This window comes from Shewanella sp. SR43-8, assembly GCF_014163775.1.
Taxonomy (GTDB): domain Bacteria; phylum Pseudomonadota; class Gammaproteobacteria; order Enterobacterales; family Shewanellaceae; genus Shewanella; species Shewanella vesiculosa.
This window is the reverse complement of sequence record NZ_JACJDX010000011.1, coordinates 57,672-173,014: the sequence shown is the minus strand read 5'-3', so window position 1 is coordinate 173,014 and position 115,343 is coordinate 57,672. Positions and strand designations below refer to the sequence as shown.

The 115,343-nt window shown below is 41.4% G+C and carries 88 protein-coding genes, 1 tRNA gene and 1 riboswitch (1 of these 90 only partly in view); of the genes, 44 read left to right on the top strand and 45 right to left on the bottom strand.

Annotation, left to right across the window (positions count from 1 at the left end; all coding sequences use genetic code 11):
• Together H5114_RS15510 and H5114_RS15505 are read right to left on the bottom strand one after the other, a co-directional pair.
• Positions 1 to 1,164 carry the 5' portion of an inorganic phosphate transporter gene (locus H5114_RS15510; protein ID WP_182698596.1) on the bottom strand. Its footprint begins 105 nt before the window's first position, so the window shows 1,164 of its 1,269 coding nt (coding positions 1–1,164); its start codon is at positions 1,162 to 1,164; its stop codon lies beyond the left edge, outside the window.
• Positions 1,165 to 1,189: 25 nt separating this feature from the next.
• The gene (locus tag H5114_RS15505; protein ID WP_124017333.1) at positions 1,190 to 1,870 is read right to left on the bottom strand and encodes a TIGR00153 family protein; all 681 of its coding nucleotides are present in this window, start codon (positions 1,868 to 1,870) and stop codon (positions 1,190 to 1,192) included.
• A gap of 236 nt (positions 1,871 to 2,106) precedes the next feature.
• Between H5114_RS15505 and H5114_RS15500 the strand changes: the two genes are divergently transcribed.
• A complete protein-coding gene (locus H5114_RS15500; RefSeq protein WP_182723402.1) occupies positions 2,107 to 3,591 on the top strand; it encodes an inorganic triphosphatase in 1,485 nt (494 codons plus the stop codon).
• Between the two features lie 195 nt (positions 3,592 to 3,786).
• Here H5114_RS15500 and H5114_RS15495 read toward each other — a convergent pair whose 3' ends face one another.
• The 4 genes from H5114_RS15495 to H5114_RS15480 form a co-directional block, all read right to left on the bottom strand.
• Entirely contained in the window at positions 3,787 to 4,029 is a 243-nt protein-coding gene (locus H5114_RS15495; RefSeq protein WP_124017331.1) for a YgjV family protein, read from the bottom strand.
• A gap of 184 nt (positions 4,030 to 4,213) precedes the next feature.
• Positions 4,214 to 4,651: a PaaI family thioesterase gene (locus H5114_RS15490; protein ID WP_124017330.1), complete on the bottom strand. Its 438-nt coding sequence runs from the start codon at positions 4,649 to 4,651 to the stop codon at positions 4,214 to 4,216.
• A gap of 144 nt (positions 4,652 to 4,795) precedes the next feature.
• The gene (locus H5114_RS15485; protein ID WP_124017329.1) at positions 4,796 to 5,464 is read right to left on the bottom strand and encodes a response regulator transcription factor; all 669 of its coding nucleotides are present in this window, start codon (positions 5,462 to 5,464) and stop codon (positions 4,796 to 4,798) included.
• A gap of 481 nt (positions 5,465 to 5,945) precedes the next feature.
• The gene (locus tag H5114_RS15480) at positions 5,946 to 6,566 is read right to left on the bottom strand and encodes a DUF2238 domain-containing protein (RefSeq protein ID WP_182723432.1); all 621 of its coding nucleotides are present in this window, start codon (positions 6,564 to 6,566) and stop codon (positions 5,946 to 5,948) included.
• 180 nt (positions 6,567 to 6,746) lie between these two features.
• Between H5114_RS15480 and serA the strand changes: the two genes are divergently transcribed.
• The 5 genes from serA to H5114_RS15455 all read left to right on the top strand — a co-directional run bounded on the left by serA (position 6,747) and on the right by H5114_RS15455 (position 13,701).
• The gene (gene serA, locus H5114_RS15475; protein ID WP_124017328.1) at positions 6,747 to 7,976 is read left to right on the top strand and encodes a phosphoglycerate dehydrogenase; all 1,230 of its coding nucleotides are present in this window, start codon (positions 6,747 to 6,749) and stop codon (positions 7,974 to 7,976) included.
• Positions 7,977 to 8,140: 164 nt separating this feature from the next.
• Entirely contained in the window at positions 8,141 to 9,103 is a 963-nt protein-coding gene (gene ygfZ / locus H5114_RS15470) for a tRNA-modifying protein YgfZ (RefSeq protein WP_182723401.1), read from the top strand.
• A gap of 147 nt (positions 9,104 to 9,250) precedes the next feature.
• Positions 9,251 to 9,955: an ABC transporter ATP-binding protein gene (locus tag H5114_RS15465; protein ID WP_124017326.1), complete on the top strand. Its 705-nt coding sequence runs from the start codon at positions 9,251 to 9,253 to the stop codon at positions 9,953 to 9,955.
• A 3-nt stretch (positions 9,956 to 9,958) separates the two neighbouring features.
• A complete protein-coding gene (locus H5114_RS15460) occupies positions 9,959 to 12,538 on the top strand; it encodes an ABC transporter permease (RefSeq protein ID WP_182723400.1) in 2,580 nt (859 codons plus the stop codon).
• Positions 12,535 to 13,701, top strand: a complete 1,167-nt coding sequence (locus H5114_RS15455; RefSeq protein ID WP_404948359.1) for a lipocalin-like domain-containing protein — start codon at positions 12,535 to 12,537, stop codon at positions 13,699 to 13,701. Before H5114_RS15460 ends, H5114_RS15455 begins: the two co-directional genes overlap by 4 nt.
• Before the next feature lie 198 nt (positions 13,702 to 13,899).
• Here H5114_RS15455 and H5114_RS15450 read toward each other — a convergent pair whose 3' ends face one another.
• Positions 13,900 to 14,055 (bottom strand): hypothetical protein, encoded by a 156-nt coding sequence (locus tag H5114_RS15450; RefSeq protein ID WP_165870140.1) that lies wholly within the window; start codon positions 14,053 to 14,055, stop codon positions 13,900 to 13,902.
• A 94-nt stretch (positions 14,056 to 14,149) separates the two neighbouring features.
• Between H5114_RS15450 and H5114_RS15445 the strand changes: the two genes are divergently transcribed.
• Positions 14,150 to 15,034 carry a LysR family transcriptional regulator gene (locus H5114_RS15445; RefSeq protein ID WP_124017324.1) on the top strand — a complete coding sequence of 295 codons (885 nt, stop codon included), beginning with the start codon at positions 14,150 to 14,152 and terminating at the stop codon, positions 15,032 to 15,034.
• Positions 15,035 to 15,139: 105 nt separating this feature from the next.
• On the opposite strand, the gene fusA is transcribed toward H5114_RS15445, so the two are convergent.
• The 3 genes from fusA to H5114_RS15430 form a co-directional block, all read right to left on the bottom strand.
• The gene (gene fusA / locus H5114_RS15440; RefSeq protein WP_124017323.1) at positions 15,140 to 17,233 is read right to left on the bottom strand and encodes an elongation factor G; all 2,094 of its coding nucleotides are present in this window, start codon (positions 17,231 to 17,233) and stop codon (positions 15,140 to 15,142) included.
• Positions 17,234 to 17,625: 392 nt separating this feature from the next.
• Positions 17,626 to 19,077 (bottom strand): diguanylate cyclase domain-containing protein, encoded by a 1,452-nt coding sequence (locus H5114_RS15435; RefSeq protein ID WP_259395310.1) that lies wholly within the window; start codon positions 19,075 to 19,077, stop codon positions 17,626 to 17,628.
• Positions 19,078 to 19,234: 157 nt separating this feature from the next.
• Positions 19,235 to 23,788: a biotin carboxylase N-terminal domain-containing protein gene (locus tag H5114_RS15430; protein ID WP_124017321.1), complete on the bottom strand. Its 4,554-nt coding sequence runs from the start codon at positions 23,786 to 23,788 to the stop codon at positions 19,235 to 19,237.
• 128 nt (positions 23,789 to 23,916) lie between these two features.
• On the opposite strand from H5114_RS15430, the gene H5114_RS15425 reads away from it, so the two are divergent.
• Positions 23,917 to 24,828, top strand: coding sequence for a LysR family transcriptional regulator (locus H5114_RS15425; RefSeq protein ID WP_124017320.1), 912 nt, complete (start codon positions 23,917 to 23,919; stop codon positions 24,826 to 24,828).
• A gap of 166 nt (positions 24,829 to 24,994) precedes the next feature.
• Here the strand turns inward: H5114_RS15425 and H5114_RS15420 are convergent, their stop codons facing one another.
• The 6 genes from H5114_RS15420 to H5114_RS15395 form a co-directional block, all read right to left on the bottom strand.
• Entirely contained in the window at positions 24,995 to 26,323 is a 1,329-nt protein-coding gene (locus H5114_RS15420) for a transporter (protein WP_220492590.1), read from the bottom strand.
• Between the two features lie 29 nt (positions 26,324 to 26,352).
• Positions 26,353 to 27,066: a hypothetical protein gene (locus H5114_RS15415; protein WP_182723398.1), complete on the bottom strand. Its 714-nt coding sequence runs from the start codon at positions 27,064 to 27,066 to the stop codon at positions 26,353 to 26,355.
• A 10-nt stretch (positions 27,067 to 27,076) separates the two neighbouring features.
• Positions 27,077 to 27,775: a C39 family peptidase gene (locus tag H5114_RS15410; protein WP_182723397.1), complete on the bottom strand. Its 699-nt coding sequence runs from the start codon at positions 27,773 to 27,775 to the stop codon at positions 27,077 to 27,079.
• A 55-nt stretch (positions 27,776 to 27,830) separates the two neighbouring features.
• On the bottom strand, positions 27,831 to 28,937 hold the full coding sequence (locus tag H5114_RS15405) for a hypothetical protein (RefSeq protein WP_182723396.1): 1,107 nt from the start codon (positions 28,935 to 28,937) through the stop codon (positions 27,831 to 27,833).
• Positions 28,938 to 28,962: 25 nt separating this feature from the next.
• A complete protein-coding gene (locus tag H5114_RS15400) occupies positions 28,963 to 29,580 on the bottom strand; it encodes a hypothetical protein (RefSeq protein ID WP_182723395.1) in 618 nt (205 codons plus the stop codon).
• 242 nt (positions 29,581 to 29,822) lie between these two features.
• Positions 29,823 to 31,139, bottom strand: a complete 1,317-nt coding sequence (locus H5114_RS15395; RefSeq protein WP_182723394.1) for a sigma-54 dependent transcriptional regulator — start codon at positions 31,137 to 31,139, stop codon at positions 29,823 to 29,825.
• Between the two features lie 590 nt (positions 31,140 to 31,729).
• Here H5114_RS15395 and H5114_RS15390 point away from each other — a divergent pair.
• From H5114_RS15390 to H5114_RS15345, 10 genes are all read left to right on the top strand, one after another.
• Entirely contained in the window at positions 31,730 to 32,914 is a 1,185-nt protein-coding gene (locus H5114_RS15390; protein ID WP_182723393.1) for a hypothetical protein, read from the top strand.
• An 82-nt stretch (positions 32,915 to 32,996) separates the two neighbouring features.
• Entirely contained in the window at positions 32,997 to 33,605 is a 609-nt protein-coding gene (locus tag H5114_RS15385) for a SprT family zinc-dependent metalloprotease (RefSeq protein WP_182723392.1), read from the top strand.
• Between the two features lie 74 nt (positions 33,606 to 33,679).
• On the top strand, positions 33,680 to 34,444 hold the full coding sequence (locus H5114_RS15380) for an endonuclease (RefSeq protein ID WP_182723429.1): 765 nt from the start codon (positions 33,680 to 33,682) through the stop codon (positions 34,442 to 34,444).
• A 48-nt stretch (positions 34,445 to 34,492) separates the two neighbouring features.
• A complete protein-coding gene (rsmE, locus tag H5114_RS15375) occupies positions 34,493 to 35,233 on the top strand; it encodes a 16S rRNA (uracil(1498)-N(3))-methyltransferase (RefSeq protein WP_182723391.1) in 741 nt (246 codons plus the stop codon).
• Positions 35,234 to 35,272: 39 nt separating this feature from the next.
• Complete coding sequence (gene gshB / locus H5114_RS15370; RefSeq protein ID WP_124017316.1) at positions 35,273 to 36,226, top strand: glutathione synthase; 954 nt, start codon at positions 35,273 to 35,275, stop codon at positions 36,224 to 36,226.
• Between the two features lie 8 nt (positions 36,227 to 36,234).
• A complete protein-coding gene (locus tag H5114_RS15365; RefSeq protein ID WP_182723390.1) occupies positions 36,235 to 37,587 on the top strand; it encodes an alkaline phosphatase in 1,353 nt (450 codons plus the stop codon).
• 118 nt (positions 37,588 to 37,705) lie between these two features.
• Positions 37,706 to 38,743, top strand: a complete 1,038-nt coding sequence (locus H5114_RS15360; protein WP_182723389.1) for a class I SAM-dependent methyltransferase — start codon at positions 37,706 to 37,708, stop codon at positions 38,741 to 38,743.
• 194 nt (positions 38,744 to 38,937) lie between these two features.
• Positions 38,938 to 40,605, top strand: a complete 1,668-nt coding sequence (locus H5114_RS15355) for a DUF342 domain-containing protein (RefSeq protein WP_182723388.1) — start codon at positions 38,938 to 38,940, stop codon at positions 40,603 to 40,605.
• Positions 40,606 to 40,643: 38 nt separating this feature from the next.
• Entirely contained in the window at positions 40,644 to 41,018 is a 375-nt protein-coding gene (locus H5114_RS15350) for a DUF4144 domain-containing protein (protein ID WP_124017312.1), read from the top strand.
• Between the two features lie 199 nt (positions 41,019 to 41,217).
• Positions 41,218 to 42,345, top strand: coding sequence for a site-2 protease family protein (locus H5114_RS15345; protein WP_182723387.1), 1,128 nt, complete (start codon positions 41,218 to 41,220; stop codon positions 42,343 to 42,345).
• 96 nt (positions 42,346 to 42,441) lie between these two features.
• On the opposite strand, the gene H5114_RS15340 is transcribed toward H5114_RS15345, so the two are convergent.
• The 3 genes from H5114_RS15340 to H5114_RS15330 form a co-directional block, all read right to left on the bottom strand.
• Positions 42,442 to 43,560: a succinylglutamate desuccinylase/aspartoacylase family protein gene (locus H5114_RS15340; protein ID WP_182698390.1), complete on the bottom strand. Its 1,119-nt coding sequence runs from the start codon at positions 43,558 to 43,560 to the stop codon at positions 42,442 to 42,444.
• A gap of 1 nt (position 43,561) precedes the next feature.
• Complete coding sequence (lysC, locus tag H5114_RS15335; RefSeq protein WP_182723386.1) at positions 43,562 to 44,956, bottom strand: lysine-sensitive aspartokinase 3; 1,395 nt, start codon at positions 44,954 to 44,956, stop codon at positions 43,562 to 43,564.
• Positions 44,957 to 45,090: 134 nt separating this feature from the next.
• Positions 45,091 to 45,265: riboswitch (Lysine riboswitch) on the bottom strand.
• Between the two features lie 269 nt (positions 45,266 to 45,534).
• Positions 45,535 to 45,981, bottom strand: coding sequence for a DUF3293 domain-containing protein (locus H5114_RS15330; protein WP_124017308.1), 447 nt, complete (start codon positions 45,979 to 45,981; stop codon positions 45,535 to 45,537).
• Between the two features lie 677 nt (positions 45,982 to 46,658).
• Between H5114_RS15330 and arcA the strand changes: the two genes are divergently transcribed.
• Positions 46,659 to 47,375 carry a two-component system response regulator ArcA gene (gene arcA, locus H5114_RS15325; protein ID WP_124017307.1) on the top strand — a complete coding sequence of 239 codons (717 nt, stop codon included), beginning with the start codon at positions 46,659 to 46,661 and terminating at the stop codon, positions 47,373 to 47,375.
• Between the two features lie 92 nt (positions 47,376 to 47,467).
• On the opposite strand, the gene H5114_RS15320 is transcribed toward arcA, so the two are convergent.
• On the bottom strand, positions 47,468 to 49,771 hold the full coding sequence (locus tag H5114_RS15320; protein ID WP_182723385.1) for a S9 family peptidase: 2,304 nt from the start codon (positions 49,769 to 49,771) through the stop codon (positions 47,468 to 47,470).
• Positions 49,772 to 49,945: 174 nt separating this feature from the next.
• On the opposite strand from H5114_RS15320, the gene H5114_RS15315 reads away from it, so the two are divergent.
• Both H5114_RS15315 and H5114_RS15310 read left to right on the top strand, forming a co-directional pair.
• On the top strand, positions 49,946 to 50,938 hold the full coding sequence (locus H5114_RS15315) for a class 1 fructose-bisphosphatase (protein WP_124017305.1): 993 nt from the start codon (positions 49,946 to 49,948) through the stop codon (positions 50,936 to 50,938).
• Positions 50,939 to 51,157: 219 nt separating this feature from the next.
• Positions 51,158 to 52,333 (top strand): lipopolysaccharide assembly protein LapB, encoded by a 1,176-nt coding sequence (locus H5114_RS15310; protein WP_182723384.1) that lies wholly within the window; start codon positions 51,158 to 51,160, stop codon positions 52,331 to 52,333.
• Positions 52,334 to 52,500: 167 nt separating this feature from the next.
• On the opposite strand, the gene H5114_RS15305 is transcribed toward H5114_RS15310, so the two are convergent.
• The 9 genes from H5114_RS15305 to H5114_RS15265 all read right to left on the bottom strand — a co-directional run bounded on the left by H5114_RS15305 (position 52,501) and on the right by H5114_RS15265 (position 66,421).
• Positions 52,501 to 53,757, bottom strand: coding sequence for a dicarboxylate/amino acid:cation symporter (locus H5114_RS15305; protein WP_182723383.1), 1,257 nt, complete (start codon positions 53,755 to 53,757; stop codon positions 52,501 to 52,503).
• A gap of 308 nt (positions 53,758 to 54,065) precedes the next feature.
• The gene (locus H5114_RS15300; RefSeq protein WP_182723382.1) at positions 54,066 to 55,061 is read right to left on the bottom strand and encodes a hypothetical protein; all 996 of its coding nucleotides are present in this window, start codon (positions 55,059 to 55,061) and stop codon (positions 54,066 to 54,068) included.
• Positions 55,062 to 55,158: 97 nt separating this feature from the next.
• Positions 55,159 to 56,379 (bottom strand): phosphoenolpyruvate carboxylase, encoded by a 1,221-nt coding sequence (locus H5114_RS15295; RefSeq protein ID WP_182723381.1) that lies wholly within the window; start codon positions 56,377 to 56,379, stop codon positions 55,159 to 55,161.
• A complete protein-coding gene (locus H5114_RS15290; protein WP_124017300.1) occupies positions 56,376 to 57,029 on the bottom strand; it encodes a hypothetical protein in 654 nt (217 codons plus the stop codon). The genes H5114_RS15295 and H5114_RS15290 overlap by 4 nt, the downstream gene beginning before the upstream one ends.
• Complete coding sequence (locus tag H5114_RS15285) at positions 57,029 to 60,742, bottom strand: ATP-binding protein (protein WP_182723380.1); 3,714 nt, start codon at positions 60,740 to 60,742, stop codon at positions 57,029 to 57,031. Before H5114_RS15285 ends, H5114_RS15290 begins: the two co-directional genes overlap by 1 nt.
• A 343-nt stretch (positions 60,743 to 61,085) precedes the next feature.
• The gene (locus H5114_RS15280; protein ID WP_235781626.1) at positions 61,086 to 62,687 is read right to left on the bottom strand and encodes a methyl-accepting chemotaxis protein; all 1,602 of its coding nucleotides are present in this window, start codon (positions 62,685 to 62,687) and stop codon (positions 61,086 to 61,088) included.
• A 488-nt stretch (positions 62,688 to 63,175) separates the two neighbouring features.
• Positions 63,176 to 64,741, bottom strand: a complete 1,566-nt coding sequence (gene ahpF / locus H5114_RS15275) for an alkyl hydroperoxide reductase subunit F (protein ID WP_182723379.1) — start codon at positions 64,739 to 64,741, stop codon at positions 63,176 to 63,178.
• A 112-nt stretch (positions 64,742 to 64,853) separates the two neighbouring features.
• Positions 64,854 to 65,423 carry an alkyl hydroperoxide reductase subunit C gene (gene ahpC, locus H5114_RS15270; protein WP_124017296.1) on the bottom strand — a complete coding sequence of 190 codons (570 nt, stop codon included), beginning with the start codon at positions 65,421 to 65,423 and terminating at the stop codon, positions 64,854 to 64,856.
• 254 nt (positions 65,424 to 65,677) lie between these two features.
• On the bottom strand, positions 65,678 to 66,421 hold the full coding sequence (locus H5114_RS15265) for a spermidine synthase (RefSeq protein WP_124017295.1): 744 nt from the start codon (positions 66,419 to 66,421) through the stop codon (positions 65,678 to 65,680).
• 151 nt (positions 66,422 to 66,572) lie between these two features.
• On the opposite strand from H5114_RS15265, the gene H5114_RS15260 reads away from it, so the two are divergent.
• Positions 66,573 to 67,136, top strand: coding sequence for a mechanosensitive ion channel family protein (locus H5114_RS15260; protein WP_182723378.1), 564 nt, complete (start codon positions 66,573 to 66,575; stop codon positions 67,134 to 67,136).
• Positions 67,137 to 67,371: 235 nt separating this feature from the next.
• On the opposite strand, the gene H5114_RS15255 is transcribed toward H5114_RS15260, so the two are convergent.
• Together H5114_RS15255 and H5114_RS15250 are read right to left on the bottom strand one after the other, a co-directional pair.
• Positions 67,372 to 68,109 (bottom strand): dienelactone hydrolase family protein, encoded by a 738-nt coding sequence (locus H5114_RS15255; protein ID WP_182723377.1) that lies wholly within the window; start codon positions 68,107 to 68,109, stop codon positions 67,372 to 67,374.
• Positions 68,110 to 68,254: 145 nt separating this feature from the next.
• Complete coding sequence (locus H5114_RS15250; RefSeq protein WP_182723376.1) at positions 68,255 to 69,244, bottom strand: 2-hydroxyacid dehydrogenase; 990 nt, start codon at positions 69,242 to 69,244, stop codon at positions 68,255 to 68,257.
• 404 nt (positions 69,245 to 69,648) lie between these two features.
• On the opposite strand from H5114_RS15250, the gene H5114_RS15245 reads away from it, so the two are divergent.
• The 5 genes from H5114_RS15245 (at position 69,649) to H5114_RS15225 (ending at position 75,872) form a co-directional block, all read left to right on the top strand.
• A complete protein-coding gene (locus tag H5114_RS15245; protein WP_124017291.1) occupies positions 69,649 to 70,068 on the top strand; it encodes a hypothetical protein in 420 nt (139 codons plus the stop codon).
• A 32-nt stretch (positions 70,069 to 70,100) separates the two neighbouring features.
• Positions 70,101 to 70,391: a hypothetical protein gene (locus tag H5114_RS15240; protein WP_182723375.1), complete on the top strand. Its 291-nt coding sequence runs from the start codon at positions 70,101 to 70,103 to the stop codon at positions 70,389 to 70,391.
• Positions 70,392 to 70,476: 85 nt separating this feature from the next.
• Positions 70,477 to 71,154 carry a bifunctional tRNA pseudouridine(32) synthase/23S rRNA pseudouridine(746) synthase RluA gene (gene rluA / locus H5114_RS15235; protein WP_182723374.1) on the top strand — a complete coding sequence of 226 codons (678 nt, stop codon included), beginning with the start codon at positions 70,477 to 70,479 and terminating at the stop codon, positions 71,152 to 71,154.
• 98 nt (positions 71,155 to 71,252) lie between these two features.
• The gene (asnC, locus tag H5114_RS15230; RefSeq protein WP_124017288.1) at positions 71,253 to 71,714 is read left to right on the top strand and encodes a transcriptional regulator AsnC; all 462 of its coding nucleotides are present in this window, start codon (positions 71,253 to 71,255) and stop codon (positions 71,712 to 71,714) included.
• A 294-nt stretch (positions 71,715 to 72,008) separates the two neighbouring features.
• Positions 72,009 to 75,872: a S8 family serine peptidase gene (locus H5114_RS15225; RefSeq protein ID WP_182723373.1), complete on the top strand. Its 3,864-nt coding sequence runs from the start codon at positions 72,009 to 72,011 to the stop codon at positions 75,870 to 75,872.
• 289 nt (positions 75,873 to 76,161) lie between these two features.
• On the opposite strand, the gene H5114_RS15220 is transcribed toward H5114_RS15225, so the two are convergent.
• The gene (locus H5114_RS15220; RefSeq protein WP_182723372.1) at positions 76,162 to 76,860 is read right to left on the bottom strand and encodes a hypothetical protein; all 699 of its coding nucleotides are present in this window, start codon (positions 76,858 to 76,860) and stop codon (positions 76,162 to 76,164) included.
• A 1,129-nt stretch (positions 76,861 to 77,989) separates the two neighbouring features.
• On the opposite strand from H5114_RS15220, the gene H5114_RS15215 reads away from it, so the two are divergent.
• The gene (locus H5114_RS15215; protein WP_182723371.1) at positions 77,990 to 80,896 is read left to right on the top strand and encodes a TonB-dependent receptor domain-containing protein; all 2,907 of its coding nucleotides are present in this window, start codon (positions 77,990 to 77,992) and stop codon (positions 80,894 to 80,896) included.
• A 114-nt stretch (positions 80,897 to 81,010) separates the two neighbouring features.
• Positions 81,011 to 82,204: a cyclically-permuted mutarotase family protein gene (locus H5114_RS15210; RefSeq protein ID WP_182723370.1), complete on the top strand. Its 1,194-nt coding sequence runs from the start codon at positions 81,011 to 81,013 to the stop codon at positions 82,202 to 82,204.
• Between the two features lie 395 nt (positions 82,205 to 82,599).
• On the opposite strand, the gene H5114_RS15205 is transcribed toward H5114_RS15210, so the two are convergent.
• Positions 82,600 to 83,409: an alpha/beta hydrolase gene (locus H5114_RS15205; RefSeq protein WP_182723369.1), complete on the bottom strand. Its 810-nt coding sequence runs from the start codon at positions 83,407 to 83,409 to the stop codon at positions 82,600 to 82,602.
• Between the two features lie 201 nt (positions 83,410 to 83,610).
• Here H5114_RS15205 and H5114_RS15200 point away from each other — a divergent pair, with 201 nt between their 5' ends.
• The 5 genes from H5114_RS15200 to nagB all read left to right on the top strand — a co-directional run bounded on the left by H5114_RS15200 (position 83,611) and on the right by nagB (position 89,669).
• Positions 83,611 to 84,318: a transcriptional regulator NanR gene (locus H5114_RS15200; RefSeq protein ID WP_182698404.1), complete on the top strand. Its 708-nt coding sequence runs from the start codon at positions 83,611 to 83,613 to the stop codon at positions 84,316 to 84,318.
• Positions 84,319 to 84,512: 194 nt separating this feature from the next.
• Positions 84,513 to 87,203 carry a sodium:solute symporter gene (locus H5114_RS15195; RefSeq protein WP_182723368.1) on the top strand — a complete coding sequence of 897 codons (2,691 nt, stop codon included), beginning with the start codon at positions 84,513 to 84,515 and terminating at the stop codon, positions 87,201 to 87,203.
• 31 nt (positions 87,204 to 87,234) lie between these two features.
• Positions 87,235 to 87,954, top strand: coding sequence for an N-acetylmannosamine-6-phosphate 2-epimerase (locus H5114_RS15190; protein ID WP_182698406.1), 720 nt, complete (start codon positions 87,235 to 87,237; stop codon positions 87,952 to 87,954).
• Complete coding sequence (locus H5114_RS15185; protein WP_182723367.1) at positions 87,951 to 88,835, top strand: ROK family protein; 885 nt, start codon at positions 87,951 to 87,953, stop codon at positions 88,833 to 88,835. Before H5114_RS15190 ends, H5114_RS15185 begins: the two co-directional genes overlap by 4 nt.
• Positions 88,836 to 88,868: 33 nt before the next feature.
• Entirely contained in the window at positions 88,869 to 89,669 is an 801-nt protein-coding gene (gene nagB / locus H5114_RS15180; RefSeq protein ID WP_182723366.1) for a glucosamine-6-phosphate deaminase, read from the top strand.
• 457 nt (positions 89,670 to 90,126) lie between these two features.
• Here the strand turns inward: nagB and H5114_RS15175 are convergent, their stop codons facing one another.
• Positions 90,127 to 91,044: a dihydrodipicolinate synthase family protein gene (locus tag H5114_RS15175; RefSeq protein WP_182698409.1), complete on the bottom strand. Its 918-nt coding sequence runs from the start codon at positions 91,042 to 91,044 to the stop codon at positions 90,127 to 90,129.
• Positions 91,045 to 91,061: 17 nt separating this feature from the next.
• A complete protein-coding gene (gene nagA / locus H5114_RS15170) occupies positions 91,062 to 92,198 on the bottom strand; it encodes an N-acetylglucosamine-6-phosphate deacetylase (RefSeq protein WP_182723365.1) in 1,137 nt (378 codons plus the stop codon).
• A 468-nt stretch (positions 92,199 to 92,666) separates the two neighbouring features.
• Here nagA and H5114_RS15165 point away from each other — a divergent pair, with 468 nt between their 5' ends.
• Positions 92,667 to 93,638 carry a DUF4862 family protein gene (locus H5114_RS15165; protein ID WP_182723364.1) on the top strand — a complete coding sequence of 324 codons (972 nt, stop codon included), beginning with the start codon at positions 92,667 to 92,669 and terminating at the stop codon, positions 93,636 to 93,638.
• 327 nt (positions 93,639 to 93,965) lie between these two features.
• Here H5114_RS15165 and H5114_RS15160 read toward each other — a convergent pair.
• Positions 93,966 to 94,050, bottom strand: a tRNA-Leu gene (locus H5114_RS15160).
• A 349-nt stretch (positions 94,051 to 94,399) separates the two neighbouring features.
• Between H5114_RS15160 and H5114_RS15155 the strand changes: the two genes are divergently transcribed.
• On the top strand, positions 94,400 to 94,531 hold the full coding sequence (locus tag H5114_RS15155) for a DUF3149 domain-containing protein (protein WP_011635995.1): 132 nt from the start codon (positions 94,400 to 94,402) through the stop codon (positions 94,529 to 94,531).
• Positions 94,532 to 94,704: 173 nt separating this feature from the next.
• Here the strand turns inward: H5114_RS15155 and H5114_RS15150 are convergent, their stop codons facing one another.
• Positions 94,705 to 95,316 (bottom strand): superinfection exclusion B family protein, encoded by a 612-nt coding sequence (locus H5114_RS15150; protein ID WP_124017285.1) that lies wholly within the window; start codon positions 95,314 to 95,316, stop codon positions 94,705 to 94,707.
• 229 nt (positions 95,317 to 95,545) lie between these two features.
• On the opposite strand from H5114_RS15150, the gene H5114_RS15145 reads away from it, so the two are divergent.
• Positions 95,546 to 97,126, top strand: coding sequence for an ATP-binding protein (locus tag H5114_RS15145; protein ID WP_182723363.1), 1,581 nt, complete (start codon positions 95,546 to 95,548; stop codon positions 97,124 to 97,126).
• A gap of 26 nt (positions 97,127 to 97,152) precedes the next feature.
• On the opposite strand, the gene tcdA is transcribed toward H5114_RS15145, so the two are convergent.
• A complete protein-coding gene (gene tcdA / locus H5114_RS15140) occupies positions 97,153 to 97,956 on the bottom strand; it encodes a tRNA cyclic N6-threonylcarbamoyladenosine(37) synthase TcdA (protein WP_404948358.1) in 804 nt (267 codons plus the stop codon).
• Between the two features lie 798 nt (positions 97,957 to 98,754).
• On the opposite strand from tcdA, the gene H5114_RS15135 reads away from it, so the two are divergent.
• On the top strand, positions 98,755 to 99,783 hold the full coding sequence (locus H5114_RS15135) for a porin (protein WP_124017283.1): 1,029 nt from the start codon (positions 98,755 to 98,757) through the stop codon (positions 99,781 to 99,783).
• 164 nt (positions 99,784 to 99,947) lie between these two features.
• On the opposite strand, the gene H5114_RS15130 is transcribed toward H5114_RS15135, so the two are convergent.
• The 4 genes from H5114_RS15130 to H5114_RS15115 are packed head-to-tail and all read right to left on the bottom strand — an operon-like array spanning position 99,948 to position 103,510.
• On the bottom strand, positions 99,948 to 100,265 hold the full coding sequence (locus tag H5114_RS15130) for a putative quinol monooxygenase (protein WP_124017282.1): 318 nt from the start codon (positions 100,263 to 100,265) through the stop codon (positions 99,948 to 99,950).
• Between the two features lie 14 nt (positions 100,266 to 100,279).
• A complete protein-coding gene (locus H5114_RS15125) occupies positions 100,280 to 100,738 on the bottom strand; it encodes a GNAT family N-acetyltransferase (RefSeq protein ID WP_182723362.1) in 459 nt (152 codons plus the stop codon).
• Between the two features lie 44 nt (positions 100,739 to 100,782).
• Positions 100,783 to 102,414 (bottom strand): DHA2 family efflux MFS transporter permease subunit, encoded by a 1,632-nt coding sequence (locus H5114_RS15120; RefSeq protein WP_124017280.1) that lies wholly within the window; start codon positions 102,412 to 102,414, stop codon positions 100,783 to 100,785.
• A 1-nt stretch (position 102,415) separates the two neighbouring features.
• Positions 102,416 to 103,510 (bottom strand): HlyD family secretion protein, encoded by a 1,095-nt coding sequence (locus H5114_RS15115; protein ID WP_182723361.1) that lies wholly within the window; start codon positions 103,508 to 103,510, stop codon positions 102,416 to 102,418.
• Positions 103,511 to 103,606: 96 nt separating this feature from the next.
• Here H5114_RS15115 and H5114_RS15110 point away from each other — a divergent pair, with 96 nt between their 5' ends.
• On the top strand, positions 103,607 to 104,545 hold the full coding sequence (locus tag H5114_RS15110; RefSeq protein ID WP_124017278.1) for a LysR family transcriptional regulator: 939 nt from the start codon (positions 103,607 to 103,609) through the stop codon (positions 104,543 to 104,545).
• Positions 104,546 to 104,812: 267 nt separating this feature from the next.
• Entirely contained in the window at positions 104,813 to 104,935 is a 123-nt protein-coding gene (locus H5114_RS20545; protein ID WP_011635985.1) for a hypothetical protein, read from the top strand.
• A 138-nt stretch (positions 104,936 to 105,073) separates the two neighbouring features.
• Here the strand turns inward: H5114_RS20545 and H5114_RS15105 are convergent, their stop codons facing one another.
• Positions 105,074 to 108,247, bottom strand: coding sequence for a TonB-dependent receptor (locus H5114_RS15105; protein ID WP_182723360.1), 3,174 nt, complete (start codon positions 108,245 to 108,247; stop codon positions 105,074 to 105,076).
• Between the two features lie 294 nt (positions 108,248 to 108,541).
• Between H5114_RS15105 and H5114_RS15100 the strand changes: the two genes are divergently transcribed.
• Complete coding sequence (locus H5114_RS15100; protein ID WP_182723359.1) at positions 108,542 to 109,348, top strand: S1/P1 nuclease; 807 nt, start codon at positions 108,542 to 108,544, stop codon at positions 109,346 to 109,348.
• Positions 109,349 to 109,473: 125 nt separating this feature from the next.
• Here the strand turns inward: H5114_RS15100 and H5114_RS15095 are convergent, their stop codons facing one another.
• Together H5114_RS15095 and zntR are read right to left on the bottom strand one after the other, a co-directional pair.
• The gene (locus tag H5114_RS15095) at positions 109,474 to 110,967 is read right to left on the bottom strand and encodes an SO_0444 family Cu/Zn efflux transporter (protein ID WP_182723358.1); all 1,494 of its coding nucleotides are present in this window, start codon (positions 110,965 to 110,967) and stop codon (positions 109,474 to 109,476) included.
• 2 nt (positions 110,968 to 110,969) lie between these two features.
• On the bottom strand, positions 110,970 to 111,431 hold the full coding sequence (zntR, locus tag H5114_RS15090) for a Zn(2+)-responsive transcriptional regulator (RefSeq protein WP_124017274.1): 462 nt from the start codon (positions 111,429 to 111,431) through the stop codon (positions 110,970 to 110,972).
• A 328-nt stretch (positions 111,432 to 111,759) separates the two neighbouring features.
• On the opposite strand from zntR, the gene purH reads away from it, so the two are divergent.
• The 3 genes from purH (at position 111,760) to H5114_RS15075 (ending at position 115,336) form a co-directional block, all read left to right on the top strand.
• On the top strand, positions 111,760 to 113,349 hold the full coding sequence (purH, locus tag H5114_RS15085; protein ID WP_182723357.1) for a bifunctional phosphoribosylaminoimidazolecarboxamide formyltransferase/IMP cyclohydrolase: 1,590 nt from the start codon (positions 111,760 to 111,762) through the stop codon (positions 113,347 to 113,349).
• 211 nt (positions 113,350 to 113,560) lie between these two features.
• Positions 113,561 to 114,862 (top strand): phosphoribosylamine--glycine ligase, encoded by a 1,302-nt coding sequence (purD, locus tag H5114_RS15080; RefSeq protein WP_182698420.1) that lies wholly within the window; start codon positions 113,561 to 113,563, stop codon positions 114,860 to 114,862.
• A 255-nt stretch (positions 114,863 to 115,117) separates the two neighbouring features.
• Positions 115,118 to 115,336 (top strand): hypothetical protein, encoded by a 219-nt coding sequence (locus H5114_RS15075; RefSeq protein ID WP_182698421.1) that lies wholly within the window; start codon positions 115,118 to 115,120, stop codon positions 115,334 to 115,336.
• Positions 115,337 to 115,343 lie beyond the last annotated feature (7 nt).

The window sequence follows — 115,343 nt, the reverse complement described above, 5'->3', positions numbered from 1 at the left end:
ATTGATGGCTGCGATACCACGAGCCATACCCACACCCAACACGGCACCCACTAAAGTTTGCGTTGTTGAAATAGGTAAGCCAGTACCAGAAGCAATCACAACCGTCGATGCTGCCGCTAATTCAGCAGCAAAACCACGACTTGGAGTTAAATGAGTAATATTTTTACCTATGGTTTGCATTACACGTTGACCAAAAATCGCCAAGCCCATAACAATACCAACAGCACCCAGTGGTAAAATCCACCATGCTAGAACGGCTTTAGCACCAATAACACCGCCACTTTCAACCACAGAAACAACCGCAGCTAAAGGACCAATCGCATTGGCAACATCGTTAGAACCATGAGCAAATGCCATACAACATGCAGTCACTACCATTAAAATAGCGAACACTTTTTCAACATTACCATACTGGGTTTTTAGGTCAGCTTTGTCGCTCATTTTTAAACGACTAATCGCCATTTTACCTAGAAAACCCACTAATGCTGCAACAGCTGTTGCAAGCACATACGCTTCAATTGTTGAAAAGTTTATCCCTACATGCGACAAGCCTTTAGTGATAGTCACAAGTGACATCACAAAACCTGCAAGGGCCATGTAAAAAGGCACATAACGCTTAGCACTCGCTAACGGATCATCGGTGTTAAAAATCAGCTTTTGTACACTTTGGAAAATAATAAAAGCAATAAAACCCGAAATGGCCGGAGTCACAACCCAAGAGCCAACGATACCGACAACTTTACCCCATTCAACAGCATCAGCACTGACGCCTACCGCGGCGAAACCGACAATAGCACCAATAATTGAGTGAGTTGTCGATACAGGCCAGCCTAACGCTGACGCTACGACTAACCAAATACCCGCAGCAAGTAATGAGGCAATCATGCCGTATACCAATAATTCAGGTACATCAGTAAAATAACTTGCGTCGATAATACCTTTTCGAATTGTACTCGTGACTTCACCACCGGCTAAAAAAGCACCGGCGAACTCAAAGATCATTGCAATAATGATCGCTTGTTTAATAGTAATGGCATTAGAACCTACAGAGGTTCCCATTGCATTGGCTACGTCGTTTGCACCAATACCCCATGCCATCAAAAATCCAAATGCCGCCGCTATCATAATAAGCATAGGGCCGTTGGTGACTAATACATCAACCATGTTGTTTCCTTGATAACCTTTGTGATTAGTTACGAGCTAGCATTAGCTCTAGGCGGGAACCGACACGCTCAGCAATATCTGCTAAACCTCCTACCCATTCGATAATTTTATACATGAACATCACATCGATAGGATTCAATTCAGATTCTAATGCATATAACTGACGACGCACTTGAATTTGTAAATCATCTGAATCTTCTTCGATAAGATCTAATTCATTAATCATTTTGGCAACTAACTCAACTTCACGACCACGGAAACCGGTTTCGAGTAAGTCATCGAGCTCGTTAATAGCACGTTTTGCAAGCGATACTGCATCTAAACAACGCTTTAGATAAGCGCCAAAGGCAGCTTGCATTGGCTGAGGAAGGACTAATTCACGACCGATAATACGGCCAGAGATATCTTTTGCTTTGTTAGCGATTTTGTCCTGTTGAGTTAATAACTCAAGCAAGTCGGTACGCTCAACAGGCATGAACAATCCACCAGGAAGTGTTAGGCGAATTTCACGTTTAAGTGAGTCAGCATCTTTTTCCAACAAACTAATTTGTTTGCGTATCTTTACCGCTTCATCCCAGTCACCTGAGTTGGTTGCGTCAAAGAAAGGAACAAGAAGTGATGCACACTCATGTACTTTGTCGATATGCTGTTCTAAAGGCTTAAGAGGTGATTTTGCAAACACACCTAAAATAGAGTTTACTGGCATTGCCGTTTACCTATTTAATAAATTCCAGTTTGGAAAAAGCGGGCGCATGTTAACCCAAGCGTCCACATAATGAAACTGTGTTTTTTAATTTCGTACAACAGTTTCTCTGTTATCGTTGCTTAGTATATATGATGCGAGCAACGCTATCCTAAGAGATTTTTATTACAGCAATGTGACATTATGAAGATAACATGACGCATTAGTGAATATTTAATGACAAGGCAAATATAAAGTCAATGGACGCAGAAATAGAGTTAAAACTATTCATTCAATCACAACACCATGATTTTTTGAAAAAAATATTGAATGAATATCCAAATTCAACCCCACAAGGGCAGAAGAAACTCACCAACGGATATTTTGATACCGACGATTTACAACTGCGTCGTTGGGATATGGGCTTACGAGTAAGAGGGTTTGACAACCAACTCGAACAGACTATAAAAACAGCAGGCAGAGTGGTAGGAGGGATCCATTCTCGTCCTGAATATAATGTCAGCATAAATCAAAAAATGCCGGTTCTGTCACTTTTTCCAACAGAAATATGGCCAGTAGGAAATGATCTCGACAGTGTATCAAGATCACTAAAATGCATTTTTGAAACTAATTTTGAACGCCAAACTTGGCATATCTATCTCAATGACAGTTTGATTGAAGTTGCTTTAGATGTGGGTGAGATTATTGCGCAACATAAAATTGACCCCATTTGCGAACTCGAATTCGAATTACTTGCTGGTGATACTTCAGCTTTAATCCAATTGGCACGTGAAGTGGCTAAGTCAGTTCCGTTTCGTCTTGGCAAAGCCAGTAAAGCTCAGCGTGGCTATCAACTCGCGGGTAAGTCAAAACCTTTCTCAATCGAATCGATTGATCACGTCTGTTTGCCAAAAAACAATAATGTCCCCCAAGCCTTAAGCGCTATATTAGAAACAGCCCTAGAGCGCTGGCAACTTATTGAAAATGTATTAGTAACTGTCACTGATGATGTGGAGCAACAGTCAGTATTGTGGGGGGAATTACGCCGCTGCGTGCGCTTACTCAGACTCACCTTAAATCAATTTGGATTACTGGAAAAGCACATTAGTCCATTATTTGATCACCTTGAACGTGCGCTAGAATTTGTGGGTCCATTGCAAAGCTGTTGTTTATTGCTGCAAGATGATGCCAATATGCTTGCCAATATCAGCAATAAAGCTGTTGTTTGCCAGCAACTCGAAAACCATATTAACGCAATGTCAATTTCAACCCAGCTAGCCTCGATATGGCAACATGCCGAGTATGGCCAATTACAATTAGCGCTAGTCGATTTGTTATTAACCACTGAAAATGGTCAACATCAATTCAGTCAAGAGCCAGAATTAGACCTATTTGCCAACAAATTGCAGCAAGCCTCATGGAAACGTATTGGCAAATTAATGCCTATAACATCAGCAATGAGCAGCGAAGACTATCAAGATGTGGCAGATGCTCTTGATGAAAGCATCTTAGTGGGATTTGCTTATGGCGAAATATACCCAGCGAAAAAACGCGAAGCATTTCGCTTGCCTTGGCAAGACTTAGCATTAGGAATTAGTACTCTGTCTGCATACAAAATATTAAGACTGCTTAGTGAGCTACATCAACTTGATATTGACACCTGGCTAGACAATAAAGAAACCAGTTTATTGTTTGCAATGGAGCAGTCACGTAAAAGCGCCTTAAAAGTACCTATCTACTGGTAAACTAAAACCTTATAACAACGGCTAACATCAATCATCGATTAAGCATTATTGATGATTGAAGATTGAAGATTGATGATTGATGAAATAGGCCAAAATTCAAGTCAGAACCCATTCAACAAAAAAGCCAAAATATTCATTTTGGCTTTAGTAGTAAACAGATTAATGACCACCATGAAATTAACTAAATGAGGTTAACTATTCAGCCGGAGGTGTCGGCTCGCGGTATAACTTAAGCAAATAATATGCATCAATGAGTACAATAAAAAAGTTCACTAACGCCACTGGAATTGCGTCTATCGCTAACCCATAAGCCACAAATAGACCAGCACCAATCAAGTTCCACCAGCGGAGTTTTTTAATGTTGGCCATCATCAGCGAAATCGCCACAACGACCGAGGCTAAGTAACCGACCCATTCCCAGATATTGATACTGTCCATGGATTTTCCTTATGGTAATATTCTGCATTACCTCATATGACCACTAACACGCTTAAGCAACAAAATAGATCCGATTTTAGCGCAGTGAATTATGCGGGATAGCTTAATATTTAACTCAATATCTCATCAGCGCAACTCGGGATCATCAAGGCTAATCAAATAATCATCTTTAACCTATTATAGTCTATCGCTCGACCACAGCAGCTGTCATTCTTGAAATACAGCACAGTTGACCCGCGCTATTGTGGATCAATATTTCCCATACAGAACTGCGCTTGCCTATGTGTATTGGTTTTGTTGTTGCGGTTAACTCACCATTGCGTGATGCTTTTAAATGATTAGCGTTAATTTCTTGGCCAACACAATAGTAACGGGTAAAGTCGACCACAAAATTAGCTGCATAGCTGGCAACCGTTTCTGCTAACGCTACATTCGCGCCACCATGAACAATGCCTAATGGATTATGCACTGCTGGATTAGCGGGCATAGTCGCAACCATGTAATCATCGCCAATCTCAGTAATTTTAATGCCTAATGTTTGCATTAAGGTGCCCTTTTCATGCATCCCAGCATCTAAACGAGCACAATCTTCTAAAGTAACAGCCTTAAACCAAATACTCATTGTTAACATCCATTATTATTGTTATCAGAAAACCCAGTGTACTTATTAGCGTAAGCTTTTAAAAGATAACACTATCGATAAACCTGACCGATAAAATAGGAGCCTAAGCTCCTATTTTAATCACTCTATGAATCCATCATCATATTAGCTGACTAATTCACTATGACTTTGATAGGTTTGTGCCCAACGTAATAATTCAACTCGGTTGCGAGATTCTGTTTTACGGAAAATAGACGAAATATGTGCTTTAACGGTATGTTCACTAATACACAACCGCTGGGCGATTTCTTTATTGCGAGCACCACTGGAAACAAGCTGAATAATGGTTCTTTCTCGATTGGTTAATCTTTGTAGAATGGCAACGGTATCGGAAGGGATTTCAGCACTGGTATCAAGTTTCTGAACTAAACGTCTAAAGATTTTACTGATCAATGGCCGGTCATACCATAATTCATCTGCCACCATTTTACGTAAACCCGTCAGCATTAAATCCATGCGCTGGTCACTGTACAATAAACCACGAACGCCGAGGAGTAATGCCGCTTCTTGATCGAGCGAGCCACGTTCAACTTGATATAACGCAACAGGAACATGCTCCACTAAACGCGACACTAACAAAGGAATACCTTTGCTGTCTAATGCGGCACCTTTTTGTGAAACAAGATAAAATTTATTGGATTTTTTTTCTAACTCAAGCTCAGCGGCATGTTTGACTATTCGAGTTTTCAACCCGATCGACTCAGCCAAAATAGCTAAATGGCAAGGTGCTGCGATTTGGTGTAAAAACACCAATTCATCGATATTTGAACTCATCACTCTTCTCCCTGAAAAGTATGTTATTGCCCAACGTACCTTGAGCACATCCTGAGATTATATACTATACGTAAATGAAGCTGGTTTACTAGCCTTAAGTACTAGGCAAAGCCTATTGTTTACTTTTATTTCACTCTATTTGCACATTTTTATAAGTGACTATTTATTGAATTTAATGTGCAAAACTGCTCACTTAACACTGAACCAATCACGGTTAATCGCTTATTGTTAATCAAAGATTACTCTCATCAAAGACCTGTTATATGGCAGGATAGTCAGTATTTTCTCGTATTTATGGCCATGGCGTAAGTCTAAGGTATGAATAATTAATTTGCCTGATGTTGTATCGCTTTGAACACTGATGCAACCCGGATAAGCAGATACGTTATATTGGCTTAACATCTGTAATTAACCCTAAGCACAGCGAACTAATCGACTTATTGCAATCACTGCACTTAGGTACCTAAATCAGATAACTCACTTATATCGACTTATTATTAAGGGCCATTTTGACGGCTATTTGTTTATTATGAAGCGGTGAAAGCAGCAATACACCACAAATACCACCAATTAAGGCTAAGAACATATCTGATTGGGTATCCCAGACATACCCTTGAGTACCTAAAAAGGCTTCAGCATTTTCACCTGAAGCTGCGGCGACCCACCACTCGATTAGCTCGTAAAATGCCGAAAAAGCCAATACAAAACAAACGGCCAAAAACTGGCACCATGCGCCTATTTGCATGACCTGCTTGCGGATAAATATTTCTCGCGCCAATATCACAGGAATAAAACCTTGGGCAAAATGGCCAACTTTATCGTAGTTATTGCGTTCGCTACCCATAATTTGGGCTAACCAGTCAAATAATGGCACTTCGGCATAGGTATAACGCGCACCCACAAATAATACACAGCAATGCACTAAAATAAGGGCATAAGCTAACGTGGTCAGCGGAAAGCTCTTACGACTAAAAAATAAAATAGGTAAGGCAATTAATGCGGGGATAGCCTCTAGCCACCAAGTGAACATATCCTTGGGATTACTGACAGACCAAAACAATACCAATAGGTAGATTGCCATCCAAATCACGCGTTTTTGCATCCTCAATTCCTCATCTGCGATATTGTTCTCAATTAAAGATATTACTTCAGCCATCTAGCCCTCCACAAGCCTTAAAAAAAGTGCTACTTTGGCATTGCGTCGGAAGTCCGCATTTATAGCATAACTATTGGCTAATTCATTAGCATAAGCATCATTTAATGATAAGAGGGTACCCATATCATGGCGAAACACTCGCTTGACAAGGATAAGATCAAAATCCTGCTGTTGGAAGGCGTCCACCAAACTGCGGTTGATGTTCTAGAACGAGCAGGTTATTCCAACATTGAATACCATAAAGCGTCGCTCGGCGAAGAGGCTTTACTTGAATCGATCAAAGATGCTCACTTTGTTGGATTACGTTCCCGCACTCAGCTTACCGCTGAAGTATTGCACCATGCAGAAAAGCTGGTTGCGATTGGCTGTTTTTGTATTGGCACCAATCAAGTCGATTTAGCCGCCGCCGAAAAATTGGGTATCCCGGTATTCAACGCCCCATTCTCTAACACTCGTAGTGTTGCAGAACTGGTCATTGGCGAAATCATCATGCTCATGCGCGGCATTCCACAGCGCAATGCAATGTCGCATCGTGGCGGTTGGTTAAAGAGTGCTAATGGTAGTGTTGAAGTCCGAGGCAAAACCTTAGGTGTGATTGGTTACGGTCATATTGGTACTCAGCTAGGTATTTTGGCTGAAACCCTTGGCATGAGAGTAATTTTCTTTGATATTGAAGACAAATTACCACTGGGTAATGCCTCACAAGTTCACTCTATGGAACAGTTATTGGCCCAAGCTGATGTTGTCAGCCTGCATGTACCTGAAACGCCACAAACCAAAGACATGTTCGCTAAAGCTGAATTTGCCCAAATGCGTCAAGGCAGTTTCTTTATTAACGCCTCACGCGGTACCGTGGTTGATATTGACGATTTAGCCCAAGCGCTAAAATCGGAGCAGATTGCAGGTGCCGCAATTGACGTGTTCCCGGTAGAGCCAAAATCAAATGATGATGAGTTTGTGTCACCGTTACGTGGTTTAGACAATGTATTACTGACACCACACATTGGCGGCAGTACCGCTGAAGCACAAGAGAATATTGGTATTGAAGTGGCTGGTAAGTTAGTGAAATACTCAGATAACGGTTCGACGTTATCTGCAGTTAATTTCCCTGAAGTATCTTTGGCACAGCATAGCGGTACTTCACGCTTATTGCACATTCACCAAAATCGTCCTGGCGTGTTGATCAAAATCAACCAAGCCTTTTCTGAAAAAGGCATTAACATTGCCGCACAGTACTTACAAACCACTGCTGAAATCGGCTATGTGGTAATGGAAGTCGATTCAGATCAAGCTGAAGAAGCATTAGTAGAACTTAAATCAATTGAAGGCACTATTCGTGCTCGAGTATTGTTTTAAGCTTACTTAGAAAGCGATTAGCTTAGGTTAATGAGCTTCTAGAAAGCTATCTTGGTAACAAGGTAGCTTTTTTTATTGGTTTTTAAAACCTTGCCCCCTGTTGAGCATTGTATTATTCCGTTACACTCCAACCATACCGTCTTATTCTCAGCTTAGGGATAGTTATGACCATTTCAGTAAATCAACCCGATTGGGATTTCATCGCCACTTATCCTGCATTAATGCTATCAAGTTTGACTCACATGGGATTAATTGAAATCACCGGCGAGCAAGGGCGCAGCTTTATTCACGGCCAAGTCACCACTGACATCACTTCACTAGGTGAAAATGAATGGAAATGGGGCGCACATTGTGACCCTAAAGGCAAAATGCTTGCTAGCTTTCGTACGTTTGCAATAGCCGACAGCTTGTTTATGTTACTGCCAAAAAGCGCACTATTGTTAGATTTACCCCACTTACAAAAATACGCGGTATTCAGTAAAGCTGAGTTGGCTAATGTGAGCGATGATTACCACATAATCGGTATTGCTGGCGCAGAAGCACAAGCCTTTGTTACGCAATATTTTGGTGAGGCGTCGCAAGCGCTTAATCTCGTCGACCAAGGGGCGATCATTCGTGATGGCGAACGTTTTATTGCCATTGTAAAACGCGCTACCGCAGAGGCTATCATTAGCCAATCAGGCCAAACATTATTTGATGCCACTGCATGGCAAGCGTTAGAGATAAAAGCTGGTTACCCCAACATAGATGCCGCCCACTCAGGCCAGTACGTAGCGCAAATGTGTAATCTACAAGCCATCAATGGCATCAGCTTTACCAAAGGCTGTTACATGGGCCAAGAAACCATTGCCAGAATGAAATACCGCGGTGGTAATAAGCGTGCGTTGTATATTCTATCTGGCACTAGTAGCCTAAACATCACTACTGACACCCAATTAGAAATCGCCCTTGAAGACGGTTTTCGCCGGGGAGGCAATATCATTGAATGTGTCCAATATGGCGACAAAGTACTTCTGACGGCTGTACTGCCCAATGATACTGAAAACAACGCTCAACTGCGTATTGCTAACGATGAAAGCTCACAGTTATCCATTATTGAATTACCATATTCATTAGTCGATGCTTAACTAATTCAATGTTTTATTGTCACTAAGCGAGCCATTGGCTCGCTTTTTTTATGTTTAGACATAAACAGATTTTATCGCGTATATTGGTCATCATATGACACAGTCAATGCATTACGTTTATCAAAGCTAATTCGTTATGGAGCAATTATGACAAGCATCGTTACCTTAGAAAATATTAGTAAAGGGTTTCGCGATGGCGAGTCATTTCATCCCGTATTGCAGCAAGTGAGCCTGACACTGCAACAAGGTCAAACAATTGCACTAACAGGCCCTAGTGGTAGCGGCAAAAGTACTTTACTGAATATCATTGGTGGCTTTGAAACTATCGACAATGGCGACATGTTAATTCGTCAAGGCGATAACATGCTCTCAGTAACACAATGGCAAGATAAGCAATGGAGCCAGTATCGACGTCGGTCGCTTGGAGTGATATTTCAGCATTTTAACTTACTGACACCATTAAATGTCCGTGACAATATTCAATTCTCACTGGCGCTCAACCAATTAACTTGGAGCCCTTGGTGTGATGAGTTATGCCATCAACTCGGCTTAACCCCATTACTGGAGCGTAATATTGAAAATCTCTCTGGTGGGCAACAACAACGGGTCGCCATTGCGAGAGCATTAGCTCACAAACCACAATTGATTTTAGCTGATGAGCCGACAGGTAACCTAGATCAACACGCTGGAATGCAGGTAATGCAACTACTCACTGAATTAGCTCAACAAGCAAACTGCTGCATTTTGATGGTTACCCACAGCGAGGAGTGTGCAGCGTTTATGCAACACCGTTGGCACGTTGAAAATCAGCAAATAGTAGTTAACCCTACAAATAAAAAGCTGCAGGGATAGACAATGATGACCGACTCCTCATCAATTAGTCGCTTAAGATTATGTTTGCGCTTATTTGTTAGTCATTATCGTCATGCGCCACTGCAAGCAAGTGCCATTTTACTGGGCATTATGCTGGCAGTAACTTTGCTTATTGGGGTTTATGCCACCAATGAAAACGCTAAACAAAGCTACGGCAATGTCTCCGAGCTACTCAGCCAACAAGCATGCTTATCCATTAGCCACCGCACAGAAAGCAGCATTGATGAGTCGGTATACTTTGCATTGGCTAATGGCGGATTCAACACCATCGCGAGTATTGAAGGTATAGCAACAGATGAACAAGGCCGGCTTTGGCGCGTCAACAGTAGCGATATTATTGCGGCAATCAGCAGCCGCAAACAGCAAAATACTGACTCTCACTCCTCTGCCGCGATAACGTCAACCAATATTCCCCTTGCCGAATTGCTCAGCGGCCAAGCCAAGGTATTAATGTCGCTAAGCCAGCGTGATCGCCTTGACAATCTCAGCCGCAAAACTGACCGCTTAGTACTGAATAAGGTCCCTGTTGAGATCATCGCCATTGATGATAACTGGGGACTTGGAACCGCTATTCTTGCCGATATATCTTTAGCTCAACCGTTACTGAATATGCAAGGAAAACTCAGTTATATTGCGGTATTTGACTCAAAGCCAGCAGATCCTAATGCAACAGCGCCTGAGTCAGATGAGCAACTCATCGCTCGGTTAACCGACACCCTAACTCAAGCAGGTATTGACACCAGTAAGCTAAATTTCACCACTCGAACCAGTGAAGGTGAATCGCTTACCGCCCTCACGGCGAGCTTTCACCTTAATCTTGATGCCATGAGCATGCTAGCATTTGTGGTCGGATTATTTATTGCTTACAACGGCGTGCGCTACAGTTTAATGAAGCGTCAAAAACTGCTGGTGCAAATCATGCAGCAAGGTATAGATAGGCGTACTGTGATGTTTGCCTTAAGCCTTGAAATAATATGTTTAGTGTTTGTCGGCTGTATATTAGGCTTTATTGGTGGCTTACAGTTGTCGCTGTGGTTGCAACCTATGGTTGCGATAACCCTTGAACAGCTTTATGGCGCAAAGTTATTACCCGGAATTTGGCAATGGCAATGGTTTGTACAAGCATTGATACTAACCTTGTCTGCGGCATTTGCAGCCTGTATCCCAATGCTAATTAGCCTTATCAAAACACCATTAGCCCAAGGGGCCCAAAAACAGCCACAAAACCAACAATTCAATATTATTCATTGGCGCCAATTTGTCATCGCAGTGTTGCTGTTACTAATTTGTACTGTCGGATTTGCCTTTACCGAGCAGTATCGCCATAGCTTGGTATTATTGGGTATTATCTCAGTGGCGATTCCATTGCTATTACCACAATGCCTGCATTGGGCGGTTAACTTACTCAGCCCATTTATGCCTAAAGGACTTTGGCAATATGTGATTGCAGAAACCAAAGAGATAATTGCCCCGCTTGCCTTGGCAATGATGGCTATGTTGTTAGCACTGTGCGCCAACATTGCCATGAACACTTTAGTTGGTAGCTTTGAAATCACCCTAAAAAAATGGCTCGATGCCCGCTTACATGCCGACTTATACATAAGACCAAATCCAAATCAGATAGATGCTTTAATCTTATTATTAAATAACGATCCCAAAGTTGAAGCCATTTATGATCAATGGACTATCGATAGCAATCTTAATCGGATTGAAACACCACAAACACAAGTGCCTATCGATCTAGTCAGTCGCGATCATCTGTCGTTGACAGAAACAACCGTGTTTAAAATCACTGCGGATGACTTTTGGCCTGAGTTCACCCAAGGCCATTATGTGATGATCAGTGAACCCTTATCGATAAAATATCAACTCGATATCGGCGATAAAATTCAGTTATCACAACTTAATCAGCACACATTAACCGTTGGTGGAATTTATTACGATTATGGTAACCCTCAAGGCGAGGCGATTATTACCCAGTCTTTATGGCAACAATCTCAATTACCAGCTAAACCGATTAGTCTAGCAGTATCGTACCAAGGCGATATTACTCCACTACAAGATAGCATTAGCCAGAAAATCAATCTGTCTTCCGCTTATATGTACAGCCAGCAGCGGATAAAAACCGAAGCGATTACCATATTCAATAAAACATTCTCTATTACTGTGGTACTGAATAGTTTGACCTTACTGGTGGCGGCTATCGGCTTATTCAGTGCCTGCATGATGCTAACACAAGCAAGGCAAGCACCATTAGCACGCTTGTATGCCCTAGGTGTTAGCCGCAATCAATTGCGTATAATGGTATTAGTGCAAATGTTATTCATTGTGCTATTAACCTGCTTGGTTGCATTACCCACAGGCGCATTACTGGGTTATTTGTTAATTCACAAGGTGACCTTGCAAGCATTTGGCTGGAGTATTGCTATGGTATGGGATTGGGCGGCTTATTTTCAAGTGGTGGTCATTGCGATAGTGAGTTGTTTATTCGCCGTATGTTTACCCTTATATTGGCAGACTCGAAGACCACTCATATCGAGCCTACAACAGGAAGCATTATGATCTCTTTCATATCAACTATAGTGCCCAAAGCAGCCTTTAAAATGCCACAGAGTATGGCTATATTAACGTTTTTTGTAATCGGCCTAGCGTTAACGGCTTGTTCACCAGCACAAGACACCGCAGTAAAAGAATCAACCATTAGCAGCATGTCATCAACATCTGCTGAAGGGTATAGCGACGTTGTTCAAGGTAAAGTATTACAATTTCCACAAGACCATTTAGCTCACAATGACTTTAAAATTGAGTGGTGGTATTTAACCGCTAACCTCACTACCACAACCGGTGAAGACATTGGCGTACAGTGGACTCAATTTCGCATCGGCCTGAGACCACAGACAAGTACGATTACACTTAAAGAAAATGACTGGATAACTAATCAGCTTTACATGGCCCATGCCGCAGTGACCACCAAAAGTGAACACTTAATCGCCGAAAAATGGTCTCGCGGCCATCCTCAACTTGCAGGTGTGGAGCCACAACCATTTGAGGTTCATTTGCAAAACTGGCAATGGTTAAGTCAATCAGAACAACTATTGCCAGCTACATTAACCGTCGCAGGTGAGCAATTTAAGTATCAATTACAACTCAGTAGTCAACAACCGCTGCAATTACAAGGTGAGCAAGGTTATAGCAGTAAAAGCGCCGATAAAAGTGTGGCATCTTACTACTATAGTCAGCCTTTTATTGACGTCACTGGAGAGATAACCCGCCATGGAGTGACTGAGCAAGTAACTGGTAAAGCTTGGCTTGATCGAGAGTGGAGTTCGCAATTTCTAACGAAGGCTCAGCAAGGTTGGGACTGGTTTTCACTGCGTTTAGATGATGACTCAACGCTAATGATGTTTAGGCTTCGCGGGCAAGATGATACGGATCACTTCTACAGTGGCAGAAGAATGTTTGCCGATGGCAGTGGGCGTAATATCAACAGCCAAGATAATCCCGGTGACATCTCAATGGAGCCAACGCAGTGGCAACAAACTGCATTAGGCAAACACCCTATTGCTTGGCATCTTCGGATTGACAGTGAGGGCATTGATATCACCACTGACGCATTAAATCCTAACAGTGACATGCTGGTATCAACCTCATATTGGGAAGGCCCCATCACCATTAGCGGCAGTCACAAGGGTAAAGGCTATATGGAGTTGACCGGCTATCGCTAATACTGTGAGCATTTTAGCAAAAATAATGTCACTACTATCAGCATAAGTTGTATATCAGTTATCTTCCCACTTGATTAGCTGCATGGGTCATAAAACCGTAACTGACAATATTGACTAACAACATAGAGCTAGTTAAAACAGTAATATTCACATCTGATAGAGTAATACTCTAAGGCCTGGTTAAAAAATAAACCCAGCTTAAGCTGGGATTATTGGTTGAGATCTTTGCTGAACAACTTGCTCGTTGTTTACGGCTGTTGCTTTTGATGTCTTCGATGATTCAATCTCATCATGCTCTACTGGCATCGCTGCTTGCCATAATGCGCTAACCCATAAACTTGAAGTAGATTTCATTGTTATTCCTCCGTTTTTGCTAAGGAGTTCAAAGTAATCCTTTAAGGTTCATAGGTAAAATGAATAATTACCATGAAGTGGATTCCATTTAAGCATGAACATCCCAATCAAGAGCTTACAGATTTTTCTCACCATAGTTGAAACCGAAAACTTTACCCGTGCGGCACAAAAGTGCTTTATGACCCAACCGACACTGACCAAAACCATTCAACGTTTAGAGGAAAATATTGGTGAGCAGTTGCTTATAAGAAATAATCAAACAGTAGAATTAACCCAAGCAGGACAATTGTTTGAACAAAGTGCGCGGGAGATTTTGGGTCACTGGCATCGACTTCAAGAAGGGATTAGCAACCTTAGCGGCTTAAAGTCTGGACGATTACGACTTGGAGTCTGCCCGATGATGAGCAGTTTAATCACGCCTTTGTTGACCGAGTATCGACAAAAATACCCCGGAATCGAATTACAAATGAACGAGTATGGCGGATTTGGTTGTGAGCAAGCACTGCTGAACAACAGTCTAGATATTGCCTTCACGGCGCTGCCTACAACGCATAAGATAGAGTTAGCGAACCAAGCGCTAACTAAATACCCTTTACTTGCCTGCTTACCAGAAGGGCACCCTCTGGCTAGCAAAGCGGAAATACGCTGGCAAGACTTTGAATCTTACCCCTTCATTCTTTACAACGAAGATTTTTCATTAGCCAAGTTAATTAATCGTTTAAGCCGTAAAGTTGGTGTACAACTTAATATTGCTTTTAGAACGGGTCAGTGGGATTTTTTAGCGGCAATGGTTGAAGCTAACTTGGGCGTCGCAATTTTACCCGAACCCATTTGCCAACGGCTAACCAGTAGCAAACTGATATTTAAACCAATGCAACCTGCCATGACCTGGGATTTAGCCTTGATATGGCGAGAGAACCTGCCATTAACTCCGCCGGCTCAAGCACTCTTAACCCTCAGTAGAGATGGCCATCAATAATGTGGTAAATGCTGTCAGGGTTTTTATATGCTGTTAACAGCATAAAACAAGCATAAAAAAACCGCTGCCTAGGCAACGGTTTTTATGGGCAAATCGAAACTAGAATTACTTCTTAGCTTCAGCAGCCTTACGCTCTTTAACTTGAGCAACAACTTTCTCAGAAACACTGTTTGGACATGGGCTGTAATGAGCAAATTCCATAGAGAATTGACCACGGCCTGAAGTCATTGTACGTAGTGAACCGATATAACCGAACATTTCTGATAACGGTACTTCAGCTTTAATACGAACACCTGTAACACCAGCGTTTTGATCTTTGATCATACCGCGACGACGGTTAAGGTCACCAATTACGTCACCAACGTTGTCATCTGGGCTGAATACGTCAACGTTCATGATAGGCTCAAGAAGTTGTGCACCGGCTTTAGGCATAGATTGACGGAATGCGCCTTTAGCAGCGATTTCGAACGCGATAGCTGACGAGTCAACTGCGTGGAAAGCACCGTCTTGAAGCACAAGTTCAACGTCTAACACAGGGAAACCTGCGATAGTACCTGTGTTCATCATGCTCTTGAAACCTTTCTCAACAGCAGGCCAGAATTCTTTAGGTACGTTACCACCAACCACTTTAGAAGTGAAAGTGAAACCAGTGTTTTGCTCGCCAGGGCGAATAGTGTAATCAATTTTACCAAACTGACCAGAACCACCAGACTGTTTCTTGTGCGTGTAGCTATCTTCAATTTCTTTAGTGATAGTTTCACGGTAAGCAACTTGAGGCTCGCCTACAATTAGGTCAACGCCGTAAGTACGCTTAAGAATATCAACCTTAATGTCTAAGTGAAGTTCACCCATACCTTTAAGGATGGTTTCACCAGAATCAATGTCAGTCTCTACACGGAAAGATGGATCTTCTGCAATCATTTTACCGATAGCGATACCCATTTTCTCGCTGCCGCCTTTATCTTTTGGCGTTACAGAGATAGAGATAACTGGCTCAGGGAATACCATGGCTTCTAGTGTACAAGGGTGCTTAGGATCACATAAAGTGTGACCAGTTTGCACGTTCTTCATACCAACGATAGCGATAATATCACCCGCTTGGGCTGATTCAATTTCGATACGTTCGTTAGCATACATTTCAACCATGCGGCCAACACGCTCAGATTTACCAGTGAATGAGTTAAGGATGGTGTCACCCTTTTTCAAACGGCCAGAATAAACACGTACGAATGTTAATGCACCAAAACGGTCATCCATAATCTTGAACGCTAATGCTTTAAACGGAGCATCAACATCAACGATTGCGAATTCGCCATTTTCGTTACCTTCTTCGTCAGTTAGCGGTTGTGGATCAACTTCAACTGGATCTGGTAAGAAATCAACAACGGCATCAAGTAATAACTGCATACCTTTGTTTTTGAATGCGCTACCACAATATGTTGGGAACACAGCCATTGTACGAGTACCCGCACGGATACAACGCTTAACGTCTTCTATAGATGGTTGAACACCTTCCATATAAGCTTCTAGTAGGTCATCGTCTTGCTCAAGAGCAGTTTCGATTAGCATTTCACGGTATTCTTCAACTAAGTCAACCATGTCAGCTGGCACATCAGTAATTTCGAAGTTTTCTGGTAAACCAGAATCATCCCAAATGTGCGCTTTACGAGTTAGTAGGTCAACAACACCACAGAATTCGTCTTCGATACCGATTGGTAAAACCATTACCAATGGGTTAGCTGCTAAAACGTCTTTAGTTTGCTTAACAACACGTAAGAAGTCAGCACCCATACGGTCTAACTTGTTTACGAAGATGATACGCGCAACTTCAGAATCGTTAGCATAACGCCAGTTTGTTTCTGACTGAGGCTCTACACCGCCTGAACCACAGAATACACCGATACCGCCGTCAAGTACTTTAAGCGAACGATATACTTCAACAGTGAAGTCAACGTGGCCTGGAGTATCAATAACGTTGAAACGGTGATCATTCCAGAAACAGCTTACTGCTGCTGACTGAATGGTAATACCGCGCTCAGCTTCCTGTTCCATGAAGTCAGTGGTTGATTCACCATCATGTACTTCACCGATCTTGTGGATCTTACCGGTTAGCTTAAGGATACGCTCGGTGGTCGTGGTTTTACCCGCGTCAACGTGAGCGAAGATACCAATGTTTCTGTATTTGGATAATTCGGTCATGATTCAACTTTAATGATTAGTTTAAGAAGTAGACGGAGCATGCGAAAAAAAACCGACACACCGCACATCAGGTTATTAAGGCGCATATTGTAAATTGGAACCTTGCTGGGCGCAAATAGCTGTTGCAATATTTATTTACTTTTAGCAAAAAAAACCGCATTAAAAGCCATTAATACCATATAAAACAAAAGACTAAAAAATAATAGTTTATTTTTTAGTCTTTAGGCTTATTTCACCTTAAAATGTTAAATTTTAGCTTAAATGGGTAAATTAGCCTTTTTAGCCCCCAATAATGTCGCTATTGAACATTGTGCCATATCGAGCAAGCATTTATTAATCTACATAATGAATTGGTTTAGAGGCGTAAACATCAATCAAGATGAGGTTTTTATCTACGCACTACAATATTGATTACGTCCTGACTGTTTAGCTTTGAACAACGCAGCATCGGCACGTTCAAAGCACGCCTCTATGGGTTCACCCTCACCCAGCAGAGCAATCCCGTAGCTGCAAGTCACTTTGATATCGTTGTAAAAATGAAAATGAGTGAGTTCATCGGTAATTCTTTGGCATAGCTCTTGGGCATTGATCAACTGCACATGCTGGCAAACGATGACAAACTCTTCACCGCCCCATCTGGCGACAACGTCACGCTCTCTCACTGAAGTTTGCAGCACTTGGGCAACCTGGACCAATATTTTGTCACCAATAGCGTGTCCATGCTTGTCGTTTATTGCTTTGAAAAAGTCGATATCTATAATGATTAAGCCAATATTATTATGGTGATTTTGCTCAGTAGGAGCTTGTCTAGTATCGAGAAATGTTTGGTTGAAGTATTGACGATTATACAATTTTGTTAGTGGATCGTGTTGAGCCAAAAAGTCTAAATCACTATTTTTTTGCTCAAGTTGTAATTGTAATTGCTGTAACTGTTTATTGTTTGCCTCTAAATGAACATTGTACTTACCGATTGATATTGTGCGGTACAGGAGAAATAAAATAAATGTCCCTAATGCCGTTAGCACAGGGATCACTAGGCTATAATCAATGTCTTCGATCACGGTAATATTGTGCCATTTCTTATAAATTGCAATATGATCGGCTTGGGTGATTTTTGCCAATCCTGCATTAATCTGTGGCAATAAATCTTGCTTTGCGTGAATAACCCCCATGCGTAATTCATCTTCAGGCCCTCCCCAACCCGCTATTTTAAGCGAGGTTAAACCCTGTTGTTGAATATATGCATTAACAGAAAACATTGATCCAACAAATACATCAGCCTCACCATTCGCGACTTTTTCCAACCCTTGGCGCTCACTATTAGTCAATATAGTATTGATATTGGGGTAATACTGTTGGATGTACTCGACTAAGCGATAATCTTTGGGGATGGCCAATAAGCGGTCGCCGATATTTTCAAAACCTTGTAGAAAGGGTTGCGACTTCAACGACACCAGTACATTTGGCGATTTAAAAAAGACCTCACTAAAGTAGAGATATTGGTCGCGCTTTGGCGTTTGATTTAAAATAGGGGTTAACTCACATCGACCTTGTTTGAGTAATTCTAAACTCTGCCTCCAAGAGGTTGTCGGGACTAACATAAAAGTTAAACCGGTATACTTTGTTAATAAGGCTAAATAGTCAGAGGAAACACCAGTATGACGACCATCGACGATAGCTTCGTAAGGTAACCAATCGGGATCAACACAATAGCGGACGATATTACGGCTTTGTGAGTCGATTAAAGGCTGCACTTCGAGCACAGAAGCGCTGGCATGCTTAGTGTTGAACAGATTAATCAATATCAACAGCATGACCAATAACACGCTAGATATTTCAGGCAAACTCAACCTTCTCAATAGTATGCTCCACCCATTATGACTCAAGAAAATGGTCGAAAAAGAAGTGTATACGCTATTGAGTGTATGACAACATACCCAAATATGACAAAAAAATACCCGCCAAATGGCGGGTATTTCATTTACTGAACAATTATAGGTATTAAGCTTCGACTGGTGAGATCACAAATAGTAAGTCGCCTTGTGAAACTTGCTGGCCATTGCTATTGAGAATACGTTCAATGCGATACTGTTGGTCTTCAGGATATAACACACCCGTTTGACGATTAAAGCCCGCTAACGTCAGTTGCGAGAACATCTTCATTGCTTCCATCAATGCCAATGTCTGTTCAACAGTAACAATGTCACCTTCTTTTACAAAGTCAGCTTCACCCGGTGCTGGAGAGGTATAGAAAATACCAGCCCCCTGAGCCATAACCTTCAGCTCGTTACTTTCACCAACACGTAATGATTCAGTATCAACCTCAATCGCTTCTGCTGCCGCTTCCATTTCTGCAATCAGTGCAGGTATATCTAACTCAGCCATTAAACGTGGCAAGTAGTTAGTGTCATATACCCCTTCGTTGAAGGTTGGATCTTTAAGGATAAGCTTTAACAATGGAATGTTAGTCGCAATACCTTTAATCACTACGCTATCGAGGTACGCATACATTTTAGATACAACGTCGGCACGGTCAGTACCACGTATAATGATCTGGGCGATCAAACTATCATAGTATGGCGACACTTCTTTGCCAGCAGCGGCAATCGAAATAATTTCAACATCATCACGCTGAGGCAATACACATTCTGTGATTTTACCTGGATTCGGAATAAGCTGCAGAATACCATGGCTATCAAGCGCTGCTTTTTCCGCCGTTACGCGCACTTCCATGGCGTAACCTTGGTCAACAGGCTCAAGCTTCTCAATTGATCGGCCAGCAGCAATATCAAACTGCGCGCTAACAATATCGATACCTGATGTCGCTTCTGTCACCGGATGCTCAACTTGCAGACGTGTATTCATTTCCATGAAGTACACTTCGTTAGCATCTAGGTTATAGATAAACTCAACAGTCCCTGCGCCCATATAATCGGTTACTTCGCCTAACGCACGTGTATATTCCATCACACGTTGCTTCAGCTCTTCAGGCAACATAGTTGAACCTGATTCTTCGATTACTTTTTGGTTATTGCGCTGTACTGAACAGTCACGAATACCCAATACTTTGGTATTACCAAACTTGTCACGCAGTAACTGCACTTCAATATGACGTAATGAGGTAACGTATTTTTCTAAATACAAATCACCATTGCCAAATGCAGCAGCAGCTTCGGTGGCGGTTTTTTGGAACAAACCAATCATGTCTTCAGGACGTTTCACAACCTGAATACCTTTACCACCACCACCTTGTACCGCTTTTAGCAGCACAGGATAACCAATCTCAGATGCTACGTTTACGGCTTGCTCTGCGTTAGTCAAAATACCATGACTACCAGGCACAACTGGCACATTTTGCGATTGAGAAGTATGGATAGCATTAGACTTGTTACCCATTGTGGTCATTGAATGCACACTAGGACCAACAAAGTTAACCCCATTGTTAACACACAATGCTGCAAACTGCGGACTTTCTGATAAGAAACCGATACCAGGATGTAACGCGTCAACATTTTCATATTCAGCGACTTTCAAGACTGAGTAAGCATTAAGGTAACTTTCATCTGAAGTATTACCACCAATACATACAAGCTTATCTGTATCTTTCAGCATATCTGCTGGAACAGATGTCATGTCAGGATCTGAAGCCACCAACACCACATTAATATTGTTGTCGTGAGCTTTACGGATCAATTTAACCGCCGTACAACCACGAGCATGTACCAATACTTTATGAATAGGCTTCATCAGTGCACGAGGATCATTTTGGACAATGACGTCCTCTAACTCAATCACTTCAGGCACTAGCGTCGACAATGCTTTACTGATCACGTCTTCAATCTTCATTGTCGGTAATGGCATGAGTGGATCAATACCCGACAACTGAGTGTCTAAGGTGTCACTAAATGGATTATGAACTAACCCGGTCATGGCACCTGGCACTTTAGACAAATAGTTAGACAGTGTTGCTGTTGATGGTAAGTACGCAGGTACCACCATTTGGCCAGCAAACGGCATGTTGGTGCCAGACAAATAGTAAGTCTGTACTAACGGATGAGTCACGAAACTGGCTTGAGCACCACCCGTACAATCACCAAAACCAAACATTAATACCGGTAATTCGTTATCACGAATAAAGCGTGTAATACGGTCATTCACAACCGCCATTGAAAACAATGCCGCCGCGCCTTCTTTGGTTTGCATGCCACCAGAACTGATGAAACAAATAACCGGGAGTTTGCGCTTAGCACATTCGATGAGTAGCGAACTGAATTTTTCAGCACTGGCCATATCAAATGCACCGGCTTGGAATGCGGTATTTGAAACCGCAACACCAACACGTAACTTACTGCCGTTATTATTAAAATCAGCTAGACCGGTAATTAAACCGCAAGGACGGATCTTTTTATCAATAGCGTCTTCAATCGATAAACGGAAACCTGGGAAGTTAAGCATGTTAGCTGACATTTTGTCGGCATCAATTTCATCAAACTTATTAAAGAATTGTTTGATGATATTTTCCCATGCCATCTTGCCTTGTTTTTTCTCTTCACGAAGCACTTTTAGGATCAGTAAGTCTTGGTAACCCATGGTTAAGCGGTTCCAGAAATCCTTACGACGGCCAATACGCACAGGGTTAATGGTACCGGTATATTTGTCATGATCGTCTTCACTGTCGAAATATTCAGGTAATAAACGTTCGAAGAAGTACGTCAAAATAACAAATAAAGAATCGTTTAACTGTGGGAAACCGACACTCTTCCATTGCTCTACACGCGTTAACAATTCTGCACGATTCGATTGATCCATGAAGTATTTTAACCACTTATAGAACTTACTCTTGTCGTTAGCTTTGTCACTTGTCGATAATGCGTTATCAATAGATTTGTGCAGTAACTTATCCACCGACTCGCGAGATAAGCTTTTTGACATCATGGCTTCTTTCGAAATTGACGCCAAGCTACCTACAACATTGTCATATAACGCATTAAAAATAAGCACGTTATGACACTGCCAAATAAAGTCTGCGCGTAATTCGTCATTAACTACGATATCCAACACAGTAAGTTGGCTAAGCTCAGGCCACGGCGCTTGTGTTGTAGACTTAGGCAATGACTCTAAATGTTTAATTAAGCCATTGAAGTTGTTAGCAGCATTACTTTTCCAACGATGGTATAACGACCAACCAATGTTAAATAACAACGCTTTACGCGCTTTTTTATAGTTCTCTTTTGGTTCACCCAAAATAAAACGAGTAATGACGTTACGCTCGGCAGAAATATCTTTACGTTTAGCGCTAAAGGTACCCCAAAGCTTATTCAGTTCTTCATCATAAACTAACTTATCTGGGTTGGTTAACCACGCTTGGAACACGCGTTCCTGCTCTTGCTTAATGCGCGCTAACAAGTCACCTTCTGGCACGCTCACTTTTGATAAGCGACCATACTGCTCTTGTGAGATTGAATGAATACGGCTACGCAAGGTCAAATAACGTAAATAACGATATGCACTACCAAAAATATTGTGGTACATGGTCGGGTTATTGGCGACAGACAAGCGAGTATTATTTTCCAGCGTCAGTAAATTAGCCGACGGCGCTAAAAAACGCTGCAAACTACGATCGTAATGATCTTTTAAATCGGTTGATTCACGCACAAAATTCATTGCTGCACGTTCAACTGCTTCAATAGCACTGATAATCGCACGACGGAAATTATGCTGACGCTCATCTTTATCTGATGGAGTGAAATCGATAATGCCGTCAATACAGCCTGCGGTATATAACTCTTCTGGAGAAACGCCAACAGACTTAGCACATTCCTGCCATGACAAGTTGTACTTACGCGCAATGCTTTGCAAACCTTGTGGCTGGATAGTGTTAAAAATGCCGTCTCGTACAGACAATAAAATATTAGCTGCCGCTAATGGAATAGCACCACCTGAGTAACCTGCACCAATCACAATACCGACTGTCGGCACATCAACATTGGCACTTTCAGCAATCGCTTTAGAAATGGTATGCGCTTGGTTTTGACTATTGGCAATTTCGCCAGCATCAGCACCAGGAGTATCAATAAGATATACAATAGGCATAGACAATTCGGCGAAATGGCGAATCGCTTTACAGGCTGCAAGATGATGCTCTGGCATCCATGCGCCATTGGCGGTAGTTCGTTCCTGCGCGATAAAACCAATACGGCGAGTACGCGTGCCAAAGTTAAGTTCCACTTCAGCACGATAAAACGGTCCGATGTGACTTTCGGCAATAATCTTGCCTTTCAAGTCAGCGATCATACGCTTCGCACCTGGGCGGGTTTTATCCAAGGTTGGTTGGATAACTTTATTGACGTAACCGTCAACGTCTAGAGATGCCAAACTTTTCAAGTTTGATTGAATCGCATCTTCTGTTAATAGCCCTTTCACTTCTTCAGATAAACTCTGCTTGTTATGAGCAGGAAATAATGAAAAGTCTTTAGCCAAGTGTTCAGCTTGTAAAAAAAGTGGGTCAGCCGATAGTGCTTGAGTCTTGTTAGCGGGCTGCTTTTTGCTGGTCATCCTTAGATCCTCTGCTTATATAGCCTCTGAAAATTTTTTTAGCTTGTAAATATAACTTTGTTAATGGGTAAATTACCATATAAACTAGCTTGGACGCTTTGTTCCATAAATGAGACAGTGAGGTTTGAATGCCCGATTTGAACGGTATGATGCTGTTTGCAGCCGTTGTTAGAGCAAAAGGATTCTCTCAGGCAGCACGAGAGATCGGACAACCTAAATCAACCATTAGTCGTAAAGTTGCGCAATTAGAAGAACAACTCGGAGTGCGGTTACTGCAACGAGACACCCGAAATTTAAGCCTGACTCAAGTTGGAGCATTATTTTTTCAGCACTGTGATTCTATTAGTCATGAAATTGAAGCGGCTAAAGCAACAATAGAAAACACCCATAATGATATTTCGGGCGCATTACGCATCGCCATTCCGGTGTCATTTTCACAAGATGTCATTGGTCATTTATGCTCAAGTTTTATGCGACTCTATCCTAATATAGAACTGGATATTCAATTTACCGACAACGATGTTGGCCTAGTCGGTGAAGGTTACGATATCGCCATAAAATATGGGCCGCTGCAGTCATCGGATCTTGTGGCAAGGTTATTATTTGAACGCCAGCCTATTTTGGTCGCAAGTCCGGGTTACATTAAAAAATTTAGTAGCCCTGCCACGCCACAAGAATTAACTCAACACAATGGTATTTTACTCGGCACCACCTTGTCGGCCCCCATTTGGGCTTTAGGAAAAGGCAGCCGTAAGATAATGGCGACCTTTAAACGTAAAGTGCGAGTGAACAGCGCCAGCATGGTAAAACGTTTAGCGTTAGATGATTATGGTATTGCTATGCTGTCGAACACGAGTTGTAAACAAGAGCTTGCAACCGGAAGCTTAGTGCCAATTTTACAAGAATGGCCAATGGAACCCTTTAAAGTCTATGGGGTCTATTCAAGTCGCCGTCAGCTAGCCAGTAACATTAGTGCTTTTTTAGACTTCTTCACCAAACGATATACCAGCCAAGAATCATTACATTCAATGATGAGTTAAAGTTATATATTTAAAAACATGTCGCCAGCAACTCTTGATTATTATTGATATGATTTAGCCTCAACAGCAGGTCGATTAACTGAATAAATAACCTCAAATGGCCTAAACTAGCCGTTTGAGGTTATCTCGTTTTAGAGACGCATAATGCGAAACTTTGTGACTAACACTAAAATCGATAAGGGAATCGCAAACTAATTTGATAGTCTGGTGAGTCTTCTGTTAATCCGCTACCAATTGATGTCACCATCGACAAATTAGGTGATAAGGCTAACGTAGCCCCAATGCCCAAGCTTGCAGTATTGGTGTCAGTACGAGGTATTTTCTCCCATTCTCCACCTTCTGGTCTTTGTTTTGTTTTACTGTAGAAGCGCTGATTAAAGCTCATACTCAAACTCATGCGTTCAGAAACAGCAAAAGCCAATCCCACGCTGTAATCCAGATAATTACCTAAATCAATTTCACCAGGGCTTAATCCTGGCGAACCTGATAGGTCATCAAACGCCTCTGTGAAGCTAACACCGTAATTTAAATTGAAAAATACAATCGCTGGATCAAAGGTTTTTGCTAAACTAAACCCTGTAGATGCTCCCCAAACACCAGAGCCCGTTGCCATTTCAGTCGGATACGTCAAATTACCGGTATCAGATGTTTCGAGTGGGATCCCAAAAGGATCTTTTCCCGTTGGCGCGCGAACTCTGACATTCCACACCCAGTCAGGCCAATCAACTGATTCTGCATTTATTCGGTAATAAACCGCGCCACTGACATCACCAATTTGACCACCACTAATGTCGGCAGTTTCATATCGTTGACTAGAGTTACCTTCACCCACCGAATCATACTGAGTCCAACGATACAGATACGGCAAACTGAGCTCGAATTGCCAGTTGTCATTTAGCGTATAGCGAGTGGTGAGATCCAATCGTGTTGTATTAGTGCGAATACGATCTAGGTTTAAGTTACCCAAAAAAATAGCATCAAGGGCTAAAAAACCTCTAAGAATAAGATCTTTTCGACTGTAGTAACTATAGGTAAATGAGGGCTCTACGGTAAATTTCCGAGAAAAGACATTATGTGCTTCTTGCAATACATCGTCAGTACTTCTTGCTCTGTCTGGCGCTTTTTTTCGCTCTGCAGCGTCACTGGCGATTGCAGCTTGCTGGCTTGATTGAGCTTTTTGTCGCTCGACTGATGGTGGTGCAGATGACGGTGTTGATGCAGAGACTGGTTGCTGTGTTGAGGTAACATCTTTCCTGCTGGCTTGTCTGTTTAAAGCCTCTTGTTTGAGCACCTGTTGAGCCATCTGATTAATGGTCTGTTGTTGTAATTTAATTTGTTGATTCAACTGAATCAGTTTTTGTTTAAGTACTGCAATATCTTGTTCAGATAAGGTTGATTCTAAGGCTGGTTGAGGATCTGTATCTGCAGAATACGCAGGTACTGCCAATATTCCTGGCAGTATCACTGCAACAGCTGAGGTCCATTTATTATTCATAAATACATCCTTGGCTTGTACAAAATGAATTAAAATCCTAGTGTGGTTAAATCACTGATTTGCCTACCAAGTATATTTGACTCAATTGGTCCAACAGGCATACCCTCATATCTTAGTGTAGACTGGTTTATTACTCCATGGCTAAGCCCATCAATAAAAATGCTCTGAACTAACTGTCCATTGCCATTTTGATAGCTAATTCCTTGACTTGCTCTGCCCGAAGCCAGTTCGACCTGATAGCCAACTGTGTTACCATTAGCTGAAAACGTGGTATTGCCATTGTTGCTTACAAGCGTTGTACCGACGGTAACATTAATTCCTTGCACTAGCGGTGTTAATCGCCCCTGAGCCATATCCAATTCATTTATCGCTAAATTTTCACTCCCAGCGATTTGAATTCGTTGTTGTAACCCTGCTGTTTGCCCCAAAGCATCCAACTGAAACCCATTATTACTACTAATGGCATTAGGATCACTGATCGTAATATTAACAGAAGGCTGATTGTTGACTTGAGTAAACTCAATTTGCATTCCCACTTGCTGTTGGACGCCATTATCTTGAATAAACTGTGTTTGCATCTGCAAGCCAAAGTAATAATCCTGTCCGTTATTAGTGTATTTACCTTTCATTGATTCCAATTCAAAGTCTGTCAGAACTTGGCTGTGCTGAAATACCATCAATGAAGGCGAGCTGGCCATCACAGGTGCTGCGATAGCCAGTAATAGCATCATGCTTAGTTTCATATCTTCCTCCTTAAAGCATATCTGAATATGAAAAACCAAATTCAAGTAACTCAGCATCCGTCATAGGTGAGAGCGGATCGAGTGTCTTAAACGTTAGTTTTGCTCTTGGATGCAGTAATGGATTATCGCGTCGATATTCTTGCCCAATAACCACAAATACAACCCCATTCCACTTTTGAGTAAACTCAGCCATTGTCATAATCCGATTACCTAATGCTGGATCGCCTAAATAGACGTTTCCACCATCCTGGCGACGAAACACCACAAAATGGCTATAACCACCATCATTGAGTAAAACAATGGCAGGTATTTTGAGCAAGGATATTTCAGCTTCACCGATTTTATATCCCCGCCCTCTTAATTCTTGAGATTGCAGATACCGTTTCATATTAAGCAGTGAAAATCCTTGCTCTTGAACCAGAGTCAAATCAGCATGCTCTAACATGCCAATCAACACTTTTTGTTCACTAATATCTTGACGGTCATAGGCATATTTCAACAGACTAGCTAAACTAGCCGCACCGCACGAAAAGTCGGTTTTTTGCTCTATAACATGTTCAAATTTTCGCTCACGTATACTCTGAATAGATTTTGTATAAGTTCCCATGCCAGGCACAACACCCGTTAATGGGATCTCGGCGGCATAATTGTAGTGAGTAAAGCTGAAAATGATCAATACAGAGATAATCAATTGGCTAATGTTGCGCATAAGATGAATCAGGGGGGCTTACCCCCCTGCCTTATTCATATTGATCAATTTAGTTTTATTCACCAGAGATAATTTCTGCTGCTCCGGTAATACTGGTCAAGGCTAAATTGTTTGACTGTAAGTTACCTGTGCCACTTGCCAAGTTAACCCCAATATTACCCGAGGCATTTTGGAAGGCTGTTCCAGCTAATAATGAAGAGTTATTAGACTTCTGCAGTACAGTTTGCACGAAGAAAGGTAATTGACCACTCACAGTACCATTAAGCGCTAAATCACCTTCTTCATCAAAGGTCATCACTTCGGCACCAGTTGGATTCTCAGTATCAAAGTCAATGTGTCCCACAACGGTTCCAGGTGGGACATCGTGAGAACCATTACCTTCAAGAATAACTTCTGGATAGTAAGCATCATTAAGTGCTGATGTACCTTCATATCCGCCATTGGCGTTTAACGCTAGATTAACATCAACATATTCAACGTTATCCTGAACAACCCCAATATTCATCGTGCCGTTATGCCCAGTATTTTGCACATTAGACACGCTTGCTTCACCTAGACGACCATTGTATGAAGACGCGGCCATATTATTCGCCTGAATATTATTGTTACCAGCAGCAACGTTGACACCAATATTACCCGTGGCATTCATGAATGACGCGCCATTAATGGTTGATGTGTTAGTTGATGCTTCATTCCACACACCATTGAAGCCACCCACCTGAGTACTAAAGATTTCAGCATCACCAGAACCAAAAGCAAAACCGGCATCAATAGAGGCTAACGCAGCAGAATTACTTTGAGCATTAAAATCACCTGCTGCTTGGTTAACACCAATGTTACCGCTGGCATTTTCAAATGCACTGCCGGATATCTTAGCGTCATTATCGTGATAGTAATTTTCAACCATATTCGCGCTAGTTTCCTGTACGTTTTCAACTACAGCCATGCCTAACCCATTAGCAGTTATAGTGCCTTCAATGGCCACTTTACCTTTATATTCAAGGTCTTTAGATACATCTACTTTTTTAGTTAATTCAACACTACTGTCTGAATCATTCATTCCATTTCCATTTCCATTTCCTGGTCCATTTCCTGGTCCATTTGCATATGCAGAACTACTCATTATTGCTGCAATACTTAGCACTAGAGTGAGTTTTTTCATCTTCCATTCCTCCGATCGATGATTATTAATTCCCGCTTGGTAACTGCAACGAGAACTGGTTAATGGCAACATTATTGTCACCAGAAATCTGATTTACCTGCATCACGCCCTGCGCATCCAAAAAACTGTCTGGCGCGATGTCGGCTTGATAGTATGATAATTGATAAGATGACGGTGCCATTTGGCTCGTCACTTGAGTTAACGCTTCATCATTCAATCCCTGGCCCACTATGGTTGCTAGGCTCGAATCGATGGCAATACTGCCGATGTTAGCTTGTATGTTTTGCTCACCGCTGACTTGATTAATACTTGCTAAGCCTTGAAACTGAGCGAAAGCTTGGCTGTCTATTCTTGCAGTAAGTTGTTTATTGGATTCTGACAATGATGTTGGTTGAGGTAATAAACTGTAATTAATCGTTTGGATCGATGTACGCTGGCCTAATACATGACTGTTAGACTGAATATTAAAATCGCCAGCCGCTTGATTGATACTTGCTCGACCAGCACCTTGCATCACATGCGAACCAATAACAGTGGAATCATCAGCGTAAGAGGGGGCAACCAGCAATAATACACTGAGCTGTATTCCTCGTATTAATGACAATTGCAATATGTCGTAATGTGATTTGCTAATGATATCCATAAGATGTTCCTTCCATACCTGATATAAGGATATAGCAACCCTTATGCCAAATTTGAAAGTTAATAATTTTCAAATAGATAGTGTTTTTTTAATGCAGAGATATTCTTAAAGTTAAGAATGAAAATAGCTAGGTTATTGATATAAGAATTAATTATATTTTTAGACTTAATCTTAATGTTAAGACTCGATAAGCAAACTATACGGATGGCTAAATTAAACCAAATTAAACCAAATTAAATCAGCTATAAATCATGTTTGTCCATGAGTCTATAAAAGGTTGCCCTTGAAATATCTAAATAACTTGCTGCAAGCTCAACTTGGCCATCAGCAATTAGAATGGCCTGTTGTAAGGCTTGTTTTTCGGCATTGTCTTTTAAGGTTTTAAGCGAGAGCGCGATGTGACGCTTTTTGTCAATATTAGCTAACTCTAGGTTTTGTGCACTGATCTGCGGCATGTCGCACAGTACCACTGCACGACGAACACGATTAATTAACTCTCGGACATTGCCTGGCCATGAATAGTTTAATAATGCATGGCATGCAGATTGCGATAATGGCTTAGCCACCAGTCCATATTCATTCGAATACATTCGAATGAATCGATTAGCTAGACCGATGATATCATCACGCCTTTCTTCTAATCTTGGGGTGTTAATGGTTATGCCATTCAAGCGATAATAGAGATCTAACCTAAAACGACCTTTATCGATAGCACTTTCTAAATCAACATGAGTTGCCGCTAAAATACGCACGTCAGCCGATTGAGATTTACCGCCACCCACTGAGTCGTACAAACCCTCTTGTAAAAAACGCAATAAATTGACTTGTAATTCCGCGGGTAAATCACCTATTTCATCTAATAACAATGTACCGCCATCAGCCAATGCAATTTTGCCTTTCCGGTTACTTGTTGCTCCTGTAAAAGCACCTTTTTCATGACCAAATAAGTCTGACTGAATTAAACCTGCCGCCATAGCACCACAATTAACGGTAATAAGAGGTCTATCTTTTCTGGAAGATAATTGATGTAACTTAGTGGCGACTAATTCTTTACCTGTGCCTGATTCACCACGAATAAGCACTGGAATATCTGTTGGTGCAACTCGCTCAACTTGACGAAATAACTGTTGCATGACGTCTGATTGGTACACTGATGGCTCAGTTTCTTTGCCAGTTTGCTCAAGCTTTGGCGCATGATGCTGCTGTTTTAATTTAGACAAGCCGATGCCATGACCTAGACACTTTTCTAACCTTTCTGGATCGATTGGACTCGTGCAAAAATCCCAGGCATATTGCGCAATGAAGGTAGTAATATTTTTTATTTCGAGTTGTGATTTATTGATCAGTACAATAATATGGATCTTGGGGACCAAACTTTTAACTAAGTGGCTGATTTCATTTTCAATATTTCCTTTTCGAAGATCGATTAAGCATAGGGCACAATTATTAGGTATATTATTTTGATCATACTTATCAATGTAATGCAGCTTAAAATCTAATCGAGAAAGTACTTCATTTAGCTCCTTACACTGAAAACCTGCTATGAGTAACGTTTTCATGTTGATATCCTTTCGATAAAGAAATCACAAAAGGGCTAACACAAGGCTAGCCCGTGCATCTTATCTATAGATATAACCGGACAATATTACTTGAATATAAACCCTGCTGACATGTTAATCGTTTATATCATCGGTAACTTAATACATAAGTTAAGTAATGTAGTTACTCATGAGCAGTATCATTATTGGATTCAATATGGATACCCACTCAGAACCACACTTTGTACGTTTTAATCATCTTTTTATCGACTAATCACCCCAGATTGATCGTAATGATGACTAACTTTAATGTATCTGTTATCTCAGCTACATCTTTCTTATGACCATAGTATGGTACAGAAGTGTTAATAGTATACAAAAAGCAGTAATTAAATTGACATATATGCAACATTTAACTATTACCCCAAATATCCACATAAATCGGCGCTCAAAAACAGCTTACTCGTGCACAAGAGTTAACCGTGCTCTTAAACCACCTAAACAACTGTGTTATAAATATAACCTAGACTAATCGTTAGTCCGTCTCACGGGCAGTAAAGTCGTTAAACGCAACCTAAAGATAGATATCTAGGAGTCCTAAAGGAACCGTCATGATTAAATACAATGCTTGTATAATGTTAAGTTCATTGGCACTAGTCACCTTATCTGCTGCAGTTAACGCAGGACAACTCCCCAAAAATGTTGAAGAAATTCGCGTATTAAAGGCGGAACAAACCCTACCTCAGGTGGTTAATCGTTATCAAGCCATTAGTGATACCTTGGAGGTCAAGTTTGCTCAATCCACCGATGAATTAGCGGTGACAGAAATGGCAGCCCATCAAGGGCATAGGTTATGGCAACAAGCTGTTAGGGATGTTCAGTCTGGACACAGTGATGATCGCTCCTTGTACTGGAGTCGATTAAGCATGCGTAAGGTCTTAAAACAAGACAAAGCAGGATTTAATCTTGCCGACTGGCAACGCGAGATTTTAGTCAAAGCGGTGGAGAAATCCTCCCGTGGCTTTAGTGATATTGAATTTTCTTCCGACAGCCAAATTAATATCTTGGTCACTGGTTTTGATCCTTTTTTCCTTGATAAGGATATCGGCCAAAGTAATCCGTCAGGTTTAGCAGCTTTAGCTCTCGACGGTTATCATTTTGAAGTTAATGGAAAAAAAGTACAGATTGAAACTGTGATGATCCCAGTGAGATTTAGTGATTTTGATAATGGTATTATCGAATCGTTACTGACACCGTTTTATCGAGAGAACAGTGTTGACATGGTATTTACCATTAGCATGGGTCGTGATAATTTTGATATTGAACGTTTTCCTGGACGTAACCGCAGTGCAGAGGCACCAGATAATTTAAATGTATTAACTGGAGCAAGTCGCACCAATCCAAAAGCGCCGCTATTTAACGGTGGCACTTCAAACGATGGGATATTAAATGGTCCTGAGTTTGTGCAATTCTCATTACCTGTAGAGGCGATGGCAGCGGTAAAAGGTCAATGGAGTGTTAATGATAACAATCAAGTTAGCAGCTTATCTCGAGGCCAATTTAAAGCATCATCACTGGCTGAATTACAAAATGAAATTTCTGTAGAAGGCTCTGGTGGCGGCTATTTATCTAACGAAATATCCTATCGCAGTATTTTACTTCGAGATCAATTTAACTTGAATTTACCGGTAGGACACATTCATACTCCACGCATTAAAGGTTACGACTCGCAAGTAGAGTCAGACATTGTTGAGCAAATACGTGCCATGATAGCTGCGGCAGCGAGCACACTATAATATCGATACACTAAATTAACAGGTCAATACTTTACTTGCCTGAATCTTTCGTTAATCATTCAAGCAAGTGAAGCAACCCAAAATGTTTAAAAGTATTTTTAATTTCAGCCAACGCGCGCACCAAGCGTTAACGCAAGATATCCATACTAAGGAATCTTCATTATCAGCGCGCCCTCGCACCAAGCAACCACTAAACACGAACGTTAGTAACCCCTTACAACTGCAGATCTTGGCCAAAGTCGAAGCCGATTACCAGTTAGCCGAGCTGCATTTCAAACGCCAATTCCCCCGTCCTTGTGTGCATTTCAGCTTACGTGGAAAAAGCGCCGGCACAGCGCATTTACAAGCGAATAAATTACGCTTTAACTCGGTGTTACTGGCTGAAAACCCTGATATTTTTATTAACGAAGTTGTGCCACATGAAATTAGCCATTTAGTGTGTTTTCATCTGTTTGGTAAAGTAAAACCTCATGGTAAAGAATGGCAAAGCGTTATGCTGACAACATTTAATATTGCCCCCAAGACCACTCACCAACTCAATACTCAGTCTGTCAGTGGCCAACAGTTCGAATATTTTTGCGCCTGTGGCAGCATCCACTTAACCATAAGACGTCATAACAGAATTGTCCGCGGCCAAACTCAATATCGCTGTCGCCGTTGCCAACAAACATTAAGCCCTTTTTCTCCTTAAATATTATCAATTGCGTCATCGCATTCGATGGCTTAACATCTGCCCAAATGACAGGCTAAGCCTGCGCTGTAATGATGTTTTTGTTAATTTTAGGGTTTATTTTGCGCTTATCATCCACTCATTCTTGGTTATTTGGGGTGTCGCTACTGTGCGGCATTTTTTCATCAACACTTATTGCGGCAGAACACCCCAGTAGTTTCGGTAAAGCCAAAACCATTGCCAAAAAGATCTATCAGCAACACTTGCCACTCAACACCTTCTATTGCGGCTGTGATATCGTCATAGCAGGTAAATTATGGCAGGCGGATCATGCTAGCTGTGGCTATCTGGTTAGAAAACAAATTATTAGAGCCAACCGTATCGAATGGGAACACGTAGTCCCCGCCTGGGAATTTGGTCATCAACTGCAATGTTGGCAAGATGGCGGACGTAAAAATTGTGGTAAAAACAATTCGCAATTTAAAAAAATGGAAGCCGATTTACATAACCTTGTGCCCGCTGTCGGTGAGGTCAATGGCGACCGCAGTAACTTTAGGTTTAGTGATTGGGGCGGCAAAGCAGATCAGTACGGACAATGCGAGATGATTGTCGACTTTAAAGGCCGTAAAGTGCAGCCACCAAAAGATGCAAGAGGGCCGATCGCTCGAACTTACCTTTATATGCAACAAACCTATGGTCTACAAATCAGCAGTAGCCAACAGAAATTGTTTAATGCATGGAACAAAATGCAACCGGTTAGCACCACAGAATGTCAACGCGACAGCTTAATCGCAGCTAACCAAGGTAATCATAATGATTTTGTATTCAAACAATGCCAAAATAACGGCTTAGTTCGATAATTGGCGATCAAGCTACCTTGAACAATTGATTAAATAAGGTCAACACTGATGAGAGTCCCACGCATTTTTCAGCCCCAAGACAATTTACAGCAAGGGCAAACACTTCAATTAGATGAAGATGGTGTTGCTCATATCGGCCGAGTATTGCGAATGGGAATGGGCGATCACATCAGTTTGTTTAATGGTGACGGTAATGATTACTTAGCCGAGATTATTGAAACCAGTAAGAAATCTATCACTGTCACGCTATTGAGTTGTGAAAAAAACCACAGTGAATCGCCATTAAACTTACACTTAGGCCAGGTGATTTCACGTGGTGACCGCATGGAATTTACCGTTCAAAAATCGGTTGAGCTTGGCGTAACCACTATTACGCCGTTATTTTCCGATCGTTGTGGTGTCAAACTGAGTGGTGAGCGTTTAGAGAAAAAACTGCAGCAATGGCAAAAAATTGTGGTCAGTGCTTGTGAACAATCTGGCCGCAGTATCGTACCTATTGTTCGCCCGGCAATGACATTGGCACAGTGGTGTGCAGAACCCACTGAAGCATTAAAACTGAATTTGCATCCAAGGGCTTCACATGGCATTAATGGCTTACAGTTAGACGGCCAACATCAAAGAGTAAGATTGCTCATTGGCCCAGAAGGCGGTTTATCTGACGAAGAAATTGCCATGACAGAAACCCAGCATTTTACCGATATTTTATTAGGCCCTAGGGTGCTGCGTACAGAAACTGCATCATTGACTGCCATTACGGCATTACAAGTTAAATTTGGCGATATTGGTTAACATACCGATACCTCTCTGCACATTATTAAGGATACACACATGATTAAGCTCGGCATTGTTATGGACCCTATTAGCGACATTAATATCAAAAAAGATTCGAGCTTCGCGATGTTATTAGAAGCGCAAGCAAGAGGCTACCAATTGTTCTACATGGAAATGCATGATCTTGCTATGGTCAACGGCAAAGCCATGGCCAACATGCGTGAATTATCAGTTAAGCAAGATGCTAGTCAATGGTTTACCTTAGGCGAGTCCGTCGATACTCCGCTAGCAGAACTTGATGTTATTTTAATGCGTAAAGATCCACCGTTCGATACTGAATTTATCTATGCCACTTATATGCTTGAACGTGCAGAAGAAGAAGGCGTATTAATCGTTAACAAACCACAAAGCTTACGCGATGCCAATGAAAAATTGTTTACCGCATGGTTTTCTGAGTTTACCCCAGACACTATTGTGACTCGTGATGCTAAACGTATCCGAGCCTTCCACCAGCTAAAACAAGACATCATTTTAAAACCCTTAGATGGCATGGGTGGCACCTCGATTTTCCGTGTGAAAAAAGATGATCCTAACGTGGGAGTGATTATCGAAACCTTAACCAGTTATGGTCAACAATACGCAATGGCTCAGGCATTTATCCCAGAAATCACTCAAGGCGATAAGCGTATTTTAGTGGTTGACGGTGAACCAGTACCTTATGCACTAGCGCGTATTCCGATGAAAGGTGAAACCCGTGGCAACCTAGCCGCTGGCGGCAGTGGTGTGGCTCAACCATTATCAGAAAGTGATTGGAAAATTGCTCGGGCAATTGGTCCAGAATTGAAAAAACGTGGCCTTATTTTTGTCGGCTTAGACGTCATCGGCGATAAATTAACTGAAATCAATGTGACCAGCCCAACCTGCATTAAAGAAATCGAAGCAGCATTTGACGTTAGCATTACTGGTATGCTCATGGATGCCATCGAAGCCCGTATAAGCCAGCAGAAATAGGATTATTCATGCATTATTTATCTATCTACACAAAAATAGTCAGCAGATTAATATTGGTATCTAGTTTGATTATAACTGGAGCAATGGCTGATGAAGTCATAGTGTCCCCTACTGTAGACAGCGCCGTAAGCAATAATGTGCCGACGGTCGGTCCATCAAGACCGAAAAATATTATCATTATGATTGGCGATGGTATGGGACCGGCGTACACCACAGCCTACCGTTATTACAAAGATAATCCTGAGACCGAAGAGATTGAACAAACGGTTTTTGATCGTTTACTTGTGGGGATGGCAAGCACCTACCCAGCCTCTGTAAGCGGTTATGTTACCGATTCAGCAGCATCAGCAACTGCCTTATCAACTGGGGTTAAAAGTTATAATGGAGCCATTGCCGTTGATACCGAAAAACGTCCGCTGACCACCTTAATGGAAAAAGCCAAAACATTAGGTTTATCAACTGGTGTAGCAGTCACCTCGCAAGTCAACCATGCAACACCAGCGGCATTTCTGGCTCATAATGAAAGCCGTCGAAATTATATTGATATTGCAGAGGCTTATTTAAGCTCAGATGCAGATGTGATTCTTGGTGGGGGTCAGCAATATTTCACCCCAACACTACTTGAGCAGTTTAGCGCTAAAGGTTATCAACACATTACTGAATTCGCCCAGCTTGAATCGGTTACTAAACCAAAAGTATTAGGGCTATTTGCTGATGTCCAATTACCTTGGGTAATTAACGATAACCAAGCGCATAACCTGAGTCATATGACCCAGAAAGCCCTAGATTTACTGTCACAAAATAACCAAGGGTTTGTGTTATTAGTAGAGGGTAGCTTAATTGATTGGGCTGGCCACAGTAACGATATTGCTACGGCCATGGGTGAAATGGATGAATTTGCTTCAGCAATTGAAGTGGTTGAACAATTTGTTCGTCAAAGTAAAAACACACTTATGGTGGTAACAGCCGATCATAATACCGGTGGGTTATCTATTGGCGCAAATGACAAATATGAGTGGAATCCACAGGTGCTACATAAGGTTAAAGCCAGCCCAGATGCAATTGCTACGCGCGCGATTGCTGAAGATAATTGGCAGCCTTTAACCGCAACACTTTTGGGTTTTACTCCAAGCGACGCACAATACAGCCAATTACAAGCAGCTCGTATGCAAGGTAACGAACCACTGTCTGTCGCACTGCGTAAATTAATTGATATTCAGTCTAATACCGGTTGGACAACTGGCGGACATACCGCGATGGATGTTCAAGTATTCGCTGCAGGCCCTGGCGCAAGGTTGTTTAGCGGCCATCAAGACAACATTGATATCGCGACTAAAATGTTCAGCCTATTACCACAATAGAGACAAATACCTTAATCAATACCGAACGACGATGCCCCACACAATCCCCGCCCTTATCAGCGGGGATTGTGTTAATATCAGCGTGTTTATCTTATCACTAGCATTATGAGCAACTGACGTGTTAACAAATCCTTCTCAAGCATTAATCAGAAACAGCCACTATTTTGAAAAGCAAAATGTGTTAGTGCTTAATTATGAAGCTGATACTTTTGCACATCAATGTCTTGAGTTTGCTCATCATGTTACCGCCCTAGCGTTGGATTTTAATCATCACCTGATATTGTCCTCTTGTACCAATGACAAATTACAGTGCTATTTTGGTCATCAATTACCTGATTCACTCGCAAGTTCAAAATTTGATAGTGTGATTATTTATTTTCCCAAAGCTAAACCGTTAATGGGCTATTTACTGCAACTAGCTGCGCAGCATTTATCTATTGATGGCCAGCTGATCATTGTCGGTGAAAATAAAGGGGGAATAAAGTCGATTGCTAAGCTCACACCTGATTATTACTCGCCACCAATCAAACAAGATAATGCCCGCCATTGCCTGGTGTATATCAGCTATTTAACTCAAGTCGCGCCAGCATTAACCCTTAGTGATTGGGTAAGCCAGTACTCACTCGAGACTCCGCAAGGGCAATTACAGATTTGTAACCTTGTTGGTGTATTTAGCGAAAAACGTCTCGATCAGGGCACTGAATTATTACTGTCGCATTTACCAGAAAATTTACACGGCAGAGTTCTCGACTTTGGTTGTGGTGCAGGGGTCATTACAGCGGCGTTACTCAAAGCTAACCCGACGCTAACTATTGAATGTATTGATATCAATGCGATGGCACTACTATCATGCGAATTAACCCTTGCAGCCAATAATATGCGCGCAAAAATTTACCCTTCAGACGGATTCAATCAAATTGTCGGTAAATTTGACGGTATTATCTCCAACCCACCGTTTCATGATGGGTTAACCAACACTACAGATATCGCCACACAATTTGTCCAACAAAGCGCAACTCGACTAACCAGCAAAGGCATATGGCAAATTGTCGCTAATCGCCACTTACCTTATTCAGAGACTATTGCGACTCATTTTGGCAAAGTAGAAGTGTTAGCTGAAAACAATAAATATAAGCTATATTCCCATCAAGGTTAATCCCTCCTAAAAGCCCGCCAAATCTCACCTCAACTGGCTTAGTTCATGGGCAGCAAAGCTCATTACGGCTGGAATTACAGCTAAATATCAGCTAAATTAACGAAAAGGCAAAATAACGCACATTTTCGGCTTTGTTTCGTTGGTATGGTACTGGCGTCTAATGACCGAATATAAAAATAAAAATAAAGGATGTTATGTTAACGCCATCACTCGTCACATTAAGTGCAGATAAAAGCAAAGCGGAATTACGTATAATTCCCAATACCCATGGCCCCGTGTCGGAGGATGATATTAATGCCTTGCTGACACAGGCTGATTTTACGATGTTATTTCCGATTATCCCCGCGATTAATAAAGCCGTATCTGAAGTCAATGCACTTTGTGGCCAAACGCCTGGCGGACATGAACTCTTTTTTACGATTGCCGAGCGCAAAGATGGCTCTGTGAGCATCAGTGTCAGTGACGATAAAATGCAAGCAAGCATGAAAATCACTTCAGCCTGGGGCGGCAAAGATATCACCCTACCAGACATACTCAATACCCTGAAAACTCAAAAAATCAAAATGGGACTCAGTAAACCTAAGATTATGGCATTGATACAGCGTTTATCGATATTGCCCCCAGGTGAAACCTGTGAGGGGATCATAGCCTCGGGTAAGTTAGCCGTTAATGGCGAAGATGCAATATTAACCCGTAAAGTTGCCTTAGCTCGCGAGCGTCTATTGCAACCACAAGAACGCGAAGACGGCTCTGTTGATATGCGTGATTTAGGCTCACTGATTACCGTCAAACCCAACGATGTATTAATGATTAAAACGCCATTAACGACAGGGACTCCGGGGTTTAATATCCACGGTGATGTACTGCAACAAATTCCAGGTAAAGATAAATCCATGGAGCCCGGCACTGGCGCGAGCTTTCATCCTCAAGATCCCAACCAACTCATCGCCACCGTTCCTGGTCAGCCAGTGGAAAACCGTACTGGCATGCAAGTTGACGATATTCTGCAAATTAAAGATGTTGATGTTCGCTGTGGCCACGTTAATTTTAAAGGCAGTATATTAATTACCGGTGATGTGCACGAAGGTATGGAAGTTAAAGCCAGCGGTGATGTCACCGTGATGGGCTTTGTTGAGTCTGCCACTATTGAAGCTCAAGGTGATGTGATTGTCAGTAAAGGTGTTATTGGTCGCTTGATTAAAGAGCATGAACTGAGTACTAAAATTAAAGCTACCGGACAGATTTGTGCCCAATTTGTACAATATTCACAACTAGAAGCGCTGGGTAATATTTTAGTCACTAAGCAGTTGCTTCACAGTCATTCGACATCTGGTGACACTATAACGGTCAGCGATGCTCAAGGAAAACGTGGTGACTTGGTCGGCGGCATTGCCACTGCTGCTAAAGGGATTAGGGCTATTGCATTTGGCGCTACGGCCAGTACTAAAACCGAACTGTTTTGTGCTATGCATCAAGGTGAGTTAAAGCAAGAGCTTAAAGAATTAGATGACAGTATCAAAGGCATGGTTGTCGCGAGCTTAGAATTAGAGGCGAGATTGCGTAAACTACCGCCTAAAGCGGAATGGCAAAGTGATGCTGGCATGATTGAACAAGTTAAAATGATGCTCGAGCAAAAAAACCAGATAGATGCAGAACGTATTAAAGAAGAAGTTGAATACACACAACACCTTAATGAAGTTGAAAACTATTACAATAATTATGTTATTCAAGCTGAAAAACACATATTCATCAACGTTGAAATCCACATTGGCAATGCATTTAATCGCACCCAACGTGAACATGGTCCGTGCATTGCCAAAAACGTCAATCAAGAAATATCATTCGATTACAGCAATCGCTAGCGAATTCAACACAGCAAATATAGGTAGAAATATACACTATGCAACCAGTACATTGGCCTGCAATACTCAAGTTTGATCAAGATGATGAGTTAATGTACCTAGTTAATCATCAAGATTGGTTAAGCTTTATTTGTGCAAATCAATTTACCCTTGATGCTAACGATAAACTTATCGATAGTGTAGGTCATGTCTATGGTATTCAAACACAATCGCAACAGCTCGCATCAGTGAATAGCTGCGTGGCAGAGCTGCCTTCGTTGCTCAAGCTCGGTGATGATATGAGTGTATTACAACTATTGCCTCTTGTTCGTCAGTATGGCCAATTTCAAGGCCATTGCTGCAGCTCAAAAATTATCTTTACCACCATTGAACAAGGTATCGCGACTGTAGCTGAGTTAGAGCAGCTCTATTAAACCCGCTCTCCTAAATAAGACCTTTACCACCTACTCATTGACGCCATCATGGTTAAGTTAAACACTTATCCTTGATGGCCTTTGTTAAATAAGTCAAAACTAAAATTAACCAATATAATGGCCTCCCCCATTGAGCAACACCCATCGCTCTGGCAAAATGCCCTCTATGCTCACAGCTCTTAACCCCTGAGAATCCTTAATGGAATTACTAAATATTGAATGTCTAGGTAAACGTTTGCGACTAGAAGGCTCGATTGCGGGTTGGCAGCAACTTTATTGGGACAATCAGCTAGTATCACAAAAGTCTGCCAGTGCCGCCGACCAAGCCTTTCACATCCATTCATTTGAACTGACCAGGCAAACATCTATCGCGACTGAAACCGAAAATACAAGCGCGAATCTAAGTGTCACGCCACTCCCTGTACGATTAGAAATCGATGTTAACTGGCAACCATTTCAACTTGATTATTGTTTGTTAATTGATGATGAGTCCATTACTCAAGGACAACGTACAGTTAAAGATATTGAGCGTCAAACACCTGAAATTGCCGTGGTAAAAAACCAAAAAATCAGTGTTGTAGGCCTTGCCTCACTAGGTTTTAAACTGCTAAAAAGCGCTAAGGTAGTTAAGGTTCTTTTTGCCGGAGCCAGTGTTGCCGCCTATTCTTGGCTATTTTCATTTCAATTTGCCTTAGCCCTTATCGGTTGCTTAGTGTTTCATGAATATGGTCATATTCGAGCGATGAAACATTTCGGCATGAAAACCAAAGGGATCTATTTAATCCCTTTTGTTGGCGGTTTAGCCTTGAGCGATGAGCGGATCAACACCCGTTGGCAAGACGTGTATATTTCAATAATGGGCCCTACTTTTGGGCTGATTTTATCGATTATCTGTGTCGGACTTTATTGGATAACAGGTAACGTATTCTTTGCCGGATTAGCGGCATTTAATGCTCTGCTGAACCTGTTTAATTTATTGCCTATTTTACCTCTCGATGGCGGACATATATTAAAAAGCATTAGCTTTTCGATGAACAGCTTGATTGGCCTCATCGCCTGCATTTTAGGCGCAGCCATAGGCGTCTTCATTAGCTACAGCTTAGGCTTGGCTTTACTCGGTTTTTTATTGCTGATTGGCAGTGTCGAGATTATCTTTGAGTGGCGCGGACGACATCAGAGCCACTTATTACCTTTAGATCGCTATGGACAGATTTTCTCTACTGTATGGTATTTGCTCACAGTGGCAGGTTTAGTCGGCATTATTTGGTACTTTGCAGGCTCTGGCGATGAAATGTTAGCTATTCCATTGCAAATTCTGGGTAGTTAGTCCTATTGCCTGAATGCCAATAAAACCTAGTCTGATGACTGACCACATAAAAACGCCTGCATATTGCAGGCGTTTTTATTTGAATCTCTCTGTTTATTATACTGAGGGTAAAGCAAATACCTTGGTCATGACTTTATACAACTCAGTACCTTGATGAACTGAGGCGGAGGCAAAATGTAAAATCGGCACGCAATCCATGGGCAAACTAATCGCTTGAAAAGCCTGATCAGTGCCATAAAGGTCAATACGTAAAATGTTGACCAATGGCTGCCCTGCAGCTAATGGCTCACCGACTACAGCACAATATTCAATCAAGCCCGCTTTAGGTGCATGAAACTTTTTATAATCTCGTAAATAACAAGCAAATCGCGCCATTTTTGCTGGGCTAACGTTCTCAGCTATCACCCCGCGATAGCTTAAATAAGCCAATATACCTTTAGCATCCACGAGTGCGTCATCAAGATCAATGCGTTCTTGGCTGGCAAGCTCTAAGGTAAATGCCGACACGGGTACCGAAAAATCTCGGCCCTGGCTCACTGCATATTGAGTTAATTGCCACCATGGACAAAATGTTGCTTCATCCATCGCGCCACCAAAACTATTGGGGATAACGAGGGTATAGGGTATTGAAAAATATCTCGCGGCATCGATATCATACTCAGGACAATAAAGATGTTTACACGACTTAGGGCCAGTATGTAAATCAAGCACTATGTCGGCTTGGTGAGCCATGGTCTGTAAATTTACCGCCAGACGATGACCTGTTGAGATCCCAAAAGGTTGCGCTAAGCGCTTTTGGCATGCTTCCACTAACATCGAGCGATAAGCCTGAAACAAAGCGTTATCGGTTAAATGTTGGTGTTCGCGATACCAAGCTTGAACATCCACTTGGTGATCAAAATACTCTCGATTCCAATTAACACCTGTAATAGGGTCAAATCGTCCTAAGGTAAACTCGCCACTCTTCTGATTAATTCCTAGCGGATTAGCTAATGGCGCAAAGGTAATATTACCTAACACCTGATAACCTTCCAACAAGGTCATCAGTTGATAAATTACTGCATTGCCCTGCACTTCTGCGCCATGAACATTGGCCTGAATATAGGCACTAGGCGCAGAACTATCACTACCAATGAATGAATATAGCGGCACTGTCAATGCTTGCCCTGTCGCCAACTCCCCGACCTGAACAGACGATTGGATTGCTTTAGTCATCTCAACACTCAAACAGATTTTGATGTAAGGCATTAACCACTTGCGCCGCCTCAGATTCAGCCACCAACACACATAAATTATGTGGGCTAGCACCTTGACAAATCATCCGTACATTATGGTTTTCAAGCACTTTAAACACCCGGCTACAAATACCCGCCGTCGAGGCGATACGATTACCAATAATGGCGATTAAGGCTAAATTTTCTTCAACTCTGACACGACAATGCTGCGATAGCTCTTGTAATAACGATTCGCTTAATAATCCTTGCCCGCTTGAATCAGAACCCGTTTTATCCAGCGTTAGCGATACGTTTACTTCAGAAGTGGTGATTAAATCAACCGATATTTTATGCCTTGCTAAGGTTGCAAACGTTTCTGCTAAAAAGCCTTGAGCATGCAACATTTGTAAACTATGAAGATTCAATAAAGTTTGATCGCGGCGCAATGCAACGGCTCTAAAAACAGGGGTATCTTCCACTTGATGACGGATCCAAGTCCCCCCCATTTCAGGTGCTTTACTGGATCCTACAAACACCTGAATTTTTTGTCTAACGGCCGGTAAAATGGTCGCAGGATGCAATACTTTAGCGCCGAAGGTGGCCATCTCAGCCGCTTCATTAAAACTAATTTCTGCAATAGGGCGAGCATTAGGCGCAAGTCGAGGGTCAGTGGTATAAATTCCGGCAACATCAGTCCAAATTTCAACCGCTGTAGCACAGAGAGCTTCAGCAAGTAGAGCTGCTGAATAATCACTGCCTCCACGGCCTAATGTCGTGGTTTTACCACTGTCATCTGCGCCAATGAAACCTTGAGTGACAATGACATAACGGGCAAGTAACGGCTGTAAAAAATCACCTGACAATGTTGCTATAGCTTCAATTTGTGGTTCTGCACGGCCAAAATGACTGTCGGTACGTAACACTTGACGTACATCAAAATGATCGGATGCGGTGCCTTTTTCACGGATAACGGCTGAAAATAAAATCGAAGAACATTGCTCGCCCGTCGACAGTAATTCGTCCATCACCGCTTTGCTACGATCCAGCTCTAGCGATTCACTTAATACCGACATCCGGCTGAGAATTTTATCAATGCTGGCAGCCACGTCTTGAGGACGTCCTAATTCGTCTAGGATCGCATATTGAATTTTGGCGATTTGCTTAAGCAATATCAAACGACGCTCATCATTAACATTCGCTTGGGTTAACTCAACTAATAAGTTAGTCACACCACTGGAGGCGCTCACCACCACCAAACGAGTAGCAGGATTCGCCAAAACGATATCGGCACAACGACTCATAGAGGCATAGTCAGCCACTGACGTGCCACCAAATTTGGCAACCACTAATTCTGAGCGATGACTCTCAGGCGCAACATTATCTGGGACAAGGTTCATACAGACGCCTCCGCAGTTTGCGAAAGACAACAAAATAAGATGTGATTTACTAACATGATATACGCTCCGAACACACTACGTTCGAAGAGCCTGGTGCTAAGATAACGCACCCTTATAGAAGGGAAACAGCAATCATCACCAGAAGCTCTCCACCAAAAAAATAGGTGACAATCGTTAGGATTCAGCCTAAACGACCGATATCAATGTTTGCCAAACAAACTGATACCTCGGCGCTAATCTCCATCATAAGTGGTCATTGGACTGGCATCCTCTCACTTACTACCTAGTTAACGCTCCTCTTCTGTTCCTCCCTAAGGAGGGAGTTGAAAATAGCAACAAATACCCTATCAAGTCAATCAGCAAAAACAGTAAAAAACACAGTTCTGCTAAAAATCGTGAATATTTGATAATTCAGGCACAGCAATAGCGATTATATGATTGTTCTAGATTACGAAATAAAAGCCAATATCAAGCTAAAAAAACATCATGAACGCAATATATCGAGACAATTATAACTGCATTGTATCTTTTTATGGTTCAATGTGTTGTTTAACCGTTTAATTGCTTGAATAAACTTATCACTCATCACGGATATGACCGCACTCTGGCAGTTCATACACCAAACGCAGTCGGTGATTAAACGCCCCCATAGCCACTTCCGGTTTAATGGTATCAAGACATGCAATCAAGGATATTAAACCTCTATTAACGTAATAAATGGCATATTGATTAAACTCGCGACCAAGCTCAACAGCCTGTTCTTTATCAATAAAAATAGCCCAACTCTTTTCCATATGCGACAAATCAGGTGCCGCACCGACTAGCGCGCGATAGGGACGATTATATTGTTGGATTTTAGATTGAAGCTGGCGATCAAGTAAGCGATTTTGACTAGGAGAGAGCCTAGTGCCGAGGGGGTTATGAGCAGTAACAATTGCAAATGGGAAATCATCAGAAAGACGCTGAGTGAACAAAAAATGAGTTGTTTGATAGTCATCCCACAATGAATCTATAACATTTTTCATAGTAAATTTTCGTCAATTAAGCCAAAAATAGTCTATCAGATAGCTTAAATATCTAAAAGGTTCGAGATCTAGATCACAAGAATAATATTTAAAAATCATTAACTATTATAATGTTATCAACATTAATCTTTTATGTACTTCATTGGTATATTAATTTTTTAACATTTAATTTGTTAACAAATACCTAAAACGAGTACAATACCCTCTACTCATTAATAAATCACTTTAGCGAAGTTGGCTACATACACCTCAAAAGCTCAGCAAATATTGTTGAGAGTGTGATGATTTATTGATGTAAAGTTTACAGTCGTACTAAATTTGTTCTACATTTGATAAAACATTCATACGATTAAATAAGTTTGCGATAGAAGGAACTATCTTTCTAAATGGCATTCATAGTAAGTAAGCTTAGTTACAACAAATTTACACCACTTTTTACATCATCATGCTTTAAGTGCAAACGCACATCATAGTGTCATGATAATAAATAGACGTAAGCAGACTCAGTAACCAGCATTAACCGTTACGTAATAGAGTTTATAAAGAGTGTTTAATTCAGGGTAGACATAGATAAACACCAAAGAAATATCGGAATATTAGTGCATTAGCCCAAGCGCTTTTGCAACCTATTAGCACAAAGTGGCTAGAATCGAATTTTATAAAATCAGGTAAATATCATGCAAAATCCGCACATTTTAATTGTTGAAGATGAAGCTGTAACTCGTAATACATTGCGCAGTATTTTTGAAGCTGAAGGTTATGTTGTTACTGAAGCCAATGACGGTGCAGAAATGCATAAAGCGATGCAAGACAATAAGATAAACCTTGTTGTTATGGATATTAACTTACCCGGTAAAAATGGCTTGTTATTAGCACGTGAATTACGTGAAATTAATAACATCGGTCTTATTTTCTTAACGGGTCGTGACAACGAAGTTGATAAAATTCTTGGACTTGAAATTGGTGCAGATGACTACATCACTAAACCATTCAATCCTCGTGAATTAACCATCCGTGCTCGCAACTTGTTAACCCGCGTAAATAATGCTGCAGCAGAAACCGAAGAAAAAGGTTCTGTTGAGTTTTATCGCTTTAATGGCTGGAGCTTAGAAATCAACAGCCGTTCTTTGGTTAACCCACAAGGTGAAGCTTACAAGTTACCACGCAGTGAATTCCGTGCAATGCTTCACTTTGTTGAAAACCCAGGTAAGATTTTAACCCGTGCTGACTTATTGTTAAAAATGACTGGCCGTGAATTAAAGCCACACGACCGCACTGTTGACGTGACAATCCGTCGTATCCGTAAGCATTTTGAAAGCTTACCTGATACGCCAGAAATCATCGCAACAATCCACGGTGAAGGCTATCGTTTTTGTGGTGACTTAGAAGCGTAATATTGTTAAGTTTACACAATAAAAAACCAGGTTAATCACCTGGTTTTTTTATGTTTATTTTTTAGTAAATGAAATAATAGTCAGCGAAACGATTATTTCAACTGTTGATCTAAAAACGCTGCTAATGTTTTATATAAATGATTTCGGACTTTCTCGCCGCGCATAGAGTGCTTAGACCCAGGATAATCCATCATTTGGAACAATTTACCTTCATCCTGTAATGCTTTATAGACTCGGGTACTGTTTTCAAACAAGACGTTGTCATCTGCCATGCCGTGATACATCAATAAACCCGACTGATAGTTTTTCACATAAGGTAGAATACTACTGGCATCGTAACCGTGTTGGTTAGTTTCAGGGTTGCCCATATAACGCTCGGTATAATGAGTGTCATACAAACGCCAATCAGTTACTGGCGCACCCGATATCGCCGCTTTAAAATAACCTGGTGCCTTAAACTGACTCATTAACGCCATGTAACCACCGTAGCTGTGACCATAAATAGCCACCTTGTCCCCATCAATAAAGGGTAAGCTACGCAGATAATCAACACCTACCTTTTGATCGTTCACTTCGGCATCACCCATGTTTCGATAAATCACATGTTCAAATTGAGTACCTCGGTGCGCCGAACCTCGGTTATCTAATTGAAATACTGCATAACCTTGCTGCAGTAAATATTGAGTAAAATAATCGGCTTCGCTCCAACTGTTGACCACTAACTGAGCATGCGGTCCACCATATACGCGCACCACAACCGGATACTGTTTAGCGGCATCAAAAGGCACTGGTTTAAACAATCGGTACTCGAGTGTTTGACCATCTTCAGCACTTAGTTGGCCAAACTCAGGCATTTGCCATAATCCGGCATAATCATAAAGCGGATGATTTTTATCAATCTCATTTTGCTCAACCCAAGCGAGTTGTTTGCCACTATCGTTGTGTAAACTAATTTGTGGTGGTTGCTGCAAGCTACTAAAGTAATCTAAATAAACGGGTTTTTTATCCGCAAAGACCGCCTCATGCATACCCGATGCTTGGCTAATTCGCTCAATTGAATCCATGCCTTTATTAAGATTAACGCGGTATAAGTGACGCTCAACCACACTGTCTTTACGACCAGAAAAATACACCCACCCAGTAGCTTCATCAACAAATTCAAGTGCATCTACAGCCCAATCACCTTGGGTTAATTGTTTAAGCTGCTTACCGTGCAAGTCAAATAAGTACAGATGATTAAAACCATCACGTTCAGATCCCCAAATAAAGGCAGCTTGTTGCTTTAGAAAGTGCAGATCATTGTTTAAGTTAATCCACGCTTTACTGCGCTCTTCAATCACGGTTTCAGCTTGTTTCGGTGTACTTATCGAAGCAATGCGAAGATCGAGCGTTTGTTGATCGCGACTTTGCCATTGAAATGACACATGTTGGCTATCTGGCAACCAATCGACACGAGGTAAATACATGTCTTTTTGTTTGCCTAAATCGATCCAGTTAATACTACGATCTTTTAAGGTCACGACGCCAAGTGCTATCTCAACATTGGCTTTACCTGCATAAGGATAACGCTGTTCAGTTAATTTAATCCCTTCGGCATATATTTCATTACGAGTGACTAACTCGACACCTGATTCATCAATGCGAGTAAAAGCAATCGCCGACTCGTCTGGCGCCCACCAATAACCAGTCATGCGATCCATTTCTTCCTGGGCGACAAACTCTGCCATGGCATTTTTTATCGGCCCTTTGCCGTCGGTGGTTAAAGCGATCACTTTTTGCGTCTGCAACGACAACACATATAAATTTTGATCGCGCACAAACGACACAAAGTGACCTTTTGGAGATAAACGAGCATCGGTAGCAAAGCCTTCTCCGGTAGCTAATTCAGCGACTTTATTATTGGCAACATGATATAAATACAACTTACCTGCGGCAGGAATTAAAATACTTGCACTGTCTTGCGACCAAAAATACTCCATGATCCCTTGACCATAAATACGTTGGCGCTCACGGCGGGCTTTTTCCTCATCAGACAGTTCTCCCCCTTCTAATTGATCTGCATTAATCAAGATGCTGCGTTTGCCGCTAGCAATATCCATTTGCCACAAATCATAAAAATGCTGATTATCTGCTCGGCTCGATAAATAGGTAACTCGCTTGCCGTCTGGGGATAGTGCTAATCCACGAGGGCTTGAACCCGCCAATGCGGGAGAGGCATGAATACGCTCAATAGTGAGTGGCGTAGTGTTACCTTGTATCGCCGTCAATGTTGCGGTGGTCGATGAGTTCATGATGCTGCCTTTAGCGGTTGCTGTTGCGGAAAAAACCGCGCTGGTAAAAAGGAATGGTACGGCAGACACTGCCGCTAAAGCATGATGCTTCCATGTTATTGTCATTATTATTAATCCTTGGGCAATTCAATCCGCCCACATTCTGCCTTAATTTACAGCAAAACCAAAACCCCAGATAACAATCGCTGAAATTAGCGTCATTGTGGGGTATGATTTGCATATAACTGATAAGAATGAATTACCTCGACCTTAACTTCGCAAAATCTCATAGGAAAAATCATGCAGACTTTGGCACAAACCCTTAGCGCACAAGCCGTAAATACGTCTTTAGCACAATTACTGTTAACCTTAGCTGACACTTCAAAAGCCATTAGTGTTGCTGTTCGTCACGGTGCATTAGCCGGTGTTTTAGGCGCGACAGAACAAGAAAATATTCAAGGCGAAACTCAGAAAAAACTCGATGTCATCACTAATGACATGCTTAAAGATGCGCTAAAAACCGACGGTCACGTTCGTGGTTTAGCCTCTGAAGAAGAAGATTATGTGGTTGAAGTGAGTGCTAATGGAGAATATTTGGTGTGTTTTGATCCACTCGATGGTTCATCAAATATTGATATAAACTCATTGGTCGGTACCATTTTCTCTGTATTACCAGCACCAGACGGAGCCTTAAACGAGCAAAGTTTTTTACAGGCTGGTCGCAAGCAAGTGGCAGCCGGTTATGTATTATATGGACCATCAACCATGATGGCGCTTACTACGGGTAATGGTACGCAATTTTATACTTTAGCTCCCGACAGCCAAGAGTTTTTACTGACCGACGATAACGTACAAATCACCCCAGACACTGCGGAGTTTGCCATTAATATGTCAAACCAACGTTTTTGGGAAGCCCCAATGCAAACCTATATAGCCGACTTATTACTCGGTTCAATTGGTCCACGCGAGCAATCATTTAACATGCGTTGGATTGCCGCCATGGTAGGTGATGTGCATCGCGTATTATGCCGTGGTGGTATTTTTACTTACCCAACAGACAATAAAAACCCTGAAAAACCTTTTAAGTTACGCTTAATGTACGAGGCTAACCCAATGGCATTGCTCGTTGAGCAAGCGGGCGGCAAGGCTTCAACCGGCTACGAAACCATATTGGATATTGAGCCAACAGCCATTCATCAGCGTGTAGCGGTGATTTTAGGTAGCGCCAACGAAGTCGATACTTGCTTGAGCTACCACGGTATTGATTACAGCGAAGAACCATCAATCGACTAAATTGAGCCATTAAAAAACCGCCTTTGGGCGGTTTTTTAGTCTGGGGCGCTAAGTAAACAAAGTCCATCAGCATCAATCTTCTGAGTCTGAGTATTAGATACTTACCATCGATAAAACCTTAAGTTCACCCCCTCAGTACGGAGAGAAAGAAGCATTTCTTTACAATAACTTAAATAACCTCTAAGTTAATTTATTCAATATTGATAATGGACTATAGCGATGCAGCAAGTCAGCTCATCGAATAAAAAGACATATATTGCAGCTATTGTAGTATTACTGCTTATCAGCCTAGGATGTTATGTCTATCTCACGTTAACTAAACCAGCATATTTACAAAATGGTACGGTTTTAGTGCTCCCGGTAAACCTCACATCAGACAAGATTGAACCACAATGGAATCGCTATGCTGCGATGGATATGCTTATCCATCAACTCAATCTAGGGGTTAATTACCCCTTGCTGCAAACTGAGGATATTATCAATATCATCTCGCTTATCTCTAGAAAGCACTCAGATAAAGCGGCCGATATTCAGCAAATTATGGCGATTTCTGGCGCAGTCTTGGTGATTGAATCAAGTATTAAAGGCACTAATAATCAATACCAATTAGCCTTTACACTACACCAACAACACAGTAGTGAAAGTGATGTCGTTAATGTAGCGAGCATAGAGCAAGCATTGCTCACTGCAGCCGAGTTAATTAATCAACAGGTCCATCCACAGCACAGTAAAATCACAGAGCAATTCGCTTCACGTTTTAGCCCGCCACAACTAATTCACGCAATAGCTCTGATGCAAGGTGGTGATAGCGTCGCAGCAGAGGAGCAATTATCTGCGCTGATAGATACTGCGCCCGATAACTTAATCGCTCAGCGCCTACTTGCCATGATTCAATTACAGCGACATCAATATCAACGACTGAATAGCACATTGACTACCGCAATCATTGAAGCTTCTCGCCAAAAAGATGAACGAGAGCTGGCCAGGTTCAGATTACTCTTAGCCCAAAGTTACACTGAAACCAATAAGATAGAACACGCACTAAGCGTGCTTAGTATCGCCAAAACTAATGCTGCAAAAGTGCAAGACTGGCTAACGCTGGGTTATATATCACAGCTTGCTGGTGTGATAAATCAGCGCATCGGCCGTAATGCAGATGCCAGAGAGCAATTTAAAAAAGCCATTGAATATCATAAAATGATGGGCTACCCCGTAGGGCAAACACAAGCGCTCAACGATTTAGCGGAATTAGAAATGGTTGAACATAACTACCCGCAAGCTTATCGATATATTAATCGCTCTTATGAGCTGGTTGCGCATCGCCGTTTAGATGATTTAGAAACATCTACATTAAAGATTATGTCTAAAATTGAAAATAAAATGCAGCATAGATAAGGTCTTATAGTATCGCTAACCATTCTAGCCATAGGTTTGAATAGAAAATCCCAACGATACAATCCTCAGCGCATCGTTTGCGTAAAAACAATAAACATAAAAATGGCCTGCTTGCGCAGGCCATTTTTATCAACAACTAAATCACCATGATGATCACTCGATTTTGGCTATGCTTCTTCAGCAGCTTTTGCCGCCTCAAGCTGATGTACTTGCTCAGTTTGATCGACAATAGTTAATACCGCAGTATCGCCCACCACGTTACATGATGTCAGCACCATATCAATAATACGATCCAATGCAGCCACAATAACAAATGCCTCTGTCGGTAAACCTAATTGATAAATCAACACCCCAATCATCACCATGCCGCCGCCAGGAACGCCACCCGCACCTACTGACAATAAAAACACGCTAAACAGTAACGACGGGATTTGCTCATTGCTGATAGGCATCCCAAAGGCATTAGCAACGAAGAAAATCGCAATAGTGATATAAATCGATACCCCACCCATATTCATAGTTGCACCAAGCGGTACACCAAAACCAGCAACTGCTTTACTCACCCCTAACTTGTCTGTCAGTGTGCGCATAGTAACTGGAATTGTCGCATTTGAACTGGCTGTTGATAGCGAAAATAAAATTTGCTCTTGGGTTTTCTCGCGAAAGGTTTTCGCTGAAATTGGGGTAAATAAACTGACAGAATATGGATATACAATAAAAATCCATATCAACAACAATGTCAAAATAAGCACTAAATACTCGACAACACTAACAAAAATTTCAGGCTCTAAGGTTGCACCTAATTTAAACATCAGGGCAAATACACCGTACGGCGCTAAACTCATAACCACTGAAATTAAACGCATCATGATTTTATTGGCAGTTTGAAATCCTTTCACCGCACCTTCAACAGATGCGCCCATTGACTTGATCACGCCGCCCATTAATAGCGCCATAAATATCACTTGCAGCATATTGCCAGAGGTAAAAGCTGAAAAAGGATTATTTGGCACAATACTCACAATTAACGACATTAAATCTGGCAGTTCAGTCGCAGTAATATCCAGCGAGCCATTGCTCGACATATCCACGCCTTTACCAGGTTCAAATATCATAGCAACGGTAAAGGCAGCTAAAATAGCAATCACGGTATTAATAATATAAAAACCAAAGGTTTTACCGCCTAAACGACCAAAACTTTTTAAATCTTGTAATTCACACACACCACAAACAATACTCACAAACACCAGTGGCACGACTAGCATCATGATCATATTAACAAACATGGTGCCAACACCACTTGCCAGAGTCACTAATGTGCCACCAAAAAAAGCATTATCGGCTAATAAAAACTGCACAATACTGCCCAGCACAACCCCGAGAAATAGACCAATAAAGATCCGTGCAGAAAGTGATTTTGTCATATTTTTTCCCATTCGAAATGCAACATTAGTTGCTTATTATTATTAATATACCCAATCCTAGGCATTTTTTTTATTCGATCGCAGTGATACTGAGACATAGACAAAGATAATTCAATCATCATCTGAACAAAGCTGACCACTTTTTACAGACTTCATATCTAAATAATTATAAATACCATAATAAACATACGATTAGCCAATCAAAACATTAGTAAGTAAGGACATATTTATCGCAGAAAACCACTTATCACAACTTCAACACTGATTTATGCTGGCTCAAATGCCTAAATGGACAGTGCTTATAACCTCTAAAAGCGCAATAACGACAAGATGAGCTTTTTTGCCAGCATATGTTGTTGCTTAATACTGACATGATAGCGTGCCACCCAAGCCACTAATTGATCCCAATCTACTGCTAAGCCTTTGCTGCCATCAATGACATCAGAGGTCGATGAACTCGGCATAAGTCGATTGACTAAAGGCGATGGCTGTAACCCAAGGTATTCACCAGGGTTATTTTTAGCCGCGATAGTTTCATTGATATAAGCTAACTGACGCTGCTGCTTATAAAAATCTGTCGTTGAATTGATTTGCGGCAATGCCAGTAATGTTGCGGGTGCACTGAGGGCTAATTGAGGAACAACGAGGTGTTGGCAATGATCTAGGCTATGGGCAATCATTAACCCGGCGGGATCTAAATCGGTAAACGCAATCACTTGCACCTTGGTAGGATCAATCAAACCTAAGAAATGTTTGCATCCAGCGGGGGAATAATGATGACTGCCGCGATACACCACCATGCACCGCTCCATAAGCTTAGTCATAGATTGATCAAACTGATACTGGAAAACGTTATCAAAACTGCCTAAGTTTTCCACCACCATAATGCAGTTAATGGCGAGCTGTTCGCAAAGGTTAACGGCACGATCAACCTTAAGTCTTAGTGCGCAATCATGCTCGGCCAATAGGCCTTGGCATAACGGTGGGGCTAACTTTAGCAGCAGATAGTCGGCTTCTGGCGCAATATTGGCGTATTTCTCATTCGCGCTTTGCTGCGACATTTGTTGGCGTGTCACATCAAAGTCTAGCGCTAGAATATCTAGGCCGGTATCGATTTGTGCCATTTGTCGCAGTAACTGATGATCGTTAACGCTTAAGTACAATTGCTTTTGGGCGCCGTCGGTTTCACCTATTTGCCACAGACGATAAACATGTTGCCAACCGGCATTAAATGGCACTCGCGGCAATCGTTGTTTTGCTGCGCGAGCCAACATTTGCAAGTGATGTTTACTGATACTCGCCATCTAGACTCTTCATCTTTTATATTGATCGTTTCAGTTTATTACACGTTAACAATATTGATCGCCGACAAGCTTAATGGCCAACGAAATGACGCCAAGGTTACGCTAACCAAAGTTCAACATCGTGAATGACAAAGTTGCCACTATATATCGGGTCAGGCTTCCCTATAGGTTCAAGCTCAAAGTAATTCTTATGCTCATCAGCTAAGCCTTCATAGCCACCAATCACCTGATATAGCCAACTTTCTGCATCCCACTGCAATTGTTTCTCTGTAAGGTAACTGAGCGCCGATTGACGCAGACCTGAATCAATCACTTCACAGAAATACTCATCAACAGCAATTTTCAGTGGGTTTTCAGGGATATCAAAATCTTCACTGTCACCCATTTCAAAGGTCACGTTGTGTTCACGCAGCATGGCCGGCAATGAATCACGGCTGATGGCTTTCACTTGCGCGACCAAACTCATTAGCTCAAGTTCATGATGCGGATTAGCAACATCAACACTCGCGGGGGCTATCAAGGCTTCAGCGCAGTTGAACAATACAGGTACTGTTTTATGCACCACATGGTTTTCAGGTTGATAATCTGGATGCATGCTGGTGTGTAATAACCAGCCTTTTAGTAATCTGGTGCGTCCTTGTATTTGCCTAAACCGGCCCAATAACTCGTACAATCGCGCTTGCACAATGCTTAATTCCTGGGTGCATTGACTTAAGGTTTCTTGCAAGCTCGTCATTAGTAAGCGGCGCAGTTCGCGGATATCACCAGCAATTTCACCTAGCTCGCTAAATTGGAACATGTCTAAACCATTGAGCAATTCTGATACTTGGCTTTGAGCTAATTCGTTTTCGCGAATTTTCGCACTTATGGTGCCTACATAGCCAAATTCATTATTAATGCGGCTCCACAACACCCGGATTGAATAACGTAAACTGTCGGTAAAACTGTACACATGCTCATTTAAATCAGCTAAATAGGCTTCCGCTGCGCTAAAATCAACATCGCGGCGCGCTTCTTTATAGTGATCGGCTAAGGTTTTTATCGTCGCGAGCGCCGAACCGACGTTAGCATCAATTTGTCTGTTGCGCTCATCGCTTAAAGCTTCTTCCAATAATGCCCGCACTGAACGCTTTAAGCGCAGTTCTTGATCGGGCTCAGGGCGCCATAAAATGCCACTTTTTCTTAATTTTTCAATAACGCCGCTATCATGGGCAGTATCGCTAATCGACCCCGCTAAATAGGCATCCATAATGACGTCGGCATGCCGCCCAAGTTGTTTGAGCAGCTTTACCCCAGCTTGGTGTAAGTTGCTGCTCATATAAGATCCCTTTGGGTCGCGGTTTCGGCTTGAGCCTCAAGACTTAAGCCTTCGGTTTCATCAATAAAACGGATCACTTCGTACAAATAATCGAGTTTACCCGTGGCGATATAAATCTGTTTTTCACTATTGGGTTTGGTTAAATAACCCAGCTCCACTAACCGCTTAAACACCAACTTAATTTGGCCATCAACGTTAGTACTGCTTGAACCAAATAATCGATAATGGCTCAACTTAGTCAGCTGTTCTCTGAAGGCTGGCGTGTCTTCAATCCGTGCTTGTAAGTCGGTTAAGCGAATAGGGGCACCTTCGCTTAAAGGCGCATCTTGACCACTGGCTTCTTGCACCAGAACTAACCATTCCACCAGTGGGATCAGCGCGGCGCAAATATCTTTAAACTGCGACGAAATCACTTTACGTTCCACTTCGCCCAGCTGCAAATAGCCGCAAAAAAACACTTCGCCTTCACCAGCGCTGGCAACGGTACGATTAATTTGATTCAGATAGGTTTCAACTCGGTCACGAGTACTATTATTCTTTAGGGCGCGCCAGCCGTCTTCGTTAGTCACACGGCAAACAAATTCACCGCGCAGCAGTTGCTCAATTAACGCACCAGTACCTACTAAGGTTGTTTCAGTCGAATCTGACATTAGATGTGCTCCTTAGCAGTTTCAGTCATGCTGGTGTCAGTATGGGTCATTTCAGCATTCCGTTGTGATAAACGTGCCGCTAATGGGTTGGCTTTTGGCTTCACCACTTGCAATTTTTTAGTTTGTTTATTAATGATATAACGGTTAGCAAATAGATTTAACACTTCAGATTCTGGGTTCGGAAATGCGCCTAATACACTAATATTATTGTTTTCACAGGCATCGAAAATTTTCTTCACGTTGGTGTGATGCAAAGTGCCTAACTCATCGATGGGCCAATGAATGGTCACATTGGCTTTGCCACGTAATAAACGAGTAAACGCTAATAAGAATTTACATAAAATTAGGTAGGCCATACCATGACTAGACGATTCGTTTAATTGGCGATCGGTACGAATAATTAAGTCGCTGTTACCTTCTTTTAAACGTAATTCGATTTCGAGTAATTTGGCTATGCCGCCAGTTAATGCTGCGCGACCAATAATGTCTAAAGCGCGGCGCATTGAGTTAGTGTAGTGCTCGTCTGGTAGCTGACTAAAACCGTCTGCCTTCCACGCTTTAAAGGCTTTAACAAACACTTCAAGTTCGGGCCAAAATTCAAGTTCACTAATGCGCGAGCGAATACGGACCGCAGATTCTGATACGCCATCAAGAAATAACTCCTCGCCCACTTCACGGGTAATGCGCGCGCTTTGGCTAGCAATACGGCGATCGATATCAGTTAATACATCATAAAACGCGGTTAAATCGATACCAAAAATTCGTCCTTGCTCACGAATCGCCATTAACGATTGCGGCACCATCACATTCAGTAGCTGTTCAAGCTGTGGCACCAACTTACGGTAGTCAAGTAAACGAATGCCTTTATCGTTGACAAAGCTCGACTCATCGCGGGCTCGTTCCCAAAACTCGGCTAAACTTGAACCTGATTTACTGGCAATAACCGAATCAAAGTGCTCAACATATTGCTTCACTGAACCCATTAAATAGTCGCGTTTTAGCAATAAATCTTCGCCTTGACGCAAACGCTCACCAATACCGCCGGTCGCTTCATCATTGTTGCCGGGCAGTTCAAGCTCTGCGAGCTTGCGCATCACTGCACGCAGTTTAGTGAGGTTTTCAGAGGCCTCAACTTGGGCAGCATCACAAGCTTTACGGTCGGTTTCTAGGCTGTCACGACGTTGCTTAATTTCTGTGGTTTTCGCTTTTAATTGCTGCTCTAATTCCAGCGTAGCACGCTTAACATCGGCTAATTGAGTTTGCAATTTTGGCTTACGCACCAACCAAGTATGCTGATACCAATCATCAAAACGCAGCACATCACTGCGACGTTGTTCGGCATGACTAATTTTGGCTTCAAGATCGCGTATTTGCTTTTTAAGCGCCAAAATCGTGCCTTCATCAACTCCACGTGACTTAAGCTCGTTTTTGTACCAGGTTTCACCGGCCTTTTGTTCGGTTTTAGCATTAGCGCGGCGTTGTTCAATATTGGCTTTAATTTGCCCCAATTGATTATCAATGGCGCCGACCACTTCTTGCCAATAAGCATTTTTTTCCATACGCGCTTCCAGCGCCTGCTCTTTTTGCTCTGTTAACCAACCAAGATGCTGATTATGAAGTTGCTTAAGCTCATGCTCAAGCTGCACTAATCTTTTGCTCGAATCTGCTTTGCGATCGGTTACTGCTTGATTAATTTTTTGTTGTTCGTTACGTTTTTCATCAAATAAACGGCGCAAGTCTTCACGACTATTTTTATAGGCTGTGCGAGCAAAGGTCAGCTCACGGGTAATACTATCGAGCGCTGCATTCATGGCAACCAGCTGATCTTCCGCTTCTGCATGCATTTCTTGAGCGCTTTGCAATGCGTCTTCTGCTTTGGCTAAGCGAATACGCAAATCTTGCTCTGTTGCGGCATACTCGGGAACATCAATCGCTTTAAGGTCGAGATTCACCCCGAAGAGGGCTTCACTGCTGTCTTGGGTTAGGCTTGGGTGTAAGTCACTGCGATGCAACAACTCTGGAGCGATAACCTTACCAAAGGTGTGCTCCCAACCGTGGGCTTCTTTTCGCAAAAATTCCAATAGTGTATGCGACTGCGGGAACAGCATATGGTGCAGTTCTTCTTTGGCATTTTCTCTGTCGCTGACACGAATCGTGGCAATGCGCAGCGCTTCATTCGCTTGATCGCGTTTGGCCCGTTGTTTACGTTCTTCAGTGGTTAAGCGATCGACCTTTTGATTGCAGGTTTCTTGCTCTTCGTCGGCCAAACTAATACGCTCATCAAAAATGGCTAGGCGCATTTTTTCATCTTCGGTATAAGTCACACCATCCACTTGATGTTTGAGCTCGGCAGCAGTTAATTTGAGTTGATATTCTTGTTCGCTGAATGTTGCTTTACCCACATCGGTTTGTTCACGCCATTGCAGTTCTAACTTAGCAAGGTCGTCATTGGCGAGTTCGCGCTGCTTATCGCGGGCTTCACGTTGAGCGTCTTGTTCAAGATGTAAGACTTCAAGTTCACGATGTAATTGCTCAGCAATTTTACTGCGACGTGCATTAAAAGCCGCTTCGATGTCTTGGTGTTTTTCGGTTTGTAATTTATGACGTTCGTTAAGATTTTCAACATCACTGCGCCAATTCGGCAAATTATCAAGGTCTGCTTTGGCTTGTTCAATATCGGCATCTAAAAAAGCGGCGTGCTGATCTTCAATGGCATTGAGTTCATCTTCAAACTTACCAGAATCGCCTTTTGCTGCTGATAATTCTTGGTTTAGCTCATCACGAACATCTTTCCACTCTTCATCTAACAAGCGCAATTTGAGGTTTAACTCTTTGCCATGAGTTTGATTACGGTCTTGGCGCTCAGACTCTAAGGTTTCATCAGCGCGATAACCGCGCGATAAACTGGCCAAGCGTAGCTCGGCACTTAATAACTGATTAAATTCTTGTTCGAGCTTGTCATATTCTGGGCGGATTTGCTCAAAACCTTGCACCAGCTGGCTTTCACGGATCCAGGTTTCTACTCGTTGCGGATTGAGTCTAGAAGTCGGCGGGTTAACACCATCTTCCTCTAAAATGGCTGCGATCATTGATTTAACCGTTTCCATTTTGCCCTCTTTCGAGTGCACTGCTTTGGCGAGTTTTTCGATATGACGCAAGCTATGGTCGCCGTCACACAAGGAGAACTGACGCGCATAAGTGCGCAACTCATTGCGGTTACTGCCGGTATTCAGCAAGCTGCGATCGTTTTGAATGATCGCGCGAAACTCGCGGGTATTTAACAAGTTAGTATGAGCAACTCCATCACGTTTTACTTCACGGCCAAGCTCTGCCATTGAATGACAAATAATGGTGTCGCCATTACGTGACTTAATGTAATGCTCTAACTCAAAACCGCGGGCTATAAAGCGGTAGTTAACCCCTTTACCGTCACCTGCTGAGGCTAAAACAGCTTGATAAAGTAATCCATCATCTTTTTGATATTCATAGATAATGTAGCTTGAATCATGGGGTAAATACCAACGTTCAAAACTGTCACGTGTTGAAGGCACCACTCGGCTTGGATATTCGCCATAAAATACCGGCACCAGACGTTGTAAGGTTGTTTTACCCGAGGCATTGGTACCGCAAATATTAGTGTGACCACTTAATAACAGTTCGACCACACCCGGTAGGTGGGTGTTAATTAACACGATTCTAATCAAGCTTGGCATGATAATCCTTTTCCAAACAGCTCACATTACAGTGACTAAAAAGCAAAATACGGATGAAAAAATAACGTCTGTTTTTTCAATGTCAATAAAGTAAAACAAACGCGGCCTAGAGGCAATTTTCACCCACAAAAATTGGCTTTATAATACGCTAAATAATTCAAAAATGGCGGCTAACAATGCAGCAAACAAGCAGAAACGGTTTATGTCGCATAAATGTGCTCAAGTTTGGGGGTAAATAAGATCTTTTTTCGCTGCAATAAAGCAAAAAACGCAGAGATTTCTCTCTGCGTTTTTTGTTATGCGGTACTAAAATTTATCTGAGCATTTTATATTAAGATTAACGTTACAATTTAAATTGTGAGGTCGCATGGCTAAGCTCATTAGCAAACCCATCTAATCCTTCTGAAATCCCCTGCACTTGTGCAAGAATACCCAGTGTTTGATCAAATGAAGCATTCATTTCAACTACGTTATTGGCAACATGTGCAGCAACTAAAGACTGCTGTTCTGTGGCTGCTGCTATATGAGTATTCATACTGTTAATACTGACAATTTTAGATTGAATTGAACTTAATGCTGCACCGGTATCTTTAGCATAACGCTCGTTTTCTGAAGACTTAGCAATGGCCACATCCATGGTGCTAACCGATGATTCAGCCGCTACTTTAAGCTTTTCTAATACGCCACGGATCTCTTTAGTCGCGTCGGCAGTTTTAGACGCCAGTGCACGAACTTCATCTGCAACCACGGCAAAGCCTCGTCCATGTTCTCCTGCTCTGGCGGCTTCAATGGCAGCGTTTAACGCGAGCAAGTTGGTCTGTTCTGCAATAGAGGTAATCACGTTCAAAATAGAGCCAACACTTTCGGTATCTTTGGCTAACTCATTGATAGAATTTGATGCGAGTTCAATACCTGAATTAAGTTCTTGTGAAATTCTCACCGTGCGCTGTACTACTGCTAAACCTTCCGTTGCCTCACGTTCAGCAACTTGTGCAGCTTCAGCCGCTTGTTGGGCACTGTGTGAAATATCATTGACTGAATGACGCATTTCTTCCATCGACATATGCACAGTTTTAGCATCGTGACTTTGTTGCTTAGTCGCTTTAGTTGCAACCGCCATGCGCTCTTTTAGCGATGATGCGCTGTCTAACAATGGTTTAGTCACACTCACAACGCTTTGAATTGACTCAGCAAGTAAGCGTAAAAATCGATTAAAGTTGCTTGATACCTGCCCTAATTCATCAGTCCCGACAACCGTCAGTTGGTGACGTAAATTGCCTTTACCGTCAGCTAATTCACCTAATGAGTTGGCCACATCACCCGCAGCGCCGCTAATGGCACGCGCAATTGAAATAGTTGAAAGAGCCATGAAGACCAATAATGCGACCCCTATGCCCAATGATAGGTATAAACTCTGTTCAGAGCGGTCACCCGCTTCTTTAATAGTAGAGCTAAACTCTGCCACTTTATCGGCCTTATAAGCCGTGATCCCATTCGTTAAGCTTTCGAATATTTTGGCTTTTTTCTGACTAATTTGCCCCACATCAGCCATATCAATAGTACCGTCTAGCATTCCTCTAGCCAGTGACAGTGTCATGGTATTGTATTCGTCTAGGCTGTTAGATAATTGCGATAACAACGCACTTTCGGGCTGATCAATAGTTGATAGATTGGTTAAGTTATCTTTGAGTGAAGAAAAGGTTTTCATGGCGTTCCCGAGCAAATCTTCATCGGCAAAGGATACTGATTGGGTATACAACTCATCTAATCGTTGGACAAATATGACATTTTGATTTGCAAGCTCAACACGCTGTGCAACTTTGGTCTCCATAAAAGATAATGTGTCACGGTTTTTATTAATCGCAACTGTGCTGATGCCAAGGTTAACGGCAAAAATAATCACTGATAAGACAAAAATCAGTCCTACCTTTTTAAAGATTGACATGTTACTAAACCAATTCATATTTCGCCCCTAAGCGATAATTAAATGAAGATAAAGCAAACGTAAAACTTCTTAATGCAGCGACCAAAATATCGTTATTAAGGCTATTGATGCCTGTGCTCGCTCCTTGAGTTTTTATGTGCTGTAAAAATACCGCTTAACGCTATTCTTTAGTCAATTAACTATATGTTTTATTGTTATAAGCATCTTTGATAATAAGAGCATAATTTTATTTAATCTTAACTAAGTATAAATTTTTGTTGCTGTAAATCACGAAGTTTTCAATGTATATCGGTGTAAATCAATATCGGCCTAACATCAATATACTTGAAATTTTTCTAATGTATCAACTTGTTTGTGCTTATTTATAGACGGTAAATCCACTCACTTAAAGACTATAAATCAATATAACAACAAAAAACCCGCAAAAGCGGGCTGTTTTGGTTCATTGAGGCGATTACAGCACCTCATTAAATGGCTATTGCAACATTTTATGCAGCTTGAACATCGGCTTCTTCTGAATGTCTTATTAAATAATCAAATGCTCCCAATGATGCTGTGGCGCCGCTACCCATGGCAATAATGATTTGCTTAAAGGGGATATTAGTGACATCACCCGCAGCAAATACACCAGGAATAGATGTTTGACCACGCTCATCGACAATAATTTCACCGCGAGGAGTCATATCAACCACACCTTTTAACCACTCGGTATTAGGCACTAAACCAATTTGCACAAAGATACCGGCTAAGATTACGGTATGACTTTCACCACTGGCGCGATCGGTGTAAACCAAACTGGTTACACGAGTACCATCACCTTTAACTTCCGTGGTCATGGCTTGGGTAATTATCGTAATATTGCCCATTGATTTAGCTTTACGCTGTAGCACTTCATCGGCACGTAATTTACTGTCAAACTCAAGTACAGTGACGTGTTCGACGATATTTGCTAGGTCAATAGCCGCTTCAATACCTGAGTTACCGCCGCCAATAACCGCAACTCGCTTACCTTTAAATAACGGACCGTCACAGTGTGGGCAATACGCTACGCCTTTATTACGATACTCTTGTTCACCAGGGACATTCATTTCTCTCCAACGCGCACCGGTTGCTAAGATAATCGTTTTACTGCTTAAGGTGGCGCCACTTTCAAGCGTCACATTAAGCAGACCGTTTTTAGCTAAACTCAACGCACGTTGGTTTTGCATAATATCGACGTCATAATCTTTAACATGAGCTTCAAGGTTCGCCACCAGTTTTGGACCTTCGGTTTTAGACACTGAAATAAAGTTTTCAATACCGACCGTCTCGGCCACTTGGCCACCAAACTTTTCAGCAACTATGCCGGTATTTAACCCTTTACGAGCTGAATAAATGGCCGCTGCGGCACCTGCTGGACCACCGCCGACAACTAACATATCAAAAACCGACTTTTTATTAAGCTGCTCGGCTTGTCTGCTTGCGGCATTTTTATCTAACTTATTCAGTACTTCAACAACGCTAATGGCACCGACAGAGAAGGCTTCGCCGTTCAAAAATACTGATGGCACTGACATGATATTGCGATCGCTCACTTCCTGTTGGAATAACGCACCGTCAATCATCACGTTAGTAATGTTTGGGTTAATTGCTGCCATCATATTAAGTGCTTGGATCACTTCAGGACAAGTTTGGCAACTTAACGAAATATAGGTTTCAAAATGGAATTCACCTGGTAGCTGACGGATTTGCTCAATGATATCCGCATCCAACTTAATCGGATGGCCGCCGCTGTGTAATAGTGCTAGCACCAGTGAGGTAAATTCATGGCCCATTGGCAAACCTGCAAAGGTGATATTAGTTGCAGCTTGCGGGTTAATCACACTCATACTTGGTGTACGTTGACCTTGCTGATAAGTCACAGAGACTAGATCTGATGAGTCAACAATGTCCTGGGCTAGGCTGGTGAGTTCTTTGCCTTTGTTTGAGTCATCTGCAGATACGACAAGTTCAACTGGGCGCTTGAGGTTTTGCAGATAGGTTTTCAGTTGATTTTTTACATTCGCATCTAACATAACAACTCCTAAAAATGGGAAATAATCGATGAATTTACAAGATGCTAGTCAGTGCCGGGGGAACACCGACTAGCTGGAGATGATATTCCTAACCTAAGGGTTATCTTAGTGGTTAGATTTTACCGACTAGGTCAATTGAAGGAGCTAATGTTTCTTCACCTGGCTGCCATTTTGCAGGACATACTTCGCCATCGTGAGTTGCAACATATTGTGCAGCTTGAATTTTACGAACTAGTTCAGAAGCGCTACGGCCAATACCTAGGTCATGAATTTCAGCTACTTTAACTTGGCCTTCTGGGTTAATCACAAAAGTACCACGTAGTGCTAAGCCGTCTTCCTCAATCATCACACCAAAGTTGCGAGTGATTGCGCCAGTTGGGTCACCTATCATTGGGTAAGTAATTTTACCTATAGTGTCTGAACTTGAATGCCAAGCTTTGTGAGTGAAGTGAGTGTCAGTTGATACTGAGTAAACTTCAACGCCCATTGCCTGTAGCTTCTCATAATGATCAGCCATGTCGCCTAATTCAGTTGGACATACGAAAGTGAAGTCTGCTGGGTAGAAAAACACTACTGCCCATTTACCTAATAAATCTTGTTCAGTAACGTCAACGAAAGCACCATTATGGAATGCAGTTGCTTTGAACGGTTTGATAGTGCTATTGATGATAGATTGTGTCATGTCATGCTCCATTTAGATTTACAGTAAACCCGATACCAATATGGTTTCGGTGATGATAAACAAACTGTGCTCGTCATCTGATGTAGCTATAATAGCGATGGAGGCTAACTAAGTATAACGGATAAAAACTATCACCCTAATCGGTTTTTTATATTGAACTATCTTTGAGAGTCTATTTGTATGAAGGGTATAAATCATCAACACCGAGTACGCTTTAAAGCTGGTACTCGATTAATGATGTTTATTGGTGGATGTTATTCCCAAGGACCAAATCGTGTCAGCACGCGGCTAACATTAATATCGAGCTTTTGTGAAAGGGCTTGTAAATCTTGCTTATTATTTGCGGCAGAAAAACAATTGGCTTTATTGGTGGCAAATACCACCCAATTCCCACCACCGGTTAAACAAGCAAAGACTTGATTAAAATGCTCATGAAGCGTGTCACGTAACTGTAAGTCTCGACTGTGTTCTTTCCAACAATTTAATACTAAAAAGCCATCCGTTTTAAGCAGCTGTTTTGTTTGCTGAATAAATTGGTTAGACAACTGTTGTTTATCTACACCTTTGTCGCTGTAGATATCAGCAAAAATAACATCGACTTTTTTATGCTCTGCTTGGGCTAAAAAGACATAGGCATCTTGGTGCACTATGGTCAGTTTTTTACCTAAAGGTAATTGAAAAAAGCGTTTAGCCACTTCAATAACTTGTTGGCGTAATTCAACTGCAGTAATTTTAATCGCTGCATCAAAATGCCTAAGGGAATGCACGAGTGCACCACCACCTAAGCCTAAAATAATCACACTTTTGGGTTGGCTGAATAACAGCACTGCTAACATGGCCTGAACATAAGTATGTTGCGGTACATGAGGTTGACTCTTATCCATCTTACTTTGCTCATCATTATCACCAAATGATAAGACCCGATAGTCGCCATCGTCGAGCACACAAAAATCACCAAACCGATCACCGTCGACGTGCAATACTTTATAATCAGACATACTTCACTCTGTGAGGAGTCTCGCCAATACGTGACAGCAAGATTTTTCTACTTTAAAACCTTATTATACCCCAGAATACAGTATAAAGTTGGCGACAAGTGATACAGATAACTCGCAGAATTAAATTAATACGACCAGATAGGAAATCGACATGTTTAACCATTTATTGATGATAACTTTGTATTTGGCGGTGTTCTTTCTAGCCCAGCGACAGGTCAAAAAATGGATCCGTCAGCAAGCACAAAAGAAACAAGTCAGCGAGGTTCGTAGCCGTTTAATTACTCGTTTAATTTCTTATTTGTTGTTTTTTGTGACGATATCCGTCATGGCGGTGTCATTAGGTTTAGGTTATCAAGAGGTGTCGCTATTTGTGTCTTCAGCCTTTGCGGTATTAGGCGTGGCCCTATTTGCTCAATGGTCGATATTGAGCAACATCACTGCTGGTGTATTGATCTTTTTTGCATTTCCTTATCGAATTGGCGATCGCATAAAAATTGTCGATAAAGAAGAGGATATGAGTGGCATTATTGTCGAAATCAGTTTGTTTCACGTATTGATCAAACGGGATATCGGCGATGTGATGACTTACCCTAACAGCTTGATGCTCCAAAAAGCGGTGATTAAGTTACCCGAACCACGCCACCCTAGTTCACTTGCAACAAGCAACAAAACCAAGGCGAAGATTAATGCAAGTAGAGCAAAATGGCTTAAGTAATCTTTAGCTATACCCAGTGGGGTGATTCATATCTGACTGATAGCAACTCATGCTCTGCTGGCTTAGCCATGTTGACAATAATTTCAGCTTAATAATGCCGATGTCGTATAAGTAGAGAATCGATACATAATCTTATTAACATTAACTGGGCTTATGTATCGAATAGAGTAATGCCTGCTTTATTTAAGCCCATATTTATACTCAGACTTAAGCTCTGCGCAGACATATTGCGGTGCTAGTTTAATACTCGATGGAAAAACGCTACGGCTTGCAAGTACATCTGCAACGCTAAAGCGGCATCAAAACGCTCACCTTCATCGCGCATAAAAGCGTGTTGAGCATTGACTTCAAGCCAAGTAAAGTTTGCATTCACTTGTTCAAGCTTTTGATAAATAAGCTTACGACCTTCTTTAGTCACATGTGGATCTTGTTTACCAAAGACCATCACTAACTCGCCTTTTATGCTGCCAGCACGAGCCAATGAATCATTGCCCTCTTTACAAGGTAATGTATTGGAATGAATATCTGTAGGATACAGACAAAAAGCCCCGCTAATATCAGGATTAAGCGCTGCTCGATAGGCTAAATGACCACCAATACATACGCCCATAGCGCCAACTTTATCACTGCAAAATGACTGTGCACGCGCAAAATCGACAAGCGCTTGAGTGTCACTGTCATGTTGCTCTAACGGCTTAGCCCACTTGTCTGCATTACCTTTATCTTTACCTGCGTCGTCATACGCCAACACAGTTCCGATAGGGTTGAGCTCATGAAACACTTCGGGTACCAACACCACAAACCCATGCCCAGCCAAGATCGCAGCAGATCGAGCTATCGGAGCCGTTTGCTGGAATATTTCTGAGTAGAAAATGATAGTCGCAAATTGGCCTTTAGTATCCGGACGATAAAGCGTGGTACGCATTAAGCCCGTGGCCGTTTTAATATCGTGAATTTCAGTTGTTGTAATCATAATATTCCATTTATTTCACATTATACCCAACACAAGATTTTACCCAACATAATGGCAATTGCCAGCGTATGTCCTATGCATTAGTAAGCTGATGTTTGTCGTGAGTTGGTATTAATGAGCTGCTCTTCCTGCTCACTATAACAAATTAAAACAGCTCATTATTACAAACTTGCCCTGTGAGCAACTGAGTCACATTGGTTAATGTTGTTGAGGCGATCGAGTTCAGCGCTTCTTCAGTTAAGAAAGCTTGGTGGCCGGTAAAAATAACATTGTGGCAAGCCGATAAGCGGCGGAAGATATCATCTTGAATAATTTCATTTGATTTATCTTCAAAAAACAGCCCTTTTTCATTTTCGTATACATCAAGTCCTAATGAACCAATTTTGCCATCTTTTAACGCTTCCATGGCATCCAATGCATCTAATAATCCACCGCGGCTGGTATTAATCACCATCACGCCTTGCTTCATTTGATTAAAGCTAACGTTGTTGAGTAAATGATGATTATCTTTGGTCAATGGACAATGCAAACTGATGATATCGCATTGAGGATAGAGGGTTTCTAATGAAACATATTCGACACCAAGATCAATAACAGCTTGGTTTGGATAAGGGTCAAATGCCAATACTTTACAGCCAAAACCTAATAAGATTTTAATGGTGGCTAGGCCAATTTTACCCGTACCTATCACGCCAACGGTTTTGCCAAACATATTAAAACCGACAAGCCCCGATAAAGCAAAGTTAGCATCACGAGTGCGCTGATAAGCTTTGTGGATTTTACGATTTAACGTCAACATGAGTGCCACTGAATGCTCAGCAACAGATTCTGGTGAATACGCGGGCACATTGACCACTTTCATGCCTAAACGCTCAGCAGCCACTAAATCAACGTTATTAAAGCCAGCACAACGCATAGCAATAATTTTTGTGCCACCTTTGGCCAACTCAACTAATACTTCTTCACATAAGGAGTCATTGACGAAAGCACAAACAACTTCATAGCCTTCCGCTAGTTTGACGTTTTGCATGCAAAGTCGGTAATCAAAAAATTCAATATCGACCTTAAACGTTTGGTTAATACTGGTGAAATGGCGAATGTCGTAAGGCTTGGCGCTAAAAAATCCAATTTTCATAGGTATCCAAATTTACTAATAGCGAATTGATGAGCAAATCATCAATATGATCAGCCCCTAGATATGAATTAATTGTATGTGAATTAACGGTTATTGTCGTCAATATCACACTGAATAACGATGAAGTTGTGATCTAGATTCTCTCTGGTGAAGAGCCTTTAAGGATAGTGACTGGCAATTCAGTGGATTTGGTCATACCGATAATAAATCTGTCCCATTCGCCACACTAATATTCCATGACCATAATCAATATTAGAGTCAAATACTAACCATATTGAAGGAAATAAAATTTGATCCACCAGCAATATAATCACATTGATAATAAAAAGAACTGCTGCGTATATCACTGTTTTTACATATTGAAATTGCTAATATTAGCGCAATGTTATTAAGCCCACGACACTATGAATCATAAAAAAAAACTACCAGTCTCAAACCGTCGTTTTTGGATCGAACGGATCAGTAAAACGTCATTAAGAGCACTGCATATTATCGGTATAGTGGGCAGTGGCGGCGGTATTATCTTTAATCTTGAATTATCTCTATGGCTTAATTATTGGATTATAGCGATTACATCTGGCGTACTGCTAATGAGTTGGGAAATCATTAGAGATTGGCGCTGGTTAATCCAACTCAAAGGAGTATTAACCTTATTTAAAATCATATTGTTAGGATTTTTTATTCAAATAAGCCAATGCCATTCTGAATTAATCATCTTTATTATTTTATTATCTGTTATTGTATCTCATGGACCCGCCGGATTGCGGCATTATTCGATAGTGCACCGGAAGGTGATTCAGAGTAAAAAAGAAATAAAAGGCTAATACCCAACTATAAATGACTTTAAGGACATGGGATGTTCCCTTACCCAGATCAATATCGCATAGCAATGCCGCCAATGACGACCGCTTTTATGGTGGCGTGGGCAATAGTGACTCACGCCATTTTTACTGATGCTAGTCCATTTTCGCTTTATCCTCTGCTGGTGCTGTTTCCCGCAGTGATCGCCACACACCTGTATTTAATTTGGTTAGCAAAAGGCATGAGTCGACTTGATCAATGTTTTTATGCATTAGTGCATATCCCGCTCGCATTTGTCGTGTGGACGTTTACCATAATGCACGTTAACGGCAATGCATTCTCTTAAGTCGCCACTTCTCAGTACCATTCTATACTTGCACATCATAAGCCCTAACGGTATCTTTGCCGCGAATTGACTCACGAGAGCAACTATGGCTGATTTCATATACAACCCACCCACCAGCCCTTGGCTGGATATATTGTATCAAGATAAAGATATTCTGGTCGCAAACAAACCCTCAGGACTGTTATCGGTACCGGGAAGAGAAGCCATTTATCATGACAGTATTTATGCGCGGGTTTTAGCTGAACACCCTAATGCCCAAATTGTACATCGCCTAGATATGGCAACCTCTGGGGTGATTGTCGTCGCACTTAGACGCAGTGCAGAGCGCGAATTAAAACGTCAATTTCGTGATAGAGAAACGGCCAAAACTTATTATGCTCGGGTTGCCGGCCACATGAAGCCTAGTATCACTCAGGTTGATTTACCACTCATTTGCGATTGGCCTAATAGACCCAAGCAAAAAGTCGACCACGCCATTGGCAAACCTTCGGTAACACTTGTCGAAGTTGTCAGTTACGGTGCTAAATCAACGTTAGTAAAACTCACCCCAATTACGGGACGTTCTCATCAGCTGAGAGTTCATATGATGGCGTTAGGGCACCCGATCCTTGGCGATGGATTCTATGCCGATCCTTTAGCAAAAAGCTTATCACCTAGGTTACTGCTGCATGCGGCAGCATTATCGATAACTCATCCGTACTCACGACAAGCAATGCATTTTGAAGCAGCCGTCACTTTCATGACGCCAACAGATGAACAGTAAAAATTAAACATTATTAATAAATATGTGGATTGTAGTAGCTATTACGCAATGAAAGTCGTAGATTTATGGTCAATTAATGGTTTGTTAGGCTTAATATCGTGGATAGCTCATTTCATCGTGATGAATTAGACAATCATATTCTTACCGCACTGATGCAAGATGCCAGAACACCTTTTGCGGAACTGGCGAAACGTTTCAATGTCAGTGCAGGGACAATTCATGTTCGCGTTGAAAAAATGAAACAAGCTGGCATTATCACCGGCGCGCAAATTACCGTTAACCCTAAAGCACTGGGTTATGATGTTTGCTGCTTTATTGGCATCAATTTAAAAAGTGCTGGCGATTATCCAGCAGCGATTGCCAAGCTAAATGAATTAGAAGAAGTGGTAGAAGCATATTATACCACTGGTAATTACTCAGTATTTGTAAAGGTAATGTGCCAATCTATCGATGGATTACAGCATGTGCTGATTAACCGTATCCAATCAATTGATGAAATCCAGTCTACTGAAACACTTATTAGCCTTCAAAACCCTATTGTCCGATCGGTAAAGCCCTAAATCATTGAGGGCTTAATCTCTTTCCCCATCTGTATTACCTTCAGAATTGTCAAACGCTACAAGAGCATTCCGCAACCTAAATCACAAACCTACACATACTTATTAACAATTAATTGCCTTTTTTTTAAATCGGAGTGTTACTTTTGTTAATTCTTTGTGCTACAAATGCTGTTGATGCACCACAGAGTGCAACACATAAGCAGAAATTAATATAAACACCATCACTTAATATACATCGTCTTAAAACGATATCCTCCCCCCACATTGAGTGATGTATAAAACAAGGAAGAAGTTGTGAAGACAAAATTAGCTCTAGCCATTTCGGCTGCACTGATATCAAGTGCGACTTATGCAAATACACAATATAGCTCTGACCAAACAGGCATTGAACTGCTGTCCGTTAAAAATAATAACAAACCAACAGTAAGACAAAACAACGTAGTAGCTCCTCAACGTTATATTGTTGAATTAGAGTCGCCTGCAATTGCAAAGTACCAAGGTGGCATTTCTACTTTAGCCTCTACAGCTATCAAAGATAAAAATAGCAAGCTAGACATTCAATCAGCTCCAGTGAAAAGTTATGCATCTCATTTGCAAGCAGAGCAAGCAGCATTTACAAAAGCACTTTCAAAAGTGGCTTCAAATGCTAAAGTTGAACGTCAGTTTAAGACATTATTTAACGGTGTAACCATTGTTAGCCAAGGGTTAACTGTTGAACAGATCATGGCTATTCCAGGGGTTATCTCTGTATACCCTGAAGCAATGTACGAAACAAACATGGATGCTTCACTTGGCATTATTAATAGTCAAGCGATGTGGAATGCTGTTGATGGTATGGAAAATGCCGGTAAAGGTATCCGTGTTGCAATTATTGATGGTGGTATTCGTCCTGAAAACCCAATGTTCTCAGGAGAAGGTTTTACCGCTCCAACTTCTATGATGCCAACCGATGACTATTGTTCAACGGTAGATAGCTCATTCTGTAACGATAAACTGATTGTTGCACGTTGGTCACAACCAACGTTTGCGGTATGTCCAGATGAATACATGAGCCCATTAGGCTACGGTGGTCATGGTACTCACGTTGCTGGTACCGCTGTAGGTAACAAAGTAGATACCACTTTCCAAGGTGTTGACGTTACTTTATCAGGTGTTGCTCCAGCCGCATATTTAATGGCTTATAAAGCACTGTATTCTAAAGAAGATTGTTCTGGTGGCAGCGGTTCTAACATTATGCTGATGGAAGCATTAGAACATGCTGTTAATGATGGTGCAGACGTAATCAATAACTCATGGGGTGGTGGAGCCGGTGCCGATCCAGCAAGCAGCCCATATAAAACAATGTTTGAAGCTGCTGAAGCTGCTGGTGTTGTTGTTGTAAGTGCTGCTGGTAACGATGGTAACGCAGCTAAATCAGTTGGTTGTCCTGGTTGTATTGAATCTGGTATCACTGTAGCTAACAGTACTACTGGCCGTTATTTTGCTAACAGCTTCAATGTTGGTGGTGATGATTTATTAGCGGTTCCAGGATCTGATACCATCATTGAGATGGATATTACTGCTCCTGTTATTTTAGCTCTAAACATCGATGCTGAAAACACTGAAGGCTGTGATGCATTTGCCGCTGATTCGTTTAAAGATGGCATTGCGTTGATTTCACGTGGTACTTGTAACTTTAGTGATAAAGTGACTAATGCTCAAAACGCAGGTGCTAAAGCGGTTGTGGTATACAATAACCGTGCTGGTGCTCCAATCACCATGTCAGTTCCAGGCATTACATTCCCTTCAGCTATGATCTCACAAGATGATGGCATGGCAATTGTTGATTCAATGGGTGACACTACGATTCAAGGTACTATAGGTTCTGAAATTAAACGTATTATCGCAAGCAACCTTGCTGATACGATTAATCAGTCTAGCTCTCGTGGTCCAAATGGTAATGAAAACATTCTCAAGCCTGATCTAGCTGCTCCAGGAACAGATATTTTATCTGCTTTCTCACCAGACGATGGTGGAGAAAACTTTAACATGATTACTGGTACCAGTATGGCCAGCCCACACGTGGCGGGTGCTGCTGCTCTATTAAGCCAGTTACATCCAGATTGGTCATCTATTGATATTAAAACAGCATTAACATCAACATCTAAAATGGATGGTATTTTAGATGATGACGCGTCAACACCTGCAACTCCTTTTGATATGGGTGCTGGTCGTATGGATCTTGATGCTGCAGCAAAAGCAGTATTAACATTTGATAAGCCTTCAATTGCAGCAGACTCTTGTGTCGGTATCTGTACATTTACTCGTACTGTTTACAACAAAGGTGATGAAAAATCATCTTGGGCACTTTCAGCAAATTCTGATACTGCTGGCCTAATGATTTCTCCATCAACACTTGAACTTGAAGCGGGTGCATCTGCAACGTTTACCGTTACTGTTGATTCAACATTCAGTGAATATGGCGATTGGATCTTTGGTAACGTAATGATCACCAGCACTGAAGGTAAGCAAAATGCTCATCTTCCATTAGCGGTATTAGCTAAAGAGTCTAGTGATTCATCTTTAATCTCTACTTATACAACTGATACTGATATTACTGTTGCAGATCCTTTCACTGTAAAATCTGTTGTTAATAATACCATGTTCGAAAATACTGTTACTGTGACAGCTTCAGCTCCTAAGGGCACTAAGCTTACATCGAAAGATGATGTATCTGTTGTCCTGAACGGCGCTTCGCAAAATGGTCTATCTGTTGATGAGAATACTGGCGTTATCACTTGGGTTGGTTCAATGGACTTGCCTGAAATGGTTACTTCAAGTGGCTCTGGTTCATACCCAAATATTACAGACCTTGGTTTAAGCCAAACACCAGCTTGCCTAGATGGTTGTGATGAAACGACATTTGTATTTAACGTACCAGCCTACAAATACAATGGCCAAACTTATACTCAAATCACAATTTCTGATAACGGTATAGTTATCCCTGGCAATAGTTCAACTGCTGGTACTTATGCTAATAAAGAACTACCTGACAGCTCAAATCCAAATAATATCCTTGCACCATTCTGGTCAGATTTTGATTTAAGTGATGGTACGGTTGGCGACACTGGTGGTGGAGCTATCTCTATTGGTGTAGTGAGCACTGGAAGCGCTTCATTCTTAGTTGTTGAATGGAATGATGCACAGCTTTATGGTGATTCATCAGGTGACAAGTACAGCTTCAGCGTTTGGTTAAAAACTGGCGATACTGAAGAAGTGACGTTTAACTACTTCGACATTCCTGGTATGCCAGCTAACGTAACCATAGGTGCAGAAAACATCAGTGGTACTATAGGAACGACTTATTACTACAACGGTGTAGGTTCAGCTGTTACTAACGATGATTATGTTGAAGTTAGAGCATCAAACTCTGGTAGTGTTGAAATCGGCTATAAAGCTATGGTCACTGAGTTTAGCTTCGGCCAAGCTGATGCGCCGTCACTTGATGAAGACACTTCTATGGAAGGTAATGTATTAGATAATGATACTAAACCAGACCAAAAAGTAGCTCGTACTCAAGTTACGGGCGATGGCATGACAGCTAAAGCTCAACGCTTAATTGACGTATCTCCAGCAGGAAACCTAAGTACTGTTGCTCTTGTTGATAACGTGACTAATGGTGAGCTTACTTTGGCCGCTGACGGATCATTTACTTATACACCAAAAGCAGACTTCACAGGTACAGACACATTCACTTATACATCTACTGATGAAGAAGGGAATCTGAGCACTCCTGCACAAGTTGTTATTACTGTGACGAACGTAAATGACGCTCCTACTGTTGCACCTTCAGGAATGAATAGTGCCGGTGGTTTCGTTGTAACAGCGAAGGCTAATGGTAAAGATATCGATGGTGATGCTTTAACGTATAATTGGGTCCAAACTGGTGGTAAGAGTGTTAACTTTACTAACGGTGGTCCAACAATTAACTTTACGGCTCCTATAGGTAATGACACCTTCACGTTCACTGTAACCGCATCTGACGGCGAACTGACAAGTGCGCCTGGTACTGCAACCATTAATGTCACCAAGGAAGAAGAGAAATCTTCTGGTGGTTCTATGGGTTGGTTAACCGCACTATTACTACCATTAGCTGCATTACGTCGTCGTAAGCACTAATTATTAGTCATCATTAATTTGGCATTGCCAAAATGATATAAAAAAACCAGCTGTATTATTCAGCTGGTTTTTTATTAGTTAAAGAAATTAATCAGATAATATTCTTCACCTTAGCTTGGCTAACATGAGCGACAAGTGAGATAACAACATTTACCTTATATCATATCAAACGGATGATTTTTACTTACAAGGTGTCATAATCCATCGATTACCAACCGATGCAAGTCAATGATAGCGAGCAAGGCTAAAAGTTATTAAGTAAACGCTCACTATCCCTAACCCCGATCAACTATTCCTCTTCATCTGATTCATCAGCATGAGCTGAAGCCTCAAACATCTCAATATTGGCTAATTGTCCAAACCAGAAATCTGAACTGACCATCTTAAACTGACGTGATAAGCCTTCACTTGTAACAGATTCTAACTGCCATAATATGCCAGTTGCTTCTGGAAATTGTGTGCCGGTAATTTGATCTTCAAACAATCGATGTAATAACACATCGGGAGATAGCCCTGATGCTAAAAGACGTACCATAGATGCATGTAGCGACTGATCAAATATGCTTAAATCGTCTGCATCTGTTGCGGTCACATTTACCATAAACTCAACACCGGTAGGCTCAGCAAAGACACCATTAAAAGCTTCTCTCAATAATGCATAAGCACTAAAAAAGCCTTCATGAAGCAAGCAATCAGAATATTCTTCCCACATCCTGTCACCAATCATGTCATTACTTAACTGGTCAATTTTACCTTCTGCTAATTCAGTGAATAAATGAGTTAAGACAATTTTAGCGGCTTCGGTGGCCTCTAAATCATTTAAAGACATCATGCACATTTCTCTAAGTTCAGACTCCTCCATATCATCTAAGCCATCATTTAAGCCCATAATAGCCATCAATTGAAGGTAATCTTTATTTGACCAGGCGTTAGGGATCTTGTTGATTTTACGAAAAGAACCAATTTGAACATTAAATTGTGCTGTCATGGAAACTCCTTCAGGTGAGCATCAAAAATTGACGCACATTAGCCAAACTAAAGCCCTGCATGTAAGAGCGCAACACTAGATCGATTTAAAAACAAAAAATGTGAGATAATAATTTACCGATAAAAACCTAAGATACTGATAGTAAATGCTTTGTTTTATATAAATAACACATTAAGCGTTATATTAAACTTTGTTTATATGGTATTAATTTAGTTAACAATTAAACATCATATTGTGAGTTATTTCTTTGGATTAAATATGAAACAGCCAGAAAGTACGTAATTGTTAGCGATGACAATTAGATGAAAAATGAACATTATCAATGAACAACTGACCTACCCGAACCAGATTTATCACTGCTACGCTTGCCTTTAATGGATCATCCCAACAGTTAGCGTCGTTATGCTCAGCTCAATTTGAAGTCGCCATCATAATTATCTGAACTCTGAATAGGCAAATGTGAACCTTAGTCGCTATAAAGCAATAATACTCAGGCTTTACAATGATCTCATAAGCCAGCAATAAGCATCAGGAGCGTATTTAAGCTTCAGACAACGTCTTACCTTCAACAGATATTCCACTCGGCAGCAACTCATGTGACTCAAAGTCGAGCACCTCCCAATCTTATATAACATATCGAGCGTGACACTCAGCTTTAGTCTTTCAAAACAACCGATATAGTTACATTCAATCTCAACACACAATACAAATTCACCTTGAGATAGCCCTACCTTTTGATTACATGAGTCAACAGATAACCACCCGAATCACCAGTCTAAGTAGCTTTTTAAATACATGGCATAGAACTCTGTTTATTTAAACATACATCCATAATCAAAAAAGCCATGCCAATGCCTAATGTATAAAGCCTGCATAAAAACATAACAAATTGAATTAACGATATTTATATAACTAAAAATGCAGTTACGAGAATAACCAGAGTCTAAGTTACCAAAGTGTAAACCGAAAGTTTACATTTAGAGTTATTTATGTTGCCGACTGGGTGATGGTATGATAGGTTAACTGCATAACACAGAAGCGAGCATTATCTGTTCAATAATTAAAAACGTTAACGACATCAGAAACAGTTGAACATGAAATTAAAACTATAAAACTCAGAGAGGGAAGTATGAACACCATCCACAGAACATTTAGTCGCACTGCGTTGTCGGTATGTATTGCTGCTTTACTTAGTCCAGCAGTTTTGGCAGTAGAAGGCGTTAAGGAAGTTGAACAAACCCCAAAAAATGTTGAACGTATTGCTGTTACTGGTTCAAACATTTTTAAAGGTAGCGCTAACACTTCATCATCCGCCCCTATTACCGAAGTGGGTAAAGAGATGATTGAAGGTATAGCAGCAATTTCTATTGGGGATGTGCTCAACAATATACCTTCGGTAACTTCCGCGATAAATGGGTCAAGTGATAACGTTTCTCTTGGTGGTGCAGGCAGTAATGTCGGCGTGTCAACAACATCACTTCGTAATTTGGGTTCTGCACGAACTTTAGTCTTAGTTAACGGTCGTCGTTATGTATCTGGTGTTTCTGCAAACACGGGATATGGTGTTGATTTAAATTCAATTCCAACCGCAATTATAGAACGCGTTGATGTATTAACGGGCGGTCAATCCGCAATTTACGGTTCCGATGCGATTGCTGGTGTGATTAACATCATCACAAAAAAGAATTTTGATGGCGCAGAAATAAACGCTTTTGCAGCAGAATCCAGCGAAGGTGGCGCAGAAAGACAAAATTTTGATTTTACCTATGGCAAAAACTTTGACTCTGGTAATGCTTGGATTTCCGCCGGTTATGCTAATCAAGAGGTATTGAATTCTTCTGAAAGAGACTTTTCTCGATATGAAATGAGATTTGTTGATACCAACGGCGATGGCATTAGAGATACGATTGCAAGGCGAGATGGACCTGGTCATGTGGATGGCGCTTTATTGGGTTATGGCGATTTAAAAATCTTTGGTAATGGCGATCAATTTAATGCAAACCAACCCTTACTGGACAGTAATTATCAGCCAACTAGTGACTCAGACTGGGACAATCAACATTCTAATCGTACATTAGTCTTGCCATATCAACGCTTTAATATTGCTTCTGGAGTCACTTTCGACATTTCTGAGAAATCAACATTAGAGGTTGAATTAAACTATGCACAAACACAGGCTCGGGTTGATTTAGAAGAAGCACCAATCGATGTTGTCAATAATGTCTTCAGAAAAGGCAATGGCGGCACAACCGGTATCGACGTCGCCACGAGCCCATACTTTGTCGGTAGTAGCGCAGGACAGCAACTTTTAGCTGTGATGGGAGATAACACCTCTCTTGATGGTGTAACCACCAATAGGCGTACTTTTGAATTTGGCAATCGTCTCACAGAAAACCAACGCGATACTTTCCGCGTGGCAGGTAACTATACCTACTACTTAGACAATGGTATGGATTGGCAAACAGGCGCAACGTACGGCATAACTTCACAAACACAACAGAACAGTGGTGACTTCAGCATACCTAATTTGCAACAAGCACTCACTATCGAAGAAGACGGCAATGGTGGATACCAATGTGCTGATGTTATCGCCAGGACTTATGGCTGTGTACCAGTGAATCCATTTGGAACGACTGATAGTTTGGCTGGTCAAGCTGGTATCACTGGTTTTTCCGATGAAGCAATGAAGTATCTTGCTGTTAACACAGGGCAAACAGGTAAAGTTGAACAGTTTGTGGTGAACAGTGTTATGTCTGGTGAATTAGATTTTGCTATCGGAGATGACAACATAGGCTTTGCTGCTGGTGTTGAATACCGAAAAGAATCCGCCGTTGAAAACCCTGATAGTTTCCGTCAACTAGGCATCACCCGTGAAGGCCCTGTTCAACCAATCGACGGCAGCTTTGACGTTGCGGAAGTTTTTGGTGAGCTTTACGTCCCTGTTACAGATTGGCTTAACCTAAGTCTTGCCGCTCGATTCGGTGATTATTCAACAATAGGTACTACTTCAACTTACCGTTTAGGTATCGATGCACCTATCCATGAGATGTTCCGAATTCGCGCGAGCCAGTCGAGCTCAGTTAGAGCACCGAATATCAATGACATATTCTCTACGGGAACAACCAGTGTTGCAAACCCAACGATAGATGTCTGTAATGGTGCCTCCAAGACAGGCACATCTAATATCGACGTGAATTGCACTTCTATCTCGGCAATTTCAAATCGAATGGATACAGATCCAAACGGCCAATATATATTAGTGGGTTCAGAGACAAATAATACCTTAGTGTCTCAAAGTGGTTCACCTAACTTAAAAGCAGAAACGGCAGACTCATTAACATTAGGTTTTGTAATGACTCCGCTAGACAACCTCTCGATTTCGGTGGATTACTACGGTATCGAAATTGAAGATGGTATTACGACCATCACTCCCGATACTATGGTTAAACGTTGTTATGATGTCGATCCATCACAATTTGATAAGACCTGTGGTGGCCGAATCGTGAGAGATGTGCAAGATGGTCCGATTCTAAATATTTATTCGACATCAATAAATGCTAATACTATTTCAACCAGTGGCGTTGATTTGGAAGTAGCATATTCACTGGATAACCTGACAGTAAACTTTATTGCTAACTACCTAGCCGAATATGAAATAGATACTCTTACAGGTAAAATTGACAATTTAGGAACGACATTATTCCCTGAATATCGCTACACTATGAATGCCTCATATAACATCACAGATGATTTTAACCTGTTTGCCCAGATGACATATCGTGCTGAAACTAAAGGTGTTCTAGGAGAAACGACCTTATCGGATGATCTTAACACTATGGATGCTGTTTACTATGTAGATGTTCGAGCAAGCTACCAAATTAATGATGCGGTAAATGTGTATATTGGTTCGAATAACTTACTCGATCAACAACCAGATATCCAAGCAACAAGTTCAGCAGTTGGTACCAATACAACACCTCAAGCTTATGATGTTATTGGTCGCCAACTCTTCGCCGGTGTTAAGTTGACATTCTAATAACTAAAACGGCATGCAGCATATTTTATAAAGCATGCCTTACACGCAATTTGAGAGCCTTAAAACCTAATCAGTGCTGATTAGGTTTTATTTTTAATAACCACTAAGGAGGGGATGTTGAAGCTTATTAACTTACTAAATTTGTTAATAGCATCATTATTGTTAACAGTTGATGCTAATGCTGCAGATAAAATGACCCATTATCCCCAACAAAATGATTCATCATTCGACAACACGCCACAGATTTCATGGATAAAGGCTGGTCAGCTACCCGTACCCGATGGCTTTTCTGAATCGATTGGTATTTCTGGAGCCTATAGCGGTTTTTTAGGTAATTACCTCATTGTCGCAGGCGGCGCCAATTTCCCTAATGGCCACCCATTTTTTGAACAGGGGGAAAAAGAATTCTATTCGGATATTTTTGTCTTCGATACTACAAATAAATTCGCTAACTTGGTTGCACATGGCCACTTACCTATCAAAGCAGGGCATGGAGCAACCTTAGTCGTCGATAACAGCCTTTATCTTGTTGGAGGTAAAAATAATCAACAAGCCTTCGATTCCATTATAAAATTAACTTTAGATTCAGATTATAAACTGACCACTGAATTGATCGATCATTTACCTTTCACATGGCATTCAGGTGGCGCTGCTTGGCAAGATGGCGACTTGTATATCTTTGCTGGTGAGCAAAATGGCAAAGTAAACAATCGTGTCTGTCAGTACTCTCTCGTCAGTAAGTCATGCATTAATAGTGAGAATATTCCTGCTGTTCCTGGTGCTGAACGTTCAGATTTTCCAGCGATCAATCATAAAGGTCAGTTTTACATTTTCGGCGGTTTGAGTTTTCTGACTGATAACGCTGTGCTAACTGATGCCTATGCTTTTGATTTTAAAAAGTCGCATTGGACAACATTAGCGCCTATCACTTTGGACAAACAGCCTTTTTCGGTAACCGGTGGTGGTGTGGCTACCATTAATGATGATCAATTAGTATTACTGGGTGGTGTAAATCGCGCTATTTTTAATGATGCTATCTTTCAATTGACCACACAAAAAAATGAAGGTTTGACGGCTTTTAAACAATATTACTTCAGCTTGAGTGAACAAGAGATCAATTTTAGTCGTCGCCAGATTATTTATAATATCGACAAAGATGATTGGTCTGCACTGACTAATAACGTGCCATTTACTGGCGGAGCTGGGCCACTCACTATCACTCAGCAAGGAAATAAAATCTATTGGATTTCAGGTGAGATTAAACCCGTAGTACGAAGCCCAAACATCTATCAAGGTACAGTCTTATAACCCAATAACATGGCGATAAGCTAAATGTATAGGGTGACACTCTGAATGCATTCTTGCTCCGACTATCTATACTTTACTCAGCCTAAAATCAGGTTGTCATTACTGTTAGCCCCCAAGCACTGATCAAATGTCGAACACTAGGATTACTGATCAAGGACAGATATTTGGAGTGCCCTATTAGCGCGTTTATGGCGTGAACGACTACACAGATATCGTGTGACTACATAGTGATTCAATCGGAATTATCTATGAAGCAACTAGCAGTACTTTATTGAAATGTCGAGCTAGCTAACATTCAGCCGCTATAACAAGGTGTTTAATTCCACAAATAAAGAATGGTTAGCAATAAAACAACCGATAAGTCTTTTACCCATTAGCCGCGCTGGGATGACGAACTAGCCTAAAGCCACAATTTCCTCTGCAATTAATTGCTGTATTTGCTGCCACTGCGTCTCAACCCAATGACCATTATGAGGTAGCATCGAAAAATGATCGGCGGTGGGTAACATAATTTGCCTCACTCTAGCTCGAGTTTGTTCACAAAATTGCGCTACTTGTGAAACGTTTACGCAAGTATCTCGCCCACCATGTATCACAGTTAACACCATTTGCGGGTGGCATAAACGACTCGGATTACAGGCAAGGTATCGCTCAGGGTGGCTGTGTGGCGTCCCGCCCATCAGTCGATATATTTGCTCTGGTTGGTCTACATCGTTCACTGACACTAAGTCTAAAATACCCGCAATAGTCACCACTCTTTGTATTTTCAAAGGATCGTTATAATAAAGCTCACTGTCAGAGGCTATACCTTCTCTTGATGCTGCCCAAGTCGCCAAGTGCCCACCAGCAGAGTGGCCAATGATCAAAACTCGTCTTAAATCTAAGCTTTCGCTATGCTGGATATGACGCAGATAATCGATGGCATCAGCAACGTCCTTAAAGGTTGTAGGCCAAGGCGCATTGATATTTTCACCTTCGGTATTCATGCGCCGGTATTCTACATTCCATATCGCAACCTCAAAGGTTTGCAAGTAATCAACGATGGCGTGAGTGGCATAAGTCTCAAGGCTGTGATTATCTTTCCAATAGCCACCATGAACCACAATGACCACTGGCGTATTGTTTGCGTGGGTCGGCGTATAAAGATGTGCAAACTGCTGACTTTCACTCCCATAACTGACCGTCTTTTTCTGATGAGTGTTCATAGGCAGGTACTCTAAAAGATACTAACTACCGCTATGGTACAATAGGTACACCACAAGCTCAACGATTTTAAATATCAAACTAAACTGCATCTTTGTGATTAAAAATTAATCACAAAGATAATTTCATATACATTCTTTAACACATTGGTACAATAGCCAGATAGGTGATACATAATCGCTCGCGTACTAAAGGAATTCCCAATGCCAATTACGATTAAACGTCCTGTTGAACGAAAAAAACTATCAGAAACAGTTGAAGAAGAATTGGAAATGATGATACGTCAAGGTGAAATAGCCGAAGGAGATGCGCTTCCCTCTGAGAGAGAGCTCATGGCTGCGTTTGGTGTTGGTAGGCCTTCTATTCGTGATGCGCTATCTGCGCTAGCCCGCAAAGGCTTGGTTAAAATTAGTAGCGGTGAAAGAACCCGCGTCACTAGACCTTCTCCAGATGCCATTATTTCTGAATTGTCAGGCATGTCGAAAGACTTTTTATCACAGCCAAACGGTTTACAGTACTTTGATCAATTAAGAAGTTTTTTTGAATCAAGCTTAGTACGTCATGCTGCTGAATTTGCAACAAGTGAGCAAATTCAGGAGTTAGAAAAGGCGGTTGAGCTAAACGGCAAAGCGATAAATAATGAAAACCAATTTAAAAAGACCGATATTTACTTTCACCGAGTCATCGCGTCAATTCCCGGTAACCCTATTTTTTTAGCTATACATCAAGCCCTTGTCGATTGGGTAATAGATGCACGTCCTGCAAAAACTAATGTGCAAGAACTCAACGCTAGAAGCCACCAAGATCACGTTGAAATTTTAGCCTGCATTAAAAATCGTGATGTGGAAGGTGCGGATAAAAAGCTGACACAACATATACAATATGTATTCGACAAATATTACGCTGAGTAATAGAGCGTCATAACTAAAACAGCACAACTGAGAAAAGCTATCGATAGATAGCTTTTTTGCTAACTGCAGCGCAATAACATCACTTCAATAGCGGTTCGCTAAAAATTCTCAAATCGAATGGTATATTTTCATAGCATTAGCCTAAAACAGGTGGTATAACAGGTATACAGTAAAACAACACTATTTGAGTACATATGATTAACAAGATATTAAAGTCAGCGTTTACTTTGATGTTGATGATGCCGTTGCTAACCCATGCTCAAACATCAATCCAGTGGCAGGAATTAAACACGACTTCAATAGACAAAGTTAACATTAATCACGGTGCGTTTATCGACCATCAAGGTACTGGTCTAGTGATATCATCAGGTATAGTAGATTTAACTGCTAAACCATATCTCTTTATCGCAGAGCAGGTAACAGACAGCAGCGTTGAATCAGAAGCAATATATCTCGTTGATGGTAGTAATGTTATTGTGACGAACTTGTCGGCAGAACAAGGTAATAGATCTTTTGCCGCGGCAACCAGTTTCCTTGGTGCCACCCTTGTAACCGGGGGTATAGCCAAACAAAAAACGACAAATTTAGTCAATCTCATTATATGGCGCCCTGAATCGAAAACACTTTATAGCTATCCACTGCCAGTATTACCTAGCACAGCAAAATCCCCATCAGCAGTCGTCATTAACAATATCCTCTATGTGTTAACCGGTTCAGATGCGAACAACCAATTCTTTGCTTTGGATCTCAATGGGCTGATAAACGCAGAAGGGAAATTATCTTATAGTAAACGTGCTCTTGACCATTTTATCGATAGTAACTCATGGCAGCGCTTACCTTCATTGCCTTTAGCCAATCAAAATATGCCTTACCAAAATGGGATTAAATTGGCAGTTCAAAATGATGGTACTGGAGCCAAAATATTTGCCATAGGTGGTTATCAACTTGCACATGACAAGCTCAATCCAGCTGAATATCTCAACTCACAAGAAAAGGTTTTCGCTTTAACTAGACATTGGAAATTTGATCCCAATACTAAAAACGCTGAAAATCAGTGGCAAAATCTTGGCGATATCTCTGTTGCCAAGCAAAAACTTAATCAACGAATTAATAGCCTAAGTTCTATTGGTCAATCACATATCTTAGCGTTTACCGATCAAGGCAATACCTTATCATTTAATGCCATTACTAATAGTTGGACACATTACTTAACCAACAATATCGATAAAACCCAGGTTATCAATGGCGCTAAAACGACTGAATATATTAGTGAAAATGTCACAACATCTGACGGGGTCATCTACTCATTAAATCGCAGCAATAATAATCCTAGCGCATTACGACTATGGCAAGCATCACTCAAACAGCCGGAAAAGAATTTTGGTTTAGTTAATATGACCGTTTTAGTGGTGTATTTAATTTGTGTGGTATTGCTCGGACTGTTTTTTGTCTTCAAAAACAGAAATACCGATGATTATTTCCGTGGGGGTCAATCTATCCCTTGGTGGGCAGCAGCCTGCTCAATATATGCCACTATGTTAAGCTCATTAACTTACGTCGCACTGCCTGCTGTCGTTTACCAAAGTAACTGGGTATTACTTATTGGCATATGGATGATTGTTGCTGTTGCGCCTCTGGCTATTTATGTTGCTATGCCCTTTTTTCGCCAAATTGACGCCACTAGCGCTTACGAATATCTATCAAAACGTTTCAATATGAGTGTAAGGCTATTTGCTAGTGGCTTATTTACCCTATTTCATGTGGGTCGAATGGGTATAGTTATGGCATTAACAGCATTATCCCTCTCGGCAGTAACGCCACTATCAGCTAGTGACAGTGTGTTGATTATGGGCGTCTTATGTTTGATTTATTGCACCATGGGTGGCATTGAAGCTGTCATTTGGACTGACACCTTACAAACCGTTGTGTTAATTCTTGGTGCGATAGCCTGCTTTATCATCATAGTTACAGGTTTAGATGGCGGCTTAACTGACTTTATAAACATTGGCTTACGTGATGATAAATTTACTATGGTCAATGCTGATTTCAGTTTAGATAGCATAACAACACTGTCTATATGGGTGATTGTTATTGGTGGTATTGGCCAAAATTTATCGAGCTACACTGCCGATCAAGCCGTAGTACAACGCTATATGGTGACAAAAAATCCGAGTGATGCCAGAAAATCAATTTGGGCAAATGCAATAATTGCAGCCCCAGGAGCATTATTATTCTTCTGTATTGGTACCGCGCTATACGCCTTTTATCAAACACATCCAGAAAAATTAGACCCTACCATCCAGATTGATCAAATATTTCCCACCTTTATTGCGAATGAACTGCCAATTGGTGTTGCGGGTCTGATTGTTGCGGGAATTTTTGCGGCCGCCCAATCAACAGTATCGACCAGTATGAACTCTATCGCGACGACGTTAGTAACTGATTTCATAAGGCCTTTTAATTTAGTGAAAACTGAAAAAGGTTATATGAGTGCTGCGCGCTGGCTAACTTTTATCATGGGCATACTCGGCACACTTGCTGGACTGATCTTTATCGATCCAGAAATCCGCTCACTTATGGAAGCTTATTTTAAAGTGATCGGCATGTTTATGGGCGCATTGGGTGGTCTATTTGTATTAGGCGCCTTAACCAAAAAAGCCAACTCGTTTGGCGCGATAACAGGTATTTTAGCCGGTGTATCCACCATGATATCTGCATGGCAATTTGGCTGGGCCGACGGTTACCTATATGCAACCATAGGCATAATGTCATGTTTAGTCGTTGGCTATATTGCCAGTTTATTAACACAAACGTCCAAGACAACGAACAAAGACTTGACTGGGCTAACCTTATATACCATGCATCCAACCCCTATTAAATCGTGATTAATATTCAAATAGCCTTTAGGAAATAAGTATGACAATAGTAAATAAAATTTTAGAAAAACAACTATTAACTTTATTAAAACAGTCGTTAATTGTCTCTTGCCAACCGGTTGATCACGGCCCTATGGATAAGGTTGAGCATGTTGTTGCTATGGCGTTGGCCGCCGTAGATGGCGGCGCAAAAGGGTTAAGAATCGAAGGCGTCGAAAATGTTAAAGCTGTAGCCAAGGCAACCAGCACACCGATCGTTGGCATTATTAAAAGGGATTTAATAGATAGTCCAGTTCGCATTACCCCGTTTATTGAAGATGTAAAAGCCTTGGCACAAGCCGGAGCCAGTATTATCGCGTTTGACGGTACACAAAGACAAAGACCAGTACCAATGTTAGCGCTACTTGAAGCTATTCATAATGCAGGCTGTATTGCCATGGCAGATTGCGCAGACTATGAAACTGGCCTCATGCTGGCACAACATGGCTGCACTTTTATTGGCAGTACCATGTCTGGTTATACCGATTTGAATCCCCCGCCCCATGATCCCGATTATGCACTCGTCGCTCATTGGGTTAGCCAAGGGTTAAATGTTATCGCAGAAGGTCGCTATCACTCTCCAGAAAGAGCAGCTAAAGCGATTAAACTAGGCGCCTTTTCTGTCACTGTCGGCTCGGCAATCACCCGCGTAGAACATATTACCAAATGGTTCGCTACTAGCATCACAGAGGCGTTGCCTTCAATGGAAACAGCAATATGATCATCGCAATCGATATTGGTGGTACAAAAATATCTGCCGCACTGATGAATAATAATGAAATCATTGAATCAAAAAAGACTGATTCGATTATTCATCACGATCTCGATAATTTAGCGAGTTATGTGGTTCATTTATGCCAAGACTGGATTGAAAAAGCACATATAGTCGCCGTAGCCTGCACCGGACAAGTTGGTAAACATCAAGTTAACTTTCTGTCAGCCAAACAAGCCCTACCCTTACAGCAGCAGCTCAAGGCAGGATTTGGGCTGCCCGTAGTCATTTTAAATGATGCTGCAGCGGCTGCATGGGCAGAATATTGTTTAGGTCCCAAAAGACAAGACAGCACCTTAGTTTATATTACGGTGTCGACCGGAATTGGCGGCGGCATTATCCAAAATGGTCAGTTGGTCACTGCTAGTGATGGTTTTTGTGCACATATCGGTCATATGTCAGTTAATTGCCCCACGGCTCTTAGTGTTCAATGCCATTGTGGCCGAATCAATTGCGTCGAAGCTATTTCATCGGGCACATCAATCGCCAGGCAAGCATCAACAATTTTAAAGACTGCTGTTAGCTGCAAAAACGTGTTCGAACAGCATCTGTCTCACCCAGAAATAACCACGCTACTGGACCAATGTGCTGATGCGCTCGTTGATTTAATTGCGAATATTAAGGCTCTTACAGGTACGACTGTGGTTGTCTTAGGAGGAAGCGTCGGGGGTGCATCAGCTTTTAAAGAAAGAGTGGCAGCTAAAATAGCCAAGTTACCGATGATATATCAGGTTAGCTTGGTCTCGCCTATAACAGGAGAGCATGCGGATCTTATCGGCGCAGCCATGTATGCTCAAACGATAAATGGCTTCAATGATGGTACTCAATAGCCGCGACTGAAATGCTATTTTATTGGAACAAACATGCAAATTATTATTTTAGATAATCCCGACCAAGTTGCAACTCATGCTGAACAATGGGTTACAGAAGTTATTAAACAAAAATCAACTCCAGTTTTAGGTCTAGCCACAGGCACTACCCCTATTCAACTTTATAAACGGCTAGTACAACGCCATCAAACAGCAAAGTTAAGCTTTGCTAATGTCACGACATTTAACCTTGATGAGTACCATAATATTGCCGCAGATAATGCACAAAGCTACCGCAAGTTTATGAAAGATAATTTATTTGATCATATAGACATAGACCAAAATAAAACATTTTTACCTATCTGTCAGCAAGATCAAAACCCACGTATTCAAGGCCTTGCTTACGAGAAAAAAATTCGCAATGCGGGTGGAATTGATTTGCAAATATTAGGCATAGGCGCAAACGGACATATCGGCTTTAATGAACCGACCTCGAGCTTAGCATCTCGCACAAGAATTAAAACCTTAACCAAGCAAACGTTACAAGATAACAGCCGCTTATTTGATAAAGATGAATACCAACCTACGATGGCGATGACAATGGGCATTGCCACCATTCTTGACGCTCGTTATGTGTTACTGATGGCGACAGGAACAAATAAAGCAGCAGCAGTAAAGCAAATGATCATGGGACCTGTAACCGCTATGTGTCCCGCATCCGCTTTACAAATGCATGAAAATGCGATCATTCTGCTAGACAAAGAGGCTGCATGTGAATTAAGCGATCAAGAGTATTTTATTTGGGCAAACCAAGAACACCAAAAAATTAATCAAGCCTATGGACTATTCATCTAGATAACTTATTTATAGTTCACTCATAGTTCATTAATATTTAGTCGACTAAATATTAATGAACTTGGCTATACAGGCACATGTTTTCATAGCAAAGCACATCTAATCTCTCATCACATACCAAATAAATACCAAGCTCTCCACTAATTGCCAGTCGGAATCTATAGATCGCTCAATTGGACCTGCAAGGTAATATTAAGCAAACCCTGTTCGCCATGATGAACTGTCTACAGAGCACATCACTGAACAGTAATTATTACCGCCCAGATTTACCTACCCGACTATCTTGCATAAAAAAACCACCAATAATATATTGATGGTTAGATATGGCGCACTAACAACAACTTCACTTTAAAAACACTACAATATAAAAATCTTCGCGTTCAAACTTTTTATATATTCCTAAAACCTCATGCTAAATAATTAATATTATCTTCTAATACCAAAAAGATAATTATTATTAGTTATTTTTGTCATGCGGCATGTGTTCCATAAAGCCAGCCGCTGTCATTTTAGCAACAACATCCTCTTTCTCTTGGTTAGAAAGCGCACTAATTGGCAAGCGAGGATCACCAACATCGATACCATGTAACAACATAGCAGCTTTACCGGCAGCAACTCCCCCGTATTGTACCAGTGGACGAATGAGAGCAATAACCTTATCCATGAGGGCAGCGACAGCCAGCTGATCACCCTTGTTAAAAGCAGCAATAATATCCAAATAGAGTGGCGCAGCATAATTATAGGTACTTCCTACTGCACCTATCGCGCCAACAGCAAGGCCACCTGGGAGAAACTCATCAATCCCAAATGGAATATCAAATTTACCATCACACACTCGTACACATCGTTGATACTCATAAAGATCAACATGATTAAACTTAATACCAGCCAAGTTCGGAATCACCTTATCAGCTTTGATAAGAAACTGTTCCATATCAAACATCACCCCAGACATACCTGAATGGTAATAATAAAATGCTTTTGTCGGTGCTGCTGCTGCAATAGTGGCACAGTAATCAACAAGGCTATCAAGAGAACTCGGTTTGAAAAAACAAGGCGCAATAATCGAAGTGCCAAAAATATCGAGGGTTTCAGCATGTCTTGTTAATTCAAGTGTATCTACAATGGATAAGGCACCAGTATGAACTGTAATACTGAGCTTTCCTTGTGATGCCAAAACCCAACGCTCAACAATCGCTTTACGTTCAGCAACAGAACAGTTAAGGCCTTCACCTGTTGTGCCACAAATATAAACACCTTTCACGCCTTGACGAATAAGAAGTTCAGCAATGCGATCGATGACAGGAAGATTAACTTCACCGTTGCTATCAAATGGCGTATGAGGGGCGGAAATTAATCCAGTCAGTTTTTGCATTATAAATCTCCATAAATTTAAAATATTTTTTTGCCGCCAATCCAGGTGTGGCTAACGTGCAAGGCAGAGTTATTACCGCATTCAAGCACGGTAAAATCTGCATTAGCACCTATGGCAAATTGCTGTATGTTGTCATTTATTCCAAGAAAATTAGCAGGGTATATACTCGCCATTCTTAGCGCCTCCTCAAGAGGTATATCAAGCATCACTTGAGCATTATTGACTGCCGTGATCATATCTAATGCTGAACCCGCTAATTGACCTGTTTGGCTCATCAACTTATCACCTTCAAGCACAATTTTATGACCATCGAACTCAAACGCCTTTTGGCTACTGCCAATGGTTGACATGGCATCAGTGACTAACATCATTTTGCCAGAGCATTTAAGCCTATTTGCCAACTTTGCCGTTGCCGGATGAACATGATGACCATCAAGTATCAGCCCACACCAACTGTATTTATCAAGCAATGCTGCACCGACCATATTCGGCTCACGAGATGTCAATGGTGACATCGCATTAAATAAATGAGTAAAACCAACTGCCCCTGCAGCTAGTGCTGCTTGGGTTAATTCAAAACTGGCATTAGAGTGGCCTAAGCACACTTTTACATTGTGCTGAGTTAATCGCTGTATTTGCTCACTTGTCACACGCTCAGGTGCCAAGGTGACCACTTTTATTCCTAAATCATCGCGACAATAAATCGCTAATTCCTGCTCACTTAGGGGCCTAATATGCTGGCTGCTATGTATGCCTTTCTTGGGCTCACTGATATGCGGTCCCTCAAAATGTACACCTATAACACCATGGATCTCTTGCTTGATTGCTAGTGCGATAGTATTAGCGGCAGCACTTATAGTTTCAAGATTACTAGTGATCAGCGTCGGTAATAATCCTGTGGTCCCATACTTGCTATGTGCCTCAACCATTGCTTTAAGCGTTGATAAACTCGTGTCATGGTTAAATAAAAAACCTCCTCCACCGTTGACCTGTACATCAATAAAACCCGGAGTTAGTAAGCCTGAAACCTTAATAACCTTGGCGTTATTAACCACATCAAAAGCGATAATCTTGCCATTTTCAAAACTTATCGGTTGGTTATTAGTGATGTTTTTTCCATCAAATACTTGTTCGGCAATTACAGTTGTTATCATGACTTCTCGACTTTACGTTGCTTCATACAAAGTGTTTTGCGAACTCAACAAGGCTTTTAAAAAGTAGCCCTACTATTGGCAGAATAAATCACAGGTACACCATCAACCTGTTATACCAATATACCTTTTGATTTATTTTTGTCAAAATAAAAAATCTATCAGCAACTAAGGCGCATGATGAAGCTGTTTTAAAAGCAGTAAGTTGAGCAACAGTTAAATGTCTAAAATCCTTCCCTTACCAGTTACTTGATTAGAAAAATATATTTTTTAAAAATCTTACGTAAACATTGCTGTTAGATGTTCATAGAGATACTTCTGCTTTGGCCATGAACGATTTTCATTCGATATTAATGAGATATTTACCATCCAACTCATCAGAAAAATCCAAAAGCTGGATTGCATTACACTACTTCAAGTGGTGTAATAGGTATACCTACAGCGTAATCTGCTTATTAAGGCTAATATTTAATGGAATATATTATTGGTGCGTATGCCGCAGCACCTTCGACCCAGCAATGGGATCAAGAATTAGAAGCGAGTTACTACCAGGGGCTAAAATTACAAAGTAATATCATTGGCTTAGAACACCCCTTTGTGGGAAAGCTGCATCCTTATGATGATGAATGGTTTCTTAAGAATATTGATGAGAATTGGCAATTCATTTTTACATCAATTCCAGGGGTGATGAGGCAGATTGCTAAAAACCCGCATTTTGGCATAGCCTCCACCAATGAAACAGGTAGACAAGCTGCACTGGCTTTTTACCAACAAGCACAGCAAGCTATATTTAAATTAAACAATCACTTAAAAAGAGAGGCTGTAAGCTTTTTAAAAATACATACAGCACCAAAGATAACTGAAAACACACAATCATCTATTCAAGCTTTGCAAACATCGCTTGAAGCCATGCAATCATGGAACTGGTACGGCGCAAAACTCGTCATTGAACATTGCGATGCACATATCGCAGGGCAAGAAGCTGAAAAGGGCTTCATGCTATTACAAGATGAAATGACGGCGATTACGCACGTTAACAGTAAACTGAATAGTGATATTGGTATCAGTATCAATTGGGGGCGTTCAGCTATTGAAACACGTAATACCGATGGCCCCTTGCAACATACTAAACAAGCTTATCTCAGCGGCTTGTTAAAAGGGATCATCTTTTCTGGTACCTCAGATATAGACGGCCCTTATGGGCAATGGAAGGACACTCACATGCCTCCAGCACAAGCCGTATACATTCCCAGCTTTGCAGAAAACTCTTTATTAACGATGGAGCAAATAGAAAAAACCATGCAACAGTGTGATTACAAGCAACTGAAGTTTATTGGTGGAAAAATTTCATTAAGCCCAAATGAGGCAAATGTTGACCAACGAATTTCTTATTTAAAAAGCCTAACAACATTGCTCGATCACGTACTCGAAATAAAATCATGAGCAATCTATCAATCATTTTGGCCAGCCAAATATAATCTATATGAGATATGCCATATGTATTTCTGATTAAAAATTTACTTTAATGGTTTGTATAGTGCATTTTACCCATTCTAGCGCTTAGTATTTGAGTGCATTGCGCAACATAGTGACAAGTAAATGTTTAACTCAGTTTATACCGGAAATGGTGTATAAATAGATAACATGTCAATTTACCGACTAAAGAATGCAATGGCTTGCTAACGTATTAAAGTGATGAACTTATCACTGTCACCTTAAATTATAAGCATAAAAAAAGCCCCGTTCGATTAAGAACAGGGCTTTAAATAATGGTACCTGAGGTCGGACTCGAACCGACACGCCGCGAAGCAGGGGATTTTGAATCCCCCATGTATACCAATTTCATCACTCAGGCAAAGACTTGTAAACTATATTTAGCTTTGCAAAAAAATCTGCGATGAGCAAATATCTTTGCAAAACTAACCACTCAATTAATCAACTTATGTTGTCACAATTGAGTGTTGGCGATTATACCTTTGCATTTAATAATCGCAAGTACTTTACCTATTATTTCTATAAAAAACACTCAATTGCTCAAAAGTCATTCATAGTGCCAAATAACAATGGCTGATGGTTTTTGTGAGCTAATTAGCAGTTTCACACAAATATAACATTATCACTGCTGAAGATTGATCAAGATCAGTATCACGACAGAGTTTTGACTTTATGATGATCATGATTTCACATTCCAGAGGATAAATATCATGGCATTTTGGTTAGATTTAATGTTTGGTAACGCAATAGGATTACTATCGATGACTGTAATCTTTTGTACCTTTGGAATAATGTCTTATCTAATGTGGATGTTTATTGTGAAGTCTGCACCTACTAAGTGAGTCTCTAACTAGGCTAAGTATTTTACTGCTTATTATTTCATGATCAATATGGATTCTTCCTTGCGAATCATACATTGGCGATAAAACACATGGAGTGTTTTTATGTCAAGTTGGGGGCTATATGGCCCCCATTTTTTTATTTATACCAATCAAATACTGCACAAAATATTAAATTAAGCGGCATGCTTGCGTGATTGAACCAAGCCATTAATAAAATGTGGACGTGTTTTGATTAGATAGGTCATTTCCTCAGCACTCGGCTCACCTGCTGGTAAACGTAATACATCGCGATTTAAATAATTTCGCGCCGGCATCGATATCTTGTATTCTGCCGTTGGTCCTTGAATCGCATAGTGGCGCTCATTTCCAAGCATCTCAAGTATACTGCTATGAACTAGATTTTTAACTGCTAGCTCATTTTGCGGCAGGGTTAAAATAGTCTGTCCCTGTAAAAAGAATTCGCGTAACAAGGCTCGTTCTGCCGGATCGAGTAGCTTCACTTTTGCTTCGATGGTTTCTACTGTGCGTTTTTGGCGAAAAAAAACAATAGACTCATCAACCACAAAGGCAAAAATTTGACTTAAAAAATACGCGACTCCCATTATTAATCCTAAGCCAATAAACTGACCATATTGATTGACTAGGTGATCTAACGATAAAAACGCCAGTAAATCTTTAGGCGCAAACAGTAAACTAGTACATGTTACAACAACCCATGTCATAGCACTTACGAATAAACGTTTGCTATTAAACAACTTTATTGAACCTACTTTTATTTTCATCATAGCTTACCCGCAGTGTCAGATTTTTGATCATACTGACTTAAAGCAAAATATATGCCATAAAAAACATCACTAACATTATCTTTATTTACACCATTTCAATTCCATATTAGGACATTCAAGCTATGCTTGAATAAAATTCAGAAAGTTGGAATTAACACTAGCGCAACAAGCTGTAAGCTCGTATTTTATATGTCACTCATCATTGGTAATTAATCACATTGAAGAAAATATGCTGATATTCATACGACAATTGCTCCAGAGCCCTATTGCCCGAAAGTTAACACTGTCTATCGTGGTGTTTAGCTCTTTGATTACGATTGTGACGACAGCTTATCAGCTCATAAGTGACTATCAGGAGGATGTGAATAGAATTGATCGCGTATTTTCAAGTATAGAAGCGGTAAATTTAGAAGTATTAGCATCCAGTGTTTGGGTAATAGACGAAGACTTAATTAACACTCAACTCTATGGTTTAAGCCAATTACCTGACATTAAATATATTTCTATCCGTGATGACAGTAATCAAGAATGGCATTTTGGTGAGTATCAGAAAACGGCCGTTATCGAAAAGCAATTTCCGTTGATTTATACCAACAATGAAAATATTCCTGTTGGGACCCTTACTGTACAAGCCGATCTCAATGCCATTTATGATCGTCTGTATAATAAAACAATACTGATTTTACTGTCCAACGCGATCAAAACCTTCTTCGTTGCAGGTTTTATTTTGTTTTTGGTCTGGTTCAATGTCACCAAACATCTGCGCCAATTAAGCCAATATTGTGATGAAATTAGCTTAGACAACCCCTTTACGCCCTTAAATTTTAACCGTAAGCCACAACGTGATGAGTTCAGTTTAGTCGCCGAAGCCGTCAATACAATGCAACAACAAATTCGAGGGTCTTATCAAGATCTGCAGCAATCAAAAGTCGATTTAATGCATGCCGTTGAAGATCGAGATCGCTTACTATTATTAGAGCGTAGTTATAAAGATGAACTTGCTCGCCAAGTAAAAGAGCAAACCAGAGAACTTGAACAATCACTGCAAATGTTAAAACGAACACAACAAGTGCTGATAGAAAAAGAGAAAATGGCCGCATTAGGAGGATTAGTTTCCGGCGTCGCCCATGAAATTAATACCCCGATAGGTATTTGTCTAACGGCTGCAAGTTCACAATTGGCTTATGTAGAAGATCTGATCGAGCTTATCCATAGCGATCATGCCACATTAGAACAAATCAATGGGATTTTAGAGCAATACCAAAAAAGCAGTCAGTTAATTGTGAGTAATATCACTCGTGCCAGTTATTTAATCCAGCAGTTTAAATCTATTGCGGCAGAACAAAGCCAAGAAAAATACACTCTATTTAATCTTAATCACCAATTACGCGATATTACCGACTCAACCTTAATGATATTTTCGCCGCAAAAGGTTGAGATAACAGTCAATATTGATGAGCAATTGCAGGTTTACACTAATTCCAGCCTACTCTCCCAAGCTATTAATAACGTGATATCAAATGCATTTTTACATGCATTTAAAGATACCTCACAAGCGAAGATCTGCATTAATGTAATAACTAAACCTGACACTATTGATATCGAAATTCAAAATAATGGTGCGCTTATTCCAAGTGATATTGCAGAGCATATATTTGAACCCTTCTTTACCACCGCTCGCCACAAAGGTGGCGTCGGCTTAGGGCTCGCAGCTGCATTTAATGCAATTACGCAAATAAAAGGTAGCATTCGCTATGTTGCTATGTCACCCCTTGGAGGACCTATGTTCGTGATAAGCGTGCCGCGATAACATCAGTAAAGCAGCACTTAACGATGCTAAACTGTTCTCGCGGCTAATTTACTCAGTACACGACTCACAGCAACAAAAGCAAATGTTCCCGTCACCATAGTAATGGCGCCAAAACCAGAAGCGCAATCCATCCGCATACTGCCTTGTGCTGTTTCCTTAGTGTTGCATACGCTGCCATCAGCTTGAGGATAGACTAGATGTTGGGTCGAAAACACCGCATCTACAGCAAAGCGGCGCTGAATATTTTTAGTAAAATTATAATCTTTGCGTAATATGTTGCGCACTTTTGCCAACAATGGATCTTGTACTGTTTTAGCCAAGTCAGTCACTTGAATTAAGGTCGGATCGGTTTGGCCGCCAGCACCACCAATAGTCACTAGGGCAATTTTATTGCGCTTACACCAAGCAATTAAACCTGCCTTAGGTTTTACCGCATCAATACAGTCAATCACATAATCAATATCACCACCCTGTGAGGCAGGCTTAAAATACTCCGCCAGATTGTCTAAAGTAATAAAATCTTCTACTTCATTAACCACACACTCGGGATTGATTTCACCAATGCGTTTTGCCATAACCTCGACTTTTGATTGGCCAATAGTAGAGGTTAATGCATGTATTTGGCGATTGGTATTGGTAACACAAATATCGTCTAAATCGATAAGAGTGATCTGTCCTATACCACTTCTCGCTAGAGCTTCAGCGACCCAAGTTCCGACGCCACCGATACCCACAACCACCACATGTGCTTTTGAAAAAGTCGCGAGTGCTGCTTGACCATATAAACGGCCGACACCAGCAAAACGATGAGTATAAGATTCTGACAACATTGGTTACGCCCTAATTAACGACTATTTTTTCGCGGCTAATTTTAAACGATTTATCGCCAAAGCTAAACGTTTGTCACGATTTGCTCGACATGAATCTGATTAAGGTGGCGGTTCAAGTTATTCATAAGCATCTGATGTAAGCATTTACTGATAATGCTCCACATCAACTTGGATAAGTGTTGCGATAAAGTAATCAAAAATAACCTGTGGTTAAACTATCCAAATAAAACTGACACTTTAGTTACTAAAAAGTGGATTGATACCTCAAGAGCACGTCTATTACGAATTAATACAAGCAATTAATCTTCGCAATAAGCCAGGAACAGCATTTTGTAGTGGTCAATAAAGGCCTCACTCTGGAGGTAATCAAATATAAATGGGTCGCTCAAACTAATCGATTATCACAAAACGCTTAAAAAATGCTTAATTTATGACCTTATTAGACTAAAGAGATCAATTTATCATTCAATATTCGCGATGATTAAATTAACATGGGCTAAAATACAATTCTGTAACTTTTGTGGTTGAGCGCTAGCCGATTTTACATAAATAGGTACGCCCCTAAGAGGCAGATTTAAGACATATATTGATTTAATTACACAGATGGTCGCTGATATCACAGATTTATCGACAAAATTTCAAGTTGGGCTTGTTTATTTGATCTAGCCCACACTATGAAGGAACTAAATCTGTGAAAATCTGCACCAGATTGTTACAGAATTAAATCTGCGACAAACTTCACTAACTAAAACCATGAAAAATGGAATATAGAACATAACGTTCTAGGGAGCATGAAAGATGAAAAAAACCTTAATCTCTGCATCGGTAGCATCAGTACTCACATTAGTTTCTTTCGCTACACTTGCTGAAGGCCCAAGTTTCTATGGTCGTTTAGATTTAGCTGTGACTAATTCTGATAAAGGCGCTACAACTCAAAATGGTAAAGAAGGCACAGTATTAGAAAACAACTTTTCTAACTTAGGCGTAAAAGGCAGTGAAAAGTTTGCTAACGGTATTGAACTGTTATACCAAATGGAATTCCAAGTTGAAAATACCACTCAAACTGAAGGCAAAAATGGCAGCGACGAAGTCGTATTTAAAGCGCGTAACACATTCTTAGGTTTAAAAAGTGACGCTGGTACTGTGTTAGTCGGCCGTAACGATACAGTATTCAAACAATCTGAAGGTGGCATAGATTTATTCGGTAACTTTAACGCCGATATCGATCGTATGATTGGTGGCCAATTACGTAGAGCTGACGGTATTTGGTACTACTCACCAGTGATTGCTGGTTTAGTCACATTAAACGCAACTTATTTAATGGATGACAACTACGAAGGTTCAGATGAAGACCAATATGCATTAAGTGCAACCCTTGGTGACAAAGGTCTTAAAGCACAACCTTATTATATTGCTGCAGCTTATAACACTATTGGTGGTATTGATGCTTATCGTGGTGTGGCGCAAGTTAAGCTAGGTGAGTTCAAGCTTGGTGGTTTATACCAAAACACTGAAAGCCAAACCACTGATCAAGAAGGTGATTCTTTCTTCCTTAACGTATCTTACAACCTAAACGGCGTAAACTTAAAAGCTGAATACGGTCAAGATGAAGCTGGTTTTGGTAGTTACTACAAAAATATTAAAGAAGCGACAGGTACAGACGTAAATATCACTCAAATTACTGTGGGTGCTGACTATCGTATCTCTAAGTCAACCTTAGTTTATGGTCACTATGCTATGTATGAAGGCGACCACAAAGTCGGTACTGCTACTGTTGATTTAGAAGATGACAATATCTTCACTGTTGGTGCACGTTACGACTTCTAATCATAGTGCTAGCCGCTTCGGCTTAACAGCATAAATGATTAAAAATGCCAGTCTATGTAGACTGGCATTTTTGTATTTGTAATACCATCATTACGATGTGGTCATCAGATGTTAAAAAGTGATTTAAAATTAGGCTGTTGCACTTTACGATTAACAACCGTCAGCTAAGCAATCACTTGATTGAACACTTCAACATGATGTGATTCAACCAACTCTGGCATCACATGGTGAAAATAATGCTCAATCGCATCTTTAGCGCAATGTTGATCAAACGCAGCTCGGTCGACAAACTTTTCCACAAAGGCGACTTTATTGTCATCATCTATACTGATATTCAGTTCATAACGAATACAGCCTAGCTCACGTCGAGTATCTGGAACTAAACTTGCCAATGCAGCCACTAAGGCATCGCGTTTTCCTGCTTTAGCGGTAAACTGAGCGACACAAACAATTTGTTGGGTATTTATTGCGTAATCTGACATTATTTTTCCTTACATTAATAAATTAACAGCATATCTAAATGCTCAATCCCATCTTCAAGATACACTGCAGAATTAACTACGAAACCATGCTGTTGATAAAACTGACGTAAATAATCTTGCGCACCGATTTGGATATTGTCATTGGGCCAATGTCGTTTGGCAATACTAATAGCTCTTTGCATTAATTGATTAGCAATCCCCTGACCCCGTATTACTTTCGCCACAGCAACACGGCCAATACTGGCCTGAGGATAACTCAGACTAGGTGCTAACACACGACTATAGGCCACAACATGGCCAAGCTCGTCCAGCCCAAGTAAGTGCCTTGTTTGCGGATGTTTGTCTTTACCATCTAACTCAGGGTACGGACAATTTTGTTCCACCACAAACACATCAACTCGAAGTTGTAATAACCCATAAAGTTGTTCCAGCGTCAATTCAGAAAAGCCAACATCTACCCATTGTAATGTCATCACAAACCTTATTTATCCCTGCTCTATATGCCATATTAGCATGATTAATGTATCTCACTAGGCTCATCTGATGGGCTTTTTTCTGGGGGTTTTCGAATAAATAATACTGCAAAGACTGCGATAAAAAGAAAACATGCCATAATAAAAAACACATCATTATAGGCTTGAATATACGCTTGTTGTGACATGGTTTTAGCAAGTAAAGCATAAGCTTGCGAGTTAGCGCTTACAGCGTCCGAGCCAGCAGTCTGTAATATCGAACTGGTGTGAGCGATATAATTATAGGCTTGCGAACTCACGGCGGGTAAAGTTTCTTTTATGTGTGCCAAATGCCCCCTTGCGAGGTTATCGGTTAATGTTGCCACCAAAGCGATACCAAACGCCCCACCTAAATTACGCATCACATTGAGCACAGTCGATGCCGAAGCATTTTCATGTGGTTTTAAATGCATGGTCGCCAAAATACCAATAGGAACTAAGATAAACGGTTGACCCAAGGCACGTACTATTTGCGAGGTAATCATCTGATCACCCGCATAATCAAGAGTCATATTGCTATTCATGTAATAACTGGTGGCAAATAAAGCGAATCCAAGTGCAGCCAGATAACGCGGATCAAACTTCTGCATTAACTTAGGCACTAAAGGTAGCACCAGTAATTGTGGAAAACCCATCCACATAATGACTTCACCTATTTCTAGCGGAGTGTAGTCATGAATTTGTGATAGATATAAGGGGATCATGTAAATCGCCCCAAATAATGCCATACCGAGTAAAAAGTATGCCACGGTAGACAAGGCAAAATCACGCTGAGCAAGCAGACGGATATTAACTAAGGGTTGTGCTTTACGTAACTGAATCCAAATAAATAGACTGATATTAATGGCGGCAATTATCGCGAGGTTACGAATAAGATCTGAACCAAACCAGTCTTTACGATTGCCCTCTTCTAGCACCACTTCTAGGCAACCCATACCCAGTGCCATCGTCACAATACCGGAATAATCAGCATCTTTTAACTTTTCCCAAATAATGGGTTTGCGCTCTAAACCATAAGCTAACATCGCCATTACCAATAAGCCTGGCGGAACATTAATATAAAATAAATAATGCCAACTAAATTGCTCAGTTAACCAGCCTCCCAGCGTCGGCCCAATAGAAGGGGCAAATGTGGCCGTCACCCCAAACAAAGCCATACCCATAGCACGTTTATTGTCAGGTAAGCACTCAAGTATGAGTCTAAATGCTAACGGAATTAATGCTCCACCGAAGAACCCCTGCAAGGCACGAAAAGCAATCATCGACTCAAGGTTCCAAGACAAAGAACATAATATCGATGCCAAGATAAAAGCCGCTGTGGTCCAGAGTAAATAACGTCGAGTCGATAATCCGGTACTTAACCAACCCGAAAGGGGAATCGCGATCATCTCTGCCACTAAATAGGCGGTAGCAATCCAGCTACCCTCCTCTAAAGTGGCGCCTAAACTACCTTGGATCTCTTTCATCGACGCATTGGTGATTTGAATATCCAAAATCGCCATAAATGCACCAATTAGGCCGCCCGCAACGGCTATCCAAGATCGGACACTACCACGCTGGTACCCAGTCGGTTTATCATCCTGTTTACTAGCAGAGCTAACTTCAGAAGCATTTACCTCTGCAGTTGATTGACTCATATTAATGCCCTGCTGCCGCTAACGTGGCTTGATCAGCGGACGACTTAGCCAGCGCCTGAGATTGAGCAGCAGATTCAGTATCGACTTCAACCACCGCACTCAGTCCAGGCAAAATACGTCCAATAGCAGATGAAGACTGCTTTCGTTCAAGCCGAATGCGCACCGGAATACGTTGAACAATTTTAGTAAAGTTACCGGTCGCATTTTCTGCAGGTAACAAGCTAAATTTAGAGCCCGATGCTGGAGCTAAGCTGTCGATAAATCCACTAAACACCTCATCAGGATAGGCATCTAAACTGACGTTAACGCTTTGTCCGGCTTGCATGTGCTCAATTTGAGTTTCTTTAAAGTTAGCAGTTACCCACACTTGAGTATCTGGTACTAAACTAAACAATGCCTGTCCCGGTTGAACATACTGGCCTACCATGGCACCACGCTTACCTATAATGCCTGAAAATGGCGCTGTAACGCGTGTATCAGCCAATTGAATATTGGCTAATTCGACACTAGCCTCAGCCTGCTTAACATCTGCTTGCACTTGCAATAGCTGAGCATTAAACACTGATAATTCACGCTGTTTAGCCACCAATGCAGCTTGAGCTTCATCGACATGTGCCGAGGCAGAATCGAAACCCGCCTGAAGTTGGTCAACATCATTTTGTGAGCTGTAATTACTGACTTTTAATTTTTGTGAACGTTTTAATTGTTGCTGGGCGATTAACTGTTCAGACTGTGAGGCCACAACAGCAGCCTTAGCCTGATTAATTAACGCTTGCTGCAAATCAACCTTCGCCGCCAAGGTTTGCAAGTTAGCTTGCGAGCTGGCTAATAAGGCTTTACTTTGGGCTAGCTTGGCAACAAATTGGCTATCTTCAAGTTGAGCCAATAGTTCACCTTTGCTGACATGTTGATTATCTACCACGGTAGACTGGACAATATAACCTGGCACTTTGACACTGATATTAGAAATATCGGCCTCGACATAAGCATTATCCGTTGATTCTATAAATCGAACTTGTGACCACCAATAAACACCGGCAACAACTAATACAAGGATAATACTTGGCACTAATACTAAGCGCTTATTGATAGACATGTTTGACTCCTAATTTATTCTCGCCTAGTTTACTACTGTTTCCTTTAGTTTATTAGATAGTAAAAATATAACCCACTGTTCCACAGGTGTAACAATATGGATCTAAATCGTGTACAAATTTTCTCACAGGTGGTTGAACAAGGCAGTTTTACTGGTGCAGCCAAAGCTTTAGGGATCACCAAAGCCACAGTGAGCAGAAAGGTTGCTGAACTCGAAGCCGATGCCGGTGTGCTATTACTATTTAGAACCACTCGATCATTAAAACTGACCGAAGCGGGTTCGAGTTATTACCATCGCATCAGTAAAATTTTGCAAGATTTACAAAATGCCGAAGACTTACTCAGCGCAAGCCAACAAGATATTAAAGGCAATTTAAAAGTAATTTGTCCTATCGAGCTAGGTCAGTTATATCTGGGGCGGATTCTTGCGCGTTTTTTGGCGACTTATCCCAACATTACCATTGATGCAGAACTGACTAACCGCAAAGTAGATGTAATAGAAGAAGGCGTCGATTTCTTATTTCAAATTACCGAACAACACGATCCAAAGCTGCAAAGTTACTCTCTGGTGACCGCAAGCAGACAATTAATGGCAAGTCCAAGTTACCTTAAACGTCATGGAGCTCCCGCAACACCGCAGGACTTAATGAATCATACTGCAATCAAGCTTCAATCTGCCCATATTGATGGTGGCTGGCGTATTTTTGATGGCATCAAATGGCTAGATCTGGATCCACCAGCACAGCTGAAGGTCAATAATGTTACCTTTGCCCGAGAGGCAGCCATTGAAGGCCTAGGTATTACCGCGGTACCGGTTTTTATTGCTCAAGAAGCTATTGATAGTAAGCAACTACTGCCAGTATTAGAAGATTTCCCCATGATGCAAACTAAGGTCACACTCAGCTTTCCCAAGCGAATATATCTCCCACGAAAATACCGAGTATTCATCGAATTTTTATATGATGCCCTGTTTCAGCGTTGGGGAGATGGTGTGCTGGAAATCCCCGACTTTATAGTACAAAACAATCATAATTAAAGATGAGTTTTTAAGCACAAAATAATCTATAGGATATATAGATATTTTTAACTGACTAGGTGCTAGTATCAACTCAATAAAGTGATTAATTGAGATCATAGAGGTCAGCTTTCGCACTATTAATTCGCAATATCAATGATAAGTTTGGTTCAGGAAATTGTTCAAAGGCTAGGTAAGTATTAAGCGACTGATCCATTGTCTGCTGCAATACTAACCACACACATTACATTTATTAGTCACGCATAATGCGCGCTAGGAGCTATACAAATGAGCAAAGAACGTAATAATTCAAAAGAAGCGAAGAAAAAACCGGCATTATCTTTAAAAGAGAAACGTGCAGTTAAGCAGTCAAAAAATTCACCTGAAAATTTTGCCAGCAAGATCAAATAATTTATGCGTCGTTTAACCTATAAATAGCTTGATGCAGGCATGCTGAGCACATAAAAATACCGAGCTAATTGCTCGGTATTTTTTGTTTAGCGCTTATTTATTCGCGCCCTGCTTAACAGCACTCTACTTAACAAAGTATTAGAACTTGTACTTCACGCCCACTTTAAGCTGCCAAGCAGATTTGTTGATGTCATAAGTATCATAATTGTTAGTCTCAATACCATCTTGGCCAAATGGAACAGAATAAGTATAAACTCCCGTCGTCGCATTGTAGTCATGATCAACTAACTTAGCATTATTAAAACTTTGGTATTCAACCACGCCCCAATCTTCATTAACTAGGTTAAGTACGTTTTTGATATCAAAGTATAAAATACCTTTATGCTCGTCAGTAAATCCTGGCAACTCTTGCGTAAAGCGGAAGTCTAACTGATGTATCCATGGCTGGTTGTCAGTACCTTTTGGTGCTATACCACCGGCATATTGGCCTAAACCAATTTCATCAATAGCCGCTTTAAACTCCTCATAAGTTAATCCACCCGCATACTCAACATTGGCATCATCAGCACCCGTTGGAATGTAAGGTAAGTAATATGATGCGCCAGCAAACTTACTTTGATCACCTAAATTACCATCACGATATGAACCTAGTGTCCAGGTTAATGGGTTACCTTCACGAGCTTCGTAGAATAAGTTAAAGCTAGAGTTATAACCTGCAACAAACTCTACATCATAACCCAAGCTAAAGGTGAAGCGATGCGGTGTTTCATAATAGCCAGTCCCCATAGTGGTGCCATTACGATCATATTGTACTGGAGTATATTGATAATTAGACGTTGCTGTAGATGACGAGCCTTGGTTGCCTTCTTCAACTGAGTTATATGCATAGCCCGCACGCATGCTAAGACCCATATCCCACTCTTTGGCAATCGAGAAACTTAACGTCTTACTTGAGCCATCTTCTTCTGCATTGGTTAACATGAGGTCATAACGCTCGGTATTACCACCAGCACCATTATTGGCTAATGGGTCCCATGTTTCGTATACCACACGGCCAGTGGCATCGGTTTTCACTTGGCGACGGGCTAAATCAACCCAAGCTAAGTCGTTTTCTTTTTGAATGTATAAAAATTCACCACCCACAAACCAATTATCACCTAAAGCACCTAAATCCCATGTACTGTCAAAACCAATACTTGCACGCCAGTCAGAAGGTAACTCAAAGTTAGGGTCGATGGCATTAACATTACCGTCGCCACCCACTAAACCCGCTTGAGCATCTGCTGGAACATTGCCAAAATCTGGAGTGCCCCAAGCAGGGTTCCAACCGTCGTTATAGCTTAATAAGCTGTTGCCATCATTTGAAAAACTATTTGAAATCCATACTGATGGTGAGCCACCACTGTAACGACCCACACCACCGTATAGGGTCACATCATCGCTTAACAGGTATTTAAGCCCTACGCGAGGTAACCAAATATCTTGGCCATCTAAGGTTTCGTTGTTAGCAAAACCATATCGATTAACAAAATTTTCATTTATGGCTGGTTTATCTGACATGCTAATGGTTTCATAACGCATGCCAAACGTGAGTTCTAAATCGGCCGTAATATCCCATGTGTCTTCAACAAATAATGCCAAGGTGTCCATGTTAAAATTGGCACTTACATCATTTGGATTACCTGAAGTTGCATTTTGATAACGGAAACCATCGACAGTCCCTGTCGCTAAGTTATCAATAGAATCAAACTCCCAATTACCCAACACATCTTGAGCAAATAAGTTAAATATTTCAACGCTATTGTATTGAGCTCCAAAGCCAATATCATGATCGCCTAAGTAATAGTCGCCCACAAAACGTAGCTCAAGATTTTGGTTATTTAACTCGTTTGCTTGGCGAGAACTGTCAGTACCAAAAATAACTTTATCACCTGACTTTTCGAAAGTTTGTACCGACACCATACCAATGCCTAAGTCATCAATGGTTTTCGATTTAGTGGTGGTATCTTTATAAGCAATTTTGATCTCAGTACTAAAATCGTCAGTCCAATCGCTATATAAGTTTGCCGCGTAGGTTTCTAAAGTCTCTTCTTTATCATACCAAGTGCTTGATAATTTTAATGACGAACTATTCGATGACATGTTGTTAGTTAAATTACCTACGGTCGATTGGTAAGTAAAACTAGCACGGTGTTGGTCATTAATATTCCAATCCACTTTAGCTAAGATTTTTTCATCTTTTTCTTGTGGTGAGGTGGTGTAACCGCCAATGCTATCAAGACCATAAACAGACTGGGCAATTTGCTCAATTCGAATAAGCTCTTCTGAAGTCACATCTGACTCATTGGCAAAACCAGCGCCCTTTGGCCCCCACTCAGCTGATTTTGGCGCATCAAAGTTTTCATATGAGCCAAAGAAAAACAGGGTATCTTTAATTAGAGGGAAGCCAACCGTGCCACCAAATGTGGTTTCTTCAAAATCTTGGGTTAAGGTGTCACCAGAGTCTTGGTCTTTACCATCACCAGCCATACTATCGTTGGTGGTTTCCCAAAAAACCGTACCAGATAAATCATTGGTACCAGACTTAGTGACCGCGTTAATTTGCGCGCCCGTAAAGCCACCACTACGAGCGGAATAAGGCGATACGTTTAGGGCAACACTCTCTACTGCGTCGATAGAAATAGGTGAACGCTGAGTTGGATAGCCATTTGAATTAAGACCAAAATCATCGTTTTGAGAAATACCATCGACGACGAAAGTGTTAAAACGTGGATTCATGCCTGCCACGCTCATTGAAATACCGTCAGTGCCCACAACAGCCATTGGGTTTTGGCGTAATACATCTTTTAAATCACGGCTAATACCCGGTGCATTAGCAATATCTTGCTCACCAAAATCACTGTTACTGCCGGCGCTTCGATAATAACTCGCATTGCCAACGACACCTACACGCTCCATAGCAGAAATGGCCTCTAGCGTGCGGTTGAAACGGAATGTTTCGCCTAATCCTAAGTAGACATTGTCTTCAATTGTGTCAGCAAACACATCAGAATCAACTTTGATAATATAAGGACCACCGACACGCAAACCACGGGCAGTAAACTGCCCGTTGGCACTCACAGGAACTTCAGTAACAGTTCCGGTTGGCTGGTGGATAATAGTAATTTTTGCATCAGTCACAGCATTACCCGCAGGACCTATAATCTGACCACGAATATCAGATGCGGTATCGGCCGCCATTGCAGGTAGAGCAATTCCCATAGCAAAACATGTCGCCAGCGCGAGACGACTCATCTTATGATTAAGCAACATTTCAAACCCCTGAATATTTTTATATTTTAATGTTTAGTTACCCGTTTATCGGGCTTGGTAAATCAATAGAGCAAAAACTTCAGGGCGAAGTCTAAGGTCGATATGTTGCATTTTAATGTCATTTTTAAACGAAAAAAGCCACAGAAAAACAACTTTGGAGTAACACATAAATGTCATATTGTTGCTATATAGTCGCGACTCGAGTCTGTGTCACGACATAAAAATCATCTCGTATGCTGGCACATTAAAGACGCGCTTCTTGCTTTAGAAATAATAATGAATGGGAAATTTTTTATGAAATCGTCTGTTTTACTGAATAACATGTTATTGCTGGTGAGCTGTGCTTTGTTCACCTTAACATTCAGCCTCCCAGCCAAAGCATTTGGTCAATTAGGTCACAGAATTATAGGCCAAATCGCTCAAGCCAATTTGTCCCCAACAGCTCAACAGCAAATAAACCAACTGACAGATGGCGAAGGCTTAGCACAAATGTCGACTTGGGCAGATGAAATCCGCTCCGATAAGATCTGGAATCGTGCTGCCCCATGGCATTACATTTCAATTGAGGACGATGAAACATGGAAGACCGTTAAGCGTAATCCTGATGGCGATATCATAGAAAGTTTGCAACGCTTTGAAAAAGTATTAGCGAACCCTAAAGCCAGCCAGCAAGAAAAATGGCAAGCATTGGCATTTTACGTACATTTTGTTGGCGACATTCACCAACCACTACATGTGGGTCATAGCCATGATAAAGGTGGCAATACCGTTAATCTGAAGTGGTTCGGCGAACTTACAAATTTGCATACAGTGTGGGACAGCAAACTAATAGAACAGCAGCAGTTAAGTTATACAGAGTACAGTGATTTTTTAAAGCGTATTAACGAGCAACAACGCCAAAAGTGGATAGGTCAAAGCTATTACCAATGGGCAGATGAGTCAAAAGCATTAAGGCAAGGTGCTTACCAGCTCGAACAGAATTATCAAGGTGAAGACGATTTACGTTTTAACTATGTATTTACCAGTAAACCAATTATCGAGCAGCGATTGCAGCAAGCAGGCATCAGATTGGCAGAAAAACTCAATGCTATTTTTAACTAGCGCTATTACTAGTTGTTATCTTTATTGTGGGCCAGCAATGTTTAGCTTAATAAAAAGCCAGTGATATTTATCACTGGCTTTTTATGTACTTAACTCACTTTAGTTAACCTATTTGGCGTAACAGATCACGAGCAACACCCCTTCTCTTTATGGCCTTTTGGGATCATGTCCCACAATACTTTGGCCATTAACACCGCAAGCACAATGCCAGAAACAGCCACGATGCCTTGAGGTAGTAAGGCATGCTCTTGGCCAATTTGCGGCATCACTTCAAAACCAAAGGTATCGACTAAATAATTGACTAATATGCCAAATACTAACGCTACACCAATCACGCCACCAAGATAGCCATATAATGCGCGCTTACCTAGCTCTTTAGTCACCACACCTAAAGTGGCAATATTGGTCGCAGGCCCCGCCATCATAAATACCAATACTGCACCTGGTGATACCCCAGCCAATAACAAACCAGCAGCAATGGGGGTTGAAGCAGTGGCGCAGATGTACATCGGGATCGACACCAGTACCATCACGAACATCGCCAGAATACCGTCGCCCCACTTAACTAAAAAGTCAGCCGGCACATAAGTCTGCACGATGGCGGCGAAAAATAATCCGACTAATAGCCACAAAGTTGTGTCTTTAACTAAATCTGTTGCGGCGTAATGCAAACCCGATAACACTCGGCTGAATACGCTGTTGTGCTTCAATTCTGTTGCCATATCTTGGGTCGAAGCGCAGCAACTGGCTTGATCGCTGCTTTCACTTGGCGCCTGGCTTTGCGCTTTAGAGGCGCAACAACTGCTTGTTGCTGCCACTTCAGCTTGCGGCTCAATTTTACTACTGCAACAGCTTGATGTAACCGTTTCGTCTTTTACTTCATCTTTCACTGTCGCGCTGCAACAGCTTGAGGGTACAGATTCAATGGGTTTATCAGCGGCTTTAGAGGCACAACAACTCTGCTTTGCTTCTGCAGTATTGGTTGAAAATGAACGCGCTGGCGCCATCGGGCTCAACACAGACTCAGGCTTAACTGATGCTGAGTTAATCGCCGTCATTTTTACGCTAGCAGTTTGCATTGTACTAGCAGGGGTTTGATGTGTTGATGTTGTTTCAGGGCTAGGCGTTGATTTAGAGCCACAACACGATGAAACTGCTTTGGCACTTGTTAAGCCATCTGTTGCCGCTTGCCCTTTTGCAGATGCTGATGCTGGAATACCGTCATCGTCATCACGGCCGACTAACAACCCCGCCACTATCGCACTGGTAATCGCCGCAATCGGACGCACAATAGCCATAAAAGGCCCGAGCAAAACATAGGATACGGTAATAGAGTCAACGCCCGTTTCTGGGGTCGACACTAAAAAAGAGGTGGTCGCCGCTTTTGAGGCGCCAGCTCGACGCAAACCGACTGCAGCAGGAATAACACCACAGGAACATAAAGGCAAAGGCGCGCCTAATAATGCCGCCTTCACCACGGTTTTCATTCCATGGCCACCGAGTTGCTTTTGCATCCATACCATAGGCACAAATACTTTTAACAGCCCAGCAAGCACTAGACCCAGCAACAACCACGGAGCAGACTCTAAAAATAAGTGCAGAAAATTGGTCAATAACATGCTTAATCCTTATGACCTGGTTGAGAAAAATGATGATGTTCTTTTTTAGCAATAATGTGTTTGTCTGACGACTCTAACGCTTCAAGTATTGAGCAATGCTCAGCACTATCAGGTCCGCCACAGCAGGTATTCGATAAACTCTTCAGTGAAGTGGCAAAATGTTGTAGCTCAGCTAACTTGGCTTCGACTTGCTCAAGCTTAGTATCGACTAAGCCTTTAACATCAGCACATGCACGGTTTGACTTGTCCACTTCAATAGACAGTAAATCGGCAATTTCATTAAGCGAAAAACCAACCGCTTTAGCACGTAAAATAAATTTAAGTCGCTCGGAATCACTACTATTATAGAGTCGATAACCGGCATCTGAACGGCTGGATGGTGATAATAAGCCGTGTTTTTCGTAAAACCGTAATGTGTCAGCCTTAATGTCGTACAAGGCAGAAAGTTCGCCTATTCGATACATATCGTCACCGCCGCTTGAGATAATGAAGCCATCAATCTAGTGTAGATTTTACCTGAGTATAAACCTTAGAGTTTAATCCAAGGTCAAGGGTTGTTTAATGATTATGTTTGCGTATCTTTGTTCTTATTTCAATATTGTGAAATCACGTAGAAAAAACACCTTAAAGAAGCGGATTACGATAAAATACGTCCGCCTGATCACAACACAGTCGGCCTAGAAGGTATTAAGCAATCGTAAAAACACTATGAGGGACTTTGGTAAAGCAGACTTAGCCTGATTCTGTTTTACGAAAGATCCTTAAAATCAAACTAGTGGACCCTGTACCTACATGAATAATGTCAGACCAATTCGTCGCGCGCTATTAAGCGTATCAGATAAAACTGGAATCCTTGAGTTTGCACAAGCGCTGCATGCACAAGGTGTCGAACTCCTGTCTACGGGCGGTACTGCAAAACTACTTGCAGACAACAACATCCCGGTAATTGAAGTTTCTGACTACACAGGTCACCCAGAAATTATGGATGGTCGTGTTAAAACCTTACATCCAAAAATTCACGGCGGCATTTTAGCGCGTCGTGGTATCGACGAAATCGTCATGGAACAAAACGCCATTAAGCCTATCGACTTAGTTGCAGTTAACTTGTATCCATTTGCAGAAACCGTTGCAAAACCAGGTTGTACCTTAGCGGACGCTGTTGAGAACATCGACATTGGCGGCCCAACCATGGTGCGTTCAACCGCGAAAAACCACAAAGACACTACGATTGTGGTTAATGCAAAAGATTACAGTCGCGTCATTACAGAAATGCAAGCTAACAACGGCAGCACCACGCTAGCAACGCGTTTTGACCTAGCGATTGCCGCATTTGAACATACCGCCGCCTATGACGGTATGATTGCTAATTACTTTGGCACTATGGTTCCGGCGCACAGTAACGACGAATGCCATGACGACTCAACATTCCCACGGACGTTTAATTCTCAGTTCATTAAAAAGCAAGATTTACGCTACGGTGAAAACAGCCATCAAAAAGCGGCGTTTTATGTTGATAACCAAATTGATGAAGCCTCTGTTGCCAGTGCGATTCAGTTACAAGGTAAGGCACTGTCTTACAATAATATCGCCGACACAGACTCTGCCCTTGAGTGTGTTAAAGAATTTGAAGGCCCTGCCTGCGTTATCGTTAAACATGCTAACCCTTGTGGCGTTGCATTAGGCGCTAACTTGTTAGAAGCTTATGACCGCGCATTTAAAACCGACCCAACCTCAGCGTTTGGTGGCATCATCGCCTTTAACCAAGAGTTAGATGCTGACACTGCGCAAGCGATTGTTGACCGTCAGTTTGTTGAAGTAATTATCGCCCCGAAAGTGAGCCAAGCTGCTCGCGATATTATTGCCGCTAAAGCTAATGTGCGTTTACTCGAATGTGGCCAGTGGAATACCAAAACCACAACGCTCGATTACAAACGCGTTAATGGCGGTTTATTAATACAAGATCGCGACCAAGGCATGGTCGACTTAGCCGACGTTAAAGTGGTATCTAAGCGTCAACCCACTGCTGCAGAATTAAAAGACTTAATGTTCTGCTGGAAAGTGGCTAAGTTTGTTAAATCGAATGCTATTGTTTACGCCAAAGATGGCATGACGATCGGCGTGGGTGCAGGCCAAATGAGCCGCGTTTACTCAGCTAAAATAGCGGGTATTAAAGCTGCCGATGAAGGTCTAGTGGTTGAAAATTCAGTAATGGCATCAGATGCCTTCTTCCCATTCCGCGATGGTATCGACGCCGCTGCCGCGGCTGGTATTAGCTGCATTATCCAACCGGGTGGTTCTATTCGCGATGAAGAAATCATCGCTGCAGCAGACGAGCACGGTATGGCCATGGTATTTACTGGCATGCGCCACTTCCGCCACTAATAAACGCAAATATGGGTATCGCTTATCAATCTTGCTTTGCTAAATGTTTTTGCAAAAGTAGATAACAAGCGATACTTTTTAAATTTTGTTTAAACGAATTAGAGCATAGCTATTTTTTCTAGTTCAATGAAAGCACGCGCAGCTTATAAGGATAAGTGGGCATGCTTGAAGCAGAAATAGAGAACATAGCGCAGCTATAAAAGGATTAAAGATGCAGGTACTTATAATTGGTGGCGGCGGTCGTGAACATGCTCTAGCTTGGAAAGCCGCTCAGTCTGCTCAAGTTGAAAAAGTTTTTGTTGCACCCGGTAATGCCGGTACTGCCTTAGAACCAAAATTAGAAAACGTTGCCATTGATGTAGAGCAAATTGACGCCTTAGTCGCCTTTGCCCAAGATAACGCTATTGCAATCACAATTGTCGGCCCAGAAGTTCCATTATCGTTAGGTGTCGTTGACGCTTTTAATGCCGCTGGTTTAGCGATTTTTGGCCCAACTAAAGGTGCTGCGCAGCTTGAATCGTCAAAAGCCTTCACCAAAGACTTTTTAGCCCGTCATCATATTCCTACAGCTGAGTATTCAAACTTTACTGACATTCCATTAGCTAAAGCGTACGTGACTGAACTGACGAGCAAAACAGGCTTTCCAGTTGTGATTAAAGCCGACGGTTTGGCTGCGGGTAAAGGGGTGATTATCGCCGCAGATCAAGCCCAAGCTGATGCCGCCATTGATGACATGCTAGCAGGCAATAAGTTTGGTGATGCTGGTTCACGCGTGGTGGTTGAAGAATTTTTAACAGGTGAAGAAGCCAGCTTTATCGTTATGGTAGACGGCAAAAATATTCTTGCTATGGCCACCAGCCAAGACCATAAAGCCCGTGATAATGGCGACTACGGCCCTAACACTGGCGGCATGGGTGCATACTCACCAGCTCCAGTGGTAACACAAGCTGTACACGACTGGACTATCGCTAATGTTATTCGCCCAACGGTTGATGGCATGGCGGCTGAAGGTAATGTCTATACTGGCTTTTTATACGCAGGTCTAATGATTGCACCAGACGGTAGCGCCAAAGTGCTTGAGTATAATTGCCGTTTTGGTGATCCTGAAACCCAACCGATCATGATGCGTTTACAGTCTGATATTGTGGAGCTTTGCTTAGCAGCAACTCGTGGCGAATTAGACAAAGTCACTGCAGACTTCGACCCACGTGCGGCTGTTGGTGTTGTTATGGCTGCAGGCGGGTATCCTGACGCGTATAACAAAGGCGATGTGATTGACGGCTTAACCCTTGGCGATACTAACGGGAAAGTGTTCCATGCAGGAACCTGCATCAAAGACGGCCATGCAGTGACGAATGGTGGCCGCGTGTTATGTGCTACCGCATTAGGAAATACCGTCACTGAAGCACAAAAAGCGGCTTACGCATTAGTGAATACCATCCACTGGGATGATGTCTATTTCCGTACCGATATTGCTTATCGCGCAATAGCTCGTGAGCAAGCTAAAGGCTAAATAGCGAGTATCATTTAGCCCATTATAAAAATCCCTGTGATGGCAACATCTCAGGGATTTTTCATTATTAACAATGTAGTGCGAAAAATTAATTACTGTTTAGATTATCCATCATCAGCCATTTTTTTGATTTAGATCACAAAAACATCTTATCCCATGGCGCAATCTACTAAGTCCAAAGGAGTGTGATGAGCTTTCAGCTCTTTCAACTTCTGTACTTTAGATAGCCTATTCATAAAGATTTTGGAGGATTAAATGAAATTTTCTAGCGGCGACCTGATTTATCAAGGTGAAAAGTCAGGGGTACACAATTGGAATACCGTGTCAGGAACCTCTTTTTATTGGCATCCTGATTGGTTACATATTGCAGAAGACATGACAGGTCACAGCGCGACAGCAAAACTCGATGTAGTCAAAGGAAAGGCGACTAAAGCAGATGCTGAAAAGACCATAATAAGTCATTTAAATAAATAATCTGTGT

Coding starts and splice junctions, on each gene's coding strand:
- H5114_RS15075 (WP_182698421.1), top strand. CDS start 115,118: ATGAAATTTTCTAGCGGCGACCTGATTTATCAAGGTGAAAAGTCAGGG.
- H5114_RS15135 (WP_124017283.1), top strand. CDS start 98,755: ATGAAAAAAACCTTAATCTCTGCATCGGTAGCATCAGTACTCACATTA.
- H5114_RS15245 (WP_124017291.1), top strand. CDS start 69,649: ATGAATCATAAAAAAAAACTACCAGTCTCAAACCGTCGTTTTTGGATC.
- H5114_RS15215 (WP_182723371.1), top strand. CDS start 77,990: ATGAACACCATCCACAGAACATTTAGTCGCACTGCGTTGTCGGTATGT.
- H5114_RS15210 (WP_182723370.1), top strand. CDS start 81,011: ATGTTGAAGCTTATTAACTTACTAAATTTGTTAATAGCATCATTATTG.
- H5114_RS15330 (WP_124017308.1), bottom strand. CDS start 45,981: ATGAAAAATGTTATAGATTCATTGTGGGATGACTATCAAACAACTCAT.
- H5114_RS15145 (WP_182723363.1), top strand. CDS start 95,546: ATGCTGATATTCATACGACAATTGCTCCAGAGCCCTATTGCCCGAAAG.
- ygfZ (WP_182723401.1), top strand. CDS start 8,141: ATGACCATTTCAGTAAATCAACCCGATTGGGATTTCATCGCCACTTAT.
- H5114_RS15310 (WP_182723384.1), top strand. CDS start 51,158: ATGCAGCAAGTCAGCTCATCGAATAAAAAGACATATATTGCAGCTATT.
- H5114_RS15280 (WP_235781626.1), bottom strand. CDS start 62,687: ATGTCAATCTTTAAAAAGGTAGGACTGATTTTTGTCTTATCAGTGATT.
- H5114_RS15300 (WP_182723382.1), bottom strand. CDS start 55,061: ATGGCGAGTATCAGTAAACATCACTTGCAAATGTTGGCTCGCGCAGCA.
- H5114_RS15205 (WP_182723369.1), bottom strand. CDS start 83,409: ATGAACACTCATCAGAAAAAGACGGTCAGTTATGGGAGTGAAAGTCAG.
- serA (WP_124017328.1), top strand. CDS start 6,747: ATGGCGAAACACTCGCTTGACAAGGATAAGATCAAAATCCTGCTGTTG.
- H5114_RS15095 (WP_182723358.1), bottom strand. CDS start 110,967: ATGTTATTGACCAATTTTCTGCACTTATTTTTAGAGTCTGCTCCGTGG.
- nagB (WP_182723366.1), top strand. CDS start 88,869: ATGCAAATTATTATTTTAGATAATCCCGACCAAGTTGCAACTCATGCT.
- H5114_RS15420 (WP_220492590.1), bottom strand. CDS start 26,323: ATGAATAATAAATGGACCTCAGCTGTTGCAGTGATACTGCCAGGAATA.
- H5114_RS15460 (WP_182723400.1), top strand. CDS start 9,959: ATGATGACCGACTCCTCATCAATTAGTCGCTTAAGATTATGTTTGCGC.
- H5114_RS15100 (WP_182723359.1), top strand. CDS start 108,542: ATGAAATCGTCTGTTTTACTGAATAACATGTTATTGCTGGTGAGCTGT.
- ahpC (WP_124017296.1), bottom strand. CDS start 65,423: ATGACACAATCTATCATCAATAGCACTATCAAACCGTTCAAAGCAACT.
- purD (WP_182698420.1), top strand. CDS start 113,561: ATGCAGGTACTTATAATTGGTGGCGGCGGTCGTGAACATGCTCTAGCT.
- H5114_RS15380 (WP_182723429.1), top strand. CDS start 33,680: ATGTTTTTGTTAATTTTAGGGTTTATTTTGCGCTTATCATCCACTCAT.
- H5114_RS15175 (WP_182698409.1), bottom strand. CDS start 91,044: ATGCAAAAACTGACTGGATTAATTTCCGCCCCTCATACGCCATTTGAT.
- H5114_RS15165 (WP_182723364.1), top strand. CDS start 92,667: ATGGAATATATTATTGGTGCGTATGCCGCAGCACCTTCGACCCAGCAA.
- H5114_RS15190 (WP_182698406.1), top strand. CDS start 87,235: ATGACAATAGTAAATAAAATTTTAGAAAAACAACTATTAACTTTATTA.
- H5114_RS15185 (WP_182723367.1), top strand. CDS start 87,951: ATGATCATCGCAATCGATATTGGTGGTACAAAAATATCTGCCGCACTG.
- H5114_RS15495 (WP_124017331.1), bottom strand. CDS start 4,029: ATGGACAGTATCAATATCTGGGAATGGGTCGGTTACTTAGCCTCGGTC.
- H5114_RS15410 (WP_182723397.1), bottom strand. CDS start 27,775: ATGCGCAACATTAGCCAATTGATTATCTCTGTATTGATCATTTTCAGC.
- rluA (WP_182723374.1), top strand. CDS start 70,477: ATGGCTGATTTCATATACAACCCACCCACCAGCCCTTGGCTGGATATA.
- H5114_RS15490 (WP_124017330.1), bottom strand. CDS start 4,651: ATGAGTATTTGGTTTAAGGCTGTTACTTTAGAAGATTGTGCTCGTTTA.
- H5114_RS15485 (WP_124017329.1), bottom strand. CDS start 5,464: ATGAGTTCAAATATCGATGAATTGGTGTTTTTACACCAAATCGCAGCA.
- H5114_RS15155 (WP_011635995.1), top strand. CDS start 94,400: ATGGCATTTTGGTTAGATTTAATGTTTGGTAACGCAATAGGATTACTA.
- purH (WP_182723357.1), top strand. CDS start 111,760: ATGAATAATGTCAGACCAATTCGTCGCGCGCTATTAAGCGTATCAGAT.
- H5114_RS15265 (WP_124017295.1), bottom strand. CDS start 66,421: ATGTCTGATTATAAAGTATTGCACGTCGACGGTGATCGGTTTGGTGAT.
- H5114_RS15415 (WP_182723398.1), bottom strand. CDS start 27,066: ATGAAACTAAGCATGATGCTATTACTGGCTATCGCAGCACCTGTGATG.
- H5114_RS15505 (WP_124017333.1), bottom strand. CDS start 1,870: ATGCCAGTAAACTCTATTTTAGGTGTGTTTGCAAAATCACCTCTTAAG.
- H5114_RS15445 (WP_124017324.1), top strand. CDS start 14,150: ATGAACATCCCAATCAAGAGCTTACAGATTTTTCTCACCATAGTTGAA.
- H5114_RS15250 (WP_182723376.1), bottom strand. CDS start 69,244: ATGAAAATTGGATTTTTTAGCGCCAAGCCTTACGACATTCGCCATTTC.
- nagA (WP_182723365.1), bottom strand. CDS start 92,198: ATGATAACAACTGTAATTGCCGAACAAGTATTTGATGGAAAAAACATC.
- H5114_RS15350 (WP_124017312.1), top strand. CDS start 40,644: ATGCAACCAGTACATTGGCCTGCAATACTCAAGTTTGATCAAGATGAT.
- H5114_RS15260 (WP_182723378.1), top strand. CDS start 66,573: ATGTTTAACCATTTATTGATGATAACTTTGTATTTGGCGGTGTTCTTT.
- H5114_RS15340 (WP_182698390.1), bottom strand. CDS start 43,560: ATGACTAAAGCAATCCAATCGTCTGTTCAGGTCGGGGAGTTGGCGACA.
- H5114_RS15295 (WP_182723381.1), bottom strand. CDS start 56,379: ATGAGCAGCAACTTACACCAAGCTGGGGTAAAGCTGCTCAAACAACTT.
- H5114_RS15220 (WP_182723372.1), bottom strand. CDS start 76,860: ATGACAGCACAATTTAATGTTCAAATTGGTTCTTTTCGTAAAATCAAC.
- tcdA (WP_404948358.1), bottom strand. CDS start 97,956: ATGTTGTCAGAATCTTATACTCATCGTTTTGCTGGTGTCGGCCGTTTA.
- H5114_RS15480 (WP_182723432.1), bottom strand. CDS start 6,566: ATGCAAAAACGCGTGATTTGGATGGCAATCTACCTATTGGTATTGTTT.
- H5114_RS15255 (WP_182723377.1), bottom strand. CDS start 68,109: ATGATTACAACAACTGAAATTCACGATATTAAAACGGCCACGGGCTTA.
- gshB (WP_124017316.1), top strand. CDS start 35,273: ATGATTAAGCTCGGCATTGTTATGGACCCTATTAGCGACATTAATATC.
- H5114_RS15125 (WP_182723362.1), bottom strand. CDS start 100,738: ATGACATTACAATGGGTAGATGTTGGCTTTTCTGAATTGACGCTGGAA.
- H5114_RS15425 (WP_124017320.1), top strand. CDS start 23,917: ATGCCCGATTTGAACGGTATGATGCTGTTTGCAGCCGTTGTTAGAGCA.
- fusA (WP_124017323.1), bottom strand. CDS start 17,233: ATGACCGAATTATCCAAATACAGAAACATTGGTATCTTCGCTCACGTT.
- H5114_RS15355 (WP_182723388.1), top strand. CDS start 38,938: ATGTTAACGCCATCACTCGTCACATTAAGTGCAGATAAAAGCAAAGCG.
- H5114_RS15430 (WP_124017321.1), bottom strand. CDS start 23,788: ATGACCAGCAAAAAGCAGCCCGCTAACAAGACTCAAGCACTATCGGCT.
- H5114_RS20545 (WP_011635985.1), top strand. CDS start 104,813: ATGAGCAAAGAACGTAATAATTCAAAAGAAGCGAAGAAAAAACCGGCA.
- H5114_RS15120 (WP_124017280.1), bottom strand. CDS start 102,414: ATGAGTCAATCAACTGCAGAGGTAAATGCTTCTGAAGTTAGCTCTGCT.
- H5114_RS15405 (WP_182723396.1), bottom strand. CDS start 28,937: ATGAAAAAACTCACTCTAGTGCTAAGTATTGCAGCAATAATGAGTAGT.
- H5114_RS15345 (WP_182723387.1), top strand. CDS start 41,218: ATGGAATTACTAAATATTGAATGTCTAGGTAAACGTTTGCGACTAGAA.
- arcA (WP_124017307.1), top strand. CDS start 46,659: ATGCAAAATCCGCACATTTTAATTGTTGAAGATGAAGCTGTAACTCGT.
- H5114_RS15500 (WP_182723402.1), top strand. CDS start 2,107: ATGGACGCAGAAATAGAGTTAAAACTATTCATTCAATCACAACACCAT.
- H5114_RS15240 (WP_182723375.1), top strand. CDS start 70,101: ATGTTCCCTTACCCAGATCAATATCGCATAGCAATGCCGCCAATGACG.
- H5114_RS15400 (WP_182723395.1), bottom strand. CDS start 29,580: ATGGATATCATTAGCAAATCACATTACGACATATTGCAATTGTCATTA.
- H5114_RS15385 (WP_182723392.1), top strand. CDS start 32,997: ATGTTTAAAAGTATTTTTAATTTCAGCCAACGCGCGCACCAAGCGTTA.
- H5114_RS15195 (WP_182723368.1), top strand. CDS start 84,513: ATGATTAACAAGATATTAAAGTCAGCGTTTACTTTGATGTTGATGATG.
- H5114_RS15320 (WP_182723385.1), bottom strand. CDS start 49,771: ATGACAATAACATGGAAGCATCATGCTTTAGCGGCAGTGTCTGCCGTA.
- rsmE (WP_182723391.1), top strand. CDS start 34,493: ATGAGAGTCCCACGCATTTTTCAGCCCCAAGACAATTTACAGCAAGGG.
- zntR (WP_124017274.1), bottom strand. CDS start 111,431: ATGTATCGAATAGGCGAACTTTCTGCCTTGTACGACATTAAGGCTGAC.
- H5114_RS15150 (WP_124017285.1), bottom strand. CDS start 95,316: ATGATGAAAATAAAAGTAGGTTCAATAAAGTTGTTTAATAGCAAACGT.
- H5114_RS15105 (WP_182723360.1), bottom strand. CDS start 108,247: ATGTTGCTTAATCATAAGATGAGTCGTCTCGCGCTGGCGACATGTTTT.
- lysC (WP_182723386.1), bottom strand. CDS start 44,956: ATGAACCTTGTCCCAGATAATGTTGCGCCTGAGAGTCATCGCTCAGAA.
- H5114_RS15305 (WP_182723383.1), bottom strand. CDS start 53,757: ATGACAAAATCACTTTCTGCACGGATCTTTATTGGTCTATTTCTCGGG.
- H5114_RS15115 (WP_182723361.1), bottom strand. CDS start 103,510: ATGTCTATCAATAAGCGCTTAGTATTAGTGCCAAGTATTATCCTTGTA.
- H5114_RS15390 (WP_182723393.1), top strand. CDS start 31,730: ATGATTAAATACAATGCTTGTATAATGTTAAGTTCATTGGCACTAGTC.
- H5114_RS15365 (WP_182723390.1), top strand. CDS start 36,235: ATGCATTATTTATCTATCTACACAAAAATAGTCAGCAGATTAATATTG.
- H5114_RS15200 (WP_182698404.1), top strand. CDS start 83,611: ATGCCAATTACGATTAAACGTCCTGTTGAACGAAAAAAACTATCAGAA.
- H5114_RS15450 (WP_165870140.1), bottom strand. CDS start 14,055: ATGAAATCTACTTCAAGTTTATGGGTTAGCGCATTATGGCAAGCAGCG.
- H5114_RS15290 (WP_124017300.1), bottom strand. CDS start 57,029: ATGTCAGATTCGACTGAAACAACCTTAGTAGGTACTGGTGCGTTAATT.
- H5114_RS15130 (WP_124017282.1), bottom strand. CDS start 100,265: ATGTCAGATTACGCAATAAATACCCAACAAATTGTTTGTGTCGCTCAG.
- H5114_RS15455 (WP_404948359.1), top strand. CDS start 12,535: ATGATCTCTTTCATATCAACTATAGTGCCCAAAGCAGCCTTTAAAATG.
- H5114_RS15110 (WP_124017278.1), top strand. CDS start 103,607: ATGGATCTAAATCGTGTACAAATTTTCTCACAGGTGGTTGAACAAGGC.
- H5114_RS15315 (WP_124017305.1), top strand. CDS start 49,946: ATGCAGACTTTGGCACAAACCCTTAGCGCACAAGCCGTAAATACGTCT.
- H5114_RS15465 (WP_124017326.1), top strand. CDS start 9,251: ATGACAAGCATCGTTACCTTAGAAAATATTAGTAAAGGGTTTCGCGAT.
- ahpF (WP_182723379.1), bottom strand. CDS start 64,741: ATGTTAGATGCGAATGTAAAAAATCAACTGAAAACCTATCTGCAAAAC.
- H5114_RS15285 (WP_182723380.1), bottom strand. CDS start 60,742: ATGCCAAGCTTGATTAGAATCGTGTTAATTAACACCCACCTACCGGGT.
- H5114_RS15395 (WP_182723394.1), bottom strand. CDS start 31,139: ATGAAAACGTTACTCATAGCAGGTTTTCAGTGTAAGGAGCTAAATGAA.